Below are 115,343 nucleotides of genomic sequence, written 5' to 3' on the forward strand. Positions count from 1 at the left end.
TTCGATGAACACTTAGACGTTGTTAAGAAGGAAAAGCTTGACGACTAATTTTTAGTTGTTTAAATTAAAGTCCTCAATCATTCTGATTGAGGACTTTTTTGTACCTATTTTTAATTTTGGCGTTACCATAGACATGTACAGATATCGAAGATAAGGGAGACGTGTCAATTGAATCACAAGATTGTAACTTATCCAGCAATTTTTAAACCACTTGGTAATGATATTTATGTTGTCAGCTTTCCCGATGTTAAAGGTGCAATTACCGAAGGAAAGGGTTTAAAGGATGCAATGAAGATGGCAGCTGATACTTTGGCAAGCCGTCTTTATAATCATCGAAAATTGCCAAAGCCAACGGATATGAATGAAATAAAAACAGTGGATGATGGTTCTTTTGTCGCTAAGGTGGCTGCAGACTTAACCGAAGCTAGTGAAGACCGCATCGATTATGAAATTTAGTTTTAAGCAACTGGTAGATTCTTAAAAAGCGCAAAAAAAGGCACTGCCGAATGGAAGTGCCTTTTTTTATCAACTTGCTCCAAAAATTAATTACTTTTTATTTCTTATTTTTTGAAACAGTTATATTATATTATAAATAGCAAACAATTGCCATTAATTTTTAATCTTAAGGAAAACTTTAAAACATTATACTAGTTGAAAGAATGGGAGAATAACAATGCAAACAATCGAGAATTCTCTCTTACAAGTCTCTGTGAATGAGAATGGGGCAGGAATTGCCCACTTAATTTCTAAAAAGGATAATTACGATTATCTGGATAACGGAGAAAAGCAAGGGAAAGCAATCATTTCCTTTCCGGGAATCGATCGCGAAAACAACTGGGCAAATAAGCTGCCATGGACAGTCGTCGATAAAGGGGATGCGCGAGTAAGTCTGACATTGATTGATTCAGCCGAAAGCTATAAGCAGTTCCCATATCATTTTGAAATCATGACTACCTATTCAATTGAAGGAACACAATTAAACATTTCTTTTGATTTGAAGAATAATTCAAACAAAAAAATGCCTTTTACTTTAAACTTGGCTTTGCCGCAATTGGCACCGATAACTGACGAGAGCATCAGCAAGATCGTGATGGCTGATGCTGATCATACCGCGACGCTTGAATCAACCGATCTTAAGTTGCAGCAAGACGACGATATGATTAATTGCAGCGTCAATAATGTAGAATTAGATGGCGAAACCGAGCAAATTTTCAAATTAGCGCTTACACTTTAGCGAAAATATAACGATTTTAATAAGATAGAAAAGCAGGTCGGCAGTTGCTTGCCTTTTTTTGCTATAATAACGTCATTGAAAATTAATGATTAGGTATTTGAGATGAAAAGTAACAAAAAACCTGGAAATACTCGAGTTCAGAAATACTCGAACGATTATCATAAAAGGAATCATATTTTAGCTTGGATAATCAGTATTGTGGCTGTATTAGCAGTTGGTGCACTTGCTTATTTTGGCTACGTTTATTTCAAAACCAAGAATGCATTTGATCAAACTTACGATTCTAAGACCAAAGTTTCAATTAAAAAGGGCGAATTTAATGGTAAAAAGAAGTTCGCCGTCCTTTTAATGGGAACGGATACTGGTGCGCTTAACCGAACTGAAAAGCGCGGCCGAACCGATACGATTATCCTGGCAATTGTTAATCCGCAGAAAAAGCGCTACAGCTTGATTTCAATTCCGCGTGATACAATGGCACAGATGGTTAATCCTAGTTCAAGTAGTTCTTCTTCATCATCTGACAGCAGTTCTAATAAGCTGACGGTTGAGAAGATCAATGCTGCCTATTCAATTGGTGGTGCCAAGATGGCGATGGCCACTGTTTCTAAGTTAATCAATGTGCCGGTGAAATATTATGTCGTTATCAACATGGGCGGAATTATGAAAATGATTAGCTACGTTGGCGGGATTAATATTAGACCAAAATTAAGCTTCGAATACAGCGGCTATGTTTTCAAAAAGGATCAATTGACGCACATGGGTGGTGCCGGTGCGCTAGCATATTCACGGATGCGTTATGATGATCCGCAAGGTGACTATGGCCGGCAAGCTCGTCAACGACAGGTAATTGTTGCTTTAATTAAGAAGACAATCTCTGTTGGTTCGCTAACAAATCTGGATTCGATTTTGACATCGTTTTCTGGAAATGTTAAGACCAATTTAACCTTCTCGGCATTGCAATTGATTGCGCTGAATTACCGTGCTTGTGCTAAAATCGTTAAGAGCGACTACCTGCATGGGGTCGGCGTTTATATTGATGGTGCTTCCTATCAGGTTCCGCCAACTTATGAACTGCAGCGAATTTCTGACTACTGCCGTTCAGAATTGGGCTTAGCCAAAGAAACCATCAGCAACAATGAAACTTATCAAAATAAGAAAAACATCAAGAATGGTTTCAAGTTCAACAGTACCAAGACTCAGGACTATACCATTTACGATGATTACACCGAAGAAGGTGATAATTAATGGCGCAACTGTGGTCAACGCTAATTGGCTATGTTTTTGGCAATTTCCTGTTTGCGATAATCATTGGCCGTATTTTTCTAAAAATCGATCCTGCTAAGTACGGTTCCGGTAATCCTGGAACTGCCAATATGGGCGCGGTTTTTGGTAAAAAATGGGGCATCATGACCTGCATCGGCGATTTGCTGAAAACAGGAATAGCATTGTTAATTGTCCACTTTCTTTTCCCGGATAAGATTAATCTGGCTTTTGCCGGATTAGGTCTTATTCTGGGGCACTGCTTTCCCCTTTGGAATAAATTCCATGGCGGCAAAGGAGTAGCGGTTGCAGCTTTGCTTTCAGTTGCGTATGATTGGAAGGCTGGGTTAATCACTTTGCTGATTGCCTTGTTTTTAACAGCTGTCATGCAAAACTTAACAATTCCGCCATTAGTGTTTATACTGCTGTTTAGTATTTACCAACTGCTGCATAACTTAGAGGCGGGAATCGTCTTTTTGCTAATTGCATTAATTATGGCGTTTAAGTTTAGGAAAGATATCGTTGATTTCTTTGCTGGTCGCGGCAAAAAAGTTGATATTTTGCGGACACTTAAGCGAAAATTAGGTATTAAGGCGTAGCAAGATTTTATATTAGTAAGGACTAGAACTAGAAAGATGAATGAAAGAAAAAAGAATTCGTTAACAGTTTGGCAAGCAATTTGTTTGCTTCTGGCAACTTTCTTTATGTTGGTGCAAATATTCAACTTTAGCAGTTCCTTAAGACGTTTCCCATTCGGCAGCGTGTTAAGCTTCGTACCAACAATGGCTACTAATGCCACGATGATATTTGTACCAATGGTCTTTGGTGCAGTTTACAGCAAACGAAAAGTGCATCCAACCGAAAGCTTTAGATTTTGGCTTTCAGCTGTTGTTACTTTGGTTTTACTGTATCTGGTATACTTCTTCAGACTGCCAGGCAATTTCAATATGTGGCTTCTGTGGGGTGTATTTTTCCCAGTTATCACTAGTACTTCTGTTTTACTTAGTGGCTTAATTTTCAGTATTTTGGTCCAGCCATTTTTATATGACTTCCAGAAAAAATTGACTCCTAAGCAAAACTTATTAGTACTTTGTTTATTGACGATCCTTGGCTTTGCTACAAGTGCAGGGACGATGATCTTTAAATACTCCATTTATGGGATCTATTTGATTTTGTATTTTGCTTGGGGGATGTTCCTGGCAAATGCCAAAATCAGTGGCAAAACCTTTAGATGGACAATCTTCGGCGGAATTGTTTCTTTCTTCGTCGTTTTAATTGGTGTACCTGGATTTGACGGTGTTTACTGGTACCAGCTTCTTTCAGGTCGTACAGGCAGCTTTAACGCCTGGAACAGATACTTCCTGGATAACCAAACCTCACCAGCGATGGCTTTGATGGTAATTGCTGTCTTCTTGGTATTTAGACGAGTAATTGTTAAGTTTACCAGCCGTGAAATGCGTTACTTTATTCCAGTAATTGCCTTCATGGATGCTCCTGTTACCGCAGGACTTTTAAAATCATTCCATCTCACTAACAGTGCAGGTTTGAACAAGATAATCATGATTATTATCATGATGATCGTCTGTCTGCTTCTGGCAAAGGTTTACGATAAATACCTCTTCAGAATCAGACCATTTAGAAGAACTTTGCTCAAAATTAGCCGTCGTTCAAGCTTGATTGAAATTCTTCAAGACAGTTGGTCAGCTCTTGTTCGCTGGGCAACTGAACACCGAGTTCAGCTTTTGACCTGGAGCTGGTTCTACGTTTTGAGTTTTGCCTCTTTCTTAATTGAATCAGACAATTTAAGAATTCAAATTTCAACAGCTTCAGACGTTAATGCGGTTGTCTTCTTGCTTGGTACGAGATTCTTCGCCATCATATTGACGACAATCTTCCTTGATGCCATGTTCTCAATCTTATACTTTGTTACTACCCGTTACTGGACCTCAACCATTCTGGTCAGTGTAGTTACAATCGGCTGGGCTGTTGCTAACAAAGTTAAGCTTAATCTTCGTGGTGAACCAATCTACCCAAGTGAATTAGCTGAAGCTTCTAACTTTAAGACTTTGATTCCAATGATCGGTAGTACAATTCTGATCGTTGCCGGAATCGCAATTTTAATCGTTGTCTTGTTGGCAGTCTTCTTGGAAATTAAATATCCAATCAAGAAGAAGGGTTCATGGAAGCACAGAGGAATTTGGGCATTGCTCAGTTTGCTTTTGTTCTTGACTCCACTTCGCTTTAACCATGACGGTGACATTATTTACCACATCAACCGTGGCTTTGACAACAAGCAATCATTTAGAAACCCTGAACGTGATATTCAAATCAATGGTCCTGTTTTGAACTTCCTGAATTACATTGACTTGCAGATCATGAACGAGCCTTCAGATTACTCCAAGAGCACAATGACTAAATTGGCTAAGAAGTATGAAAAGATCGCTGCTCAAATTAATAAGACAAGAAAGAATAACATTAGCAGTCAAACAATTGTCTTTAACTTGAGTGAAAGTTTTGTTGACCCATACACATTCCCAACGATCAAGATTGATAAATCCGTACCAAATCCGGTTAAATTCATTCAATCAATGAAGAGCAGAGCTACTTACGGCAACATGCTTAGTGCTGGTTACGGTGGTGGTACTGCCAACATGGAATGGGAAACTTTGACCGGTCTTAACATGGGACTCTTCAGAACAACTTTGACCCCTTATGTTCAAGTTGTTCCAAGATACAAGTACTACCCAACAATCGGTATGAATTTTAGCTACAAGTCTGCTGTTCACCCATTCATCGGTACTTACTACTCAAGAGTTGAAGACTACCAGCGGTTTAAGTTTAATAAGTTTGTTTATTTAGGTTCTAAGTACAAGATTATTGACCAAAAAAAGTTGGGCAAGAGTACATACAACTCTGACTACACTACTTATGCTAATGGTTTGAAACAAATTAATTCACGCTCAGGCGGTCAATTCATTAACTTGATTTCGATCCAAAACCACATGCCGTACAACAACTGGTATCCAAAGAACGAATACATGGGCAAGATTTCAGGTGATTTGTTCAAGAGTGGTGCCGTTCAACAACAAATGGCAACTTACATTAAGGGTACGCAATACACTGATAAGGCAGTGAAGAAATTTATTACTCAAATCGATAAGATTAAGAAGCCAATTACAGTTGTATTCTACGGTGACCACTACCCAAGTATTTTGTCACAAAGCTACACTTCAAAATATCCTGTTCAAATGCACTCAACTCGTTACTTCATCTACTCCAACAAGTATGCTCGTCAACACGGTGCTAAGAGCAAGTTGACCCAAAATACTGACTACGTAAGTACGAGTGACTTCATTGCAATGATGCTTGAACAGACTAATTCAAAGGTAACTCCTTACCAAGCACTTTTGACTGAAGTTCATAAGAAGCTTCCTGCAATCACCATCAACTACGAAGGTGACAAGGGCTTCGAATTGATTAACCAAAAGGGTAAGAAAGTCGATCCAAAGACTTTGACTTCAGAACAACAAGCCCTTCTTAAAGACTACGAATTAGTTCAATATGACATGACTGCTGGTAGTGCCTATGGTTTATCCATCAGTGGTTTTTACAAGTAAAAAATAATTTAAGAAATACCACTAGTCTGCAGCTAGTGGTATTTCTTTGAAAAAGGAAAAATAAAAAAGTGGAAAAAGCAAAGGGAAGGATTCATTATCTGGATTGGCTAAGAATCTTAGCGACGATTGCGGTAATCGTGATCCACGTTTCAAGTCAAAAAGCATATGGTCTGGCGCAAATCGGTTCAGCACCTTGGCAGGGTTTCAATTTTTGGGATTCGCTGTCACGCTGCAGTGTTCCGCTTTTTGCCATTATTTCTGGGGCTCTGTTTTTAAATCCGAATTATCATTTTCAGCTTAAAAGGCTGTTCACTAATAGTTTCTTGCTTGTGCTGTGTCTGGCAACAATTATTTTTATTGTTTCTGGCTTGGTAATGGCCTTAGTGCAGCAGATTCCATGGTTTAATAAGCACATTATGTAAAAAGTGGTTGACTATTTGACCAAAACTAAGTAAGATCATTATTAACAAAGTAGCAAGATGGTTCAGCGTTCAGAGAACTAGCGGTTGGTGTGAGCTAGACAGACCATTTTTGACGAAATACTGAAGGGGGCGGTTCCCGTAAAGACTGTTAAGGCGCTGTTTGGCGCGAATGTGGGTGGTACCACGGCTAATGATGAAGTTTAGTCGTCCCTTGAAGAGAAATCTTCGAGGGACGTTTTTTATTGGAGGAAAAACATGGCAAAATTCGATATTTTAGAGGATTTAAAATGGCGCGGTGCGATTAACCAACAAACTGATGAAGAAGGCTTGCGCAAGTACTTAGCTGAACATGATGACGTAGCTCTATACTGCGGAACTGACCCAACCGGTGATTCTCTTCACATTGGACACTTGATTCCATTTATGATTTTGAAGAGATTCCAAATGGCTGGTTACCACCCAGTAATTTTAATCGGTGGTGGTACTGGTGCAATCGGTGACCCATCTGGTCGTAAGACTGAACGTGTCCTTCAAACTGCCGCTCAAGTTGAACATAATGAAAAATGCTTGACTGACCAAATGAAGCGCTTATTTGGTACTGAAAACTTCGAAATCGTCAACAACAAGGCATGGTTAGGAAAGCTTAACTTAATCGACTTCTTGCGTGATTATGGTAAATACTTCCAAGTTAACAACATGCTTAACAAGGATGTTGTTGCCAGCCGTCTTGAAAACGGAATTTCCTTTACTGAATTTACCTACCAAATTTTGCAGGCCATCGACTTCTATCACTTAAACAAGAATAACGGCGTTCAACTCGAAATCGGTGGTAGTGACCAGTGGGGCAATATCACTGCCGGCATCGATTTGATTCACAAGCTTGAAGGTGCAGATCGTCCAGCCTTTGGTTTGACTATTCCATTGATGCTTAAGGCTGATGGTACCAAATTTGGCAAATCTGCTGGTGGTGCTGTTTGGCTTGATCCAGAAAAGACCAGTCCCTACGAATTCTACCAATTCTGGATTAACCAAGATGACCGTGATGTAGTTAAATACTTGAAATACTTCACTTTCTTGTCACGTGAAGAAATTGAAGATTTGGCTGAAAAGACCAGGAAAGAACCTTGGAAGCGGGCTGCTCAAAAGAAGTTGGCTGAAGAAGTTACTAAGTTTGTCCACGGTGAAGACGGCTTAAAAGAAGCACAAATGATTACTGATGCTTTGTTCTCAGGCAATATTAAAGATTTGTCAGTTAAGCAAATTGAACAAGGTTTGAAGTCAGCTCCTAGTGCTGAAACCGATGCTAAGGCAAAGAACATCATTGACTTCTTAGTTGATACCAAGATTGAACCATCTAAGCGTCAAGCGCGTGAAGATGTCAAGAATGGTGCGATTTACGTTAACGGTGATCGTGAACAAGATTTGGAATTCGATGTTGATCCAGCTAGTGCTTTCGAGGGCAAATACGTCATCATCCGTAAAGGTAAGAGAAAGTACACTTTAGTTCACGTTAAATAAAAAGAGCATAAAAAATAAGCTATCGTAAGTGATAGCTTATTTTTTTGCCTAAAATTTAGAAGTGGAGCAAGAAGCCGATGAACATCGTAACGATTTCGGTAGCAACCATGATATGGAAGTTGAAAATCGAAGTCATAAAAGTCTTTTGCTTATCCGGGTTAGCGACGAATTTATCAACATTCTTTTTAACCCAAGGGAAAGTTCCCAAAGTTAAAATTGTACAAATTGGGGCAAAGCGGAAAATCACACTTAAAATAATTGCGACGTACGGCATATATTCCAAGAAGTAATAGAAGTTGACCGCTTTTTTAATTCCAAAGACAATCGGCATAGTCGCCCGACCATTGATCTTATCACGATCATGGTCAGCAATATTGTTGGCCAAAATCGCGCTTCCAATGGAATGTGTTCAGCTTCAATCGGACTGTTGCGCTTGGTTTTTTCATCTTTTTCCGTGATGTAATCTATAGTATGATTAATATCGGTGATTATATTGTCATAGCCATAAAGGGAAAAAAGACTAGGTTTCAATGTCCGCAAACTTGACATATTGTTTAAAATTCATTTTTCTCTATCTTCCATTCATTTTATATTTTAAACTATAGATATAGTCTTTATCAAAAACGTTTTTATGCTGCTTTAGCTCAGGAGGTAGAGCACCGCCGTGGTAAGGAGGAGGTCCCCAGTTCAAATCTGGGAAGCAGCTTTTTATATTTGGCTTGAATGATAAAGAGCTATAAAATTAAAATCAAAAGATTAGAGATGCAATAAAGAAGGGATGCACAATGACTCATAAACTTACTTTTGACGAAATTGCTGATTTTCAAAAGAATTATCAAGCAGATGCCCGCAATCAAGTAGCTGAAATGGCAACAGTTACTAATGGCGTTCAACAAGCCAGCTTTAATACTGAAGCTGTGCGAGACATCAATCGGACTTTTTCAATTGAAATTCCAACTGATGCAGTAACCAACCAGAAGCAGTCAGGACGCTGCTGGCTGTTTGCAGCATTGAATGTGATGCGTCACCAATTCGCTAAGAAGTACCATGCTAAGAATTTTGTCTTTTCTCAAGCATACTTGTTCTTCTGGGACAGAATTGAACGCGCCAACATTTATTTTGATCATATTTTGGAAACTGCTGATAAGCCAGTAGATGATCGAACGGTTCATTTTTATTTGCAAGGACCAGACACCGATGGTGGTCAATGGCACATGGCTGTTTCTTTGATTAGAAAATATGGTTTGGTACCAGATTATGCTTATGGCGAAAGCTTTACGGCTAATAATACAGCTGCTTTCAATCAAGCTTTGAACATGAAGCTGCGCGAAGACGGTCTTGTTTTGCGTGAACTTGCCCAAAAGGGTGATCAAGATGAGATCGAAAAGAAGCGGAAAGAATTTTTGAACGAAGTTTACCGGATGGCAGTGATTGCCTTTGGTGAGCCAACGCAAAAATTTGATTTGGAATATCGCGATGATGACAACAAATATCAATTAGATCAGAATTTGACGCCGCTCGATTTTTTCCACAAGTATTTTGAAGATGATCTTGATGAATATGTTGTATTGTTTAACGCACCAGATCATGAATTTGATAAGCTTTATGCCTTGCCATTTGAGGACAATGTGGAAGGCGGAACGCCAATTCAATTTTTGAATACGAAAATCGATAATTTAAAGCAAGCAGCAATCAAGCAGCTTGAAGCAGGCGAAACTATTTGGTTTGGCTGTGATGTCGGCAAGGAAAGCGACCGGCAAAAAGGCTTGATGGTCAAAAACCTGTATCAAACTGATACGCTTTTTAATATTGAAACCAAGTTGGATAAGAAAGAACGCTTGTTGACTGGTGCCAGCGGCTCAACGCATGCAATGACTTTGGTGGGCGTTGATGTTGTTAATGGCAAGCCGCGCCAATGGAAGGTAGAAAATTCTTGGGGCGATAAGGTCGGCAAGAATGGCTACTTCGTGATGAGCGATGATTGGTTTGATGAATACTTGTTCAAAGTTGTCGTTAAGAAGAAGTATTTGCCAAAGAAGCTAGTGGAATTAGCTGAAGGCAAGGCAACGCCAGTTCCATGTTGGGACAGTATGGGATAAGTTGCACTTGCAGGCTTTGTTTGCTTAGTGCAACTATTCTTGATTATGTGAGTAATTGGAAAAAGTGAAGTTATGGATTTAAGCAAAATTATCGCTTTTACGCAGCAGCAACTGGCAGATGAGCGTACAGGACATGATTTTTATCATGGCAAACGAGTAGCAGATCTTGCTTCTAGAATGTATCTCAGCGATCATGCCTCAGCTCACGCTGACAGCCGAGTAGTAGCAATTATTCGCACGGGCGGCTACCTGCATGATACGATCGATGAAAAAATTTGCGTCGATCCGGCCGCGGTGATTGCCAAAATTAAAAAATTGTTGCCGGAGGTTGGCTTTACTGAACTTGAAACAGAAGATATTTTGTTTTCAATCCAGCATTTGTCTTTTTCTCAAAATATAGGTCATCATTATCATTTGCCGCTAACAGGACAATATGTGCAAGATGCTGATCGTTTGGAAAGCCTGGGTGCAATTGGGATTGCACGGGCGTTTACTTATGGTGGAAAACATGGCAATTTAATCTATGATCCTAGGATTAAGCCGCAAAAGCTGGTTAGTCATGACCAGTACCGCCAACATGAGGAGACAACGATTAATCACTTTTATGAGAAACTTTTTCATTTAACTGACCTCATGAACACCGAAGGTGGCCGAAAAGAAGCCGAAAAACGGACGAATTTTATGCGTGAATTTGTCAAAGAATTCATGTTAGAGTGGAATGTTTAATTAAATTTAATCTTGATAAAGACCGGTATAGCACTGCTATCCGGCCTTTTTACATATTATAATAAAAATGAAATTAAAAATAATTATTGCATTTTAATAAATAGCTGGGTATACTGATAACCAAGTTAATAAATTTTATTAAATTTATCATTTTGAGAGGAGTCCGTTATATGAAATTTACAAGAGTATTGGCAGCAGGAGCCACTGTTTTGGCCTCAGCTGTAGCACTTGCGGCCTGTGGTTCATCCTCAAGCAGCAACTCTTCATCTTCAGCTAAGCAAACCATTAACTGGGAAGAAAGTGCTGAAATCCCAACAATGGATTTGTCGAAGGCTACCGATGTAACCAGTTTTAACCAATTGAACAACGTTATGGAAGGTCTTTACCGTTTGGGCAAAGATTCCAAAGTTGAACCGGGTTTGGCAACTAAGACAACAGTTTCTAAAGATGGTAAGACTTGGATTTTCACTTTGAGAAAGAATGCTAAGTGGTCCAATGGTGATCCTGTAACCGCTAAGGATTTTGTTTATTCCTGGCGCAGAACAATTAATCCAAAGACTGCTTCTCAATACGCTTACTTGTTTGAAGGAATTCACAACGCTACCAAGATTAGTGCCGGCAAGGCATCAGTGAATAGCTTGGGTATTAAGGCTGAAGGCAACTACAAGTTGGTCGTCACTTTGGACAAGCGAATTCCATACTTTAAGTTGTTGATGGGCTTCCCATTATTCTTCCCACAACAAGAAAAGGCAGTAGAAAAGTACGGTTCTAAATACGGTACAGCTTCTAAGTACATGGTTTACGATGGACCATTTAAGCAAACCGGTTGGACTGGCTCAAACCTTTCATGGAGCTTAAAGAAGAACCCAGATTACTGGGATAAGAAGCATGTTAAGTTGAACACCATTAACTACAGTGTTCAAAAGACGCCATCAACTGCTTACAACTTGTACCAATCTGGCAAGATTGATGCCGTGGCATTGGATGCTTCAGAAACCAAGAACTTGAAGAACCAAAAAGGCTTTACCCTTCGTCCAGGTGCAAGTACTTTCTACTTGCAATACAACGAAGCTAAGAATAAGAATTTAAAGAATGCAAACTTACGTCGTGCTATCTCTCTTGCAATTAACAGAAAAGCTTTAACTAGTGCCTTAGGTGGTGCTAACAAGCCAGCAAGTTCATTGACAGCTGCAGGTCTTACCAAAGTTGAAGGTCAAGACTTTGCTACTAAGGCTAAGGACACTCAATACAGTAAGTACGATCCAACTGAAGCTAAGAAGCTTTACAAGAAAGCACTTAAAGAATTAGGTGTGAAGAGCATATCCTTAACGATTTTGTCTGATGATACTGATGCTGGTGAAAAGACCACTGAAACTCTTCAAAGTGAAATTGAAGAAAACTTAAAGGGCATTAAGATCAGTGTTCAAAACCTTCCATTCAAGACTCGTTTGAGCCGTTCAACTTCCGGCAACTTCGATATCGTTGTTAGTGGTTGGGGTGCAGACTTCGCCGATCCAATTTCATTCGACGATTTGTTCACTACCAACAACCCAAACAACAACGGTAAATGGAAGAACAGCGAATACGATAAGTTAATTGCCGCTTCTAAGACTACAAGCAACAGCGAGGAACGTTATAACGACCTTGTAAAGGCAGAAAAGATCTTGCTGAAGGATCAAGGTATTACTCCTTTGTACTACCAAACTACAGCTTGGTTGATTCGTCCAAACATCAAGGGCGTGATCTACAACCCCGCTGGTGCTAACTACAACTTCAAGGAAGCATATGTTTCAAGTAGCAAATAATATAGGAGCCGCTGAGTCAAAAAGAGATAGCTGCAGCAGTTGGCTATCTCTTTTTGATTAGAAAGTGTATTAAGTTATGAAATTAAATTGGAAACGATGGCTTGCAGCAGGTCTTGCTGTTGGAGCATGTGCGCTGGCACTGACAGCCTGTTCAAGTGGTTCAAGTTCATCTACTAGTGCTAAACAAACAATTTCTTGGATGGAAACATCTGAAATTGAAGGGATGGACCAATCAGTTGTTACCGACTCAACTAGTTTTAACCAATTGAATAACACGATGGAAGGTTTCTATCGTTTGGGTAAAAATTCAAAGATTGAACCCGGAATCGCCACTAAGACTACAGTCTCAAAGGATGGTAAAACATGGATTTTCACTTTGAGAAAGAATGCTAAGTGGTCCAATGGTGATCCTGTAACCGCCAAGGATTTCGTATATTCATGGCGCAGAACGGTTAACCCAAAGACCAATTCACAATATTCATACTTGTTCTCAGGCATTAAAAATGCTGACGCTATCATCGCTGGTAAGAAGTCAGCCAATACTTTAGGCATTCAAGCCGAAGGCAATTACAAAGTTAAGGTTACTTTGGATAGAAGAATTCCATACTTCAAGCTGCTGATGGGCTTCCCATTATTTGCACCTGAAAATGAAAAAGCAGTTAAGAAGTTTGGCAAGAAGTATGGTACAGCTTCTAAATACATGGTTTATGATGGTCCATTTGTTCAAAAGGGCTGGACTGGTACCAACTTAACCTGGAAATTGGTTAAGAACAAGAATTACTGGGACAAGAAGGCTGTTAAACTGCAAACGATTAACTACAGTGTTCAAAAGACTCCTTCAACCGACTACAACTTATACCAAGCTGGCAAGCTTGATGCCGCTATTCTTAGTGCCCAAGCAGCTAAGAGTTTGAAAGGACAAAGCGGCTACACTGTTCGTCAAACTTCATCAACACAATACCTTGAAATCAATCAAGCCAAGAACAATGGCTTAAAGAATCTTAACTTACGTAAGGCAATTTCAATGGCAATTGACCGTAAAGGCTTAGCTAGCGCTGTTGGTGGCGCAAATAAGCCAGCCACTACTTTATCTGCACCTGGCATGACGATTGTTAATGGCAAGGACTACACTGATTTGGTTCAAAATTCTCAAACCAAGGCTCTTTGCACATACAATCCGACTAAAGCCAAGGCCTACTTCAAGAAGGCTTTGAAGGAATTAGGCAAGAGCAAGCTTTCATACACAATCCTTTGCTACGATGATGATGCTTCTAAGAAGGCAGCTGAATCAATTCAAAGCAACCTTGAAGAAAACTTAAAGGGCTTAACTATTAACATTTCAAGCATGCCTAAGAAATCTGCTTTGAGTCGTGGGGTTGCCGGCAACTTTGAGATCTTCTTAATGGGCTGGCAAGCTGACTTCAACGACCCAATTTCATTCCTTGACATGAACACTACCAACAACTCATACAACTGGCAAAAGTGGTCCAACAAGCAATACGACAAGTTGGTTGCTGCTTCTAAGACTACTTCAAGCTCAAGTCAACGTTGGAATGATTTAGCTAAAGCCGAACAAATTATCATTGAACAACAAGGTGTAACACCACTTTACCACGCAGCAAGCGCTTGGATGATTCGTCCATCTGTTAAGAACGTTGTCTTCAACGGTGCAGGTGCCAACTACAACTTCAAGACCGCTTATGTTACAAAATAAACAACAATTTTTAACCTACCAATTTATTAAACAAATATCCTCTCTTTATATAAAATAAGAAGCTAGAAAAAATATTCTAGCTTCTTTTCTTTTGCACTTGACCAAAATATATTCAACTAGTAAAGTATAGCTAATTTAAGTTAATAATGAATTATTTAGAAAAGGGAGAGCAGTTTCGATGTCAAATTGGGATACAAAGTTTGCCAAAAAAGGTTTAACTTTTGATGATGTTTTGCTTATTCCAGCAGAAAGTCATGTTTTGCCAAATGAAGTAGATTTAAGTACGAAGTTAGCTGGTAATTTAAAATTAAACATTCCACTGATCAGTGCCGGGATGGATACGGTCACTGAAGGTGCAATGGCGATCGCAATGGCTCTCCAAGGTGGCTTGGGCGTTGTTCACAAGAACATGTCAATTCGAGCACAAGCAGGAGAAGTTGCTAATGTTAAAAGCGTAGTTGTACCAAATGGCGCAACAAAGGCCGCAGTCGATGATCAAAATCGTTTACTTTGTGCAGCTGCAGTTGGTGTAACCAGTAATACTTTTGAAAGAGCTGAAGCATTACTAGAAGCAGGTGCAGACGCAATTGTAATTGATACGGCTCATGGTCACTCAGCTGGCGTATTGCGCAAGATTAAAGAATTCCGTGAACATTTTCCAAACCAAACTTTAATTGCTGGTAACGTTGCTACTGGCGATGCTACTCGCGCATTGTTTGATGCTGGTGTTGACGTAGTTAAAGTCGGAATTGGACCTGGCTCAATTTGTACCACTAGAATCGTCGCCGGTGTTGGTGTTCCGCAAATTACCGCGATTTATGATGCAGCTACGGCTGCTCGTGAATACCACAAGCCAATTATTGCCGATGGTGGTATTAAGTACTCTGGTGACGTTGTTAAGGCTTTAGCAGCAGGTGGTAATGCCGTAATGCTCGGAAGCATGCTTTCAGGTACTACCGAAGCTCCTGGCGATATTTTTGAAGATAACGGCAAGAAGTACAAGCGCTACCGTGGCATGGGTTCAGTTGGTGCTATGGCTCAAGCTCATGGTTCAAGCGACCGTTACTTCCAAGGCGGTGTTAACGAAGCCAACAAGCTTGTTCCTGAAGGTGTTGAAACTCGTGTTGAATACAAGGGTGATGTCAGCGATGTTGTCTTCCAAATCGATGGTGGCCTTCGTTCAGGCATGGGCTACTGTGGTGCCGCAAACATTAACGAATTGATTGATAAGGCACAATTTGTTCAAATTACCAATGCTGGTTTGCGTGAATCACACCCACACGATGTGCAAATGACTAAGGCAGCTCCTAACTATAAGTAATTTAAATAAAATAGCTAATAGTAGATATAGCAAGCAATAAGAGAAAAGGATTTTATCCTTTTCTCTTATTTTTTTAATTAATATGTTATTTTCTTAGACAATTTCCATTTTTCTGCTATAATTAGACCGAACATTAAAAAATGATGTGAAGATTAAAACAAAAATAGGGAGCTGTTAATATGGCTAAGTACTTATTGAAACGTATTTTATATATGATCCTCACTTTGTTTGTTGTAGCAACGGCAACCTTTTTCTTAATGAAATTAATGCCAGGTTCTCCATATGCTAATGAAGCAAAGATGACGCCAACACAGTTAAAAATTATGAATGAGCAATATGGTTTGAATAAACCTGTTTGGCTGCAATATCTCATTTATATCGGAGGAATGCTCCATGGTGATTTTGGAACATCCTTCCAATACAGCAACCAGCCAGTTTCATCATTAATTGCCTCTCGTCTAGGTGCATCTTGTCAATTAGGTTTGCAAGCCTTAATTCTTGGTGTTGTTTTGGGCGTTATCATCGGTGCAATTGCCGCAATGAGACAAGGCACATGGGTTGATTCTACAGCAACTGTTTTTGCAATTATTGGTAAATCGGTCCCTAACTTCGTTTTAGCAGTTCTTCTGCAGTACTACATCGGTTTGAAATTAGGTTGGTTCCCAATCGCTGGCTGGGGTCAATTTTCAGAAACGATTTTGCCAACCATCGCCTTAGCGGTAGGTCCATTAGCTGAAACCGCGCGGTTCATCAGAACGAGCATGGTTGATACTTTAAGCAGTGACTATATTGAATTAGGTAAGGCCAAAGGTTTGAGCAGAATCGAAGTTATCCGCAAGCACGCAATGCGTAACTCAGTTATCCCACTGGTTACTTTAATTGGACCATATGCGGTAGCTTTGATGACCGGTTCAATGGTTATTGAAAATATCTTCAATATTCCTGGAATCGGGGAACAATTTGTTAAGTCAATTTTGACGAATGATTACCCAACAATTATGGGAATTACGATGGTCTACTGTATCGGATTGGTCATCGTATTGCTGATCACGGATATTGTTTATGGCTTGATTGACCCAAGAATTAGATTAGCTGGAAACGAGGATTAATGATCTATGGATGAAAAAGATTTAAAACTTAGTCCAGATGCCTTTGAACCATTACCAAAGAGTCAGGCTCAAGATAATGAAAAAATTGCGGGTCCGGCACTTTCATTTGGTCAAAACGTTTGGATCAGATTCAAGCAAAGAAAAGCAGCGGTTTTGTCTGCGATTGTAATTATTTTGATGGTGGTTATAGCTTTTGGCTCAACGCCATTTATTAATAAGGCAACTTTGGTTAAATCCAATCCACAATATGCCAACTTGCCAGCTAAGGTTCCAGGCTGTAGTGCCATTAATGGCTTGAACGGCAAGATCAAACAAAATGGTCAATGGGTTGATGCTTATGCCCAAAACAATGTGCCGAAGAATAAATATTTCTTAGCCGGAACGGATTACTTAGGTCGTTCATTGGGCCAAAGAATTATTTACGGTACTAAGATTTCACTGATCGTTGCGCTGGTAGCTGCCTTCTTCGATCTGACGATCGGAGTCGCGTACGGAATAATTTCCGGATGGAAAGGCGGAGGAGTCGATAACGTCATGCAGCGGATTATTGAAATTATCTCCTCTGTTCCTAATTTGATTATCGTTGTTTTGATGCTGATTGTTTTAAAACCAGGTATTACTTCAATTATCTTGGCAATTGCCATTTCTAGTTGGACAACAATGGCCCGGCAGATCAGGGCGGAGACCTTGAGTTTAAAGAATGAAGAATATATTTTAGCAGCACGTTCATTAGGTGAATCAGGTTGGAAGATTGCGATTAAGCACTTAATTCCTAACCTTTCAAGTATCATCATTATTCAGACGATGTACACCATTCCAAGTGCCATCTTCTTCGAAGCATTCCTGAGCTTCATCGGAATTGGGATTACAGCTCCTCAAACTTCATTGGGTGTATTGCTTAACGAAGGTCAAAAGAACTTCCAATTCTTGCCATATCAAATGTGGTATCCAGCAATTGTCCTTTGTATTTTGATGATTGCTTTCAACTTATTAGGTGATGGCTTACGTGATGCGTTCGATCCTAAGGGACAAAGATAGGGAGGCAGAAGCTAAATGCCAAAGAGAATTTTAGATGTTAAAAATTTGAAAATCGACTTCCACACCTATGCTGGTGAAGTTAAGGCAATTCGCAATGTGTCTTTCCACTTAAACGAAGGTGAAACGTTAGCGATCGTAGGTGAATCAGGTTCAGGAAAATCAGTTACTACGCGTTCGATTATCGGATTGCTTGCCCGTAATGCGCAAATCATGGGTGGCGAAATTGATTTCCATGGCAAAAATTTGCTGGATATTTCGGAAAAAGAATGGCAAAAGATTCGTGGCAATGAAATTGCAATGATTTTCCAGGATCCGATGACTTCACTGGATCCAACGATGAAAATTGGACAACAAATTGCGGAACCTTTGATCAAACATAAGGGAGCTTCAAAGAAGGAAGCTTGGGCCAAAGCCTTGGAAATGATGAAGGCCGTAGGTATTCCAAATGCCGAAGAAAGAATTAATGAATATCCGCACCAATTTTCAGGTGGGATGCGGCAGAGAATCGTGATTGCGATTGCACTGATCTGTGAACCTGAGATTCTGCTGGCAGATGAACCAACAACTGCTTTGGACGTAACGGTACAGGCCGAAATTTTGGACTTGATGAAGAGTCTGCAAAAGCGGGTTAAAACTTCTATTATTTTCATCACGCACGACTTGGGCGTAGTTGCCGGAATGGCCGATCGCGTTGCCGTTATGTATGCCGGTGAATTCATGGAGTATGGCACGGTTGATGAAATCTTTTATAACCCACAGCATCCATATACTTGGGGCCTGATTAACTCAATGCCTACTTTGGAAAGCAACACTTTGGAATCAATTCCAGGTACGCCACCAGATCTGCTTGATCCGCCAAAAGGCGATCCATTCGCTCCAAGAAACAAATATGCGATGAAGATTGACGTACAGCGTAAACCACCTTTCTTTAAGGTATCAGATACGCATTATGCTGCTACTTGGCTGCTTGCGCCAGGGGCACCGAAGGTAGAACCACCTCTGGAAATTAAAAGACGGTGGAAAAAATTTAAGCTAATGCAGGAACAAGATAAAGTAGAGCAAAACTAGTAACAGCTGAAAGGAGATATTTATGCCAGAAAAGAAAAAGCTTTTGCAAGTGAAGCATTTAAAGCAATACTTTAAAAATGGTCGCGTAATCACCAAGGCTGTTGACGATGTTAGTTTTGATATCTATGAAGGCGAAACTTTTGGCTTGGTAGGTGAATCAGGTTCAGGGAAAACAACGACCGGACGTTCAATTTTGCAGCTTTATAAACCAACGGCTGGTGAAGTGATTTTTGAAGGCAAGAATGTTGAGAATTTAAAGAGCCGTGAAGAAAAATTGGCCTTCCGGCGGGATGCCCAAATGATTTTCCAGGATCCATATGCATCACTTAACCCTAGAATGACGGTTGAAGATATTATCGCTGAAGGGCTGGATATTCACCATTTGGTGAAAAACAAGGAAGAACGTCGAGAAAGGGTTGAAGAACTGCTTGAAACTGTCGGTTTAAACCGTAGTCACGCCAGCCGTTTCCCACACGAATTCTCTGGTGGTCAGAGACAAAGAATTGGGATTGCTCGCGCTTTGGCAGTAGAACCAAAATTTATTGTTGCCGATGAACCAATTTCTGCTTTGGATGTATCGATTCAGGCCCAAATTGTTAACTTGATGATCGATTTGCAGAAGAAGCATGGCTTGACCTATTTGTTTATTGCCCACGATTTATCAATGGTTAAGTTTATTTCTGATCGAATTGGGGTTATGCACTTCGGTAAATTGCTGGAAGTTGGTCCGGCTGATGCAGTTTATGACAAACCACTTCATGACTACACTAAGAGTTTAATTTCTGCTGTGCCTGTACCTGATCCTGAGGTTGAAAGAAACCGGCACAGAATCGCTTATGATGCTCAAAAAGAAGAAATGGACGGCAAGCCGCGGTCAATGCACGAGATTCGCCCAGGGCACTTTGTAAGATGCAGTGACGATGAGGTAGAGCATTATCAAAAGGTAGCGGAAAGTTATGAATGATGTTCAACACAAAAACTTGTTTTTTGATGTTGAACACATCTTGATACTAAAAAGGCTTTGAGAAAATTCTCAAAGCCTTTTTTAGTATTTTAATTCTGATTTATGCTAATGAGTCCCAAAGTGGAAGGTCAGTAATTTCACCTTCAGCAAGCTTCTTTTGCTCAGCAGTCAAATACTTCTTATGAACAACAACTTCGTAAACATAGTCGTTGAACCAATCGTTGTTCATAACGTAGTAACCCTTGGCACCAGATTTATCACCCCAAGAATTTTCTACCTTCCATTGGCGAATGTCGCCGTTGTCTTCATCGACACCAACTAAAGTCATAGCATGGCTAACCATGCCTACACCGGTTCTTAAACGATCAGCCTTGCTCATATCAAGGTTAACGCCAAACAAATCATTCAATTTGTAAAGGTTAGTATCCAGGTAACCGGTCTTACGGTCCATTTGACGAAGAACATCGTTACCAAACCAAACAGCTTCGCCATCTTTTAATTGAGCAATAGCTGCTTGTGACAAGTATTCCATTGGTACGTTTAAAAGCTTGATTCTGTATGAACCTTCGACGTTGTCTTCACCTGGAAGGCCGTAAAGCTTGTTGTATTCGTGGTCAGGAGCGTTTGTCAAAACAACATAGTCGTCAAAGTCCAAATCGCCTAAATACTTGTGCAAGAATTCAGTTGGAGTTAAGTTCTTTTCCAAATGATACTTCTTATCATCATCACGGTATTCAAGGTCAAACTTCTTAGGTGGTTCACCAACTGCGATTGCAGTCATGCGGTAAACTTCGCTCAAGAATTTCTTGCGGGTCTTTTCAATTTCTTCGTCTTTGCCTTCTTGTTTTAACTTACGCAAAACAAGAGTATCCTTCTTAAGCTTGTCACCCAAAGCAGTAGCAAAGCCGGTGGTGTCATTTGTATTGGCATTTTCTGGCATTGCGTATGAAGGAACGACACCGTACTTAGCGATCAAAGCTGCAGCCATATGGAATTGACCACCATCGCTGCCAGCAAAGTCTAAGTCAGCCTTAACTTCACGTGAGTCAAGGGGCTTGTCAGCATTCTTCAATACTTGATCGTAAAAAATGTTGGCCCGCTCGATCTTGTCCCAGAAGAAGTTGTAAGCTTGTGAGAAAGTGAAGTTCTTAGCTTTGTACTTCTTGCCAAAGAAGTGACGAGTAATGTTTAATGCTGAAAAGAGCCAGCAACGACCAGAATGCTTTTGGTTGGTAACATTGTCAGTATCTAATTCAGTTGAAAATACGCGAGTTAATTCACCTTGAACGCGTTCATTATATGAAGCTTCAAGAACGCCGCTTCTTTGAGCAGCGCGGGCAATAACCTGATTTTGAGGATCTGCGTTGAATTCTTTTGAAAACTCATCGAGTTCTTGCAGAGTTAATTCATGAGCCATAAAAAAATCTCCTTTTTAATCTTTTCTTAAATTAATTACTATTTTATGCCTAATTTTATTTAAAGTAAAAGAAAAGTGGCTCTATAATTTTTCCTGTTGATGGCTTATCTCTGTGATAAGCTGTTAACAGGTTTTTATTTCAAAAAAAGGAGGACATAGTCCTCTTTTATAAAAAAATCTATTCCACTAAAAATTTTAAATTTTCGCTTAATGTTGAAGATCAAAATATTATTTTTAAAGACTATTTTTATCGCTTTTTTGATGGCAGAAAGCAGAAAATCTATCAGGCCGTTTTGCTTCAGCCGGCCAATTATTATTCGTTTATTTAAATAGAGAGTCCTCTGCCGCTCTTGCCAAAAGCGCTCAGCGCACTAACCGAAGACCGCTCCATGACCAGCATTGCCCGCGAGAATAATGCTTCCGTCAACACGGTTCAAAGACTCTTAGGAGCTTGCTCGCGTAGATTTCTGGACGGCTTTGATTATTTGCCTGAACATTCGGCTTTTGACGAATTCAAGGGAGTCGACAGAAAGCTTCATTTCGCTCCTGAGGCTAGAGCCAACGTAAAAACAGTCGCTATGGATCTCAACTTTTATTATCAAGACATTGTCAGAGCCATGAAGACATTTGACAAGCAATCCCGAGAATACAAGCTTTTGAAATCTCCCTGGAAGCCTTATCTGAAAAAATATGATGATTTGGACAAGATTCATCCGCGCTACAATTGGCACTGCAAGGATTCGCTTACTCAGGAGCAGATTGTTATGCAAGGAATTAGTCCTAATACAACGCTGGAAAATTCATACAATCTAATGCAGGATTTCTTTACAGCCTTAGAAGACAATGACAGTAAGAAGCTTAAAAGAATCATCTGCTCAAAAGAACCGGTGGGCGGTCTAATGCATAAAACGCTTTTAACGTTCAAGCATAATTTAAAGGCTGTATTAAATGGAGCACAGTCAAGCCATTCCAATGGCTGCCTAGAAGGCTTCAACCGCAAGATTAAACAAATTGAAGGAACTGCCTTTGGTTATTCTGATTTTATTAATCTCTTAACAAGAATCAGACTGGAAGAAAACAAAGTCAAAGAAAAAGGATCAAGCAATTTATTAATTGCTTGATCCTTAAACTTTACTCTTCATCAACATGAATTCTTATAGAATGTCAAGCATTACTACAGAGAAAAAAAGAGTATACTAAACATAGCCCCAAAAGACTAGTCTTTTGGCAGTTTTTTCACTTATTATGTGCTAAACATCTATTAATTAATCGCCTTAGAATAATTATAAAGTTGATGTGTGTGGACCAAATTTATAATAGTGCGATTCAAATGATTGGCGCATGCTATTAAAGCTACCTTGTCATGCTTATTGAAAGGCGGCTTTTTTAATTTGTAATAGTAATCAATTAAATGATTTTGAATTTTGCCTTGATTTCTTAACATACTTCGAATCATGTCTGTTTCAACAGCTCTGCCTTGACTACTACCTCTACGATTAATTGTATCGCCTTTAATGTATTTACCAGACTGATATCTATTTAAATCCAAACCTAGGAAAGCATTGAGTTGTTTATAATTATCAAAGCGAGCAATATCACCAGTAAAGCCTAATAATAGAGCGCTATTTAATTGACCGGCTCCGGGAATACTGGAAATAACTTTGAAATCATCCAAGCCAACAGCCGTCTTGATTAACTTGTTTTGAATATAGGCTATTTCTTTATTGTAGCTTTCTATCTCATCGCAATATTCTGAAATAATTTCAATTTCTAAAGAATTTGCTGGAACAGCAGGATAAGAATCTTTAGCTGCTAACCAAACTTGAGCACAATAACTTTGAATTACATCTTTATGTATTCGCCTGCTAACAGATTGGTAAACTCTAGTGGTCATTTCTTTAAGAGTTAATCCTACCAAAAAGTCAGGATGACAATACATTCTAAATACTTGAAGGGCTAAAACTGCATAAGCATTTTTAAAAATCTGATTTAGTTCTGGGAAAGTAAGCTCTAAGCTAGAACGAAGGAAATTAAGTATTCTGGTTCTACATTTAATTAACTGCTTATATCTCAAAGATAAAATCCGTAAAGATTCATACAACGAATTAGATTGTTTATTACAGTGATTCTTTATTTCCGCTAATTGAGTTTTACCCAATAAAGCTAATTTAAATGAATCATTCTTGTCAGTTTTATTTCTTCTCAAAGAAGCCATTCTTAATTTTGCTTCTAGGGGATTTAGCTCATAAAATTTGACCTTTTTATTTTTTAAATAAGTAGTAAGCTGAGCCGAATAAACACCTGTAGTTTCAAATATTATTATTGTACCGGGTTTAATATAAGAATTTAATATTTGGAAACCGCTCTTATTATGCTTAAATTTAAAAGCTATTTCTTCCGCTTCTTTTGTTATCAAAGTGGCATGACTTTCACCTTGACTAACATCAATACCAATAATATTCACCTAATCACCCCGTTTTAAATCAATTGAGGCAAATATTTATTTTCAGCTCCATTTCTTGATTATACGATCTCTGAGATCCACACCCTTAATCTAGTTTGATTGAAAATAAACATTTATGGGCCCGTTTGACAGTCGAATTTAATATTCCATTCTGTTGTCGACCTCAACCTCAATCTAAGTATAAGAAAAAAGGTAGATAAAAACATCGTCATGTTTCTATCTACCTTTATACTTTAGGGTGTTTGACAAAGAGCCATAAAAGAAAAGTGGACTCACTTTACTGAATCCACTTTCCTTAGAGAATTATGTAAATTGTTAATTTATAAGGACTTCTTGAAATATTCTATAAACTAATCAATTTTAATTGAACTGTCACTGCTATCAGCAGCTTGCTTCGGCAAAGTAACAGTCAATACACCATCATCATACTTTGCATGGATCTGATTTGCAACTACATTTGGCAATCTAAATAAACGAGAAACATGTCCTTCGGTTCTTTCTTTGTGGATAATATTGCGTTTCTTGTCACTTTCATCTTTGAATGATTTTCTTGAAGCATCAACGCTTAAGATCCCATCACGGTAGTTTAAATGGATATCTGATTTATTCATTCCAGGCATGTCAATCTTTACAACGTAATCTTTGTCACTTTCAGCGACATCGGCTTGCATTAAGTCGCTTATTTCTTTATCATCGAAAAGGTTCTTTGGAAAACCAAACCAATCATTCATTGCATCAAACATATCGTTGTGACGATTCATCAATTCGTTTGCCATATTCAAGACTTCCTTTCATTCCAAAACTTCTTTTTATTCCTTACACTGCTTATTGTAGCAGCTTTTATTAATTGTTCAACTATTTAGCACTCTGAAGTGTATAGTGCTAAAAATATTTAAAAAAGTTGATTAAACAAGCTTTACACCTTGTGGATAATTTTTTAAAATCAAGCATAGACAACAGAAAAGAGCTAATTTAAAGATGGTTTATTATCAAAAAATGACTCCAGAAGGGTATAAAGAAATTGAAGATGAAATTGCACGTTTAAAAAAGGATCGTCCTCGCCGCATTAAAATTTTGCAACAGGCCAGATCGATGGGTGATTTATCTGAGAATACTGAATATACTGAGGCCAAGCGTGATTTAGGTCACTTGCAGAGTCGCTTGCGTTATTTAGGCAAGCAGCTTAAGTACGCTGAAGTAATTGAAGCTAAGAACGATGGTAAGGTCAACATGGGTTCAACCGTCGTTTTGAAATTCGATGATGATGAAGAAACAGAAGAATATCAAATTGTTGGTCGGATGGAGGCAGATTTAGCAAAAGGAAAGGCTGCCTTTGATTCGCCATTAGGGCAGGCAATTATGAAGCAGCAGGCCGGCAGCAGTGTTACGGTTTCAGCGCCAGCTGGAGACTATTCCGTAACAATTGTGGAGGTAAAGTAGCTTCCTATTTTTTTGTTGCTTTTTCAAACGTCTGTTCGTATAATATAACTATCGAACAAGTGTTTGAAGAAAAGAGCTGAGATTGATGTATGACTATCGCTATGAGCCGCATCGTTTAATTTTTATGATTGATAACAAGTCCTTTTTTGCCAGCTGCGAAGCTTTGCGCATGGGGATTAATCCGATGAAAGCAGTGCTGGCGGTAATGTCACATCAGCCTCATTCTAGTTTTGGATCAGGACTAATTATGGCTGCCTCGCCGCTTGCTAAGAAAAAATATGGTCTTTCGAATGTTATGCGGGCGCGTGATATTCCCAAAGCAGCATTTAAAGCTGGAAAAGATAAATTAATGCTGGTTGAACCGCACATGAATTTATACATTAAACGCAGCATGCAAGTACTGGATATTTTTCGCAAATACGCCGCAGAAGACGATATCCATGTTTATTCAATCGACGAGAGCATGATTGATATGACGAAGTCTTGGCGTTTATTCGGGGATGATCCGTATTATGTGGGCTATAAAATTCAAAAAGATATTCATGATACGCTTGGTCTTTATACTACTTGCGGAATCGGAGAAAATCCGCTTTTGGCTAAACTAGCAATGGATATTTCAGCTAAGCATCGGACCTCAATGATTGATTATTGGCACTACATTGACGTTCCGGATACAATTTGGAAAATCCCTAACTTAGAAGATGTATGGGGCATCAACACCAGAACTGCTAACCATTTGCGCCGCATTGGCATCAATAATATGTATCAATTGGCTCACAGCGATCCGGAGATTTTGAAGCGTGAATTCGGTGTTATCGGTGAGCAATTATTTGCAATGAGCTGGGGCGTTGATCGCAGCATTATTAGTCAGAAGTATTTTCCGGTAAGTAAAAGCTATGGCAACTCCCAAGTGCTGACAAGAGATTATTTTGACCAACGTGAAATTGAAATTGTCATCAGAGAAATCGGCGAGCAGGTAGCTGCCAGGATTCGTGCACATGGACTAAAGGCCGGCCGGGTTGGCTTATTTGTGGGTTATTCCTTTGAAGAGCGCGAGCATGGCGATCATCGCGGCGGTTTTAATATTCAGCAAAAGATCACGCCAACGAGTGATAACAGTGAATTGGTACATGAATTGCTGGCGCTTTTTCGTAAAAAATGGCATGGTGAAGCAGTCCGCGTATTAGGCGTCGACTATAGTCATTTGGATCCAGATACTGAACAGCAATTGAACTTTTTCATGACGCCGGCGCAGCAAATTAAAAGACGCAATTTTGATTTAACGATTGATCAGATTCGCAAGCGCTATGGTTTTGCCAGTTTGGTTAAAGCTTCCAGTTTATTGAAAGGTGCAACGGCAATTCAACGCAGTTCTTTAGTTGGCGGCCATAACGGTGGCAATGCCTATGAATGATTTTGATCGTAAAGTAGAGCAATTTTTTAAAAATTATCAGGATCGTGGCATGAAAAAGTGGGCCGGCTTTTTTCTTAGCGACCACACTTTGAAAATCAATAAGGATAAGGCTAAGCGGGCAATTGTCTATCAAAAAAAGCCCAGCATGAATGAAGATGAAATTAGTCAGTTGCTTTTTAAGGCGTTCAGCGACCACTATTACGTGCAGGTTCAGTTAAAAGAACTCGATGATGATGGTAAATTGAAGGCCGATATTTGCGGCTTTGTAGAAGGATATCAGGAGCAATTAATTATTATTTCAGGTCAAAAAGTCGCAATTGATGATATTAATAATGTGACAATAAAATGTTAAATTTACGAAATTGTACTTTCTTTAATTTATAAAAGAAAGATTTTTTGCTATAATATCTGCTTTAGATAAACATAAATACATTAGCAGAATATTGGAGTGAAAATTTTGAATACGCCTGAATCAAGAGAGGGTAACTTGATTCGCTATATCGTTTATACTGTTGGCTATTTGATGGTGGTCGGTGTAGTTAAACTAGTTACCAATAATTCACCGATTAGAATATGGGACCTAATCCTATTTGGCTTAATTACAGTGATGGTTGGCTTGTTTTACATTTATCGTTTTAACCGTGAACAGCGCTTTTTCAAGCGCCGGCATTCATTGCCGTTTTTAGGCGATATAGGTCTTACAATTGGATTGACGCTGTTAGTAACAGCCTTGCGCATTATTGTGATGTATTTGCAGGCATACAACAAGATCAGCTGGTATGGTTTTCAAATTATCTATTTAAAGCATGAAAGCATACCAATGTTTTGGTTTTTGATAGTAGCCAATGGTTTAGTTTTGCCGATCTTGCAAGAATATTTGGCAACTGGCTTTTTATTTAATTATTTGTTTAGACAAAACACCAAATTAGCGGCAATTGCGGGAATCATTACTTCAGGTATAATTTTCAGTATTCTTAACTTCCAATTGTCTTGGCCGCTCTTAGCAATTGATGTTATGTTCGGCGCAATTTTTGCCTGGTCTTACTTATATACGCAAGCTTTATGGATGCCAATGTATTTGTCAATTTTAAGTGGTTTGCTCATTGTAGTTATGACTTAGAGCAACAAAAAAGTGTTTAGGATTTTTCCCTAAACACTTTTTTCTTTTAAGCGGATAGCGTGAATCGAACCCGCATCTTCAGCTTGGGAAGCTGACGTTCTACCATTTAACTATATCCGCGTTACTCCCATATTTTATCATGATTAGAGCGGGGAGACAAATTAATTTTTATGAGGCAGTTGTTTAACCTGCAGTTTGAAATTTTGGCGATTGATTAAATCGGTAAAATTCTGAAATAGCCAATGGCGCAATTCTTCCGGCTTGATTACTAGTGGCATTCGATTATGAATTGGTGCCATTTCCTGATTAGGTTCAGTGGTGACCATTGCAAAATGATTTTGATCGTAGATTCCCGCAATAAGGGTTAGGGGATGCTCCCGATCTGAAAAACTAAAGGATTCGTGATATTTTTTATTACCGGCGGAATACGTTTTTTTACTGTATTCAAAAAATTCACTGGTGATGATAATGCAGCGCTGCCGGGCAAAAGATTTGTCCCACATGGAAGGCTTAGCTTCATAAAAGCGCTCGATTCGTGCGTTGAATAACGGTTTATTATCCTTGGGACTTGGATAGCCCCACGTTTTTTGCGCAAGCTGTAGCTGATTATTTTGATAAAGCAAAACAGGTGCGGTTTTTCCAGGGAAAATATCGCCAGCCTCACTGTTAAAAGTGGGCTTAACCAGTGGCAAGTTCAAATCATGCTTTAAGTACTGCGAAATCTCATATAAAGCGGGCAAGCGAAATTGATGACACATGTGCTCCACCTCCTCTAATATTGTAACTGATTTAAGGAGAGTTTAATAATAGCTTGATTTTTGGTAAAATTGAGCATAATAAGGATAAAAGATTAACGCAAATTAATAATAGAAAGAGAAAAAATTATGGCCAAAGAAATTTTTCTTACAGGTGATCGCCCAACAGGCAAACTTCACATCGGTCACTACATCGGTTCATTGAAAAACAGAGTTAAGCTTCAAAATGAAGGCAAATATGATCCTTACATTATGATTGCTGATACGCAAGCTTTGACTGATAATGCTCGTGATCCAGAAAAAATTCAAAATTCATTGATTCAAGTCGCTTTGGATTATTTAGCTGTTGGCCTTGATCCGAAAAAATCAACGATTTTTGTTCAATCACAAATCCCAGCTTTATTTGAATTAACGGCTTATTACATGGATTTGGTAACTGTATCGCGTTTGGAAAGAAACCCAACTGTTAAAACAGAAATTAAGCAAAAAGGCTTCAATGACTCAATTCCTGTTGGTTTCTTGAACTATCCAGTTTCACAAGCTGCCGATATCACTGCCTTTAAGGCTACTTTAGTTCCAGTAGGCGACGACCAGGAACCAATGATCGAGCAAGCTCGTGAAATTGTGCGGACTTTTAATCGTGTATACGACTGCGATGTATTGGTTGAACCTAAAGGCTTCTTCCCACCTAAAGGTTCAGGCCGTCTTCCGGGCCTTGATGGCAATGCAAAGATGTCTAAGTCGCTTGGCAACTGCATTTACTTGTCAGATGATGCTAAGACTGTCCAAAAGAAAGTAATGTCAATGTACACTGATCCTAACCACATTCACGTTGAGGATCCAGGAAAAGTTGAAGGCAATACTGTCTTTACTTATCTTGATGTTTTTGATCCAGACAAGGACAAAGTGGCAGAACTTAAGGAAGAGTATCAAAAAGGCGGCCTTGGTGACGTAAAGATTAAGCGTTATTTGAATAAGGTTTTGGAAAATGAACTAGAACCAATTCGTGAACGAAGAGCTAAATATGCCCAAGATACAGATGCTGTTTACGAAATGCTGGTTGAAGGCTCAAAGAAAGCAAACGTGAAAGCCAACCAAACTCTTCAAGAAGTTAGAGATGCTATTGGTTTGAATTATTTTGGTCACTTTGATAAGTAAGAAGGCTTAAAAATGCGCGATCGAATTCCTTGGAAACAATACTTTATGATGCAGGCATTAGTAATTGCCCAACGCTCTACCTGTAATCGGGCTTTGGTCGGCAGTGTTTTAGTAAGAGACAATCGGATTATCGGAACCGGCTACAATGGTTCAATATCCGGACAACCGCACTGCGATGCTGTTGGGCACCAGATGGTTGATGGTCATTGTGTCAGAACGATTCACTCAGAGATGAATTCCCTGATTCAATGTGCCAAAAATGGCGTTTCAACTGATGGCACAGAGATCTATGTTACTCATTTTCCTTGCTATAATTGCACTAAGGCTCTAGTTCAAGCGGGTGTTAAACGGATAAACTATTATTTCAACTATCGTGATGATCCGCTGGCAATGAAGCTCTTACAAGATTGCGGGGTGCCATATGAGCAGATTAAAATTGATCGAAAATACGTTGAAAGCTTGGAGCATAAACTTGAAGAAGACGAAAATTACTAAATTATTTATGCTATTGCTGCTGGCAATCGGCTTTGTGACAACAACCGCTTTTGTCCAGCCGAATATCGATGATGCAGCACATGTAATTAACTCTAAGACGCAAAAGTTAATTGAGGCTAAGGACAACCGCTATTTGCAAACTAAAGAACAGCCACAAGTTGCTGTAGTAACGGTTAAACGGTTGAACAAGTTGACGCCAGCTCATTTGAGCGAAATGAAGCGGACGGTTTATATCGTAGTTGGCGTTAAGGGCAAGAAGAAAAATGTTCAGATTTATTCTTCTAAAGATTTGCATGGCGCATTTACTGCCGAAACACGACTGAATATTATTCGCGCAGCTGCCAAAGATTTGCGCAGCACCAATTCAGCCACTTTTAATAAAGGCTTGCGTTTTGTCTTCAGAGCCTGCACGACCAGAATTGATTATCAGTATCAATATTCACGGGATAAATATGATTTATCGACTGCGGAACAGAATAAGATTGATCACCCTAATCGGGTAGCTTTGCCGATTGCTTTAGCTGTGGTCATTTTGATCGGGGTCTTGATGTATTTCTTTAGACAAATTCGCAGAAAAAATAGTCATAATAACTAATCAAGATTTGACGTTGGCTGCTTTTAAGTATTAAACTACTCAAGGAATGAAATAAGTTAGCAAATAAACTGTTAGGTGAGACTCCTACGTGAACACACGCTATCGCCCGGAAACATCTAGAGATGCTAACGGGTTAAATAGGTGCCGTCGACTTAAGGCGAGATCCAGATAGCTAGCATGTGCTTACGTCACGTAGTGTTAAAACTGAACTACGAGTACAAGAAGCCTTGTTTGGCATGAAGGTCACCTGTAGAAATTGCAGGTGGCCTTTTTGGTTTGTTTGCATAAAACGAAGAAGCTGGGGAGGGCTTATGCTAAAGACAACGGATAAAAAGAAGCTAAATGACGTTGATTTACAGTGGGTTAAGCAAATAGCACAAGAAACTCGTGTCGGCACTTTGGCGAGGCTTCACGCAAGTGCAGAAGGCTTATCGACTAAACAAGCTTTAATCAACCGCAAATAATACGGTTCTAATGAATTAGAAAACAGGGCCAAGGAATCAAAAATGCATTTCTTGCTCGAAGCATTTATTACTCCTTTTACCATCGTTTTATTGCTTAAAATATTTTCCCACTCGGTGGAAATAATAATTTGGGCACGATTATAGTAATTGCCGCGATGATTCTATTTGCTTCGATTGTTCTGCCATTTTTGCCGATGCTGCCGCTGCAACTAGTGGTTTTGAACTTTATCTTTGGTCTAAGCTGTCTCGCAATCCCGTTTGATAAAATGCCGCGGGACTACTTGCAAACGCCTCGCAGATGGTCGTTTAAAAACTTGCCTGAATTCATGTTTTGGTTTGGTCCCGCTTCAGCGATTACAAATATCATTAGTTTTGGCTTCTTGTTCTTTATTATTTGTCCGCATCTCAGTGCGGGCAGCCAGACACTCTTTGTTTCAATTTTCCGAACTGGTTGGTTTATTGAAAATCTGTGGGTACAGGAAATGGCAATCCATGCTTTGCGTGATCGACATCTGCCATTTATTAAGCAGCATGCGACTAGCGCGGTTATCATGGTCAGCTTTGTTGCCGGCATTATTGGGACGGCAATACCATATACGGCTACTGGTCAAATATTGCAATTTACGGCTTTGCCAAGCGAATATCTCATTTTGGTTTTTGCCCTAATGATTTTTTATCTGCTATTGACCAGCTTGATCAAATTAATTTACTTAAAGCACAAGAAATTTTTAATTTAACACTAAAAAAGGGGGACTCCTAGTAAGGAATTCCTTTTTTGATGGTGTATTATTGTATGTAAGATTATTTTCATTTAAGGAGTATCAAAAAGTATGGCTGATAAAAAGACTTTTTATATTACAACCCCAATTTATTACCCATCTGGTAAGTTAACAATCGGTAATGCATATACGACAATTGCGGCTGATTCAATGGCCCGTTACAAGCGTGCTCAAGGTTATGATACCTTCTTCTTAACTGGAACTGACGAGCACGGTTTAAAGATTGAACAAAAAGCTGAAAAACAAGGCATTAAGCCTCAAGAATTTGTTGATAAAATGGCAGCTTCATACAAGAAGTTGTGGAAGATGCTGGATATTTCCTATGACAAATTTATCCGGACGACTGATCCACAACACGTTAAAGCTGTACAAAAGATTTTTGAAAAATTATTAAAGCAAGGCGATATCTATCTTGGCGAATACACTGGCTGGTACTCAGTTGAAGATGAAGAATACTTCACTGAATCGCAGCTTGCCGAAGTTTACAAAGATGATGACGGCAATGTTATCGGTGGTAAAGCACCATCAGGTCACGAAGTTCAATTGGTTAAGGAACCTTCATACTTCTTCAAGATGAGCAAGTATGCCGACAGATTGGTTCAATACTATAAGGACCATCCAGATTTCATTTTGCCTCACTCACGTGAAAAAGAAATGATCAACAACTTCATCAAGCCAGGTTTGGAAGACCTTTCTGTAACGCGGACGACTGTTGACTGGGGAATTCCAGTTCCAAGCGATCCAAAGCACGTTGTTTATGTTTGGATCGATGCTTTGTCCAACTATATTACGGCATTAGGTTATGGCTCAGATGATGATTCACTCTTTAGGAAATACTGGCCTGCAGATGTTCATTTGGTAGGTAAGGAAATTGTCCGTTTCCACACCATTTACTGGCCAATTATGCTGATGGCATTAGGCTTGCCGCTTCCTAAGCAAATTTTTGGCCACGGCTGGGTATTGATGAAAGACGGCAAGATGTCTAAGTCCAAGGGCAACGCCGTTTATCCAGAAATGATTGTTGAACGTTACGGCCTTGATGCTCTTCGCTACTACTTGATGCGTGAAATTCCATTTGGTTCAGATGGAATCTTTACTCCTGAAGACTTTGTTGAAAGAGTAAACTTTGACTTGGCTAATGACCTTGGCAACCTTTTGAACAGAACAGTTTCCATGATCAATCAATACCAAGATGGCGAAGTAGCACCTGTTGCTAGCGACCAAGATGAATTCGGTACAGATTTGATTAAAACTGCTAAAGAAACAATTGCCGAATACCAAAAGCAAATGGATGCTTTGCACTTCTCCCAAGCTTTGGATGCAATTTGGAAATTGATTTCTCGTGCCAACAAGTACATTGATGAAACCACTCCTTGGACTTTGAACAAAGAGGGCAAGAAGGAAGAATTGTCACGGGTAATGAGCAACTTAGCTGAAAGTTTGCGGATTGTGGCAATTTTGATTTCACCAATTATGACCAAAAGCCCACTTAAAATGTTTAAGCAGCTTGGTCTTGACTGGAATAATGCGGAAGAAAAGAAACTTGAATTTGCTGGCTTTGACTGGAATGTCAAGGTAACAGAAAAACCAACGCCAATCTTCCCAAGACTTAAGAATGATATTGAAGTGAAATACATCAAAGAACAAATGAAGAAGGCTAAGCCAAAGAAGCAAACCAGAAGCGAGCAAAAAGAAGGTAAGCAAATTACCATTGACGACTTTAACAAGGTTAAAATTCAAGTCGGCAAGATCTTGTCAGTTGAACCAGTTCAAGGCTCAAGCAAGCTTCTCTTGTTCAAGCTCGACTTTGGCGATGGCCAAGAAAGACAAATTTTGAGCGGCATTCGCAAATTCTATCCAGATGCAAGTGAACTTTTGGATAAGAAGGTTTTGGCCGTTACTAACTTGAAGCCACGCAAGATGCTTGGTCATGAAAGCCAAGGTATGCTTTTGTCTAGTGAAAAGAACGGCGAAATCAAGTTGGCCCTTGTTGGGGATGAACATGCTGTTGGAGCTGAATTAGGCTAATGGAACTTATTGACAACCATACGCATTTAAATGATGAACCTTTTCGCGGAAAAGAAGAATATTACCTTGAACGAGCAAAAGCTTTGGGCGTAACCAAAGTTATTTGTGCGGGACAGGATCCAGATTTCAATCAGCGAGCAATTGATTTAGCGGACCGTTTTGATGAAGTTTATGCAATGGTTGGCTATTGTCCCGATGTGGCGAAGGATTTTGATCAAAAAGCAGAAGATGAATTGATTGAGCAGTTGCAAATGCCTAAGGTTGTAGCTTTAGGCGAAGTAGGCCTTGACTATTATTGGGATGAATCGCCACGCGATATGCAAAGGGAAGTTTTTGCACGTCAAATTGAAATTGCTCATGAATTAAGAATGCCGGTTAATATTCACACCAGAGATGCTTTTGAAGATTGCTATAACATTTTGAAAAACAGCAATCTTGAATATGGTGCAATATTGCACAGCTTTAATGGTGGCGTAGATTGGCTGAATCGATTTTTGAAATTGAACGTCTACTTCTCTTATTCAGGTGTTGTTTCATTTACTAAAGCAACAGAAGTTCACGAATCGGCCAAGGCTGTTCCAATGGATCGCTTTTTGATTGAAACAGATGCGCCATACTTAACGCCCAAGCCATATCGTGGCCATCAAAACGAAACGGGTTATGTGCGTTACGTGGCCGAAGCAATTGCCAAGTTAAAGGGAATTACTCTAGATGAAATAGCTAAAGCTACATATGCAAATACTGTGAGAGTTTATGATCTTAAATAAAAAGAAATTTAATGCGGTTGTTGTCGTTGAGGGAAAAGACGATACGATCCGCTTGAAACAATTTTTCCCGGGAATTGAAACAGTAGAAACGAACGGTTCGGCTGTCTCCGATGAAGTATTGGCCGAATTGAAAAAATTAAGTCAAAGTCGCGAGATCATCGTATTTACTGATCCAGACTTTAATGGCGAACGCATTCGGCGAATTGTAACCAAGGCAGTCCCAATTGCTAAGCAAGCTTTTATCACGCGTAAGGAAGGCGAGCCGCAAAAACGAGGCAACAGTCTTGGGGTTGAGCATGCTTCAAAAGAAGCATTAGAGCGTGCTTTAAGTGATTTGCACGAAGTCGAAGAAACTAAGAGTGACCTGACCTTTTCACGTTATCGTGAATTAGGCTTGGCTGCCGGAAGTGGCTCTAAGCAATTGCGCGAAAAAGTAGGTGCGGTTTTAAGCATCGGCTACGGCAATGCTAAGACTTTTTATCAGCGCTTGAATACTTTTGGCATTGGCTATGCGGAATTGAAGCATGCAGTCGAGGAGGCTAAGAATGACTAATCGAATTCCGATCGGGTCACCGGTTAGAACGCAGGCAATTATTAATCGCTACTTTGTTAAAGCAAAGAAGAATTTAGGACAAAATTTCTTAGTTGCTCAAAATGCAATTTTAGGAATTGTCAATGCCGCTGATATTCAAGAAGGAGACCAAGTAATTGAAATTGGTCCCGGGATCGGTTCATTAACTGAGCAGCTTTTGCTTCATGGTGCCAAAGTATTCGCTTATGAAGTTGATGATAGTTTGCCTAAAATTTTGCAAAACGAATTGCCAGCCAAAATAGGAGATCAGCCACTTGACCAGCGTTTCCATTTGCTGCTTAAAGATGTTTTGCAGGCTGATTTTAAAAAGGATATTGGTGCTTTCTTTGATTTTAGTCAGCCGATTAAAGTAGTTGCCAATTTACCTTATTACATTACAACGCCAATTATCTTTGCTTTGGCAGAATCTGATCTGCGTTTTGCCAGTTTAACCTTGATGATGCAAAAGGAAGTTGCTAAACGTTTAGAAGCAAAACCAGGCAGCAAAGCTTATGGCCCGCTTACTATTGCAACTCAAACGCAGATGCATGTTGAACTGGCCTTGCAAGTTGACCATACCTCATTTATGCCACGGCCTAAGGTGGATTCAAGCGTTGTAGTTTTAACGCCAATAGAGCATAAACCTGATGTTGGTCGGCGGGCACATTTTAACAAGGTAGTGAAAATGTGTTTTGCTCAAAGAAGAAAGACGCTCAACAATAATTTAAAGAATTTGATTCCGGATGCTGATAAAAGAGCAGAATTGATAGCTAGTCTTGGTGTTGACCCTAAGATCAGGCCGGAAGACTTAACGATTGCGCAATTTATTAAAATTGCCAATGCTATTGCCTAAGCAATAATTACCAGTTTGTGAACGATCTTGCTAATAAATTAAAATTATGATAAAATTGACACGAAGGAGATGTTTCTTAGTGCCAACATCAATTCATACGATTAAAGCAAAGTTAGATTCTCATTTAGGCGATCCTTTAACAGTAGTTGCCCAAGCGGGACGTAAGAAGATTACAAAAAGACGGGGAGTTTTACGCGAAACTTTTCCGGCAGTGTTTGTAGTTGATTTAGACCAACATCAAAATAATTTTAAACACGTTTCTTATAGTTACACTGATTTATTAACTAAGAATATTGCATTAGAATTTGATGATAAAGCTGAAGAAGCCGAAGCTTAAATAACTAGCAAATGAAATTTTGTCACTAACATTTTTGAAAATGTTAGTGCTTTTTTTTCTCTTTTAGAGTATATTGGAAAAGATAAATACAAACATTAAGAAAGGAAATTACATGAAACGTTCAGAAAGATTGGTGGACATGACTAAATATTTAATGGAGCGTCCGCATACTTTAATTTCTTTGCCTTTCTTTGCTAAGCGTTATGATGCCGCAAAATCATCCATTTCTGAAGACTTGGCTATTTTGAAGCACACACTTGCTGGCAATCAGGATGGCATTTTGGAAACTGCTGCAGGTGCTGCTGGTGGTGTACGCTATATTCCATATTTAGGTCAAAAGCATGCTGAAGACTACTTAGCAGATTTATCTTCACGAATTGAAGATTCAAGCAGAATTTTGCCAGGTGGTTTTGTTTATTTATCAGATATTTTAGGCAATTCACAAGACTTGCAAAAGATTGGCAAATTAATTGCAACTCATTTTGCTTATTCAAAAGTTGATGCAGTTATGACAGTTGAAACCAAAGGAATTCCGTTAGCTGAAGCGGCTGCTCGTTATTTGGACGTTCCTTTTGTCACTGCTCGCAAGCGCTCAAAAGTTACTGAAGGAGCTACTGTTTCTGTTAACTACATTTCTTCTTCACTTTCACGAGTAGCCAAGATGGAATTGCCAACTAGAGCATTGCAAAAAGGCGCCAATGTCTTAATCGTCGATGACTTTATGAAGGGCGGCGGTACCTTGACTGGAATGGAAGAATTAGTTAAGGAATTTGAAGGCAGTATTTCTGGCATTTGCGTTCTTTGTGAAGCAGACTTTGATAAAGAAAAATTAGTCGATAATTATCTTTCTTTGGTTAAGATCAGCAAGATCGATACGCAAAAACGAATCATTTTAGCTGAACCAGGCAACTTCTTAGATCAAACGGACTTTAGTCGTTTTTAAAATAAAAATGGTATACTATTATCTAGTTTTGATAATTAAGAGGTTTAATCAATGAAAAAATATGTAGTTGTTCTTGCCGCAGGCAAGGGTACGCGAATGAAGTCTAAACTTTACAAAGTTTTACACAAGGTTTGTGGCAAAATGATGGTGGAACACGTTGTTGACGCTGCACGTGGCGTTGATCCAGAAGAAATCATCACTGTTGTTGGTACTGGTGCAGGCGAAGTAGAAAAGGTTTTAACTGGCAAGTCTGATTTTGCCTTCCAAGAAAAACAATTGGGAACCGGGGATGCCGTATTAACAGCTAAAGAAAAATTGGCTGATAAAGATGGCGCCACCTTGGTAGTAACTGGTGATACCCCATTATTTACAACTAATACTTTTAAGAATTTGTTTGCTTATCATGCAGAAAAGGGAAATGCAGCTACTGTTTTGACTGCTGAAGCTCCAAATCCATTTGGCTATGGTCGAATTATTCGTGATGACCAAGGCAATGTTTTAAGAATCGTTGAACAAAAAGACGGTAAGCCAGAGGAATTGAAGGTTAAGGAAATTAACACTGGCGTCTTTTGCTTCGATAACAAGAAATTGTTTGAAGCTTTAAAGCATGTTGATAACAACAACGCTCAAGGTGAATACTACTTAACTGATGTTCTTGAAATTTTGCGTAATGAAGGCGAACGCGTTGGTGCATATAAGATGCATGACTTCAGTGAAAGTCTTGGTGTAAATGATCGAATCGCTTTAGCCCAAGCAACTAAGATTATGCAAAAGAGAATCAATGAAGCTCACATGCGTAACGGTGTTTCCTTTATTGATCCTGCAACTGCTTATATCGATAGCGATGTTAAAATTGGTAATGATACTGTTATTGAAGGCAATGTTGTCATTAAAGGCAATACTGAAATTGGCAGCGATTGCTTGATTACCAACGGTTCAAGAATTGTTGACTCTAAGATTGGCAATGGCGTAACAATTACTTCTTCTACTTTGCAAGAAGCTGAAATGGATGACAATACTGATATTGGTCCTAACTCACACCTTCGTCCAAAGGCTGTTGTTCGTCAAGGCGCTCATATCGGCAACTTTGTTGAAGTCAAGAATGCTGAAATTGGTGAAAATACCAAGGTAGGTCACTTAACTTATGTTGGCGATGCTACTTTAGGCAAAGACATTAATATCGGTTGTGGTACTATCTTCTCAAACTACGATGGTGTTAAGAAGTTCCATACTAATGTCGGTGATCACTCCTTTATCGGTGCAGGTTCAACTTTAATTGCACCAATCAATGTGGCTGACCATGCCTTTATTGCAGCTGATACCACTGTTACTAAGGATGTTGGCAAGTACGAAATGGCAATTGGTCGTGGCCGTCAAGTCAACAAGCCAGATTATTGGCATAAGCTTCCTCTTTCCAAAGACAAGGATTGGGAATAAAAAATTATTGTTAAGAAGAAAGACTGGGAAAATTTTCTCAGTCTTTTTGCTTTATAATAATCATTGAAAAATAAACATAAAGGGAGATTAGAGATCAAATGAAGCGAAAAATTTTAATATTGATGGCGACATTATGCAGCTTATTAATTTTTTCGCAGCCTGCCTTAGCAAGCAGTACTAAAAAGACAACGACCACTATTCCTAGTACATGGATTAAGACGGTTTCTAAAAATAGCTACGTTGTTTTAAAGAAAAATACTTACTTTTTAACCAGCAAGAATAAAAAGACGAAAACACTGGCTAAAAAAGGCAAGGGTTATCGTATTTATTATCTGCGCTACGGCAAAAAAATTTACTATGCCACTAAAAATAAGCAATGGCTGCCAATTTCGGCTGTCTATGGCACGGTCTGGTATAAGGCTGCCGGCGGAAGCATGATGGTGCTGACGACAAAAAAAACCAAGAGCACGGTTACATATACAACTTATGATCCTGTAGTGACGACTTCATTAGTGTTGAAACGCAATTCGTATGTTTATAACAGTCGTGGCTATTTAAATAAAGGCACGGTTAAAGTCCTGAAAAAAGGCACGCGTTTGAAAGGCTATTCAATTCAAAAGGTCAATGGCACCAGCTTTTATGTCACTAACAAAGGCTGGATTAAAGCCAAAAACGTTTCAAAAACTAAGAAAGTCTGAATTTCTCTCCTAAAGTTGCGCCTTTTTTTATTTTTGGCTTACAATAGTTAGTGAACTGTGAGGTTTAAAACTGTTTATATTGAGGAGGAGAAATATGAAATTAAGTCACAAATTAGTTATGGTTTCTGTTGCTGCATTAATGGGTGTAAGTCCAGTTTTGGCTGCTGCCCCAAATGCAAACGTTGTTCAAGCTGCTACTAGCTCAACTCACATTGTTTATGGTGATAAAGTTACTGCTACTAAGACAATGTATTTTGTTAACAACAGTGGCAAGAAGACTAGCGAAAAAGCTTACAAGGGTTTAACTTATAAGATTTGGAGAGTCAAGGAAGTAAATGGTGAATACTACTACGCTATCCGAAGCGATTCTAAGTACTGGATCCCAGCTGCTTCAACCAAGGGTACTGTTAGCTACAAAGTAAGCGGCAAGACCATTACCCTTACTACTAATGGTAAAACTGTTACTGTTAAGTCTGCTGCAACTAAGAGCACTTCAACTAAGAAGACTACTAGCAAGACAACAACTACTAAGAAGAGCAGCTCCACTTCTTCTAGTTCAAAGAAGACCACTACTAAGACTACTGTTACTAAGTTGGTAACTGTTCGCAAAGCTCAAGTTTATACTAACAAGGGCAAGAAGGCTACTACTTACATGAGCAGCAAGAAGTACACTGTTATTGGCAAGGGTGTTAAGATTAACGGCTTAGGCACTAAGACAATCAGTGGCGTTAAGTACTATGCTTTGCAACCAGGCAAGTATTACATTAAGGCCAGCGACGTAAAGACTAGATAAATGTTACAAGTCTTTATCAACTAGATTAATTATCTATTATAAAGAGAACCTCTTAATGAAGTTCTCTTTTCTTTTGCGTTATAATACTAACGTATTTACTATTGTTTATTTATAAGGTAGAGGTATATATGAAATTAAGTCATAAATTAGTTACAGTTTCTGCAGCTGCTTTGATCGGCATCAGTCCAGTTCTTGCTGCTGGCGTGCAAAATACTACAAGTACAACTGTTCAAGCAGCAACCACTAAGGCAAATACAATTGTTTTGTCACATCATTCATACGTTTACTCATCAACTGGCAAACGTATCACCAAGTACAAGTACAACGGCAAGACTTATTCAAAACTTGCTAAAGGTACTTCTCTTAAGGCATACGGAACCAAGAAGATTGATGGCAAAGTTTACTACTTCCTTGGCAACAATAGTTACGTTAAGACTGCTAATGTTGGTACTGTTAATGGCAAGAAGGTAACTACTAGCAGTGCTAAGGCTTCTGCTGAAGCTTCTACTACTAAGAGAATTAAGTTGACTCACAATGCTTATGTTTATGATAAAAATGGCAAGAGAATCAAGTCAGCAGGTACTTTAAAGAAAAATGCGACTGTGGCTTACGTTGGCACCAAGACAATTGGCGGCAAGTCATACTATAACTTAGGCAAAGGTCAATACATTAAGAAGGCTAACGCTAAGGTAGTTAAAACTTCTACTAATGACATTGATACTGATGATGACGAAACTTACATTACTTTAGTTTCTAACTCTATTATTTATAATAAAAACGGTAGTTATACTGAACCAGCCCAATACGGAATCAAGGGTTCACAATATGCCGTTCTTGGCGCTAAGAAGATTGGTGAAAAGTGGTACTATCAAATTGGTGAAAACCAATACATCAAGGCTGTTAATGCTTATGTTTCTCAAGGCAAGACCATTATTACAGACCCAACTTACGTTGAACCAACTCCAACTAAAACTACAGCTGACACCATTGTTATGATGAAGACTGATGCACCAACTTACAACTCTAAAGGTGAGGCTATAAGCAACAATCCATTTAGTGCTGGTCAAAGCTTGCGTGTAAGCAGTATGTTATGGATTTGGGTAAAATCTGAAAACCAAGCAGTCGAATTCTACAAGATTGCTAGTGATTCATCATCGTACGTTAAGGTAAGCGATGTTCAATTAGTAAGCGGCAGGCAATTAACACCAACTAACACTATGCAAGATGCTAAGGATGCTGCTACTGTTGCTACTAGCTCAGACAAGAGTCAATTAAACAGCTTGATCAGCAATGCTTCAACTGTAAAGCAAAGCGATGCTTACAAGTTATCAGCTAATACTTTGAGAAGCACTTACGACTCAGCTATTACTGCTGGTGAAAAGGTTAATAATTCAAGCACCGCAACTGTTGCTCAAGTTAAGCAAGCTGTTTCAGCCATCACTTCAGCTCAATCTGCTTTGAATGGTGCTCGTGTAAATGTTACTGACAGAAACGTCCTTACGCAAACTGAAATTGCTGCAATTATCAAGGTTGCAGCTGCAGCTAACGACGTTAACGAAAGCGATATTCAATACACTAATAACCAAACTTTGACAATCAATTCATCTAATGGTCAAAGCCGGACTTTGAATATTTCTGATTACATCAATTAATTTGATTAATCGAGCTTTTAAATAGAATCGATATTCAATTTGGGTGTCGATTCTATTTTTTTGGAGAAAAGTTACAGTTTGAATACAAGTAAAAAGTTTTAAAAAAGTAGTTTAAAATAATAGCGTAAAAGTAAAGTTAGCAGCTTGGAGAAGTGGGATATTTATGCTAGGATTTTCAATTTATGTTGGCCGGATGCTAACGGCTGATGATTATAATTACTTAATTGCGATGAGAAATGCCGGCTTTGATACGGTATTTACTTCTTTACAGATTAATGAAAATGATCCTGAACAGACTAAGAGTCACCTAAAGGAATTGACCAAGTGGTGCTCAAATCTTGATCTGTCAATTATTGCTGATGTTTCGGCAGTTGGATTAGAAAAAATCGGTGTCGATATTCATGATGTCGGACAAGTTCAGGCTCTTGATTTAACTGGCTTGAGAATCGATGCAGGCATCGGCATGGATGTAGTTGCCAAATTATCTAAGTCAATGCCAATTGCCCTAAATGCAAGTACGATTACAGAAAAAGACTTGCTCGATTTAAAAGAGTACAACGCTGCTTTTGATCATTTGGTTGCTTGGCATAATTATTATCCACGTCCTGAGACTGGCTTGGGAGCAGAATGGTTAGATAAAAAGAATAAATGGCTCAAGGAGCATGATTTGCAGACATTGGCCTTTATTCCAGGTGATGGAGAATTACGTGGCCCAATTTTTGCAGGCTTGCCAACGCTTGAATGTCAACGGCATGAGAATCCGTTGGCAGCGATGATTGAATTGAAAAAATTGCATGTAGATCATGTTTTTGTTGGGGATGTTTCCCTTAAGCAAAGTACGATCAACAGTTTTATCAATTATTTAAAGCAGGATGCGATCACACTGCATATTGATCGGGATTTGCCAGAATTAACTGAAAACACATGGCATAACCGGCCTGACCTCGCAGAACAGGTTGTTCGACTGCAGGAAGGCAGAGAAAGACAATTGTTTAATACTGGCCTGCAGGAGACTAAACCACGTCCAAAGGGCAGTATAACCTGCGATAACGACAAGTATTTGCACTACAAGGGTGAATTGCAGATAACCAAGATCGATTTGCCAGCTGATGAGCGGGTGAATGTTATTGGGCATGTTGTGTCAAACGATCTAGATTTATTGAAAGTTATTGGAGCTGGCACCAAAATTATTTTTAAAAAAGTGACTTGCAATGAATAACGGCTGTTATATAATAATCTTAGACGCAAGACATAACAGAGAAAAAAGTTTAACAGAGAAAAGCAGTCAATCAATTGAATTGACTGCTTTTTGTTTTTGGCAAAATTAAGCTATATTAGATTTATTTTTATTGAATCTCTGCTAAAATAAAAGTTGTTAGCATATTTTTACGGAGGAAATTATGTCTTATAAAGACGATTTAATGATTTTTGCCCTTAATTCAAATGTACCTTTGGCACAAAAGATCGCTGATCGAGTTGGCGTTCCACTTTCAAAATCAAGTGTTGAACGTTTTAGTGACGGCGAGATTCAAATCAATATTGATGAATCTGTTCGTGGTAAAGATGTATATTTGATTCAATCCACCAGTGATCCAGTTAATGATAACTTGATGGAACTGTTGATCATGATTGATGCCGTTCGTCGTGCAAGTGCACGCAGCATCAACATTGTCATGCCTTACTATGGTTATGCTCGTCAAGACCGTCTGACTCGTGCTCGTGAACCAATCACTGCTAAGCTTGTAGCTGATATGTTGCAAACTGCTGGTGCTGATCAAGTATTGTCACTTGACTTGCACGCTCCTCAAATTCAAGGTTTCTTCGATATTCCTGTTGATAATTTGATGGGTGCTCCTCTTTTGGCTGACTACTTCTTACGCAACAAGCTGCAAGAAAATGCTGTTGTTGTTTCTCCAGACCACGGTGGTGTTACTCGTGCAAGAAAGCTTGCTGAATTCTTGGGTACAGGAATCGCAATTGTTGATAAACGTCGCCCAAGAGCCAATGTTTCCGAAGTTATGAACATTATCGGTGACGTTAAAGGTAAACGTGCCATCATTATCGATGATATGATCGATACTGCCGGTACCATTACTTTAGCAGCTAAGGCCTTGATGGATGCAGGTGCGACTGAAGTTTATGCTTCAGCTACTCACGCTGTTTTGTCTGGTCCAGCTATCAAGAGATTAAATGACTCACCAATTAAGAATTTAGTCTTAACAGATTCAATTAATCAACCAGCTGAAAAGAAGCTCGACAAGATGCTTTTGGTATCCGTTGGACCATTAATGGGTGATGCAATTAAACTTATTCAAACTCACCATGCATTAAGCCCATTGTTCAACCAAAGATACGAAGCCAGTCACGAAGTTGAAGAATAAAATTTAATAGTGATTATCAAAAAGGGATGAATCATTCCAATGTGATTCATCCCTTTTTTGTATAAAATCATTTCTTCTTGTTAGGTCTTCTTAAATATCGTAATTCGCCATTTCTTACGTATTTTTGAAATTCTTGATAAAGAGGATCGAAAATTTGCGGTTCATCATCGTTTGACAGCATTGTTCTGGGGAAGAAGAAGCGTTCATCCCCTTGGAAAGTACCATTCAGCGCGCGAACCAGCGGACTTAATTCTGACAATTCAATCAGACTGCCATCATCCTGCATGATTTCGATTTGGCTGTTGGCGTTTTTACCGGTCGGTTTATACGCATCATATGGTTCATCAAAGGCCGAATTGATATCAGTATAATAGTCAGGATCAAAACCTGCTTGCTTGATTAAATCTTTTAGCTTAGGCAGCAGATTTTTGGTCTCTTCATTGATTTTGACACTGGCCAATGGCTTTCTATACAAGTAGCGTTTGCAAAGATCCGACAAAATTGGATCGTTTGCTTCAGTCCACATTGAAAAGTTGGTTTCCATCACGCCATCATCTAATTTAAGGTAATCTTCCAAAGTCCAATTGCCGTCCAAAAACTTTGCTAAACGGGGCGTTACCGGCAATGTTCCTTGTTCATAAACATCCTTTGCCCGTTGCAATAGATGGTGAAGAATTACTTCCATTGATCGGCCTACTGGGTGGAAGTAGACTTGCTGGTACATCTGATAGCGGGAGACGATATAGTCTTCTACGGCATGCATGCCGTTATCGGTAAAGCAAATGCCATCACTGTAAGGACGAATAACACGCAGGATTCTCGACAAGTCGAATTGACCATAAGTTACGCCAGTGAAGTAGGCATCTCTTTGCAAATAGTCCATCCGATCGGCATCAGCCTGACTGGAGATCATCTTAACAACTTGCGCGTTAGGATAAGTCTTCGCAATTACGCTTGCGACTGCTTCAGGAAAGTTAGGTGCAACTTGTCTTAGGGCCTGGTTGATCTCGGTATGCGGATCAGTAATAATTTTTTGACCTAATTTTTCATGATTAGTCCCAAATAAATGCTCAAATGTATGCGAATAAGGACCGTGACCGATGTCGTGCAGCAAGCCGGCACATTCTACCAGCAAGCGATTGTTATCATCCCAGAGCCCATCTCCTGGACAAAGGGAGGGATATTTTTTGGCAAAAATGTCACAAATTCTTCGTGTTAACTCATAAACACCCAAATTATGTTCAAAGCGCGTATGAGTAGCTCCATCAAAAACGAAGCTGATAGGTCCTAATTGTTTGATTCTGCGCATGCGTTGAAATTCTTTTGATTGCAGAATATCAAGAACGACTTGGTCTTCAATATGAATATAGCCGTGAACCGGGTCACGCAGAACAACCTCGGTCGGTAATTTTTTACTTTGAAATCTTGGCATAAAAATTCCTCGAGCTGAATCTTTAATTTTTTAGCAAATATAGCTTAAAATATATAATAACTAAATTATAGCAAATAAGTGAGTGGCATGACGAAGATAAACATTGATTTAACAAGCACAATTACGCAAGAAAAAGACAGTGAGACTTTTCATAAAAACATGGACGGCGAAATCAAAAAAGATGATAAGACAATTCGGGTGTCTTACTTGGAAGATGGAACAATCCCTGTTAAAATGCTGCTGAAGGACAATGAATTGATTTTGCGACGTGGCGTAGATCATCAGAATTATTCGTTGATGCGTTTTGTTCCCGGTGAAAAACAAGCTTGTCGCTATGTGGTGAGTGATCGCCAGATGGATTTGACCAGCGTAACCAATTTACTGGAATATGAACCACAAAATGATGGATCTGAAAAACTTCATATTGAATATGACCTCTTTAGTGGGCTATACTTAATAGGTAACTATACAGTCACGTTGATTTTTACTTAAACGCTTAGTAAAATAGTAAAGATTGTAAAAGAGAGGACGTACAACTGTGGGATTAGACAAGTTTAAAGACAAAAACCGCGATGAATTGTCAATGATCGAAGTTGCTCGCGCAATTTTAGAAGATAATGGCAAGAGAATGGCATTTGCTGATATCGTTAACGCTGTTCAAAAATACTTAAACAAGAGCGATGAAGAAATTCGTGAACGTTTGCCACAATTTTATACAGATATGAACACTGATGGTGAATTTATCTCCATGGGTGAAAATGTATGGGCACTTCGTTCATGGTTCCCATACGAATCAGTTGACGAAGAAGTTAACCACCCAGAAGATGAAGACGAAGAATCAACTAGAAAGCACCACAAGAAGGTTAATGCTTTCTTGGCTTCAGCTACTGACAGCGACGATATCATCGACTATGACAATGATGATCCAGAAGATGATGAGTTGGATGCAACTGACGATGACGAAAATGACGACTATGATGACACCGATTCAGATTATGATGAAGACAACGATGACACCGATGATAGCTTGCCAGACGGCATCGAAGGTCAATTGTCACAATTAAATAATGACGATGATGACGAAGATGATGATTAATTTGCTTGACTTACAGTCAAAAAGCAGATAGTATTTTTCTTGGGCACCATATGTGCGTTTAGCTCCCTCTAGTTAGGGAGCTTTTTTTGTTTATTAATTCAGTTAAAAAGAAGGAGAAGCAGGTAAATGACTAAATACATCTTCGTTACTGGCGGTGTCGTATCTTCATTGGGTAAAGGAATCACTGCATCCAGCTTAGGTCGTCTTCTTAAGAACCGCGGTCTTAAAGTAACTATGCAAAAATTTGACCCATATATCAACATCGACCCGGGCACAATGAACCCATACCAACACGGTGAAGTTTATGTTACTGATGATGGTACTGAAGCTGACCTTGACTTAGGCCACTATGAAAGAATCGTTGATGTAAGAACCAGTAAGTACTCTAACGTAACCACTGGTAAGATCTATCAAGAAGTTTTGGAAAAAGAACGTCGTGGTGACTACCATGGTGCTACTGTTCAAGTAATTCCACACATCACTGATATGATCAAAAAGAAGATCATGCGTGCTGCTCTTACAACTGATTCAGACGTAATTATTTCTGAAATCGGCGGAACAGTTGGTGATATTGAATCAACTCCATTCATGGAAGCAATTCGTCAAATGCGTCGTGAAGTTGGTGCTGAAAACGTAATGTACATTCACTGTACTTTGGTTCCATATCTTCACGCAGCAAAGGAAATGAAGACTAAGCCAACGCAGCATTCAGTTGCTGAACTTCGCAGCATCGGTATCCAACCAAACATGTTGGTTTTGCGTGCTGAAAAGCCAGTTGATCAAGAACACAAAGATAAGATTTCTACTTTCACTGATGTTCCAGTTGAAAGAATCATTGAATCAATTGACGCACCATCATTGTTCGATGTGCCTTTAGCATTCCAAAAACAAGGCATGGATCAAAAAGTTTGCGACTTCTTAGGAATTAAGAGTCCACTTCCAAAGGCTGATATGACAGCTTGGACTAGACTTGATGAACGTGCTAAGAACTTGAAGCACCACACTAAAATTACTTTGGTTGGTAAGTATGTTGACCTTGAAGATGCATATATTTCAGTTACTGACGCTTTGCAACACGCAGGTTATCTTTACAATACCAAGATTGATGTTGACAAGGTTCAAGCTGAGGATATTACCGAAGACAACATTGCTGACATTATGAAGGGCTCAGATGGTTTAATCGTTCCTGGTGGTTTTGGTACTCGTGGTCTTGAAGGCATGATTACTGCAATTAAATATGCTCGTGAAAATGACATTCCATTCTTGGGCATCTGCTTGGGGATGCAAATGGCTAGTGTTGAATTTGCTCGTGACGTGCTTAATCTTGAAGATGCAAACAGTACTGAAGCAGAACCAAACTGCAAGAACAATATTATCGACATCATGGCCGATAAGCGTGATGAAGAAAACATTGGTGGTACTTTGCGTTTAGGTCTTTACCCAGCAACTTTGAAGAAGGGTACTAAGACTAGAGCTGCTTACGATGATCAAGATGTCATTCAAGAACGTCACCGTCACCGTTTCGAATTCAACAACAAGTATCGTGAAGCCTTTGAAAATGCAGGAATGGTCTTCAGTGGCGTTTCACCAGATAACCGTTTGGTAGAAATTATTGAATTGCCAAAGAAGAAATTCTTCATTGCTGCTCAATACCACCCAGAATTTTTGAGCCGTCCACAACATCCAGAAGGCTTGTTTAAGTCATTTATCGGCGCAGCTAGTGGTTTGCCTGCAGAAGAATTCTAATAACTTGAATAATACAAAAGCTTAAAAAACAAGAGATGAGCAAGCCTCACCTCTTGTTTTTTTGCTTGATATCCTTTAACATTATTATGATTATTGAAAGTAGAAAAGGATTTGTTTTCGCCAATGAAGCAGATGATAATTCATGGTGGAAAGCCCCTGCAGGGCGATGTTTGGATCGGTGGCGCAAAGAATTCCACAGTTGCGCTAATTCCAGCTTCAATTTTATCAAGAACGCCAGTAACGCTTGAGGGTGTGCCTCGGATTGCTGATGTAGATAATTTGATGGATTTGTTAGCAGAAATGGATGTACGGTGTGATTTTCGTGAGACGACTTTGCGCATTGATCCAGAAAATATCAAAATGAGCCCATTGCCAGCCGGTAAGATCAAAAGCTTACGTGCATCTTATTACTTTATGGGTGCACTTCTCGGCCGTTTTGGCAAGGCAATTGTAGGTTTTCCAGGTGGTGACGATATTGGCCCACGTCCCATTGACCAGCATATTAAGGGCTTTGAAGCATTAGGCGCATCAGTAAAGAATGAAAATGATCAAATAATAATTACGGCTCCAAGTGAGGGACTTAAGGGTGCGAAGATTCATTTGAAGATGCCATCCGTTGGAGCAACAATGAATATTATTATGGCTAGCGTAACTGCCCAAGGCCAAACAATCATTGAAAATGCTGCTAAGGAACCGGAAATTATTGATTTAGCTACCTTTTTAAACAATATGGGCGCAACTATTCGTGGTGCTGGAACAGATTCAATCAGAATTGAAGGGGTAGATCAGTTAAAGGCACAAATACCGCATACAATTATTCCAGATCGAATTGAGGCAGGCACCTATGTTTCACTCGCTGCCTGCATTGGGAATGGAATTCGCATTCACAACATTATTGAAGAGCACCTTGACTCATATTTGGCTAAGGTTGAAGAAATGGGCGTCGTCATTGATGCTGATGAAGACTCTTTGTATGTTTACCCTGCCGGTGATTTGAAGATGGTACAAATTAAGACAGACGTTTATCCAGGCTTTGCAACAGATCTGCAGCAGCCAATTACGCCGCTTCTTCTGACAGCCAAAACAGGCGAAGGTGTTGTCATCGATAATATTTATCCAAAACGAATTGGTCACATTGCTCAGTTGCAAAAGATGGGTGCTGATATTAAGGTCGAAGATAATATTATTCTGGTTCATCCAACAGCTCAGCTTCATGGAGCTGAGGTTACTGCTAGCGAAATTAGAGCTGGCGCTTGTTTAATGATTGCGGGCCTTATGGCTGATGGTACGACGACGATTGATAAGGCTGGCAATATTTTGCGGGGCTATGATCGCGTACAAGAAAAGTTAGAACAATTAGGTGCTGACGCTAAGATTGTGGATGATCCGGATGTGCCTGGTGTGATGGATCCTGTGGAAAATTAATAAATAAGCATAAGAAAAAGATGCCTCAAATGAGGCATCTTTTTTAGTATCTAAAAATATATTTGATTGTTTAATCTAACAAATCGTATTTCAAAGTCATCAAGCCGTGGCCTTCATCGACCATTTGTCCAAGAAGCTCAACTGTATTGTTGTAAACAGTGTTTGCCATCTTCTTGTTAGCTTCTTCAAGCTTGTCTTGTAATTCCTTGCCCGAGAGGCCCTTTACGGCTTTGTCTGTGTCGTGTTGAATCTTATGACATTCAGACAGACTCTTTTGTTCAAAAGCGTCCTCAAGCTCGCCATATACCCGATAATTGGTATCACCTAATTGGGCGGTTAACTTGTTAAGCCAGAAAATCTTGTTCAAGTTGAACTTAGGGGTTGTTTGGAAGCATTCAGGCGTATCAGTAACGTTAGTGTAGAATGGGACGAAACTGTTGAACGTATTTGGACCAAATGCTAACCATTGAACACCGGCGATTTCTGCAGGAACATCATTTCTGATTTGCAAAACGTGAGTTTCAAAGTTTCTGTTAATACCGATTGGACGGAAAGTCTTCTTTTGCTCAGGAGTACCTTCATCGCCATAAGCATCATATGGTGTGTCTTGGTAGTGAGAGCTTTCGGCCCATTTAATGTCTTCGATACTGATCTTGCGGTTAGCGCGGCAAATGAATGGTTGGTCTTGATCGCTTGGTTGACCACCAAAATCAGGATTGAAGAAGTTGTGAATATACCAAGCACGTGGATTGTTGTAGTGAGCATCCTTGATAGTAGAAGAACCAAAGATGTGACGCAAATTGTATCCTTCACGATCTGGGTTTAAATGATATTCTTCAATCAAATCCTTCAGATCAGCTGAGCAGGCAAAGTCAGGATCATTAAATTTGAATTCATCGATATTTAGACGGTTAGGAGCAATTACATATGCATCATCAGGGATGCGACGAGCTGCCCAGTGGTGACCGCCGATTGTTTCAAGGTACCAGATTTCATCTTTATCGGAAAAGGCCATTCCGTTCATTTCATAAGTACCGTATTTTTCAAGCAAATGACCAATTCTCTTCAAACCATCTTTTGCTGAATGAAGGTATGGCAAAGTCAAAGTAATGAAATCTTCTTCACCAAGACCACCATCTTCTGGGTCAAGTAAGGGGTCAACGCCTTGAATACGTGAATTAGTAGTAATTGTTTCAGTAGCAGTCATTGCAACATTTGCTGCATTGATGCCGGCAGCACCCCAAATTCCGTTTTTGCCGGAAACATCAGGAACACTAGTATAACGAAGCGGGGTTTGAGCTAAATCTTCGTCATCGATCTTTTGGTGGCTAATAACGCTTTCGTAGTGCTTAGGTTGATCTTCAGGATTAACTGCTTTAAAACCTTCAGGAATAATAGTTCGACCACCATCTTCACTTCTGGCAATCATAGTGGAACCGTCGATGGTTGCGTCTTTACCGACAAGAATAGTTGTACATTCAGTTTGTTTTCTCATAGGGTAAATTTTCCTTTCTGTGTCTTTATATATTTATATTGTAAGGAAAATAAAAGAAATATGAAAGAAAAAGCTTGAGCAAATGTTCAAGCTTCGTATGGGGTTAAATTGTGTATTGATAGAGATAGTGTAACAACGAATATTTTAAGAGAAAAAGTGGTTACTTTAAACCACCTCTTCCCTTGAGAATTAAGTTAAGAAGCGTAGCACTGACACTGGCGATTACAATGCCGTTGGCTAAGAATAATTGGACGGTTTGTGGCATAGATTGGAAAATTTGTGGGTAACAAGTAACGCCCAAACCTAAACCAATTGAAAGAGCCACGATTAAGATGTTGCGGTTATCGCTCAAATCTACTTTCAGCAGCATCTTGATCCCTTGAACAGCAATCATGGTAAACATTACCAGCATGGCTCCGCCTAAAACTGGTGTTGGAATAATTGTAACAACTGCACCAATTTTTGGCAAAAGTCCCATTGCCATTAAGAGACCAGCGGCCCAGTAGATTGGACGCTTGGTTTTAATTCCTGAAAGTTGCAATAAGCCAACGTTTTGTGAGAAGGTAGTGTAAGGAAAAGTATTGAACAGACCGCCGAAAATTTGAGCTAAGCCTTCAGCACGGTAACCCCGCTTTAAGTCGTCAGCTTTAATATCTTTATGAAGCAAATCACCCGTGGCAAAGAAGACACCAGTTGATTCGACCATTGACACCAAGGCGATGATAATCATTGTTAAACAAGATGACCATTCGAATTCAGGTTTGCCGAAGTAGAAGAATTGTGGCAAGTGGAACCAGGATGCTTCTAGTACGGGTTTAATTGAAACCATGCCCATCAAGCCGGCAAGAACTGAACCACCAATCAGACCGATCAAAACTGAAATGGATTTAACAAAACCTTTTGCCAAAACTTCAACTAAGACGATGATCAGGATAGTAGCAAAGGCAATAATCAAGTTTTTGCTATCGCCAAAATCCTTTGCTGTTGAAGTTCCGCCACCCATATTTTGAAAGGCAACTGGAATCAAAGTTAAACCGATGACTGTAATCAATGTTCCGGTTACGACAGGTGGGAAGAGCTTTTTAACTTTTGAAAACCAATTTGAAATGAGAATAACGAAAATCCCGGCAACGATGATGGCACCATACATGGTATTAATTGAAAACTTTTGTCCAATCAACTCCAAAGGTGCAACGGCCTGGATGGCACAGCCCAAGACAACTGGAAGTCCGATTCCGAAATAGCGATTGCGGAGTAATTGTAAAAGGGTAGCTAGCCCACACATGAAAATATCGATTGAAACCAAGTAGGTCATTTGAACGGCATTGAATTTAAGCGCTGTTCCAATTAACAGTGGAACGGCGACCGCTCCGGAATACATTGCAAGCAAGTGCTGCAGACCCAAGACAGCGGCTTTTTTGTGGCTAACTTCGTGCATTTTATTCTTCTCCTAAAAAGTGAACTCGACCGTCTTTGAAACTGTCAATATTAGCTAAAGCTTCAAAGCGGTAGCCGTGATCCTTGATCCAGTCACTGCCGCCTTGGAAAGTTTTTGCAACTACTGCACCGATGCCGGCAATCTTGCAGCCCGCTTGATTTGCAATATTGACCATTCCTTTAACGGCTTCACCATGAGCAATAAAGTCATCCAAGATTAAAAGAGTGTCATCTTTAGATAAGAATTTTTCTTCAACACAAATTTTGTTGGTAACTTTTTTAGTATAAGAGAAGACGTCAGCCCAATAGACTGCATCATTAAGAGTTGATGGCTTTTTCTTTCTGGCAAAAACCATTGGCACTTTTAATTCATAAGCAACCATGATGCTAGGTGCAATTCCTGAAGCCTCACAGGTTAAAATCTTGGTGATGCCTGAATCTTTAAAGAGACGAGCGAATTCTTTACCCACAGCCATCATTAATTCTGGATCAACTTGGTGATTCAAAAATGAATTGATTTTAAGCACATCACCTGGCAATACTTGGCCATCTTGTTTAATTCTGTCTTCTAATAACTTCACATTTTCCTCCCAAAGCACGCAAAAAGGACCTCTTCATACCGCAAATACGGTAAAAGAGATCCTTTGTTTTCTTTTTAATGACTCGATTACCTATAGTCCAGAATTTACGGTTCCGGGTAGAAACTGTCGCCCTTATTGCGACGATATATAGATATTATTATTTTGTTGTTTGTATTTTAACAAAGAAGGATACCGAACGCAAGATTTAATTTTACAAAAATTGTTCGATTTTAATTCAGCGGCTGCTTTTTAATTTTTATGATTGACCTTTTCAATTTTTCCTAGTAGAGTTAGAGAAAAAGTGTCCGAAAAGAGGGAACAAAGAACAGTGTCAAAAAAGAATCTTAACGACTTTGACAAAATTATCGTGCTTGACTTTGGTAGTCAATACAACCAATTGATTACTCGTCGTATTCGTGATTTTGGTATTTATTCCGAACTTCTAGCCCATGATATCAGCATTGATAAAATTAAAGAGTTGGCACCAAAGGGAATCATCTTCTCTGGTGGTCCAAACAGTGTTTATGATGATGGCGCTCTTAAGGTTAATCCAGAAATCTTCAAGTTGGGGATTCCAATTTTAGGGATTTGCTACGGGATGCAATTAATGTCATATGATCTGGGCGGCAAGGTTGAAAAGGCCGATAATTCTGAATATGGTCGTGCAGATATTGAAGTTACTGATCCAAATGCAGTTTTATTTAGTGACTTGCCAGAAAAACAATATGTGTGGATGAGTCATGGCGACTTGGTAACTAAGGCTCCAGAAGGCTTCAAAGTTACTGCCAAGAGCAAGAACTGCCCAATTTCTGCCATTGCTAATGATGAAAAGAAGTTTTATGGTATTCAGTTCCACGCTGAAGTTAGAAACTCTGAATATGGCTTGGATATTTTGAAGAACTTTGCCTTTAAAGTTTGTGGCGCTAAAGCAAACTGGACGATGGATGATTTCATTGAAATGAAAATTGATGACATCCGTAAAGAAGTCGGTGACAAGAAGGTTATTTTAGGTCTTTCCGGCGGAGTTGACTCAAGCGTAACTGCTACTCTTTTGCATAAGGCAATTGGCCAGCAATTAACTTGTATTTTTGTTGACCACGGAATGCTTCGTAAAGACGAAGGCGACCAAGTTATGAAGGCCTTAAATAAGGACTTGGGCGTTAACATTATCCGTGTGAATGCGGCAGATCGCTTTTTGGGTAAGCTAAAGGGCGTTACTGATCCTGAAAAGAAGCGGAAGATTATTGGTAAGGAATTTATCGAAGTCTTCAATGAAGAAGCTAAGAAGCTAAATGATGTTGATTTCTTGGCTCAAGGTACTTTGTACACTGATGTAATTGAATCAGGTACTAATACGGCGCAAACAATTAAATCACACCACAATGTTGGTGGACTTCCTAAGGACATGCACTTCAAGCTGATTGAACCTTTGCGTAAATTGTTCAAGGATGAAGTTCGTGAATTAGGTGAAAAATTGGGCATTCCACATGATCTGGTATGGCGTCAACCGTTCCCAGGCCCAGGTTTGGGTATTCGTGTATTAGGTGAAGTTACGCCTGATAAGTTGAAGATCGTGCGTGAATCTGATGCGATTTTGCGTGAAGAAATTAAGAAGGCAGTATTGCAAGAAAAGATTTGGCAATACTTCACGGTTTTGCCAGGCATTCGCTCAGTTGGCGTGATGGGCGATGGCCGGACATACGACTATACGATTGGTATTCGTGCCGTAACTTCAATTGATGGGATGACTGCTGATTTTGCACAGATTCCATGGGATGTGTTAGGTCACATTTCTGATCGAATCGTAAACGAAGTAGATAACGTTAATCGCGTAGTTTACGATGTCACGAGTAAGCCGCCTTCCACGATTGAATGGGAATAAGCTGACAATGTTAGTTGATGAGGAAATCCTGATTTAACAGCATTTAACAAAGGCAAAACTTAGACAAAATAATAAAAAATGATTTGGTTGTCTGCCAAATGTTTGCCAAGACTCTTAGTTAATACTAAGGGTCTTTTTTGTGCGGAGATAAAGTAAATTAAAAATATGATTTAGCATTTTAAGAGCTATATAAATATTAATTCGCAATTTAAATATAGTATGATATCATATAGATGAACGTCTATGTATTAAGGAGATATAAATTGGATTACCAAGAATTAGCAAACTTATTAAAAGTCGTTGCAGAACCTAACCGACTTAAGATCTTAAACTTACTTTCATGCAGTGAGATGTGTGCTTGTGATATTCTTGATCATTTCAATTTTACACAGCCTACTCTTTCACATCATATAAAAGTATTGGAAGATAAGGGATTGATCTTAGTGCAGAAGAGGGGTAAATGGCACTATTATTCATTGAACCCAGAAAAATCAACAGTAATTATCAATGGATTAACTGAAGTACTATCAAATTCTGAGAATTGTATTTGTAAGGATGCTTAAAAAGTTTGTTAATCCTTTTATTTTGAGCAATACATAGATGATTATCTATATATAGAGGGAGTTTTTAATTATTATGAATACGTCAAAAAGCTTATCCTTCATGGATCGCTATATGACTTTATGGGTATTTTTAGCTATGGCATTGGGAATTGTGATCAGTTTTGTCTTTCCATCATTCCCTAAATTAATTAATAGTTGGTCAGTGGGTACTACCTCAATACCTATTGCAATTGGTTTGATTTTGATGTTGTATCCACCTTTGACTAAGGTTAATTATGACAAAGTGGGGGATGTCTTTAGAGATAAGAAAGAGCTTGCTTTTTCTTTAATTCAAAACTGGATTGTTGGTCCGTTATTGATGTTGGCATTAGCAATTATTTTTCTTCATAATTATCCTAACTATATGGTTGGTTTAATTATGATTGGACTAGCAAGATGTATTGCTATGGTAATTGTGTGGAATGAGTTAGCACAAGGTAATAACGATTATGCTGCTGGCTTGGTGGCTCTAAATTCTATTTTCCAAATTATCTTTTACTCAATTTATGCATATTTCTTTATTAGTGTGTTGCCTAAATTCTTTGGAATTCAAACCCATACTCTTAATATTACGATGGGTGAAATTGCTAAAACTGTCTTTATTTATTTGGGTATTCCATTTATTTTAGGAATAGGCTCTAGATATCTTATTATTAAGTCTAAAGGTAAAGATTGGTTTGAAGAAAAGTATGTTCCTAAAATTAGCAGAATAACAACATGGGCATTGCTTTTCACCATTGTATTAATGTTCTCTGTTAAAGGTGTTAAGGTTGTACAATTGCCACTTGATGCTGTTAGAGTAGCTGTTCCTTTATTGCTTTACTTTGTATTGATGTTCTTTATTACTTTTTGGATTGCCAAAAAGACACATACCAGTTATCCAATTTCTGTAACCCAAGCGTTTACTGCTTCAAGTAACAACTTTGAGCTTGCAGTTGCAGTAACTGTAGGTATTTTCGGCTTGAATTCTGGAGAAGCATTTGCTGCAGTAATTGGTCCGATGGTAGAAGTACCAGTCATGATTTTATTAGTAGATGTAGCATTGTGGATTAAGAGGAGATACTACAAGTAATGAAGAAGATATATTTTCTGTGCACTGGTAATTCTTGCCGAAGCCAGATGGCAGAAGGATATGGTAAGATCCTGTTAAAAGGTAAATATGAAGTAAGAAGTGCAGGAATTGAAAAGCATGGCTTGAATCCATATGCAGTTAAGGCTATGGCTGAAGATGGCGTAGATATCAGTAAGCAAAAGTCTAAGATAATCGATCCTGATTATTTAAGTAAGGCTGATCTTGTGGTTACTTTGTGTGGAGATGCACGAGATCGCTGTCCAGCTTTGTCACCTCAAACGAAAAGTCTTCACTGGCCTTTGATTGATCCGGCGCAAGTGCAGGGAACACCTGAACAAAAGATGGTGGTATTTCGTCAAGTTCGTGATGAAATCAAAAAACGTGTAGCTAATTTAAAATAGAATATTAAGAAATGTTAAAGAGAAAATTTTTAAATTGATGGCTACCCTAAAACATGGTATAAATCAACTATAAAGTATTTAAAGGTTTTATTTATTTTTTTAAGTATATTTTTTAAATTATTCATGATGATATAAGTGCTATTACATTGCGCCAACATGGTGTATATAGTTTCATTATGAGAGGTGTTGGATAAATCGTAGAACAATGTTACCGTTGCTACAGGTCTACGATTGATCGGTTATAGGAAATGTAGCGGTACCACCGTGGGCTCCACGCTAGCGGATATTGGTAGTTGCGTGGTTTAGTTATTTAAGTTTTAAAGGTATTTTTTAACTTTTAACTTCTCCAACACTATCAGTCTGCCTTTTTTGGTGGAAAAACTGAATAGATAATAACGAGAAGCATGTGTTTACAAACACGTGCTTCTTTTAATTGTCGCGGATTATCAGGTGTTAGGGAAGGCTTTAACATTGGGGCTCTTTGTCAAACACCCTAAAGTATAAAGGTAGATAGAAACATGACGATGTTTTTATCTACCTTTTTTCTTATACTTAGATTGAGGTTGAGGTCGACAACAGAATGGAATATTAAATTCGACTGTCAAACGGGCCCATAAATGTTTATTTTCAATCAAACTAGATTAAGGGTGTGGATCTCAGAGATCGTATAATCAAGAAATGGAGCTGAAAATAAATATTTGCCTCAATTGATTTAAAACGGGGTGATTAGGTGAATATTATTGGTATTGATGTTAGTCAAGGTGAAAGTCATGCCACTTTGATAACAAAAGAAGCGGAAGAAATAGCTTTTAAATTTAAGCATAATAAGAGCGGTTTCCAAATATTAAATTCTTATATTAAACCCGGTACAATAATAATATTTGAAACTACAGGTGTTTATTCGGCTCAGCTTACTACTTATTTAAAAAATAAAAAGGTCAAATTTTATGAGCTAAATCCCCTAGAAGCAAAATTAAGAATGGCTTCTTTGAGAAGAAATAAAACTGACAAGAATGATTCATTTAAATTAGCTTTATTGGGTAAAACTCAATTAGCGGAAATAAAGAATCACTGTAATAAACAATCTAATTCGTTGTATGAATCTTTACGGATTTTATCTTTGAGATATAAGCAGTTAATTAAATGTAGAACCAGAATACTTAATTTCCTTCGTTCTAGCTTAGAGCTTACTTTCCCAGAACTAAATCAGATTTTTAAAAATGCTTATGCAGTTTTAGCCCTTCAAGTATTTAGAATGTATTGTCATCCTGACTTTTTGGTAGGATTAACTCTTAAAGAAATGACCACTAGAGTTTACCAATCTGTTAGCAGGCGAATACATAAAGATGTAATTCAAAGTTATTGTGCTCAAGTTTGGTTAGCAGCTAAAGATTCTTATCCTGCTGTTCCAGCAAATTCTTTAGAAATTGAAATTATTTCAGAATATTGCGATGAGATAGAAAGCTACAATAAAGAAATAGCCTATATTCAAAACAAGTTAATCAAGACGGCTGTTGGCTTGGATGATTTCAAAGTTATTTCCAGTATTCCCGGAGCCGGTCAATTAAATAGCGCTCTATTATTAGGCTTTACTGGTGATATTGCTCGCTTTGATAATTATAAACAACTCAATGCTTTCCTAGGTTTGGATTTAAATAGATATCAGTCTGGTAAATACATTAAAGGCGATACAATTAATCGTAGAGGTAGTAGTCAAGGCAGAGCTGTTGAAACAGACATGATTCGAAGTATGTTAAGAAATCAAGGCAAAATTCAAAATCATTTAATTGATTACTATTACAAATTAAAAAAGCCGCCTTTCAATAAGCATGACAAGGTAGCTTTAATAGCATGCGCCAATCATTTGAATCGCACTATTATAAATTTGGTCCACACACATCAACTTTATAATTATTCTAAGGCGATTAATTAATAGATGTTTAGCACATAATAAGTGAAAAAACTGCCAAAAGACTAGTCTTTTGGGGCTATGTTTAGTATACTCTTTTTTTCTCTGTAGTAATGCTTGACATTCTATAAGAAATCCTGTTGATAGAGAGTAAATGAAGAGAATCAAGCAACCATTAAAAGGCTGTTTGGTTCTTTTTCTTTGTACAGATTTTCTTCCAAACGAATTCTGGTTAAGAGATTGGTAAAATTGGAATAGCCAAAGGCAGTTCGTTCAATTTGTTTAATCTTGCGGTTGAAGCCTTCAAGACAACCATTAGAATAAGGCAATTCTGCTCCATTGAGCACTGCTGTTAGATTGTGTTTAAAGGTTAAAAGCGTTTTATGCATTAGAGTTCCAATTTGATCTTTGCAGTTGATTAATGACTTAAGCTTTTGAGTATTACCCGTTTCAATGGCTTGAATAAAGTCCTGCATTAGGTTATATGAATTCTCTAAAGCGGTGCTGGCATTGATGCCTTCTGTGACTACTTGGGCTTGAGTTAAGCAGTCTTTATAATGCCAATTGTAGCGAGGATGAACCTTTTCGAGCTCATCAAACTTCTTTAAATATAATTTCCAAGGAGATTTGAGCAACTGATACTGTCTGGATCTTTTATCAAAGGTCTTCATGACTTGGACTCTCAACGAATTGAATGATCGGGTAAGCATTTGGATCATATGAAAACGATCGATGACAATCTGAGCATTAGGAAAACAGGCTCTGACGATATCTTGATAGTAAAAATTAAGATCCATCGTGACCGTTTTAACGTTAGCTCTAGCTTGAGGTGAGAAACGTCCAAAATACTTAAGCAAAGTCTTCTTGTAGCGAGTTCTAAGAATCTGAACGACCTGATGATTGTCACCATCCAAGCAGATAAAGTGCAGCTGGCGGTCGACTCCCTTGAATTCATCAAAAGCCAAGTGTGCTGGCAGATATTCGTAAGTATCAATAAATCGGTGTGAACAGCTGCCTAGTACTCTTTGAACGGTATTGATCGAAACATTGTTTTCTCTGGCAATGCTGGTCATAGATCGATCTTCAGTTAAAGCTGATAATACTTTGAGCTTAGAAGCGTTAGAAATAGAACAGTATTTGTTTACTAGTTCAGATTGAGCCATGGACCAGCGCTCACAATCACGACATTTAACTCGCTGCTTAGCCAATCTGATAATGACAGGCAAACTGGCATTAGCTGTCGGATAGTGAATATTGGTAATCAAGTGGCCATTGTGCAAGAGATCCAAAGAACCACAGAAAGGACAAGCAGGTTGAATTAGCTCGGCTTCATAAATTTTATGCTTTTGCAGTTTGATTGACTTGTAAAAATAATCTTTAAAAACAATATTTTCGTCTTTAACATCAAGCTCGAATTTAATACAATGATTAAGAGAGGACATAGAAATCACCTTTATTTATAAAATGTTTAGTGGAATAGATTTTTTATTGAAGAGGACTATGTCCTCCTTTTTTGATGCAATAAAAAACCTGTTAACAGCTTATCATACAGATAAGTCATCAACAGGAAAAATTATAGAGCCATAAAAAAACGCCCTTGATGGGCGTTTTTTTGTCGAGTTTTATTCTTGCAAATACTTTTTGAGAACCTTGAAGACACCGTCATCAGTATTGCTAGGTGCCTCGAATTTGGCTGCTTTTTTCGCCTCGTCGGTTCCGTTGGCCATGCAGTAGCTCATATCAGTCATTTCAAGCATTTCAATATCATTGCCACTGTCGCCAAAAGCGATAATTTCATTTGGCTTTACTTGCAAGTATTTAAGCATTTCTTTTAGGCCAATGCCTTTATTGACGCCAGCAGGAACCAGGTCAATATTTTCAAAACCGCTAGTCTTAAACTCAGTTTTTTCATCGCAAATCTGATTGTATTCGCGTGCAATATCTTTGCCAATGTAATAAGGATATGAAATAGTTACTTTTGTGTAGGTATCATCAGGCAAATTAGCAAAATCGTCAATTTCAACGGTATTTGGGTAGAAGAAGAACATCATCTTTTTCTTATCTTCAGGGATGCTCTTCAAGCAATAAGTGTGCTTGCCGCCGCTGATCAAGGTTACTGGCAAAGCTTTAGGAAAATAGTCTTGAATGATCTTGGTCATTTTTAAGACAGCTTCTTTTGAATAAGCAGTAGCTTGAATTACTTTTTGATCTCTAACAAGAACAGCTCCGTTATCGGCAACGAAGTCTACATGATCATTAAATCCTTTAAAATCATCGGCTAATCTGGCAGCGGGGCGACCACTTGCGGCAATGAAGTGAATGCCATTAGCCTGCAATTGCGCTAAGATTTCTTTAAATTCTGTCCGATTAAATTGATTGTTTTTATCAACAAATGTACCGTCCATATCAACAACGACGGCCTTAAATGGTATTTTGGTCATAATAATCTCTTTCTAAGAATAAATCTAGCTACTATTTTAAAGCGTTTTCATAATTTAATGAAACTATTATCCAAAAATTTTAACAAAAATTTATTCTTGAAAATAGAGTTTAAAGATGGTATCCTTATAAACGTTAATCGATTAATCTATGATCTGAGATATGATCATGGCAAAAGGAGTAATAATTATGAAACAAGGTATTCATCCAGATTATCAACAAGTTGTCTTCATGGACTCAGCAACTGGTGCTAAGTTCTTGGCAGGTTCAACTTTGACATCAAAGGAAACTGTAGATTACGAAGGTAACACTTACCCATTGATTCGTGTTGAAGTTTCTTCAGATTCTCACCCATTCTACACTGGCAGGCAAAAGTTTGCTCAAGCAGATGGTCGAATCGAAAAGTTCAACAAGAAGTATGGTTTGAAGAAGTAAAACCGATGAATCTGGTGGAAGCAGTCCCATTAGGGGCTGCTTCTTTTATTATTATGATCTGAAAGTTCAATTTGGCAGATGGGCCGAAAGAACGTATAATTATTGCTGTATAAATTTTATATTTTTATGGGAGTAAAGATCAATGAAGATGCAACTGGCTGAAATTGCCAAAGCTTTGAATACAACATGTGAAAGCGACGAGAAAACTATTATTACTTCAGTCGCCTTTGACTCCAGAAAAATCACAGATGGTGGTTTGTTCGTTCCACTTGAAGGCGAACGCGACGGACATGATTTTGTTGCAGGTGCAATTAACAATGGTGCTTCTGCTACTTTATGGAAGAAAGGTCATCCTAACAAGCCAGATAATATTGCTGTTCTTGAAGTAGATGATCCTTTAGAAGCAATGCAGGATTTAGCACGCTATTATTTGCGCAAGGTTAATCCAACGGTTGTTGGCATTACTGGTTCAAATGGTAAGACTACTACCAAAGATATGGTAGCTGCCGTTTTATCCAAGAGATTCAATGTTCATAAGACCCAAGAAAACTTCAATAACGGTATTGGCGTACCAATGACTATTTTGGAAATGAAGCCAAATACTGAAATTTTAGTTTTGGAAATGGGGATGGACCGTCCTGGACAACTGCATCATTTGAGTGAGTTAACTCATCCGGATGTCTGTGTCATTACTATGATTGGTGAAGCTCACATTGAATTTTTCGGCACGCGTGACAAGATTGCTGATGCCAAAATGGAAATCACCGACTTTTTGCGTGAAGACGGCGAATTTATTTACAATGGCGATGAACCATTATTAGCTGAACGTGCTAAAAAGATTAATCAAGCAAAGGCTACTTTTGGCTTTGAAGACAACGATACTGTATATGCTACTGGCTTTAGAAGCTACAAGCACCATGCTACTTTTACCATTAATGATTCAGAACAAAAATTCTCAATTCCAATGATTGGTAAACATAATGTTTCTAATGCAATGGCAGCAATTAGCGTTGGTCATCACTTTGGTGAAAGCGACGAAGAAATTGCGGCTTCACTTGCTAACTTTACTCCAACTGCCAACCGGATGGAATGGGAAAAAGGCGATGTCGGTGAAGACATCATGAGTGATGTTTATAACTCTAATCCAACCGCTGTTCGTGCAGTTTTGAATAGTTTTGGACAAATCGAAATGCCAAATGGTGGTCGCAGAATCGCTGTTTTAGGAGACATGCTTGAACTTGGCAAGAAATCTCCGGAATTGCATGCTGGTTTAGCCAATAGTCTTGATCCGCAAGTAATTAACGAAGTTTACTTGATCGGGGATGAAATGAAGCATCTATATGAAGCTTTGCAAACTAAATACAGCGAAGAAAGCTTGCATTACTACCAAGCTGATCATATGGATCATATGATTGATGATTTGAAGAATGATATTAAGCCGAATGATATCGTAGTCTTAAAAGGCTCACATGGAATGCACCTTGAAAAGGTTGTTGCTCGGCTTAGATAGGAGAAATTAACTAGTGAAATTTTCGGAATTAGGCTTAAATGAGGATTTGCTCAAAGCAATTAAAAGATCAGGTTTTGAAGAAGCAACGCCGATTCAAGCAGAAACTATTCCTCTTGCTTTAGCAGGCAAGGATGTTATTGGACAGGCTCAAACAGGTACAGGTAAGACAGCTGCTTTTGGCTTACCAATTTTGCAAAATTTGGATAAGCATGAAAAAACTATCCAGGCTGTGATTATTGAGCCAACGCGTGAATTAGCCATCCAAACTCAAGAAGAATTATTCCGTCTTGGTCGTGATGAACATGCACGCGTTCAAGTAGTTTATGGTGGGGCTGATATTGGTCGCCAAATTAGATCATTAAAGCATCATGTGCCAGCTATTTTGGTTGGGACACCTGGTCGACTTCTTGACCACTTAAAACGCGGGACGATTGATTTAAGCAAGACCAAGACCGTCGTTTTGGATGAAGCCGATGAAATGCTTGATATGGGTTTCATTCAAGATATTGAAAGTATTTTGAAATATGTAGGCGAGCGTAAGCAGACATTATTGTTCAGTGCCACAATGCCAAAGCCAATTTTGCAAATTGGCGAAAAGTTTATGCATGATCCTGAGGTCGTTAAGATCAAAGCCAAAGAATTGACTGCTGATTTAATCGATCAATACTTTGTTCGGGCAAAAGAATCAGAAAAATTCGACATTATGTGTCGTTTAATTGATGTTCAAGGTCCAGATCTCGCTTTGGTCTTTGGTCGAACTAAACGCCGTGTTGATGAATTAACCCGTGGTTTGCAAGCTCGTGGCTATAATGCTGCAGGAATTCATGGCGATTTGTCACAAGCACGGAGAATGAGTGTTTTGAAACAGTTCCGTGCCGGCAAATTGGACATTTTGGTAGCAACCGATGTAGCTGCTCGTGGACTTGATATTTCAGGAGTTACGCACGTTTATAACTATGATATTCCTCAAGATCCAGACTCCTATGTTCACCGGATTGGACGTACTGGTCGTGCTGGTCAGAATGGAATTTCTGTTACTTTTGTCACTCCGAATGAAATTAGCTACATGCAGACCATTGAGCAATTAACTAAAAAGAAAATGTCACCACTTCGTCCGCCAACAGATGATCAGGCTTTGCATGGTCAATTAAAGCAGGCTAAGTCTGAAATTGAAGACTTGATGAATGGTGACTTGAGCAAGTACGAAGATGATGCGAACGAATTGCTTGAAAATTATTCCGCATTAGACTTGGTTGCTGCCTTTTTGAAGAATCTTTCTAAGGACTCAACTGATGTTAAAGTTAAGATCACGCCTGAAAAGCCTTTGCCATATAAAGGTGATGGTCGCCACCGTCGCGGTCACCATGGCCGTAGTGGCAATTATGGTCAACGGCGCAATAACAACAACTATCGTGGCCGTCGTCATACTGATGGTGGTCACCGTAATCGCAGAAATTATGGACATGATTTTGTCATTAAGAATAAGAAAGATTAAGATTTAATACTAATTAATGGGTTGTGTCGTGCAGCCCATTTTTTTGTATTATAATATTTTCTTGTGTGAGGTGGAAAAGATGATTAAAGGTGTGGGTATTGACTCAGTTGAGGTGGAACGAGTTAAAAAAATAGTTGAACGCGGGGATAGTTTTGCAAAAAAAGTTTTAACCCCAAGTGAGTTTGCTCAATATCAAAAAATGAAAGGCAAGCGTAAAGTCGAATACTTAGGCGGGCGCTTTTCATTGAAAGAATCTTTTTCAAAAGCAATGGGAACGGGCTTAGGCAAATACGTAGGTTTTCAGGATGTGGAGACGCTATGGGACGAATCGGGGCATCCAGTGATGACCTCAACTAAATATGCTGGCCGTATTTTTCCTAGCATCACGCATGATAATCATGAAATTATTACTTTTGTAGTTTTGGAGGATCCGGAATGATAGCAGGTATCCATCGCCCAGCTGTAGTTCGTGTGAACTTGGGCGCAATAAAACAAAATATCGACAACGAAATGAAGCATTTGAGGCCTGGTCAAAAGTTGTTTGCCGTGGTAAAGGCTAATGGCTATGGTCATGGCGCCGTTCCAGTAGCAAAAGTAGCAGAAAAGGCTGGAGCAAGTGGCTTTTGCGTAGCAATTTTGGATGAAGGATTGGAATTGAGAAAGGCTGACATTGTCAAGCCAATCTTGGTTTTGGGGGTAGTTTCACCTGAGTATGCGCCAATTGCTGCAGTTAATGATATTTCTTTAACTGTTCCTAATTTGGAATGGCTTAAGCAAGCAGAGAAGTATTTGAAAAAGGAAAAATTGCAACTAAAAATCCATTTAGGTATAGATTCAGGAATGGGTCGGATTGGCTTTAGTGAAGATGATGAATTTATTGCCGCAAACAAATTCCTTGAAAAAAATGATTCTTTCTTTGTAGAAGGGATGTTTGCCCACTTTGCTTCCGCCGATAGCAGTGATGACAGCTACTTTAAGAAGCAAGTAGCCAAGTTTAAACATATGCAAGACCTTTTAACGGTTCATCCGAAATGGATCCATGTTGCAAACACTGCTGCAAGTATTTTTGACAAAGATATCCACAGTGATCTGGTTCGCTTTGGGATTGGCATTTACGGCTTAAATCCTTCATCTAATCCAGATAGCCCAGATTTGAAGGCAGATATTGCATTAAAGCCTGCCTTGTCATTTGTCAGTGAATTAACTCATGTTAAGACGATTCACAAAGGTGATGGTGTTGGCTACGGCTCAACTTTTGTGGCTGATCATGACACGATTATCGGAACAGTGCCAGTTGGCTATGCTGATGGCTGGATTCGAAAGTTTCAAGGCTTTAAGGTAAAAGTTGGTGATCAGTATTGTCCAATCGTTGGCCGGGTCTGCATGGATCAATTTATGGTTGAAATGCCAGAAAAAATGCCGGTTGGCACTAAAGTGGTTTTGATTTCTGATAATCCAAATGATCCTAATAATATTAAAGCTGCTGCCGATTATGTTGATACGATTCACTATGAGGTTGCTTGTTTGTTAAGCGATCGGTTGCCACGCAAATATTATGAAAAATAAAATTCAATAAATTAAGCAAGAATAAAAAGGAGTTCAACTGAACTCCTTTTTATTTATGTCTTGTTAATTATTCATGTGGATTATCAATCCAAACGCCAGGGTTTTCATCACTCATGATGTTTATCCCTGCTTGCAAGTCTTCAATTTCGGAAACAACGAAGCCTTTCTTTTGCAGTTTTTCAACCACTGTCTTCATCGTTGTTTCAGAAACGCCAGCGGGCAAAGTGAACAAAGTACGACGAACAAAGTCCCCACCAAGTTCACCGGCAGCAGCATCCAAGGTCATAACGCTGGCCATGTTGCTGTATTTAGAAATGATCTTTGCCATTTTAACCAAGTTGCCGCGAGCGTTGTCAGACAAAACTGTCAAAACGTAAGAACCATGCTTAACGTTCCAAGCATCAGACAACATTCTAAGTAAACTTGAGTGAGTTAAAATGCCGTAAAACTTGTTGTCTTCATCGAGTACAGAAATGTAAGGCAAGTCTTTCAAATTGAAGAATACCTTGAAGAATGGTGAATTAACCTTGATTGTCTTAGTTGCGTTTTTAAGCAAGTAGGTAACAGGCAAATTCATATCTCCGCCTTGTGACTTGTGACGGTAAATGTGCATTTTATAAATATTACCGCGGAAAATTGTACCTGTTTCGTCTAAGATCGGTACACATCTGAAGCCTGAGTCTTCGAGAGTTTTCAAAGCTTCTGAAAGAGTAGCTTTTTCACTGACTGTTGTCAGGTAATCTTTTTTAAGAACTAAAGATTTGATGAGCATAAGATTGCCTCCATACATGAAAATATTGTAGTCATTATAGCATAGATGGCGTTTAAATTAAAGATAAATTAAAGATACCTAAATGCTTTTCAAACTCTATTTTAGCAATATTTTGACAAAGAAAAGGTATTCTTCATTTGAAGATACTTTTAATTTAGTATTAGGCTTGTTAATTATTGACGAACTTTAACGCCAGTTTCTTTGAAGGCTTTTTCCATAACCTTCTTCAATTGATCAGCAGATGCAGTCATCAATTCTTGTTCGTGATCGCTAAGTGGCATTTCAATAATTTGTTCAAGACCCTTGCGGCCGATAACAGCTGGAGTACCGATGTGAATGTCGTGTAAACCATATTGACCATCCATTGGCACTGAAAGTGGAAGAACTCTGTGTTCGTTGTTAAGAATAGCCTTAACGATGAATGCTGAAGCAGTACCAATACCGTAGAAGGTTGCACCCTTCTTGTTGATGATATCGTAAGCCATGTTCTTAACTTCTTGGTGAATGTCTTCAAGCTTGCTTTCGTCCATACCGTGAGCCTTTACCCAGTCAACAACCTTTACGCCACCAACATTGTTGTAGCTCCATGCAGGAAATTCTGTATCACCGTGTTCACCAAGCATGTATGCATTAACTGAACGTGGGTCGACTTTTTCCATTTCACCGATAACTTTTTGAAGACGACCAGTATCAAGTGAAGTACCTGAACCGATAACTCTATCCTTAGGGAAGCCTGACATCTTCCAAGTTGCGTGAGTTAAGATATCAACAGGGTTGGCAACAACTACGAAGATACCGTTAAAGCCTGATTCAACGACTGGTTCAACAACTGATGACAAAATCTTAAGGTTCTTGTTAACAAGGTCAAGACGGCTTTCACCTGGCTTTTGTGCAGCACCGGCGGTGATAACTACAATGTCTGCGTCCTTGCAGTCTGCGTAATCTGCTGAGTAAACGTGCTTTGGAGCAGTCCAAGGAGTAGCATCAGCTAAGTCAATTGCGTCACCTTCAGTGTGATCCTTAAGAATATCGATAATTCCAAGATCTTGAGCAATACCTTGTTGAACCATTGAAAATGCAAAGGTAGAACCAACGGCACCGTCGCCTACTAAAATAACTTTATGAGGTCTTTCGTCTCTTACCATAAATCTAAAACTTCCTTTCAAGACATTAGTGACTTATTAAACAAGCTTATTATAGCAAGAAATGTAGGAGTTTTCTACAGTCTTAGTGAAATTTTTAACAATTGCATATGCTAACTGCTGTTAGAAGTGCTGTGCTATAATTGTTAACCGAATTATTGTCAATTCGAGGAGTGTAGAAATGAAATTAATCGCGGGCTTGGGCAATCCCGGTAAAAAATATGATCGGACAAAGCATAATACAGGTTTTATGGCCTTGGATCATTATTTAGAGAAAAACAATTTTAGTCTTGATAAGGATAAGTTCGAAGGCTTATGGACAAAACAAAAGATAAATGGCGAAGATGTGATTTTGCTTGAACCACAAACTTACATGAATGATTCAGGGCGTTCAATTGCACAAGTGGTCAACTTTTTTAAGATCGATCCTGCAGATATTCTGGTTATCCAAGACGATATGGATATGCCAATTGGCAAGATCAGAATTAGAGCTAATGGTAAATCTGGCGGTCATAATGGAATTAAAAGCATTATCCGCGATTTAGGAACTGAAAAGTTTAATCGTTTGAAGATTGGCATTAGTCATCCACAAAAGATGACCGTTGTTTCTTGGGTGTTAACCCCGTTTAATGGAGAACAGCAAAAACTGATGGATGACGCTTTTGAAACAGGTACTGAAATTATCGATGACTTCATTAATGGTCACGATAGTCAATATTTGATGAATAAGTATAATTAAAAATGCGTTTAACAGATTTTGTCAAAAAAGATCAGAATTTAACCAATTTTATTGCAAAAACATCACAAGTAAAAAACTCACTAATCACTGGCGCTAATGCCGGTGCTTTTAGTCTACTCTTAAAACAGATTGTCACTGAAAAAAAGGTGTCATTGCTGGTAATTGAAGAAAATGAAAACAAGGCACAAAATATCTTCAATGAGCTCAGCGGCATTATGGATGATGGACAAGTACAGTATTTCCCAGTTGATAGCACTTTAGCCACCCAAACGGCTTTAGCCTCACCAGATGAACTTAGCAGCCGAATTCAGACGCTTAATTTTTTGTTGGGGCAGAAGTCCGGAGTTGTCATTACGACACCTCAAGGATTGCAGTACAAGTTGTCCGCAGTGAAGGACTTTGCCGCTTTTAAACGGGAATTCGTGCAAGATAAAGAATATGATTTAGGCGAAATGAACAAATGGCTGCTTGCTGCTGGCTATCATCGTGAAGCTTTAGTAGCACGGCCAGGTGAGTTTGCCATCCGTGGCGATATCTTGGATATTTATCCTTTAGACCAAGAAAATCCCGTTAGAATTGAATTCTTTGGCGATGAAGTTGATACGATTAAAGAATTTGATTTATCAACGCAGCGCAGTCAGCGAGAGATAAAGCGACTAGTTGTAGGACCAGCACAAGATCGCGTCTTTTCTGCAGATGCAATAAGTCAAGCGGCTGCAGAAATTAAGGCGGCGATGTCTGAGTCAAAAGCGGATCAAAAGGCGGTAAAGGATCATTTCACTCAAGTATTGGATGAGCTGAATGATGGTGGTCTGCCTAGCAACTATGCCTTCCTGATTGATTTTTTGATAAAAAAGCCTAGCAGCCTTGTTGATTATTTAGCAAAAGACGGCTTGCTGTTTTTGGACGATTTACCTCTTATAAAACAAGCTGTTGAAACTGTTGATCAGCAAAATCAGGGCTTTATTGATGATGAATTAAAGATTGGTGCTCTTCTTCCTGGCCAAAAATTGCGGTCAGATTACACCAAAGTTATGACTCGCGACCGTCACCATCGAATTTACTTTTCACTTTTTCAAAGAAGCATGGGCAGGATTCGCTTTGGACAAATGCTGGACTGGACCACGCGTGAGCCAGAACAATTCTTTAGTCAAATGCCTCTCATTCGTACAGAATTGGAAAGCTACTACAAATCAGGACAGACTGTAGTTTTGCAAGCTGATAATGATAAGCGCGCAAAGCAAATGGCCCAAACAATGCGTGATTTTGATCTCGATATTCCGGTAGTTCATGAAGATGAGCTTAGTGAAAAAAAGGCGCAGATTATTGTTGGTGGTTTTGCCAGCGGTTTTACTTTGCCAAGCGTCAACCTTGTTTATTTAACTGAGCGCGAATTATTTAACAAACGTCCGCAGCATAAACGCCGAATTAAAACATTAGAAAATGCTCAACGTCTGCGAAATTATACGGAATTAAAACCTGGCGACTATGTTGTTCACGTCAACCACGGGATCGGGCGTTTTGAGGGAATCAAGACGCTGGAGAATAATGGCATAAAACGTGATTACATCACAATTACTTATCAGCACGGCGATCAATTATTTGTTCCAGCTGATCAGTTGCGTCTAGTACAAAAATATGTCGCTTCAGAAGGCAAAACTCCGCATATCAATAAATTAGGCGGCAGCGAATGGGCTAAGACCAAACGGAAGGTACAATCCAAAGTTGAAGATATTGCTGACGATTTGATCAACCTTTATGCTGCACGCGAATCTGAAAAAGGCTTTGCTTTTTCACCGGATGATGAGCTGCAACGGAAGTTTGACGATGCCTTTCCGTATGTTGAAACACCAGACCAGTTGCGTTCGATTAAAGAAATAAAAGCAGATATGGAAAAGCCCAAGCCAATGGATCGCCTGCTAGTAGGAGATGTTGGTTTTGGTAAAACCGAAGTTGCACTTAGGGCAGCTTTTAAAGCAATTCAAGACAACAAGCAAGTGGCCTTTTTAGTGCCAACGACAATTTTGGCGCAGCAGCATTACGAAACAATTCAGGATCGATTTAAAGATTTTCCGGTTAATACTGCCATGCTCTCACGTTTTCAAACACCAGCAGAATCCAAGAAAATTATTGCCGGCTTAAAAGATGGAAAGATTGATCTAGTTGTCGGCACTCACCGGATTTTGTCAAAAGACGTTCATTTTAAGGATCTTGGCCTATTAATTATCGATGAGGAGCAGCGCTTTGGAGTTAAGCACAAAGAAAAACTAAAGCAGATGAAGGCTAACATTGATGTTTTGACTTTAACTGCTACGCCAATTCCACGTACTCTTCATATGTCAATGGTAGGCGTGCGTGATCTGTCAGTAATGGAAACACCGCCGCAGAACCGGTATCCAATTCAGACCTATGTTATGGAACAGACGCCAAGCGTTATTAGGGATGCTTGTTTAAGAGAAATGCAGCGTGGTGGCCAGGTATTTTACCTGCACAACCGGATTGGCGATATTGATGAAGTAGTCGCTCGTCTTGAAAAATTGCTGCCAAACGCTAGAATTGCCAGTGCTCATGGGCGTATGAGTCAAAATCAACTGGAGGATATTCTCTACCGCTTTTTAAACCGTGAATTTGATGTTTTGGTTACAACGACAATTATCGAAACTGGGATTGATATGCCAAATGTCAATACAATGATTATTGAAGATGCAGACCATTACGGCTTAAGTCAGCTTTATCAATTGCGTGGTCGGATTGGACGCAGTGCACGGTTAGCTTATGCATACTTTTTATATAAGCAAAATAAGGTGCTAACCGAAGTAGGAGAAAAGCGGCTGGATGCAATTCGTGATTTTACTGAATTAGGATCGGGTTTCAAAATTGCGATGCGCGACTTGGCGATTCGTGGTGCTGGAAACATGCTGGGGTCACAGCAGCACGGCTTTATTGACAGCGTCGGTTACGATCTTTATTCACAAATGCTTAGCGATGCGATTAAAGAACGCAAAGGCAAGAAGAAAGTTAAAAAGTCTAATGCTGAAATTGACTTGGGTTTTGAAGCTTATATTCCGGCATCCTATATTGCTGATCAAGAAGAAAAAATTGAATTTTACAAGAAGATTAAATCTGTCAATAGTCAAGATGAACTTGATAAAATTGAAGATGAATTGATTGATCGTTTCGGCGATTATCCTGCTGCAGTTGAAAATTTGCTGGCAATTGCCGGATTAAAGATCGATGCAGATCTTGCACAAGTCTTGAGCGTTATCAAAAATAAAAAAGACAAGATTAGAGTTGAATTTGATCTAGCAGCTTCACGTGAATTAGAAGGGCCAAATATTTTTAGAGCACTTGAGCACGTCAGCTTAAAGGCAAGAATTAATTTGACGCCAGAGAAGAAGCTGGTGGTTTTATTAGAATTGCCAGATAAAATGAACAATCGTCAGCTGTTTAATGAATTGACCACTTTTTTACAAGCAGCAAGCGATATTATTCAGAGATAATGAGGTAGAAAATGAGAATCGATAAATTTTTAAAAGTTTCACGCTTGGTAAAAAGAAGAACCGTTGCTAAAGAATTGGCAGATCAAGGCAGAATTAAGGTCAACGGTCGTGTCGTTAAATCAAGCTATGATGTCAAAGTTGGCGACATCATTGAAGTAGGCTACGGTACCCGCCAAGTAAAGGCTAAGGTGCTTGATATCAGAGAAACTACCAAGAAGGCAGAAGCCAGCGAATTATATGAGATCGTTGATTAAAACGTGAAACACTGTTATGATACAAGCAGTATTTTTATTTTGGTAGTAGGGGATCAAAAATGAACGGACCACGAATTTATAACTCAGAAAGCCCACAAGAACGAGAAGCAAGACTGAGAAAGAAACAAGCTAACAGAGAAAAAAAAATTCATCGCGTTCGTCGCAATCGGATTATTGCTGTCTTTGCAATTATCTTTGTGGCCTTAGGCATTCAAATCGGCATCAAAGTGTCGCAAACCGCAAGAATTAATCAGCAAGTTGAAGTCGCAAAGAAGAATTTGAATACGGTAAAGACAAAAGACGAAAAGTTGACGCAAGAACGCAATAATTTGAAAGATACCGACTACGTAGCTAAATTTATCCGGAATAAATTTTTGTATAGTAAGACTAACGAAAAAGTTTATTCTATTCCTAATGGAGACAACAATTAATGAAATATGAAGTTGGTCAACGTGTAACAGGCGTCATCAACAACATCACTGATTTGGGTATCTTTTTAACTTTGCCGGGACATAAATCTGGATTAATCCATCATAAAGATTTTGATGGCAATTGGCTTAGAGAAAGAAATCAGCATCGTGTTGGTGATGAATTGCGCGTTGTGGTCGTTCATAATTATAAAAGACGGTTAGGTTTATCTCTAGCCCGCGTTAATGATCCTGATTTAATTGATCATCGTAATCGATTTTCTAAGGTCAAGGAACAGGATTTTAGTAAAATATTGAATCAAACAGCAGCAGATGCCAAAGCTGAGATTAAGCAGCTAAAGCAGGTATTAGCTGAGGATTAATTGATGACCCGGAAGGGTCATTTTTTCTAGGTAAAAATGAAGATTGAACTTTTTTTCAAACAGCATCAAATTAAGCTAAATAATAAAAAATTGGTAATTGCGGCCAGTGGCGGTCCGGATTCGATGGCCTTGCTCGATATGCTGAATGAACTGCGTAAAAGTCATAATTTTTCGCTAATTGTGGCGCATTTTGATCATCAACTGCGTGTTGACAGTCAGAAGGAGACCGAGCTTTTAACGGAATATTGCCATTCGCATAATTTGCCGTTGGCAAAGGGGGTTTGGCTTAAAAAAGAGCAGCCGCGAACTGGCATTGAAGCAGCCGCACGGCATTTTCGCTACGCTTTTTTAAGCCAGGTAGTTGCCCAATATCAAGCAGATTATTTATTAACGGCTCATCACGGGGATGATTTGCTGGAAAATATTCTATTAAAATTTATTCGTTCTGGAAATCCGCAAGAAATGAATAGCCTGCAAGCTGTTGGAAAAATGCATGGTACAGCGCTGCTGCGTCCACTTTTATCAACTTCTAAGGAGGAACTGCTTGAATATGATCAGCAGCATCATATCGCTTTTATTGAAGATGAAACCAATGCCAAAGACGATACATTGCGCAATCGCTTGCGGCACCATGTGGTCCCATTGCTAAAAAAAGAAAATTCCCATTTGCTGGAAAATGCCTTGCGTTATAGTGATGATGAAAAAGTACTGACGGCTTTAGCTGATGAAAAAGTGGCAGAGATTGGAAGACCAGAACGATTTTTAGATCAGGCTTATCGCATTAAAGGAGAAGCCTTACTCCAACTTGATCAAAGGCAGCGGGCTTATTTCTGGCAAAACTTTATTTGGCAGACTTGGCATAAACGCTGCAGCCACTATCTCACAGGTTATAATTTGCGTCTTTATCAAAAATATTATTATTTATGGCCGCAAAAGCTTCTTCTTAGGCAGGAACCAAAAGTTGTTCGCGCCGAAGAGGAGTTTACATTTCGTGATCATGAATTTATGCTTAGTGTAGTTGAGCAGCCTTTGCCTTTAATTGGTGATTTTTGGTCAGATGAGCATGAATTTAAAATTGCTTCTTTGCCTGCAGGCAGCAAATTGCAATTGCAAAATGGGCAACATGCCAAGGCAAAGAAAATGTTTGCTCAAGCAGCGATTCCAAACGAACTGCGATCACTGTGTCTAGCTGTTTTTAATCAGAAAAACCAGGCAATTTTTGTAGAAAAATGCTATCGCGATCAAAGGTGGATTGAAAACGCTCAACATTATTATGTATATCGTTTAAAAAAAGAATAAGAACTTGTAAAAAATTAGTGCTATACGTAGATTTGTGTTAAACTTTTATTCGTATAACTTTTAGAAACTTTGCGGAGGTTTTTTATGAAGAATAACCGGAATCGGCTGTTGTCAAATGGCCTTTTCTATATAGTTGTGTTCCTTCTGCTCCTATGGGGAATCAACTGGGCACTCGGCGGTTCTAGCAGTTCTGGAAGCACTGAAAATATCAGTTATTCAGAATTCGTTAAGGATTTACGTCAAGGCAAAGTTAAAAACTTTAGCGTTCAGCCTGCTAATGGTGTCTATACTGTTTCAGGTACTTACAAGAAAGCACAAAAATCAACAAGTCAATCAAGCAATAGCCTAGATTTCTTCAATAGCAAATCTGGCCAAAGCGTAACTCGCTTTTCAACCACAATGTTGCAAAATGATTCTAGCGTTTCCACTGTGCAGAGCTTGGCACAAAAGAATAATGCTCGGATGACGACACAAGGAGAATCACAAACTGGTAATTGGATTTCAACGATTGTCATGCTTGTGCCAACCATTTTATTCATTGTTATGCTTTGGATGATGATGAATCAAGGTGGTGCTGGACGTGGCCAAGGCGGAATTATGAACTTCGGTCGTTCCCACGTTAAGCCAGAAGATCCGTCTAAGAACAAGGTACGTTTCTCTGACGTAGCCGGTGAAGAAGAAGAAAAACAAGAATTAGTTGAAGTTGTCGAATTTTTGAAGAATCCAGCAAAATACACTAAGTTAGGTGCCAAAATTCCATCTGGTGTTTTGCTTGAGGGTCCTCCTGGTACTGGTAAGACTTTACTTGCTCGTGCTGTAGCTGGTGAAGCTAACGTTCCATTCTATTCAATGTCAGGCTCAGACTTCGTTGAAATGTTTGTTGGTGTTGGTGCAAGTCGTGTACGTGATTTGTTTAACAATGCCAAGAAGAATGCACCAAGTATCATCTTCATTGATGAAATTGATGCGATTGGTCGTCGTCGTGGCAATGGCATGGGTGGCGGCAATGATGAACGTGAACAAACATTAAACCAATTATTGGTTGAAATGGATGGTTTTGAAGGCGATGAAGGTGTTATCGTTATCGCTGCTACTAACCGTTCAGATGTTTTGGACCCAGCTTTGCTTCGTTCAGGTCGTTTTGACCGTAAAGTTTTAGTTGGTCTTCCTGATGTTCGCGGACGTGAAGCTATTTTGAAAATTCATGCCAAGAATAAGCCACTTGCTCCTGACGTTGACTTAAAAGAAGTTGCTCGTCAAACTCCAGGCTTTGTTGGTGCTGATTTAGCTAACGTCTTGAATGAAGCTGCCCTTGTTGCTGCACGTCGCAATGGGACTGAAATTACCGCTTCAGATATTGATGAAGCTGAAGACCGTGTCATTGCAGGTCCAGCCAAGAAGGGCCGTTTAATTTCTGAACAAGAAAGAAAACGAGTCGCTTACCACGAAGCTGGTCACGCAATCTGTGGTTTGGTCTTGAGCGATTCTCGTACTGTTCGTAAAGTTACGATTGTTCCTCGTGGCCGTGCCGGCGGTTACAACATCATGCTTCCAAAAGACGATCAATTTATTTTGACCAAGAAGCAATTATTTGAACAAATTGTTGGTTTGATGGGTGGTCGTGCCGGAGAAGAAGCTACGATTGGTGATAAATCAACTGGTGCTTCCAACGACTTCGAACAAGCTACCCAAATTGCTCATAGCATGGTTGTAAATTACGGTATGACTGATGAGTTAGGAATGGTTGAACTTGAAAAAGAAGGCGAAACCAATCCTTACGGCATGAAGCCATATAGTGAAGCAACTTCTACTAAGATTGATGAAGCAGTTAAGAAGATCTTAGATAAGGCTCATGCCAAGGCTCTTGAAATTATTAAGGATAATCGTGAAAAGCATAAGTTAATTGCTGATGCATTGCTGAAGTACGAAACCTTGAACGAAAAGCAAATCATGTCTTTATACAAGACTGGCAAGATGCCTGAAAAGGATGAAGAAGAATATCCCAGTGAGTCTAAAATTTCAACTTATGAAGAAGCAAAGGCTGCTGCAGAGAAGAAGGAAGTCTCAAAGGCTGAAAAGAAGGATCAAGATGAAGTTGAAGCTAAACAGGCTGCAAATGAATTAGATACCCCTTCAGAAAATGAACCGGAAAAACCAAAAGATGATCAAATTCAACCAACTCAAACTACTGAGTCAACTGAACCTGATCAACCTTCTGATGATAAGGATGAATAATTGAATAAAAATAGGGCCTGTAACGGGCTCTATTTTTTTAGGAGAAAGCAATGAACGATTATTTAGTAAAATCAATTGATAAAACCAAAAATCTTCGCTTATTGACGATTACAGCCAAAGGCGTGGTAGGTGAAGCACAACAGCGTCATGATACCTGGTCTGCTTCTTCAGCCGTTTTGGGCAGAACCATCGTCGGCAGTCTGCTTTTAGCAGGAGCTGAATTAACGGATAAAGAAGAATTAACAGTGCGTTTATTAGGAAATGGACCAGTGGGACCAACCATTGTAACTGCCAAATCTGACTTAACTGTTAAAGGCTATGTAAAGAATCCGCATATTGCTTTGCCGCCTAAGAAAGACGGACATATTGATGTTAAAAAGGCTGTCGGACAAGGTTGGCTGGAAGTAACTAAAGATCTTGGACTTAAAGAACCATACACTGGTCAAGTACCAATTGTTTCTGGTGAAATTGCGGAAGACTTCGCATATTATTTGACCAAATCAGAGCAAATTCCTTCTGCTGTTGGTCTTTCTGTTTTTGTTAATCCAAATAATACAATTGGTGAAGCTGGCGGCTTTATGCTGCAGGCCTTGCCAGGTGCAAGTGACGAACTGATTACAAGAACGATTAAACGAATTAAGTCGTTGCCAGCTTTGTCGACTTCATTTTTGGATGGAATGACGCCAGAAGATTTGGCTCGTAAGATTTTGGGCACGGACTGCAAGATTTTGGAAAAAGATGATGTGGCCTTTAGTTGCGATTGCTCTAAGGAAAAGTACGCCGGCATTATGGAAACGCTAAAAACTGATCAGTTAGAAGCAATGATTAATGAAGATCATGGTGCTGAATTGACTTGCAGTTTTTGCGGCAATAAATACCACTACAGTGAAGATGAATTAAAGGCAATTTTAGCTAAAAAGACATCTGAAAAAGATTATTAAAATAAAAAATATTTTCTAAGTCCCTATGCTTTCGCATTTAGGGGCTTTTTTGTTACAATATTGGAGTATTTGAAAGGATGATTTGGTGGATAATAGCTGGAAAATACGCGATATTACTATCCCAAATCGAGTTGTAGTTGCCCCAATGGCTGGTGTTTCAAATTCGGCTTTTAGAATGGTGTGCAAAGAATTCGGTGCAGGATTAGTTGTTTGTGAAATGATCTCTGATCATGGAATTATTTATCGCAACAAAAAAACGTTGAGCATGATGCAAGTTGATCCACGTGAACACCCAATGAGTATTCAGATTTTCGGGGGAACGGAAGAAACTTTGCTTGAAGCGGCTCAATATGTTGATCAACATACTGCGGCTGACATAATTGACATTAATATGGGTTGTCCCGTGCCCAAGGTAACTAAAACCGATGCCGGTTCAAAATGGCTATTGGATGCAAACAAGATTTACCAGATGGTTCATGCCGTTGTGCAAAATGTTTCTAAGCCAGTTACGGTTAAAATGAGAATCGGCTGGGATCGCAAGCATATTTTTGCAGTTGAAAATGCGTTAGCAGCTCAAGAAGCTGGAGCATCAATGATTGCAATGCATGGCAGAACTCGTAAACAAATGTACCAGGGTCATGCAGACTGGGAAGTGTTGCATGATGTAGCTAACGCACTGGATATTCCTTTTGTAGCAAATGGAGATATTCGTACGCCTGAAGATGCTAAGAAGGCTCTGGATGAAATTGGTTCGACTGCAGTAATGGTTGGACGTGCAGCTTTGGGAAATCCATGGATTATCAAAGACATGGTTCATTATCTTGAAACTGGCGAAAAGCTAAAACCACAGACTGTGCGTGAACGAGTAGCAACTGCTAAACATCAGTTGGATGGTTTGGTAGAATTAAAGGGTGAAAAAATTGCCGTCCCTGAATTTCGGCAACAGGCAGCATACTATTTAAAGGGAATTCCCCGTTCAGCTCGTACTCGTGCTAAAATAAATGAAGTATGGACACGTCAAGAAGTATATGATTTGCTCGACAATTTCGTTGATGACTATGAAAAACGGCAGGCCGAACGCGAAGCTAGACGCGCTATAGTGAACAAATAAATGGAGGAAAGATACATTGGCAAAGAATGAAATGAACGACCAATTGATCGCTCGTCGTCAAAAGATGGAAGAACTGCGTGAAAATGGTATTGAGCCATATGGCATGAGAAAGTTTGATCGTCAAGATTTAGCAAAAACTTTGAACGAAAAGTACAGTAAGGAAGATAAAGACGAATTAAACGAAGATATGCCTAAGACCAAGATCGCGGGCAGAATGCTTGCAAAACGTGGTAAAGGTAAGGTAGGCTTTGCTGATCTTTATGACCGGACTGGCAAGATCCAAATTTACGTACGTAAAGACATCGTTGGTGAAGACAACTACAAGATTTTCAAGAAATCTGATATCGGTGATTTCTTAGGAATTGATGGTGAAGTCATGAAGACTGATACGGGTGAATTAACTATCCGTGCACTTCACGTTACTTTCTTATCAAAAGCTCTCCGTCCATTGCCAGATAAGTACCATGGTTTGAAAGATGTTGAGCAAATCTATCGTCAACGTTACCTTGACTTAATCACTAACCGTGAAAGCTACATGCGTTTTGTTCACCGTACTCAAATTATTCAAGCTATTCGTGACTACTTAAACAAGCAAGACTTCTTGGAAGTTGAAACTCCAGTTCTTCACAATATTCCAGGTGGTGCTGAAGCTCGTCCATTTATTACTCACCATAACGCTTTGGATATTGACCTTTACATGAGAATTGCTTTGGAACTTCCTTTGAAGCGTTTGATTGTCGGCGATATGGAACGTGTTTACGAAATCGGTCGTGTATTTAGAAACGAAGGTTTGGACACTCACCACAACCCAGAATTTACTGAACTTGAAAGTTATGCAGCATACTGGGACTTCCATGATGTCATGGATGAAGCAGAAGGCATTATTCGTGCAGCTGCTAAGGTTGTTTCTCCGGATGGCAAGATTACTTACCAAGGTCAAGACATTGATTTAGGCAAGCCATTCCGCCGCGTTCACATGGTTGACTTGATTAAGGAAAAGACCGGTGTTGACTTCTGGAAGCCAATGACTGACGAAGAAGCCAAGAAGATTGCTGAAGATCACGATATTCACTGTGAAAGCTATTGGAAGGTTGGTCACGTAATTAACGCCTTCTTTGAAAAGTACTGTGAAAAAACCATTGTTGATCCAACATTTGTCTACGGTCACCCAGTAGAAATTTCACCATTAGCTAAAAAGACCGCCGATGATCCTAGATTTACTGACCGTTTCGAAATTTACATTATGGGTGAAGAATACGGCAACGCCTTCTCAGAATTAAACGATCCTGATGATCAACGTGCTCGTTTTGAAGCTCAAATGGCTGAACGTGATGCTGGTAACGATGAAGCTGATATGATCGATGAAGATTACCTTCGTGCGATGGAATTCGGTATGCCTCCTACAGGTGGTTTGGGTATCGGTATTGACCGTTTGGTAATGCTTTTGACTGATGCTCCAGCTATCCGTGATGTATTGCTCTTCCCAACAATGCGTCCAGAAGCAGTTCCTTCAATTGATGCAGAAGTTAAGGCTGACTTAGCTAAGAAGAATAAAAACAAGTAATTAACAGTTACTCATTAAATAAAGTCCTTTGTTGATGTTTAAAAGCATCAGTAGAGGGCTTTTTTATTTTTTGAGAAGAAAAAACAAATATTTTTCGAAAAAGTGTTGCAAAGTTAAATACGTTTGCTATAATAATAACTGTTCTGCGGAAGTAGTTCAGTGGTAGAACATCACCTTGCCATGGTGGGGGTCGCGGGTTCGAATCCCGTCTTCCGCTCTAAAGAAAAAAGCTCACGTATGTGAGCTTTTTTTGTACCTAAATTGATGAAAAATGTTTTTTAAAAAAGTGCTTGCATTTATTAGATGCTTTGCTATAATAATAACTGTTCTGCGGAAGTAGTTCAGTGGTAGAACATCACCTTGCCATGGTGGGGGTCGCGGGTTCGAATCCCGTCTTCCGCTCCAAAGAATAGAAGCTCACCGCCAGGTGAGTTTTTTTGTTACCGGGAAATGGCTCAGCTTGGTAGAGCGCTACGTTCGGGACGTAGAGGTCGCGCGTTCGAATCGCGTTTTCCCGACTGATATTAGAATAAGCATCTCAATGAGGGATGCTTATTTTTTTATTTAGCCTTCACTTATCTAAAATAAGTTAATTACTAGTTAATCCTTTTGGCTTTTGTTATAATGACATGAACCAAGGGAAAGGAATGGTCTTATTGTCAGCAGCTTCAAAAAAAGATTATCAATTGTTGGTCGAACAAGCCACAGCCTTAGTTGAAGGCGAAGACGACTGGATTGCAAATACGGCAAATTTATCTGCTCTTTTATTTCATGGCTTAAAAAATGTCAATTTTGCAGGTATTTATCGTATTAAAAATAATGAACTGATACTAGGTCCATTTCAAGGTCAACCAGCCTGTGTCCATATTGCTTTTGGCAAGGGAGTTTGTGGTACAGCAGTTGCTAATGAAAAAACTGAAATTGTCACCGATGTGCATCAATTTGCAGGACACATTGCTTGTGACAGTCGTTCAAAGTCAGAAATTGTTGTCCCTATTTTTAAAGACAGACAAATCTGGGGCGTGTTTGACTTTGATGCGTTGGTTAAAGACAACTTTGATCAAACAGATCAAGAATATTTAGAAAAAATTGCGGCAGTGATTTTTAAGCATTAATGCGAAATATTTTACTTTACTGACGATCACGACTAAAATATTGAACGTCAATTTTAAGGTGGTGTTTGTATGGAAAATTCTTATAGTAAAAGTTCAAATCAGGTCTTGGAAATTGCCCGAGAACAAGCGCAAAATTTCCATCACCGTTTAATTGGAACAGAACATGTATTGCTTGCATTAGTAATTGAGTCTGATGGGGATGCAGGCAAAATCCTGCGTTCATGGAATTTAACGCCAACAGCAATTAGAGAAGAAATTGAACGCTATACAGGTTACGGCTCAGCTGCCAACACTGATTACATGGAAATTTCACCACGTCTTAGCTTAATACTTGATTACGCTAAACGTGCTGCCGATCAAGGCGGATATCATGAAATCCAAACGAATCATCTTTTACTTGGCTTAGTAGCGAGTGAACAAGTTTTATCAGCAATGATTCTTAAAAATCTGAATGTTGACCTGGCTCATTTGCGCCAAGATGTGGAAGATAGTTTAAATCAAGGACAAAACTTTGACGATTCTTCCGACTGGCTTAACAACGTTCCAACTGTTAACAATGTACAAACCAAAAAGTCAGCAACACCAACACTGGATAATGCCGCCATTAATCTTAATAAGCGAGTAATTGAAGGCGCAATTGATCCTGTAATTGGACGTGATCGTGAAATTGCACGCGTTATTCAAATTTTGTCACGACGGACAAAGAACAATCCAATCTTAATTGGTGAACCTGGTGTTGGTAAAACAGCTGTGGCAGAAGCAATTGCAACAGCCATCGTTAATAAAAAAGTGCCAACGGATTTATTGAATAAACGAGTAATGTCTTTGAACATCGCTAATTTGGTCGCAGGTACCAAATACCGGGGCGAATTTGAAGATCGAATGAAAAAGATACTCAAGGAAATCGCCAAAGACGGAAAAGTAATTTTGTTTGTTGACGAAATCCATACAATTATCGGAGCCGGTGGTGCCGAAGGCGCAATTGACGCCTCAAATATCTTGAAGCCTGCTTTGGCTCGTGGCGATTTGCAAATGATTGGTGCGACGACTTTTGATGAGTATCAAAAATATATCGAAAAAGATCAGGCCTTGGCTCGCAGATTCCAACAAGTTCGGTTAAATGCACCAACTAAGGCAGATACTTTAAAAATTTTGGAAGGATTAAAGCCAAAATATGAAAAGTTCCACCATGTCAGAATTTCCGAGGACAGCTTGAAAGATGCGATTAGTTTGTCTACGCGCTATATTTCGGACCGCTATCTTCCTGATAAAGCAATTGATTTAATTGATGAAGCTGGAGCTGCGGTTAAGATTAGAAATAATGCCGGTTCTGATAATCGTTTGCTTCAACTTGATCAACAAATTAAAAAGATTATTAGTCAAAAAAATGACGCTGCAGCTAATCAAAATTTCGTTGAAGCGGCAAAATTGCAAGATAAACAAAATGCTTTGCAAGAAAACAAGCAGCAAATTATGAATAGTTTGAATGATAATCTTAGTCAATCAGCAACGGTGGAACCAGAGGATATTGCGAAAGTTGTTTCCTCTTGGACTGGCGTACCAGTTACGCAAATGAAACATAACGAAACAAAGCGTTTAGCTAATTTGGAAGCTATTTTGCATGAACGTGTTATTGGTCAGGATAAGGCTGTGTCAGCTGTCGCTCGTGCAATTCGCCGCAGCAGAAGTGGAATTAAGGATGAACGTCGTCCAATCGGATCGTTCTTATTCTTAGGGCCAACTGGTGTTGGTAAGACTGAATTGGCTAAATCAGTTGCTGCTGCAATGTTTGGCTCCGAAGATAATATGATTCGAATTGACATGTCAGAATATATGGATCCGGTTGCCAGCAGCAAGCTGATTGGTTCCGCTCCAGGCTATGTAGGTTATGAAGAAGGCGGTCAGTTATCTGAGCAAGTTCGCCGTCACCCATATTCAGTAGTATTGCTTGATGAAGTTGAAAAGGCTCATCCAGACGTCTTTAATTTGCTTCTTCAAGTATTGGATGAAGGATTTTTAACAGATTCTAAAGGACGCAAAGTTGACTTCAGAAATACGATCATTATTATGACCTCTAACTTGGGCTCACGCAGTTTGTTTGATACTAAAGCTGTTGGCTTTAATGCTGATAACGCAAGTCAGGCACAACTTCGTGCTGATCGAGTTCGTCAGGCGCTCAAGCAGTTCTTCCGTCCAGAATTTTTGAACAGAATTGATGAAACAATTATTTTTGATGAACTTGATCAAAAGCAGCTTCGTCAAATTGTCAGCCTGTTGATGCATAAATTGATTGTGCGTCTGCAAGAGAAAGACGTTGAATTGAAAGTCTCTCGTGCGGCACTTGATAAGATTGCTAAAGATGGGTTTGATCCAGAAAATGGTGCTCGACCATTAAGAAGAGCTATTCAAAACGATATTGAAGATCAAATTGCTGAAATGTTGATCAATGGAGATTTAGCAGCGGGACAAACTTTAAAGATTGGCTGCAGTCGTGGTCAATTGAAATTTGATGTCGAAAATGCAAAAGAAAAAGTGAAGAATTAATTGATTTAGCAGGTCTTGCAGTTGACAAATTCCTCAAAAGCAAGTATAGTGATGAGTGATTTAAAAGGCTGAATTTCAGGATTTTGCTGATCTATTGTCCAGCAAAATGATAAAGACAAAAACGACACTTAGTTGTTTTTGTCTTTTTTATGCCTAAAATTGCAGTTTTTTTTATTTGTAACAGAATTGTAATATTTGCTTTCTCTAACAGAAAGGATGTTTTTCCTTGTTAAACGGACACGTATTGAATTACGGTAAACACCGAACAAGACGTAGCTTTTCAAAGATTAAAGAAGTTTTGAAACTACCTAACTTGACCGATGTTCAAACCCAATCATATAAGTGGTTTCTCGACAAAGGCATTAAAGAAGTTTTTGATGACATTATGCCAATTGGCGACTTTTCAGGTAAGTTGTCACTTGAATATGTAGGTTATAAGCTTCAAAAGCCTAAGTATACTGTCGATGAAGCTCGTGATCATGATGCAACTTATGCTGCACCTATGCATGTTACTTTAAAATTAACCAACCAAGAAACTGGCGAAATCAAGACTCAAGATGTATTCTTTGGTGATTTGCCTTTGATGACCGAATCAGGTTCATTCATTGTTAATGGTGCTGAAAGAGTTATCGTTTCTCAATTGGTAAGATCACCTGGTGTATATTACTCAGGCGATTTTGATAAAAATGGTCGTCAAACCTTTGGCACAACAGTAATTCCTAACCGTGGTGCTTGGCTTGAATATGAAACGGATGCTAAAAATGTTTCTTACGTACGTGTTGACCGTACTCGTAAGTTGCCTTTGACTGTTTTAATTAGAGCAATGGGCCTTGGCTCAGATGGCGAAATCTTAGATATGTTTGGTCAAAGTGATACTTTGCAATTTACTTTGGACAAGGATGTTCACAAGAACCCAGCTGACTCACGTGTTGCTGAAGCTTTAAAGGATATTTATGAAAGACTGCGTCCAGGTGAACCAAAGACTACTGATTCTTCACGTTCACTTTTGTACGCTCGTTTCTTTGATCCACGTCGTTATGACTTGGCTCCAGTAGGTCGTTATAAGATCAACAAGAAGCTTTCACTTAAGAACCGTCTATATGGGCAAACTTTGGCTGAAACTTTAGCTGATCCAGATACTGGTGAAATTATTGCTAAGAAGGGTACTGTTGTTACTCACGAAGTAATGGACAAACTTGAAAAGTACCTTGATCGTGATGACTTCAAGATGGTAACTTACCAACCTTCAAAGGAAGGTGTTTTGTCAGACCCAATTACTGTTCAAGAAATTAAAGTTTACTCAAAGGTTAACCCTGAAAGAGAAGTTAAGCTTATTTCTAATGGTCATATCGGTTCAGATGTAAAGCACTTGACTCCAGCTGATGTTTTATCTTCAATCAACTACTTCTTTGCTTTACAAGATCAAATTGGTACTACTGACGATATTGACCACTTAGGTAACCGTCGTATTCGTCGTGTTGGTGAACTTCTTCAAAACCAATTCAGAATTGGTTTGGCAAGAATGGAACGTGTTGTTCGTGAAAGAATGTCAATTCAAGATCCTTCAACCGTAACTCCACAACAATTGATCAACATTCGTCCAATCGTTGCAAGTATCAAAGAATTCTTTGGTTCTTCACAACTTTCACAGTTTATGGACCAACACAACCCATTGGGTGAATTGACACACAAGCGTCGTATGTCAGCCTTAGGGCCTGGTGGTTTGACTCGTGATCGTGCTGGTTATGAAGTTCGTGACGTTCACTATACTCACTATGGTCGTCTATGTCCTATTGAAACGCCAGAAGGTCCTAACATTGGTTTGATCAACTCTTTGGCTACATATGCGATTATTAACAAGTATGGTTTTATTGAAACTCCATACCGTCGTGTATCTTGGAAGACTCACAAGGTTACTGATAAGATCGACTACTTAACAGCTGATGTTGAAGATAACTACATCATTGCCGGTGCCAACACTCCTTTGAACGAAGATGGTTCCTTCAAAGAAAAATTGATTTTGGCTCGTCACAAGGAAGACAACGTCGAAGTTTCTCCAGACAAGATCGACTACATGGACGTTATTCCTAAACAAGTTGTGTCTGTAGCTTCTGCATGTATTCCATTCCTTGAAAACGATGACTCAAACCGTGCTTTGATGGGTGCCAACCAGCAACGTCAGGCTGCACCATTGATTAATCCTCATGGTTCACTTGTTGGTACTGGTATGGAATACCGTGCTGCTCATGACTCAGGTGCTGCACTTTTAGCTAAGGCTCCAGGTACGGTTGAATATGTTGATGGTAATGAAATCAGAATTAGACGTGAAGATGGTACTTTAGATAAGTACACTCTTGAAAAGTATCGTCGTTCAAACAACTCTAAGTCATACAACCAAACTCCTAACGTTAAGAAGGGTGATAAGGTTGATGCAAGCGACATTATTGCTAATGGTCCAGCAATGGACCACGGTGAACTTGCTTTGGGTCAAAACCCATTGATTGCCTTTATGACTTGGAACATGTACAACTACGAAGATGCCATCATGCTTTCTGAACGTCTTGTTAAAGACGATGTTTACACTTCAATCAGTATTGAAGATTATGAATCAGAAGCACGTGATACTAAGCTTGGTCCAGAAGAAATTACTCGTGAAATTCCTAACGTTGGTGAAGACGCTTTGAAGGATTTGGACGAAGATGGTATTGTTCGAATCGGTGCTGAAGTTCATGATGGTGATATCTTAGTTGGTAAGGTAACGCCAAAGGGTGTTACTGAATTATCAGCCGAAGAAAGATTGCTTCATGCTATCTTTGGTGAAAAGGCTCGTGAAGTTCGTGATACTTCACTTCGTGTACCACACGGTGGTGGCGGTATTGTTCAAGACGTTAAGGTCTACACTCGTGAAGCAGGCGATGAACTTTCACCAGGTGTTAACACAATGGTTCGTGTTTACATTGCCCAAAAGAGAAAGATTCAAGTTGGGGACAAGATGTCTGGTCGTCACGGTAACAAAGGTACTGTTGCTGCAGTTGTACCAGAAGAAGATATGCCATTTTTGCCAGATGGTACTCCAGTAGATATTTGTTTGAACCCAATGGGTGTTCCATCACGTATGAACATCGGACAGCTTTTGGAATTGCACTTAGGTGCCGCTGCTCGTCAATTGGGTATTCACGTAGCTACTCCAGTATTTGATGGTGCTAACGAAGACGAAGTTTGGGATACTGTTCGTCAAGCTGGTGTGGATAAAGACGGTAAGACTGTTATTTACGATGGTCGTTCCGGTGAACCATTCCACAACCGTGTTTCAGTTGGTGTTATGCACTACTTGAAACTTACTCACATGGTTGATGATAAGATCCACGCTCGTTCAATTGGGCCTTACTCATTAGTTACTCAACAACCACTTGGTGGTAAAGCACAATTTGGTGGTCAGCGTTTCGGTGAAATGGAAGTTTGGGCCCTTGAAGCTTACGGTGCTGCATACACATTGCAAGAAATCTTGACTTACAAGTCAGATGACGTTGTTGGTCGTGTAAGAGCATACGAAGCCATTGTTAAGGGTGAAAGAATTCCTAAGCCAGGTGTTCCTGAATCATTCCGTGTTCTTGTTAAAGAACTTCAATCATTAGGTTTGGATATCAGAGTTCTTGATATGAATCATAATGAAATTGAATTGCGTGATATGGATGACGATTCAAATGAACATTTGAATATTGATACTTTGTCACGGATGGCTGAAGAACAAGAAAAGAAGAAGTTAGCCAAAGAAACTGAAAAATCAGATGAAAAAGCTGCTGAAGACAAACCTGAAAAGGAACCAGTAGACAAGTCTGACGATAAAGTTTCTAAGTAGTAGGAGGTTAAACTTTTGATCGACGTAAATAAGTTTGAAAGTATGCAAATTGGTCTTGCATCACCTAACAAGATCAGAAGCTGGTCATATGGTGAAGTTAAGAAGCCAGAAACCATTAACTACCGTACTTTAAAGCCAGAAAAAGATGGTTTGTTTGATGAACGAATCTTTGGTCCAACTAAAGATTGGTCATGTGCGTGTGGTAAATATAAGGGTGTTAGATACCGTGGAATTATTTGTGATCGATGCGGTGTTGAAGTTACTTCTTCTAAAGTAAGAAGAGAACGGATGGGCCACATTGAATTGGCCGCACCTGTTACTCACATTTGGTACTTCAAGGGTATTCCATCAAAAATGGGTCTTGTTTTGGATATTTCTCCAAGATTGCTTGAAGAAGTTATCTATTTTGCAGCTTATATCGTAATTGATCCAGGCGATACAGATCTTGAACCTAAGCAATTATTAACTGAAGCTGAATACCGTGAGCAAAAAGCTAAGTACGGCAATCGTTTTGAAGCAAAGATGGGTGCTGAAGCTATCCGTGATTTGCTTAAGAAAGTTGACTTAGCTAAAGAAGTTGCTGATTTGAAGAAAGAACTTCAAACTGCAACTGGTCAAAAACGTACACGTGCTATTAGAAGATTGGACATTTTGGACGCATTCAAGAACTCCGGCAATAAGCCAGAATGGATGGTTATGGATGCTGTTCCAGTTATTCCACCAGATCTTCGTCCAATGGTTCAACTTGAAGGTGGACGTTTTGCCACTTCCGATTTAAACGATTTATACAGACGTGTTATCAACCGTAACAATCGTCTGAAGAGATTGCTTGATTTGAATGCTCCTAATATCATTGTTCAAAATGAAAAGCGGATGCTTCAAGAAGCTGTTGATGCTTTAATTGATAACGGTCGTCGTGGTCGTCCAGTTGTTGGACCAGGTAACCGTCCACTTAAGTCACTTTCACACATGCTTAAAGGTAAGCAAGGTCGTTTCCGTCAGAACTTGCTTGGTAAGCGTGTTGACTACTCAGGTCGTTCAGTTATCGATGTTTCACCAAAATTGAAGTTCTATCAATGTGGTGTTCCTCGTCCAATGGCTCTTGAATTGTTCAAGCCATTTGTAATGCATGAATTAGTTAAGCGTGGTATTGCATCAAACATTAAGAATGCTAAACGTAAGATTGATCGTGAAGATGATGATATCTGGGATGTACTTGAAGATGTAATTAAGGAACGTCCAGTTCTTTTGAACCGTGCACCTACTCTTCACCGTTTGAGTATTCAAGCCTTCGAACCAGTATTGGTTCCTGGTAAGTCAATTCGTTTGCACCCATTAGCATGTGAAGCTTACAACGCCGACTTCGATGGGGACCAGATGGCTATTCACGTTCCTTTGTCAGATGAAGCTGTTGCTGAATCTCGTTTGTTAATGCTTGCTGCGCACCATATTTTAGCTCCTAAGGATGGTAAGCCAATCGTTACTCCATCACAGGATATTGTTTTGGGTAACTACTGGTTAACTCAGGCTGAAAAGGGTCGTGAAGGTGAAGGCATGATCTTTACTTCACCAGCTGAAGCTGCTGTTGCTTATGCAAATGGTGACATTCACTACCATACTATTATTGGTATGTCAGCTGATTCAATGCCTAAGAAGCCATGGCCAAAAGGTCACGAACACGGTATCTTTATTACTACTTATGGCAAGATTGTCTTCAACCAAATTTTCCCAGATGATTATTTCTACATTAATGAACCAACTGAGGAAAACTTGAATAATCCTTTAGATGCTAAGTACTTCTTAGCTGAAGGCGAAGACATTCATAAGAAGATTGATTCAATTGCGGATGATTTGATTGCTACTCCATTTAAGAAGGACTTCTTATCAGATTCAATTGCTACTGTATACAAGTACTACAAGGTTCAAAGAACGTCTGAATACTTGGATGATTTGAAGAAATTAGGTTACACAAGTTCAACTACTTCAGGTATCACTATTGGTATGACTGACGTTCCAGAAATTACTGATAAGGATGAAAAGGTAGATAAGGCCCACAAGCAAGTTGATATTGTATCTAAACAATTCAGAAGAGGTCTGATTACTGAGCAAGAACGTCACGACCGTGTAATTAGCATTTGGAACAAGTGTAAAGACGAAGTTCAAAATGAAATTGCACAAATCTATGACCCAAGAAACCCAATTACAATCATGGCCGACTCTGGTGCCCGTGGTAACATTTCAAACTTTACTCAGTTAGCTGGTATGCGTGGTTTGATGGCTACTCCTAACGGTGGTTTGTTCGAAATTCCTGTTACTTCAAACTTCAAGGAAGGTTTGTCAGTACTAGAATTATTCATGTCCACTCACGGTGCTCGTAAAGGTATGACCGATACGGCTTTGAAGACTGCCCAGTCAGGTTACTTAACTCGTCGTTTGGTTGATGTTGCTCAGGACGTTATTATTCGTGATGATGATTGTGGTACTGATCGTGGTATTACAGTTAGCGCCATCATGGAAGGTGACGAAATGATCGAACCATTATTCGATCGTTTGCTTGGTCGTTTCACTGCTGAAACAGTTAAGGATCCTAAGACTGGTGAAACTATCGTAGCTAAGGACGTCATGATGGACGAAAACTTGGCTCACAAAGTTTGTGATGCTGGTTTAACTCACGTTAAGATTCGTTCAATCCTTACTTGTGATACTCCTCACGGTGTATGTCGTAAGTGTTATGGTATGAACCTTGCTACTGGTGAAGAAGTTGAAGTTGGCGAAGCGGTTGGTACTGTTGCCGCTCAATCAATTGGTGAACCAGGTACTCAGCTTACTTTGAGAACTTTCCACAACGGTGGTGTTGCCGGTGCTGAAGATATTACTCAAGGTTTACCTCGTGTTCAAGAATTATTTGAAGCTCGTAACCCTAAGGGTCGTGCTACAATTTCTGAAGTTGATGGTATTGTTGATTCAATTCAAGAAAACCCAGCAGATCACACGCGTGAAATTACTGTAAAGGGCAAGATTGATACAAGATCATACGATGTCCCTTACACTGCATCTGTTGCTGTAGCTGAAGGCGATACAGTTCACCGTGGTGACAAGTTGACTCTTGGTTCAATTGATCCTAAGGAATTGATTCAAGTAACTGATACTTTAACAACTGAAGAATACATTTTGGCTGAAGTTCAAAAAGCTTATAGAATGCAGGGTGTAGATATTTCAGATAAACACGTTGAAGTATTGACTCGTCAAATGTTGCAAAGGGTTCGTATCCTTGATCCAGGTGAAACTGACATGTTGCCTGGTGAAGTTATGGATATCGGTCAATTTAGAGACCGTAACAAGGAAGTTATTATTTCTGGTGGTATTCCCGCAACTGCTCAAAGTGTCATCTTAGGTATTACTAAGGCCGCTTTGGAAACTAATAGTTTCTTGTCAGCTGCTTCATTCCAGGAAACTACTCGTGTTCTTACCGATGCTTCTATTCGTGGCAAGAACGATCCACTTCTTGGGCTTAAGGAAAACGTTATTATTGGTAAGATTATTCCAGCTGGTACTGGTATGCCTGTTTACCGTAATATGGAACCACAAGCAGATGTTGCTAAACCTCAATCAGTTTATTCAATTGCCGATATTGAAAGACAAATGAAGGAAAAAGACGAAAAGGACAAAGCAACTCCACAAAAGTAATAAAATTCTGTTAGAGAAAAATAGAAAAGCTTCCATCATGAAAGATGATGGAAGCTTTTTTGTCTAAAAATTTTTAATTATTAAGGCCGTAAAAATATAAGGAATAAATGCAAAACTAGATGAGTAGCTCTGATGTTTTTCAAATAAATAAGAAAGAATAACAAGAATGGATGCAATTAGAAAAACTTCATTAGCAAATTGCGGATTAAAGAAGGAGGCAATTGATAGATAAAGGTAAAGGTCACCGCTGCCTAGCTTTTTCTTATAAACGTAGAGGATTAATAGGCTAGCAATTGGTAAAAATTGAAGAAGGTTAAAGTAATGCCAAAAGTTAGCCTTGGTTAAAGTAACAATAAAAAGTGGTAACAAAAAAATTGTAGGGAATTCTTTATCGTTAAAATCAAAAATGGCAATTAATAGGACAAAAAAGATAAAGATTCCTGTCGAAAAGCTTTTAATATTAGAAAAATCAATTGGAAGAAAGGCACAACCACCTAAAATTTCAAACAGAAGAAGTGTCCAAGAAATTTTTTCATGACAAAAACGACATTTTCCTTTAAGGATTAAAAATGAGATTATTGGCAACTCATCAGTCAGTGCCAAGGGTTGTAAGCAAAAGTCGCAATGCGAATGTCCCCATAAAAAATTGCCTTGGTCAAAACGATCGTAGATGACACATGCATGTGAAGCTAAACAGCTTCCAATAAAAAAATTAACAAAATAATTAATTAGCATAAAATCCCTCCAATTATTAAATACGTAAAATAAAGATAATTTACCGAAATAGTTTGCTTTCTGTTTAAAAGGTAGTACAATATTGTTTGTATGTTTTGAACAGATTTTCCGTGAGCCAAAAAAGAAACTCCCGGATGTGTGAACAAAAAATATTATTTTAGGAGGAAATTTTAATGCCAACCATTAACCAATTGGTAAGAAAAGGCCGTCATTCAAAGACGACTAAGTCAAAGTCACCAGCTTTGAACTACGGTTACAACAGTATGAAGAAGAAATTAGTATTCAACCCAGCTCCACAAATGCGTGGTGTTGCAACTCGTGTTGGTACTATGACACCTAAGAAACCTAACTCAGCTTTGCGTAAGTATGCTCGTGTACGTCTTTCAAACTTGATTGAAGTTACTGCTTACATTCCAGGTGAAGGCCACAACTTGCAAGAACACTCAGTTGTATTAATCCGTGGTGGTCGTGTAAAGGACCTTCCTGGTGTTCGTTACCATATTGTTCGTGGTGCCCTTGATACTGCTGGTGTTGATGGCAGAAAGCAAAGTCGTTCTAAGTACGGTACTAAGAAAGATTAAAGGGAGGGTTTAAATAATGCCTAGAAAAGGTCACGTAACTAAAAAAGACGTTTTAGCAGATCCAGTTTACAACTCAAAACTTGTTACTAAGTTAATTAACCACTTAATGGTTGATGGTAAGAGAGCTAAGGCATCATCAATCCTTTACGATGCTTTCAATATTGTTAAGGATAAGACTGGTAAGGAACCACTTGATGTCTTTGAAGAAGCAATGAATAATGTTATGCCAGTTTTGGAAGTTAGAGCTCGTCGTATCGGTGGTTCCAACTATCAAATCCCAGTTGAAGTTCGTCCAGAAAGAAGAACTACTTTGGGCTTAAGATGGCTTGTTTCATACGCTCGCTTACGTAACGAACACACTATGGATGAATGTTTAGCTAACGAAATTATTGATGCTTCTAATAACACTGGTTCAGCTGTTAAGAAGCGTGAAGACGTTCACCGTATGGCTGAAGCCAACCGTGCATTTGCACACTACCGCTTCTAATCTGCTCATTCGTTTTATTTTAAGGAGAGAAAATATTTATGGCTAACAAGCGTGAATTTCCATTAGAAAAGACACGTAATATTGGTATCATGGCCCACATCGATGCGGGTAAGACTACCACTACTGAACGTATCCTTTACTACACTGGTAAGATCCACAAAATTGGTGAAACTCACGAAGGTGATTCACAAATGGACTGGATGGATGAAGAAAAGGAACGTGGTATTACTATTACATCAGCAGCCACTACTGCTCAATGGAAAGGCCACAGAATTAACATTATCGATACCCCAGGGCACGTTGACTTCACTATCGAAGTAGAACGTTCACTTCGTGTTTTGGATGGTGCCGTAACTGTTTTGGATGCCCAGGCCGGTGTTGAACCACAGACTGAAAACGTATGGCGTCAAGCTGAAACTTACGGTGTTCCTCGTATTGTTTTTGTTAACAAGATGGATAAGATCGGTGCTGACTTTGATAAGTCAGTTGAATCTTTGCATGAACGTTTAAACGCAAATGCACATGCTGTTCAAATGCCAATTGGTTCTGCTGAAACTTTTGAAGGTGTTATCGACTTAATCAACATGGTTGCTGATATCTACGACGAAGACAAGCTTGGTTCAAAGTGGGATACTGTTCCAGTTCCTGATGAATACAAGGAAGAAGCACAAGCTCGTCGTGAAAAGTTAATTGAAGCTGTTGCTGATGTTGACGATGGCATCATGGAAAAATACTTAAACGGTGACGAAATTTCAAGCGATGAAATTAAGGCAGCTATCCGTAAAGCAACCATTGACTTGAAGTTCTTCCCAGTATTTGCTGGTTCAGCCTTCAAGAACAAGGGTGTTCAAATGATGCTTGATGGTGTTGTAGATTACTTGCCATCACCATTAGACGTTAAGCCTTATGTTGCTCATGATCCTAAGACCGGTAAAGAAGTTGAACTTAAGGCTAACGATAGCGAACCATTTGCTGCTTTAGCATTTAAGATTGCTTCAGACCCATTCGTTGGACGTTTAACTTTCATCCGTGTTTACACTGGTTCACTTCAATCAGGTTCTTACGTATTGAATGCTTCTAAGGATACTCGTGAACGTGTAGGTCGTTTGCTTCAAATGCACGCTAACGAACGTAAGGAAATTCCAGAAGTATTCTCAGGTGATATTGCCGGTGCTATCGGTTTGAAGAACACCACTACTGGTGACTCTTTAACTGATCCAGATCGTCCACTTATTTTGGAAAGTTTGCAAGTTCCAGATCCAGTTATCCAAGTTTCAATTGAACCTAAGTCAAAGGCTGACCGTGATAAGTTGGATGTTGCTTTGCAAAAGCTTACTGAAGAAGACCCAACCTTTAAGGCTGAAACTAACCCAGAAACTGGTCAAACTTTGATCGCTGGTATGGGTGAACTTCACCTTCAAATCATGGTTGAACGTATGAAGCGTGAATTCCACGTTGAAGCTGAAATCGGTGAACCACAAGTAGCTTACCGTGAAACCTTCACCAAGGAAGCTAAGGCTCAAGGTAAGTTCGTTCGTCAATCTGGTGGTAAAGGTCAATACGGTGACGTTTGGATTGACTTTATTCCTAATGAAGAAGGTAAAGGATACGAATTCGAAGATGCCATTGTTGGTGGTGTTGTTCCTCGTGAATTTATCCCTGCAGTTGACCAAGGTTTACAAGAAGCTATGAAGAATGGTGTTCTTGCAGGTTACCCATTAATTGACATTAAGGCTAAGCTTTACGATGGTAGTTACCACGAAGTCGACTCATCAGAAGCTGCCTTCAAGGTTGCTGCTTCTCTTGCATTGAAGAATGCTGCTCCTAAGGCTGGTGCCGTAATTCTTGAACCAATTATGAAGGTTCAAGTCATTACACCAGAAGAATACTTAGGTGATGTAATGGGTTCAATTACCGCTCGTCGTGGTACGATGGATGGTATGGACGACCGTTCAGGCGCTAAGGTATTGAATGCTATGGTTCCACTTTCTGAAATGTTTGGTTACGCAACTACTTTGCGTTCATTAACTCAAGGTCGTGGTACTTTCACTATGGTATTTGATCACTACTCACCATGTCCAAAGTCAATTCAAGAAGAAATTATTAAAAAGCGCGGCGGAGATGCTAAATAATTTTTAATAATTTTAGAAAAAAGAGTTATCCAGTTTTGGATAGCTCTTTTTTTGTAAAAAATATTGAGAAACATCGGTGAAACCCTTGATATTTAAGGCCATACCAAGTAAAATAGTCGTTGTGCATTTAAGGGCTTATTATGCTCTGATGCTCAAAATTGTTGTAAAGCGTTGACGCAAAAGGTTGCGGCACGCCAGGCTGCATTGCCACAGTGGTGTGCAGGGAATTTTTGCCGAGCTAGTCATCTTTTAAAGAAGACGTTAAGGAGGTAATTTAAATGGCAAGTCAAACAATTCGTATTAGACTTAAGTCTTACGAACATGGTATTCTCGATGAATCAGCTGCTAAGATTGTAGCTAGCGCAAAGAGAACTGGTGCAGAAATCTCAGGCCCAGTTCCTCTTCCAACTGAAAGAACTTTGTTCACTGTTCTTCGTTCACCACACAAGAACAAGGATTCACGTGAACAATTCGAAATGCGCACTCACAAACGTTTAATCGATATTTTGAATCCAACACCAAAGACTGTTGATTCATTAATGAAGCTTGATCTTCCAAGCGGCGTAGACATCGAAATCAAATTATAATTTACATAGAAAGAGGTGTAATCATGACCAAAGGAATCTTAGGAAGAAAAGTTGGTATGACTCAAATCTTCACTAAAGATGGTGCCTTAGTTCCAGTAACTGTTGTTGAAGCAACTCCTAACGTTGTTATGCAAGTTAAGACTGTTGAATCAGACGGTTACGATGCTGTTCAATTAGGTTACCAAGACAAGCGTGAAGTTTTGAGCAACAAACCAGAAAAAGGTCATGCTGCAAAGGCAAAGACTTCACCTAAGCGCTTCATTCGGGAAATCCGCGGTGTTGAGCTTAAGAACTATGAAGTCGGCTCAGAAGTTACTGTGGATACATTCAAGGAAGGTGACGTCGTAGACGTTACTGGTACTACAAGAGGTCATGGATACCAAGGTAACATTAAGCGTTGGGGTCAATCCAGAGGTCCAGAAACTCACGGATCAAGATACCACAGAATTCCTGGTTCAATGGGTTCAATCATTAACCGTGTACCAAAGGGCAAGCACTTGCCAGGTCACATGGGCGTTAAGAAAGTTACCATTGAAAATTTAGTAATCGAAAAAGTTGTTGCAGACAAGAACGTATTAATGATCAAAGGCAACGTACCTGGTGCTAAGAATTCATTAATCGTAGTTAAGACTGCATCTAAAGTTACAGACGCTGCTAAGTAGGAAGGAGGACTAGAATGGCTAATTTAAAAGTTATCGATCAAAACGGTAAAGACTCTGGTGAAGTTACCTTAAACGATAAAGTTTTTGGTATCGAACCTAACGAAAGCGTAGTCTTTGAAGCAATCATCAGACAAAGAGCTGGTCAACGTCAAGGTACTTCAAAGGTTAAGAATAGATCTGCTGTTCGCGGCGGTGGTAAGAAGCCTTGGAGACAAAAGGGCACTGGTCGTGCTCGTCAAGGTTCTATCAGAGCTCCACAATGGCGCGGTGGTGGTACGGTATTTGGCCCTACTCCACGTTCTTACGCATATTCAATGCCAAGAAAACAACGTCGTTTGGCTATCAAGTCAGTTCTTTCCCAAAAGTTGATTGATAAGAATTTGATCGTTTTAGATAAGTTGACTATGTCAGCACCTAAGACTAAAGAATTTGTGTCAATTTTAGACAGCTTAAAGGTAGAAAGTAAGGTATTAGTTGTTTCTGACGACAAGAACGTACAACTTTCTGCTAAAAACTTGCCAAAGGTTAAGGTTGTTCCAGTTAATGGCTTAAATGTTGAAGATGCTGTTAACTACGACAAGTTAATCTTGACTCAAGATGCTGTAAAGAAGATTGAGGAGGTTTTGGCTTAATGAACGCACGTGATATCATTTTAAGACCTGTCATTACTGAAAAGTCAACGAACTTAATGGATGATAAGAAGTACACTTTCGACGTGCTTTTAACTGCAACCAAAACTCAAGTTCGTAACGCTGTTGAAGAAATCTTTGATGTCAAAGTTAAGAGCGTAAACATTATGAACGTTCGCGGCAAAGACAAGCGAGTTGGTCGTTACTTCGGTAAGACAGCTCGTCGTAGAAAGGCAATCGTTACTTTAACTGACGATTCAAATGACATTAAAGTTTTCCAAGACGAAAACAAAGAAGACAAGTAATAGGAGGTCAGTCAATTGGCTATTAAGATTTACAAGCCAACCACTAATGGTCGTCGTCATATGACTTCTTCCGACTTTGCTGAGATTACCAAGACAAAGCCTGAAAAGACTTTACTTGAATCACAATCACATACTGCAGGTCGTAACTCATATGGTCGCATCACTGTAAGACACCGTGGTGGTGGTCACAAACAAAAATACCGTATCATCGACTTTAAGCGTAACAAGGACAACGCAAAGGCAGTTGTAAAGGCTATCGAATATGATCCAAACAGAACTGCTAACATTGCTTTGCTTCATTACACTGACGGTATTAAAGCTTACATTTTAGCTCCTAAAGGCTTAAAGGTTGGCGATATTGTTAAATCTGGTGAAGAAGTAGATATCAAGCCAGGTAACGCTTTAGCACTTAAGAACATTCCTACTGGTACAAACATTCACAACATTGAATTAAGACCAGGTAAGGGTGGTCAACTTGTAAGAAGTGCCGGTGCTTCTGCTCAAGTATTAGGTTTTGATGGCTCTTACACTTTGGTTAGATTACAAAGTGGTGAAGTTCGCAAGATCTTATCTGAATGTCGTGCAACTATTGGTGTAGTTGGTAACGAACAGCACTCATTAATTCAATTAGGTAAAGCTGGTCGTAAGCGTTGGTTAGGCAAGCGTCCACAATCACGTGGTTCCGTAATGAACCCTAACGATCACCCACATGGTGGTGGTGAAGGTAAGGCTCCTGTTGGTCGTCCACAACCTATGACTCCATGGGGCAAGAAGGCTCGTGGTATCAAGACTAGAAACACCAAGAAGGCTAGCGAGAAGTTAATTATTCGTCACCGTAAAGGTAGCAAGTAATAGAAGGAGGGTTAATTAATGAGCCGTAGTATTAAAAAAGGTCCTTTTGCTGACGCATCATTATTAAAGAAAGTTGATGCACAACAAAATGCTGATAAGAAGCAAGTTATTAAGACTTGGTCACGTCGTTCAACTATTTTCCCTTCCTTTGTAGGTTTGACTATAGCTGTTTACGATGGTAGAAAACATGTTCCAGTTTATATTACTGAAGACATGGTTGGTCATAAATTAGGTGAATTTGTTCCAACAAGAACTTTCCATGGACACAAGATCGCCGATGACAAGGCCACAGCACAAGCTTAGAGGAAGGAGAAACATCTAAATGGCAGAACAAATTAGTTCAGCTAAGGCTGAAGCAAGAACTGTTCGCATCGCTCCAAGAAAAGCACGTTTGGTTATTGACTTAATTCGTGGTAAGAGCGTTGCTGAAGCATTAGCAATCTTGGAATTTACGCCTAGAGCTGCTTCCCCAATCGTTGAAAAAGTTTTACGTTCAGCTATTGCTAATGCAGAACACAACTACGATCTTGAAAGTGCTAACCTTTACGTATCAGAAGCTTACGTAAACGAAGGCGCAACTTTGAAGAGATTCCGTCCACGTGCTAAGGGTATGGCTTCTCCAATTAACAAGAGAACTAGTCACGTAGTTGTTGTAGTTTCAGAAAAGAACGATTAAGGGAGGTATATTAATGGGTCAAAAGATTAACCCAAATGGTTTTCGTCTCGGCGTCATCCGTGATTGGGAATCAAAATGGTATGCTGACAGAGGATACAAAGAAACTTTAAACGAAGACCTTCGTATTAGAAAATATATTTCAGACAAATTGAAGGATTCCTCTGTTTCTACTGTTGAAATTGAACGTGCAGCTAACAGAATCAATATTTCAATCCACACTTCAAAACCAGGTATGGTAATTGGTAAAGGTGGTTCTGAAGTTGAAGCTTTAAGAAAAGAATTAAATGCTTTAACTAGCAAACAAGTACACATCAACATTGTTGAAATTAAGAAGCCAGATCTTGATGCTGAATTAGTAGCAGACAGTATTGCCCGTCAATTGGAAGCTCGTGTTGCATTCAGACGTGCTATGCGTCAAGCTTCACAAAGAACTATGCGTGCTGGTGCTAAGGGTACCAGAATTCAAATTTCTGGTCGTTTGAATGGTGCTGACATGGCTAGAAGAGAATGGCATACTGAAGGCCGTGTTCCATTACAAACATTAAGAGCTGATATTGATTATGCTTGGGTTAACGCCTTCACTACTTACGGTGAAATTGGTGTCCAAGTTTGGATTAATCGTGGCGAAATCTTACCAACTCGTAAGAACAAGTCATCTAAGCCAGCGAAGGGAGGAAACAAGTAATGCCATTAGTACCTAAGCGAGTAAAACACCGTCGTGAATTCCGTGGTAAGATGCGTGGTGCTGCTAAAGGTGGTAAGTACATTGCCTTTGGTGAATATGGTTTGGTAGCCCTTGAATCTCACTGGATTACTAACCGTCAAATCGAAGCTGCCCGTGTTGCTATGACACGTTACATGAAGCGTGGCGGTAAAGTTTGGATTAGAATTTTCCCTCAAAAGTCATACACTGCTAAAGGTGTCGGTGTACGTATGGGTTCTGGTAAAGGTGCACCAGCAGGTTGGGTAGCTGTAGTAAAGAGAGAAAAGATTTTATTTGAAATTGGTGGCGTATCAGAAGAAGTAGCTCGTGAAGCTTTGAGACTTGCTTCTACTAAGTTACCAATCAAAACTAAGTTTGTGACTAAGGGTTCGGAAGTAGGTGGCAATTCTAATGAAGGCTAAAGATATCAGATCATTAACCACTGAGCAAATGTTAGAAAAGGAAAAGCAATATAAAGAAGAACTCTTTAACTTGCGTTTCCAACAAGCAACGGGTCAATTAGAAAATACCGCTCGCTTGAGCAAAGTCCGTAAAAACATCGCTAGAATTAAGACTATTCTTAGCGAAAAAGCATTAGAACAAAATTAATGGAAGGGAGCTATTAACTTGAGCGAAGCAAACGAAAGAAATCATCGTCACGTATACCAAGGACGCGTTGTTTCTGATAAGATGGACAAAACTATTACTGTAGTTGTTGACACTTACAAGAATCACCCAGTTTATAAAAAGCGTTTTAAGTATTCAAAGAAGTTTTACGCACAAGACGAAAATAATGAAGCTAAAGTTGGAGATACTGTTCGTATCATGGAAACCCGTCCATTATCTCGCACAAAGCGCTTCCGTTTAGTTAAGATTGTTAAGAAATCTGTTTAATTTTTACGGATTTACTGAAGGGAGGATTTCACAGTGATTCAAAACGAATCTCGTTTAAAGGTTGCTGATAACTCTGGTGCCAGAGAACTTTTAGTCATCAGAGTCTTAGGTGGTTCAAAGCGTAAGACTGGTAATATTGGTGACATCGTTGTAGCTGCTGTTAAACAAGCAACACCAGGTGGCGTTGTCAAAAAGGGTGACGTCGTAAAAGCAGTCATTGTTAGAACAAAGTCAGGCGCACGTCGTGTAGATGGTTCATACATCAAGTTCGACGAAAATGCAGCCGTAATTATTAATGCAGATAAGAGCCCACGTGGTACTCGTATCTTTGGGCCAGTTGCACGTGAGTTACGTGAAGACGACTTTATGAAGATCGTCTCACTTGCTCCTGAAGTCTTATAATTGTTAGTGAGGTGCACTGATGTTTGTTAAAACTGGTGACAAGGTAAAAGTTATTGCCGGAAAAGATAAAGGTAAAGAAGGTACTGTTCTTTCTGTTAACGTTAAGAAGAACCGTGTAGTTGTTAAGGGCGTTAACAAGATTAAGAAACACCAAAAGCCTTCACAAAATAACGCTAACGGTGGTGTAGTTGAATCAGAAGGTTCAATTCACGCATCAAACGTTAAGGTTATTTCTAAGGCAGATAAGAAGTAGAAGGGAGGACACAAATGGCAAGTTATTTAGCACAAGAATACAAGGAAAAAGTTATGCCTGCATTAGAAGACAAGTTTAATTACAAGTCAGTTATGCAAGTACCAAAGATCGAAAAGATCGTTTTAAACATGGGTGTTGGTGACGCAGTTTCAAACGCAAAGAATTTGGATGAAGCTGTTGAAGAATTAACATTAATTTCTGGCCAAAAGCCATTGATCACCAAAGCCAAGAAATCAATCGCCAACTTCCGTTTGCGTGAAGGTATGTCTATCGGTGCTAAGGTTACTCTTAGAGGCGATAGAATGTACGATTTCTTATACAAGTTGATCAATGTTTCTCTTCCACGTGTTCGTGACTTCCGCGGTGTTTCAGCTCGTTCATTCGACGGTCGTGGTAACTACACTTTGGGTATTAAAGAACAATTGATCTTCCCAGAAATCGATTTCGATAAGGTAAATCGTACTAGAGGTTTAGACATTGTTATTGTTACTACTGCCAACACTGATGAAGAAGCTCGTGAACTTTTAGGTCAATTTGGTATGCCTTTTACAAAGTAATGGAGGACATTAATGGCTAAAACATCACAAAAAATCAGAAATCATCGTCCTGCTAAGTTCTCTACACGTGAATACACACGTTGTGAGAGATGTGGTCGTCCACATTCCGTATACCGCAAGTTCGGTTTATGCCGTATTTGCTTAAAGGAATTAGCACACAAAGGTCAAATTCCTGGTCTTAAAAAGGCTAGTTGGTAGTATACGGTTAGGAGGATAGCATAAATGGTCATGACAGATCCGATCGCAGATTACTTGACTAGAATCAGAAATGCCAACATGGCAAAGCACGATTCAGTTGAAATTCCTGCATCAAACATTAAAAAGTCAATTTCGGAAATTTTGAAGCGCGAAGGTTTCATTCGTGATTACGAAGTAACTGATGACAACAAGCAAGGCGTTATCAAGATTTTCTTGAAGTATGGTCCAAACGGTGAACGCGTAATTTCAGGCTTGAAGCGTATTTCTAAGCCAGGTCTTAGAAACTATGTTGGTGCTGAAGAATTACCTAAGGTTCTTAATGGTTTAGGTATTGCCATCGTTTCTACTTCTGCAGGTGTTATTACCGATAAAGAAGCTAGACAAAAGGGCGTTGGCGGCGAAGTTATCGCTTACGTTTGGTAATTCTGACAGAAAGGAGAAAATTCAATGAGCCGTATTGGTTTAAAGACTATTAAAGTACCCGACGGTGTCACTGTTACCAAAGAAGGCAACAATATTACTGTTAAGGGACCTAAGGGTGAATTAACCAGATACTTTGATCCAAAGATTAAGTTTGAACAAAAAGACGGTGAAATCAACTTTAGTCGTTCAAATGAAAACGACAAAGCTCTTCACGGTACTGAAAGAGCAAACTTAGCCTCAATGATCAAAGGTGTTGTTGATGGTTACAAGAAGACATTGAAGTTAATCGGTGTTGGTTACCGTGCACAAGCACAAGGCAACAAGATTACTTTAAATGTTGGTTACTCACATCCAGTTGTTTTAACTGCTCCAGAAGGCGTTAATGTTAAGACTCCTTCAGCAACTGACGTTGAAATTGAGGGTATTTCAAAGGAAAACGTTGGTCAATTTGCAGCTGAAGTCCGTGCCGTACGTCCACCTGAACCTTATAAGGGCAAAGGTATTCGTTACACTGATGAATACGTACGTCGCAAGGAAGGTAAGACTGGTAAGTAATAAGTAGTTATTTTGAGGTGAAATTGTGATTTCTAAACCAGATAAAAACAAGTTACGCTTAAAGCGTCATAAACGTATTCGTGGAAAGATTTCTGGTACTGCTGAGCGCCCACGCTTAAGTATCTTTCGTTCAAACAAAAACATCTACGCTCAATTAATTGATGACGTAGCGGGTGTCACGCTAGCAAGTGCCTCAACTTTGGACAAGTCTGTTTCCGCAGATTCAAGCAAAGTAGAACAAGCTGCAGCTGTTGGTAAGGCTATTGCCGAAGCAGCAAAAGCTAAGAATATTACAAATGTCGTATTTGATAGAAGTGGTTACTTATACCACGGCCGTATTTCAGCATTGGCAGACGCCGCTCGTGAAAACGGATTAGATTTCTAGGAAGGAGAATTAACACATGGCAAACCGCAACGATTCTCGTAACAATCGCAGAAACAAGGACGATATCGAAGATCAATTAGTCGCTGTCAACCGTATTACTAAGGTTGTAAAAGGTGGACGTAGAATGAGATTTGCTGCCCTTGTTGTCGTTGGTGACAAGAAAGGCCGTGTAGGTTTCGGTACTGGTAAGGCTCAAGAAGTCCCAGAAGCAATCCGTAAGGCTGTAGAAGACGGCAAGAAGAAAATGATCAATGTATCTAAGGTTGGTACTACTATTCCTCACGAGGTAATTGGTCACTATGGTTCAGGTAACATTTTATTGAAGCCTGCCGAAGCTGGTTCCGGAGTAGCTGCCGGTGGTGCCGTACGTATCGTTATGGATATGGCTGGTATCGCTGATGTTACTTCAAAATCTTTGGGTTCAAACACTCCAATCAATGTTGTTCGTGCAACTATTGATGGCTTGAAGAAACTTAGAACTAGTGAAGAAGTTGAAAAACTTCGCCAAATCAAGAACGAAGATTAGGGAGAGGTTAATAGATGACTGATTTAAAAGTTACTTTAATTAGAAGTGTTGCGCACCGCATTCCTAGTCAAAAGAAAGTCGTTAAGGCTCTTGGTTTAGGTCGCGTAAACAGTACTGTTGTTCTTCCAAACAACGCTGCTACTCGTGGTGCATTATTGAAAATTGCTCACTTAATCTCTGTTGAAGAGATTAATAAATAAAGAATCAAGGAGGTGCCAAATAAATGAAGCTTCATGAATTACATTCAGCAGAAGGCTCACGTCGTGCAAGAAAACGTGTAGGTCGTGGTACTTCAAGTGGTTACGGTAAGACTTCTGGTCGTGGTCAAAAAGGTCAATTGGCTCGTCAAGGCGGTCATACTCGTTTAGGTTTTGAAGGTGGTCAAATGCCATTGTTCAGAACTATGCCTAAGCGTGGTTTCAAGAAAATCAACTGTAAAGAATACGCAATTATTAATTTAGATGACTTAAACAAGTTTAAAGATGGTAGCGAAGTAACTGTTGAAAGTTTGAAAGAAAATGGTCTTGTAAAGAAAGAACTTTCAGGTGTTAAGTTACTTGGTAACGGTGAATTAAAAGTTAAATTAACTGTAAAGGTTAACAAGGTTTCCGCAGCTGCTAAGAAGGCAGTTGAAGCTGCTGGCGGAACTGTTGAGGTGATCTAATGTTTTCAACCTTGAAGAACGCCTTTAAGGATAAAGAAATCAGAAACAAAATTTGGTTTACTCTCTTTATTCTTTTGCTTTATCGGATCGGTGCTAACATTGCCGTTCCAGGTGTTAATGCAAAAGCGATCACTCAGGTTGCACAAACTGGTTTGGTTCCAATGCTGGATACTGTTTCCGGTGGTGGACTTGATAATTATTCAATATTTTCACTCGGTGTTTCTCCTTACATTACGGCACAAATTGTTATCCAATTGCTTCAAATGGATATTGTGCCAACTTTAGTTGAATGGGGGAAGCAAGGTGAAGTAGGTAGACGTAAAACTAATCAGGTTACCAGATATTTAACATTGGTAGTTGCCTTTGTTCAAAGTCTTGGTATTACGTTAGGTTTTAACGCCTTGACACAAATGGGTTTAGTCAAGAATCAAACTTGGCAAACTTATTTAGAAATTGCCATTATCATGACTGGTGGAACGATGCTTCTAAATTGGCTTGGTGATGAAATTACTGACAAAGGTTTAGGAAATGGTATTTCAGTAATTATTTTTGCTGGTATTATAGCAAGACTTCCATCAGGAATGTGGCAAATATATAATGAAGAAATCGTTAATAATAGTGCTAGTGATCGTTGGCAAGGTATTTTGTTCTTCATCGGGGTTATCGTTGCAATCCTTATCGTAACGCAACTTGTTACCTGGGTTGAACAAGCTGATCGTCGTATTCCTATTCAATACACAAGAAGAGCGACAATCAGTGGATCTGAAAGTTTTCTACCATTGAAGGTTAACGTTTCTGGAGTTATTCCAGTTATCTTTGCCAGTTCATTTATTATTACACCGGCAACTGTTTTAATGGCCTTTCAAAAAAGTCAAGGTGACCAGCAATGGTATCAAGTGTTGACTAACATTTTCAGTTTACAAACTACTCCAGGTGTTATCATTTACACGATTTTGATTATTCTATTTACATTCTTCTATGCTTTTGTTCAGGTAAATCCTGAAAAGCTAGCAGAAAACTTACAAAAACAAGGGGCTTACATCCCAAGTGTATGGCCTGGTAAAGATACACAAGATTATGTTTCTAAACTTTTAATGAGATTATCCACAGTTGGTTCAATTTTCTTAGGTTTAGTAGCACTTATACCACAATTAGCAACTAACTTCTGGGGCTTACCAAGTTCTATTGGTTTAGGCGGAACTAGTTTGTTAATTGTAATTGGGGTTGTCTTAGAATTATCTCGTCAAATTAACGGTTTGTTAATGAAAAGAGAATATGTCGGATTCATCAGATAGGACGGAAATATGATTAACTTAATTCTTTTAGGTTTGCCAGGTGCTGGTAAAGGTACAGCATCAGAACAAATTGTTGATAAATATCACTTAACTCATATCTCAACTGGGGATATGTTTAGGGAAGCTATGGCTAACAAAACAAAAGTTGGCCTTGAAGCTAAGAGCTATATCGACAAAGGTAATTTAGTACCTGACGAAGTTACTGCTAAATTAGTTGAGGAACGTTTAAGTCAACCAGATATTAAAGAAGGTTATATCTTAGACGGTTTTCCAAGAACTATTGAACAAGCAGAAATGCTTGATGGTATCACTAAACGTTTAAATAAACCATTAACTAATGTTATTGCATTAGATGTTGATGAAGATACTTTAGTAAAACGTTTATCAGCACGCTTTATGTGTAAAAATTGTGGAGCTACTTATAATAAGATCTCAAAGATGCCTAAGGTTGAAGGTACATGTGATCGTTGTGGTAGTCATGAATTTTATCAACGTGAAGATGACAAACCAGAAGTTGTTAAGAATCGTCTTGAAGTTAACGAAAAGATGAATGCACCATTAAAAGACTTTTATCAAGAAAAAGGTTTGTTGACTGTAATTAACGGAAAGCAAACTCCAGATAAAGTATTTGAAGATATCGATGCGGTCTTAAGTAACAACAAGTAAGACAAAGCTTGTATATTTAGAATTCCGTGTTATAATTTCAAAGTATGACTGTTTAATTGCGGAGGAACAACTTTGGCAAAAGATGGTGTCATTGAAGTAGAAGGTAAGGTAGTTGATACCTTACCTAATGCTATGTTTAAAGTTGAATTGGAAAATGGAGCAACTATTTTAGCACACGTTTCAGGCAAGATTAGAATGCACTATATTCGCATTTTGCCTGGAGACCGTGTGACTGTTGAGCTTTCTCCATATGATTTAACAAAAGGTAGAATTACGTATCGGTTTATTAAGTAATAACGGAGGTAAACATGAAGGTTAGACCATCTGTTAAACCAATGTGTGAACATTGTAAAGTTATTAAGAGACATGGCCGTGTTATGGTTATTTGCCCTGCAAATCCAAAACACAAGCAACGTCAAGGTTAAAAAATAGGAGGTGCAATTTATGGCACGTATTGCTGGTGTTGACTTACCAAGAGATAAACGAGTTGTAGTCGCATTGACTTATATTTATGGTATTGGTGAACCAACTGCTAAGAAGATTTGTAAAGATGCTGGTGTTTCAGAAGATATTCGTTCAAAGGATTTAACTCCAGAAGATCAAGAAAAGCTTCGTTCAGAAGTCGACAAATACCGTGTTGAAGGTGACTTACGTCGTGAAGTAAGTATGAACATCAAACGTTTAGTTGATATCGGTTGTTACCGTGGTATTCGTCACCGTCGTGGACTTCCAGTTCGTGGTCAAAATACTAAGAACAATGCTCGTACCCGTAAGGGTGCTAAGAGAAACCGTTAATATATTTATAAGGAGGTTTATTGATGCCTAAAACAGCACGTAAGCGTCGTGTGAAGAAGCATGTCGAAAGCGGCGTTGCTCACATTCAGTCTACGTTTAATAATACTTTAGTCATGATTACTGACGTTCAAGGTAATGCAATTGCTTGGTCTTCAGCCGGTGCATTGGGCTTTAAGGGTAGTCGTAAGTCAACCCCATTTGCAGCTCAAATGGCAGCCGAAGCAGCAGCTAAGAGTGCAATGGAACAAGGCATGAAACGTGTAGAAGTTTCTGTTAAAGGCCCTGGTGCTGGTCGTGAATCTGCAATTAGATCACTTCAAGCAACTGGTCTTGAAATTACTGCAATTCGTGACGTTACGCCAGTTCCCCACAATGGTTCTAGACCACCAAAACGTCGTCGTGTTTAATTTTGTCCTTAATGCTCAAGGACGTTACGTTTTGAAAGGGGCCTAGTAATGATTGAATTTGAAAAACCAAATATTACCGTTGTTGAACAAGAAGATTCTTACGGTAAGTTTGTTGTTGAACCACTAGAACGAGGCTTTGGTACAACATTAGGTAATTCTCTTCGCAGAGTATTACTCACTTCTATTCCTGGTACAGGACTTGTTTATGTTCAAATTGACGGCGTTTTACACGAGTTCTCAACAGTTCCCGGCGTTAGAGAAGATGTAACTAAGATTATTTTGAATTTGAAGAAACTTGAATTAAAGTCAAATTCAGATGAACAAAAGGTTATTGAATTGGATGTTGAAGGTCCAGCCACTGTAACTGCTGATGATCTTAAAGTTGATTCAGACGTAGAAGTTTTGAATCCAGATCAATACATTTGTACCATTGCTGAAGGTGGGCACTTGCACATGCAAATTGCGGTTAAGAATGGTCGCGGTTATGTAGCTGCAAGTGACAATAAGAGTGAAGACATGCCAATTGGTGTTATTCCAGTTGATTCTCTTTTCTCACCAATTAAGAAGGTAAATTACCAAGTTGAATCAACTCGCGTTGGTAAGAGAGACGATTTTGACAAGCTCACTTTTGAGATTTGGACAGACGGTTCAATCAACCCTAATGACGCCCTTAGCTTCGCTGCAAAGATTCTTGTAGAACACTTTAAGGTATTCGAATCTGCAGATGCAGATAACAAGTTCAGCGAAGTAATGGTGGAAAAGGAAGACAACAAGAAAGAGAAGAAGCTTGAAATGACTATTGAAGAGCTTGATCTTTCTGTTCGTTCTTACAACTGCTTAAAGCGTGCAGGTATTAATACTTTGCAAGAGTTAACAGATAAAAGTGAAGCAGATATGATGCGTGTACGTAATTTAGGACGTAAATCATTGGAAGAAGTTAAGAACAAATTAGCTGACTTAGGACTCTCACTTCGTCAAGAAGATTAACTTAAGTAAGCAAATAAAGGAGGCAAACTAATGGCATACCGTAAATTAGGTCGCGACAGTGCACATAGAAAAGCAATGCTTAGAGAAATGACTACTCAATTGTTCATTAACGAACGCATTGTTACTACTGAATCTCGTGCTAAGGAAATCCGTAAGACTGCTGAAAAAATGATTACTTTGGGTAAGCGCGGTGATTTAGCATCAAGAAGAAAAGCTGCTACTTTTGTAAGAGATGAGGTTGCTGATATTCACGAAGAAAAAGATGCAGTTGTTGTTAAATCAGCATTGCAAAAGCTCTTCTCTGATATTGCACCTCGTTACAAAGACCGTAATGGTGGTTACACCAGAATTATGAAGTTAGCTTTAGCTCGTAAGGGTGACGCTGCTCCAATGGTTATTCTTGAATTGGTTTAATATTTAATTCAAAATAATCTAACTTAATAGCTATTAAGAATTATCCATGAAAGTGAGAATAAGCGCAAAGATGATGGCGAAAGCTTAGTCTAGCTTAGATGATTAAATCATCCCTCTTCATGGATGATTTTTTTTGCTCTTTTTGGTAGGATGATAAGTAGTTTGGTGGTGAATATATGTCCGAAAATATAATTTCTTTAAATCATGTCTCATTTACTTATAGTGAATCTAAGGTACCTGCTGTACAGGATGTTAGTTTTAATGTTAAGAAAGGTGAATGGTTTACCATATTAGGTAATAATGGAAGTGGCAAATCAACAATTACTAGACTAATAAATGGACTTTTATGGTCTGACGAAAATGATGCGGATTCAATTATTGTTGATGGCGATCCTCTTAATGAACAAAATTTGTGGAAAATAAGAGATAAAGTGGGGATCGTTTTTCAGAATCCTGATAATCAATTTGTTGGTGCCACTGTCGCCGATGATGTTGCCTTTGGACTAGAAAATCGTGGAGTACCGCGTGAACAAATGTTAAGTATTGTCGATAAAGCCATTCAAGAGGTAGGCATGTCAGACTATAAAACTGCTGAGCCAAGCAACTTATCAGGAGGTCAGAAGCAAAGAGTCGCAATTGCTGGTATACTTGCCGTTAAGCCTAAAATTTTAATTTTAGATGAAGCGACTTCGATGCTTGATCCTAGAGGACATGACGAAATCATTTCGTTAGTTAAAAAGATGAAGGACAAAAATGATTTAACTGTCATTTCTATTACACATGATATTAATGAAATTATGTTGGCTGATCATGTTTTAATTTTGAATGACGGAAAGGCGATTGCACAGGGTACGCCAAAGGATGTTTTCAAAAACGAAAAGCTAATAGATAGTATAGGTTTAGAGGAACCATTTATTTTTAAACTTATCAAAAAGCTAATAAAGGCCGGGATAGAAATTCCAGAGAACGTCGATTCGCAAGAGAAGTTGGTCGAGATACTATGTCAATTAAATTCGAAAATGTAAGTTACATATATTCACCTAATACACCATTAGAGAAAAAAGGCTTAGACCAGGTAAGCTTTACTTTAAAAGAAAAGAGTTTTGTCGCAATTGTTGGTCATACTGGTAGTGGAAAATCTACTTTGATGCAGCATTTTAATGCTTTATTGAAACCTAGTGCCGGAAAGATTAAAATTGCTGGTAAAGAAATCACACCTGAAACTGGAAATAAAAATTTAAAAGATTTACGTCGTCATGTTAGTTTAGTATTTCAATTCCCCGAAGCTCAATTATTTGAAACAACGGTTTTAAATGATATTGCTTTTGGACCGAAAAATTTTGGCTATAGCGAAGATGATGCTAAGGCTTTAGCATTAAAATGGTTAAAGAAAGTCGGCTTATCTGAAGACATAGCGGATCGTTCTCCTTTCGATTTATCTGGTGGACAAATGAGGAGAGTGGCAATTGCTGGGGTCATGGCGTATCAACCTGACGTTCTTTGCTTGGATGAACCAGATGCAGGATTGGATCCTCGTGCTCGAAAGCAAATGATGGATTTGTTTTTAGATTATAAAAATTCTGGTCATACTGTGATTTTGGTCACTCATAACATGGATGATGTTGTTAATTATGCCGATGACGTTTTGGTAATGGAAAAAGGCAAGCTAATTAAGCATGATATTCCAGCTAATATCTTTGCTGATGAAAAATGGGCCCATCGGCATTCGCTTGATGAGCCAAGTGCAACAGCTTTTGCTAAACAATTAAGTAATTATCAATTTGAAAAACAGCCTTTAACTATGGATGATTTAGTCAAAGGAATCTTAATAAATTTGAAGAGGTGAGTCTTTGAGTAAAATAATTATTGGACGATATATTCCTGGAGATTCCATTATTTATAAAATGGATCCACGAGGAAAATTGCTCGTGGCTATTCTCTTCATTTTTATTATTTTTCTCGCTAATAATTGGCTTACATATGGTATTATTGCTTTATTTGCAATATTAGCTGTAGCAGCAACAAAACTTAAGGCTAAAATATTTTGGGACGGAGTTAAGCCATTAATCTGGTTAATCTTCTTTACATCGGTTTTGCAATTATTCTTTACTACTGGTGGAACGATCTATTGGAAATGGTGGATATTCACTCTGTCAAGTTTTGGAATTGCTAATGCTATTTTTATCTGTATTCGATTTACTTTAATCATTTTAATTTCCACAGTGATGACAGTGACTACAATGCCATTGGAAATAGCTGATGCAATGGAATGGATTTTAAAACCGTTAAAATTAATAAGAGTTCCGGTAGATAAAATTGCTTTGGTAATGTCGATTGCTTTACGTTTTGTTCCAACCCTTTTTGACCAAACTTTGAAAATTATGAATGCTCAGAGGTCACGTGGAGCAGACTTTAATGATGGTGGTTTGATTAAAAGATCAAAAGCAATTGCACCATTGTTGGTTCCATTATTTATTAGTTCATTAGAGACCGCGGTAGATCTTTCTACAGCAATGGAGGCCAGAGGCTATCGTGGTAGTAAGGGCAGAAGTCACTATCGCGTTTTAAGATGGAGTAAGGTTGATTTAGTAAACCTTTTTTATTTGGTAAGCTTAACTGCTTTATTAATCATATTTAGGACACATTAATGAGTACAAGATATAAAATGCTGATGGCGTATGATGGTCATCTTTTTCATGGCTTTCAGGTTCAGCCAAATCAAAGAACTGTTCAAGGTACAGTTGAAGAAGCTTTAAAGAAAATGACTAAAGGCAAACGAGTAATAGTTGAAGGATCCGGTAGAACTGATGCGGGTGTTCATGCGATGGGTCAGGTCATTCAATTTGATTACCCGGGAAATAGAATTCCAGCAGAAAAGATGATTTTGGCATTGAACTCAATGATGCCAATGGATATTATTTTTAAAGAATGTGAAATCGCCAGTCCTGATTTTCATGTTAGATATAGTATTAAAGGCAAATGGTATCGCTATCGGATGAGTTTAGATCATTTCGTGAATCCATTTAAAAGATTTTATACAGGTCATTATCCTTATCCAATCGATGTCTCAAAGATGAAAGAAGCTGCTAAGGATCTACTAGGTAAGCATGATTTTACAAGCTTTGCAGCGAGTGGAGGTCAAATAAAAAATAAAGTTCGTACCATGTACTATGTCAATGTTGAAAAAAATGAAGCGCAAAATGAACTTGTTTTCGATTTTATATGCTCTGGCTTTTTATATAATATGGTTCGAATTTTAGTAGCAACTTTATTGGAAATTGGAAGCGGAAAACGTCCGGTACATGATTTTCCTAGAATAATTAAGGCAAAAGATCGTTTGCAAGTGACTCAAACCGCACCGGCAAGTGGGCTATATTTATACCATGTCTTTTATGACAAATTGCCAGATAAATACCGGCAAGATCTACTTTTATAATTGACATTTTTATAAAAAGGACGTACTCTAATATAGTATGTTTGTCCACTATAGGCCCCGGAAACTTATTGTTTTCAAACTGCAAGTAAACGGAGGAATTTAAATTGCGTACTACACCATTAGCAAAATCTAGTGAAATTGAACGTAAGTGGTATATTATCGATGCAACTGACGTATCTTTAGGTCGTCTTTCAACTGCTGTTGCCACTATTTTGAGAGGTAAGAACAAGCCTCAATACACACCTAATGTTGATACCGGTGATAATGTAATTATTATCAATGCTTCAAAGATTAGATTGACTGGTAAAAAGGCTACTGACAAGATTTACTACCACCACTCAGAATGGCGTGGCGGCTTAAGAGCTACTTCATACGGCGAGTTGCTTGCCAACAATCCTGTTAAGATGGTTGAAATCTCAGTTAAGGGCATGCTTCCAAAGAATACTCTTGGTCACCAAGAATTCATGAAGATGCACGTTTATGCTGGTGAAGATCACAAGCATGAAGCACAAAAGCCTGAAAAGTTAGATATTAACAAATTAATCTAGGAGGTTAAATAATGGCACAACAAGCTGCATACATCGGTACTGGTCGCCGCAAAGATTCAGTTGCGCGTGTTCGTTTAGTACCAGGTAATGGTAAGATCACTGTTAACGGCAAAGAAGTTAATGAATACATCCCATTCCCTAACTTAGTTAAGGACTTGAAACAACCATTGACTTTGACTGAAACTGACGGTCAATATGACATTCACGTTAACGTTAACGGTGGTGGTTTCTCAGGTCAAGCTGGAGCTATCCGTTTGGGTATCGCTCGTGCACTTCTTGATGTTGACCCAGATTTTCGTTCACCATTAAAGAAGGCCGGTTTCTTAACACGTGACCCAAGAATGAAGGAAAGAAAGAAGCCAGGTTTGAAGAAAGCCCGTAAAGCTTCACAATTCTCAAAGCGTTAATTTTCAAATTACGTTTATATACAAAAAGCATCTCCAAAATGGAGATGCTTTTTTTTGTACCAAGATAGAATAATTATAAGCTGTCTTGAATATTATCGGCTAAATAATCATAAAGCATGGCATGCTTTAAATCTTTAGTTTCAACGCCAAGTGCTTCAGCAATTGCATAAGCAAAAGCCCAAGCAGTAGCAGGCCCACGGCTAGTTAAAATTTTGTGTTCTTTATCAGTAACCGTAATGTCTTCTTTGAAGTGACCAGTTGGCGCATCTTTTTTGGTTTGTTCTTCAATACCTGGATAGCAAGTATAGTCAGCGTCAGCTAATACGCCATAGCGTGATAAAGCGCGGGGAGCGGCGCACATTGCAGCATCCCACTTGCCCTGTTCATGACGTTTAACCATGAGATCACGTAACTTTTTATTATCACGCAAATTAGCGGAGCCAGTCATTCCACCTGGAAAAGCTACTAAATCGTAATCAAGCAAGCTATCATCAACAACTTTGTCACAGCTTAATTTAATTTTATGGTCACCCATAACGTTTTTGCTGGTTAAACCTACCATATCCGTTTCAACATTTAACCGACGAAGAACATCGACTACGCTTAAGCCTTCTACTTCTTCGCAACCGTCTGCAAATACAACAGCAACTT

120 protein-coding genes, 5 tRNA genes, 1 pseudogene and 2 riboswitches (2 of these 128 running past the window's edge) are annotated in these 115,343 nt (G+C 39.0%); of the genes and pseudogenes, 110 read left to right on the top strand and 16 right to left on the bottom strand.

What is annotated here, in order from left to right; genetic code table 11:
- From D0Z64_RS00870 to tyrS, 8 genes are all read left to right on the top strand, one after another.
- Positions 1-48: the final stretch of a 2,3-diphosphoglycerate-dependent phosphoglycerate mutase gene (locus D0Z64_RS00870; RefSeq protein ID WP_006352000.1), read on the top strand. 645 nt of this gene lie to the left of the window's left edge; 48 of the gene's 693 nt are visible here — the last part of the coding sequence; the start codon falls outside the window, past its left edge; it ends in the stop codon at positions 46-48.
- Positions 49-168: 120 nt separating this feature from the next.
- Positions 169-456, top strand: coding sequence for a type II toxin-antitoxin system HicB family antitoxin (locus D0Z64_RS00875; protein WP_080881071.1), 288 nt, complete (start codon positions 169-171; stop codon positions 454-456).
- Between the two features lie 217 nt (positions 457-673).
- On the top strand, positions 674-1,234 hold the full coding sequence (locus D0Z64_RS00880; RefSeq protein WP_080881072.1) for an aldose epimerase family protein: 561 nt from the start codon (positions 674-676) through the stop codon (positions 1,232-1,234).
- Between the two features lie 102 nt (positions 1,235-1,336).
- A complete protein-coding gene (locus D0Z64_RS00885; protein ID WP_080881073.1) occupies positions 1,337-2,479 on the top strand; it encodes an LCP family glycopolymer transferase in 1,143 nt (380 codons plus the stop codon).
- Complete coding sequence (locus D0Z64_RS00890) at positions 2,479-3,093, top strand: glycerol-3-phosphate acyltransferase (RefSeq protein WP_080881074.1); 615 nt, start codon at positions 2,479-2,481, stop codon at positions 3,091-3,093. Before D0Z64_RS00885 ends, D0Z64_RS00890 begins: the two co-directional genes overlap by 1 nt.
- A gap of 36 nt (positions 3,094-3,129) precedes the next feature.
- The gene (locus D0Z64_RS00895; protein WP_127345531.1) at positions 3,130-6,111 is read left to right on the top strand and encodes an LTA synthase family protein; all 2,982 of its coding nucleotides are present in this window, start codon (positions 3,130-3,132) and stop codon (positions 6,109-6,111) included.
- 68 nt (positions 6,112-6,179) lie between these two features.
- Positions 6,180-6,533 (top strand): acyltransferase family protein, encoded by a 354-nt coding sequence (locus D0Z64_RS00900; RefSeq protein WP_080881076.1) that lies wholly within the window; start codon positions 6,180-6,182, stop codon positions 6,531-6,533.
- Positions 6,534-6,788: 255 nt separating this feature from the next.
- Positions 6,789-8,051, top strand: a complete 1,263-nt coding sequence (tyrS, locus tag D0Z64_RS00905; protein ID WP_080881077.1) for a tyrosine--tRNA ligase — start codon at positions 6,789-6,791, stop codon at positions 8,049-8,051.
- A 55-nt stretch (positions 8,052-8,106) separates the two neighbouring features.
- Here tyrS and D0Z64_RS00910 read toward each other — a convergent pair whose 3' ends face one another.
- Entirely contained in the window at positions 8,107-8,436 is a 330-nt protein-coding gene (locus D0Z64_RS00910) for a prenyltransferase (RefSeq protein WP_080881078.1), read from the bottom strand.
- Positions 8,437-8,684: 248 nt separating this feature from the next.
- Between D0Z64_RS00910 and D0Z64_RS00915 the strand changes: the two genes are divergently transcribed.
- From D0Z64_RS00915 to D0Z64_RS00960, 10 genes are all read left to right on the top strand, one after another.
- Positions 8,685-8,757, top strand: a tRNA-Thr gene (locus D0Z64_RS00915).
- 79 nt (positions 8,758-8,836) lie between these two features.
- Positions 8,837-10,150 carry a C1 family peptidase gene (locus D0Z64_RS00920; protein WP_080881079.1) on the top strand — a complete coding sequence of 438 codons (1,314 nt, stop codon included), beginning with the start codon at positions 8,837-8,839 and terminating at the stop codon, positions 10,148-10,150.
- 72 nt (positions 10,151-10,222) lie between these two features.
- Positions 10,223-10,876, top strand: coding sequence for an HD domain-containing protein (locus D0Z64_RS00925; protein ID WP_080881080.1), 654 nt, complete (start codon positions 10,223-10,225; stop codon positions 10,874-10,876).
- 170 nt (positions 10,877-11,046) lie between these two features.
- The gene (locus D0Z64_RS00930) at positions 11,047-12,681 is read left to right on the top strand and encodes a peptide ABC transporter substrate-binding protein (RefSeq protein ID WP_080881081.1); all 1,635 of its coding nucleotides are present in this window, start codon (positions 11,047-11,049) and stop codon (positions 12,679-12,681) included.
- 76 nt (positions 12,682-12,757) lie between these two features.
- On the top strand, positions 12,758-14,395 hold the full coding sequence (locus tag D0Z64_RS00935; protein ID WP_080881082.1) for a peptide ABC transporter substrate-binding protein: 1,638 nt from the start codon (positions 12,758-12,760) through the stop codon (positions 14,393-14,395).
- Positions 14,396-14,573: 178 nt separating this feature from the next.
- Positions 14,574-15,716: an IMP dehydrogenase gene (gene guaB / locus D0Z64_RS00940; RefSeq protein ID WP_127345532.1), complete on the top strand. Its 1,143-nt coding sequence runs from the start codon at positions 14,574-14,576 to the stop codon at positions 15,714-15,716.
- A gap of 179 nt (positions 15,717-15,895) precedes the next feature.
- A complete protein-coding gene (opp3b, locus tag D0Z64_RS00945; protein WP_080881083.1) occupies positions 15,896-16,825 on the top strand; it encodes an oligopeptide ABC transporter permease in 930 nt (309 codons plus the stop codon).
- Positions 16,826-16,831: 6 nt separating this feature from the next.
- The gene (locus D0Z64_RS00950; protein ID WP_080881084.1) at positions 16,832-17,863 is read left to right on the top strand and encodes an ABC transporter permease; all 1,032 of its coding nucleotides are present in this window, start codon (positions 16,832-16,834) and stop codon (positions 17,861-17,863) included.
- Between the two features lie 15 nt (positions 17,864-17,878).
- Positions 17,879-18,931: an ABC transporter ATP-binding protein gene (locus tag D0Z64_RS00955; RefSeq protein ID WP_080881085.1), complete on the top strand. Its 1,053-nt coding sequence runs from the start codon at positions 17,879-17,881 to the stop codon at positions 18,929-18,931.
- Positions 18,932-18,953: 22 nt separating this feature from the next.
- Positions 18,954-19,895: an ABC transporter ATP-binding protein gene (locus D0Z64_RS00960; protein WP_080881086.1), complete on the top strand. Its 942-nt coding sequence runs from the start codon at positions 18,954-18,956 to the stop codon at positions 19,893-19,895.
- A gap of 100 nt (positions 19,896-19,995) precedes the next feature.
- On the opposite strand, the gene D0Z64_RS00965 is transcribed toward D0Z64_RS00960, so the two are convergent.
- Entirely contained in the window at positions 19,996-21,312 is a 1,317-nt protein-coding gene (locus D0Z64_RS00965; RefSeq protein ID WP_006352053.1) for a C1 family peptidase, read from the bottom strand.
- Between the two features lie 176 nt (positions 21,313-21,488).
- Here D0Z64_RS00965 and D0Z64_RS00970 point away from each other — a divergent pair.
- Positions 21,489-22,433, top strand: a pseudogene (locus tag D0Z64_RS00970) (transposase).
- Positions 22,434-22,573: 140 nt separating this feature from the next.
- Here the strand turns inward: D0Z64_RS00970 and D0Z64_RS00975 are convergent.
- Together D0Z64_RS00975 and D0Z64_RS00980 are read right to left on the bottom strand one after the other, a co-directional pair.
- Complete coding sequence (locus D0Z64_RS00975) at positions 22,574-23,776, bottom strand: IS110 family transposase (RefSeq protein ID WP_080881115.1); 1,203 nt, start codon at positions 23,774-23,776, stop codon at positions 22,574-22,576.
- A gap of 350 nt (positions 23,777-24,126) precedes the next feature.
- A complete protein-coding gene (locus tag D0Z64_RS00980; RefSeq protein ID WP_006351994.1) occupies positions 24,127-24,552 on the bottom strand; it encodes an Hsp20/alpha crystallin family protein in 426 nt (141 codons plus the stop codon).
- A 202-nt stretch (positions 24,553-24,754) separates the two neighbouring features.
- On the opposite strand from D0Z64_RS00980, the gene greA reads away from it, so the two are divergent.
- The 4 genes from greA to D0Z64_RS01000 all read left to right on the top strand — a co-directional run bounded on the left by greA (position 24,755) and on the right by D0Z64_RS01000 (position 27,750).
- Positions 24,755-25,216: a transcription elongation factor GreA gene (gene greA, locus D0Z64_RS00985; protein WP_080881087.1), complete on the top strand. Its 462-nt coding sequence runs from the start codon at positions 24,755-24,757 to the stop codon at positions 25,214-25,216.
- An 85-nt stretch (positions 25,217-25,301) separates the two neighbouring features.
- Positions 25,302-26,630, top strand: coding sequence for a Y-family DNA polymerase (locus D0Z64_RS00990; protein ID WP_127345533.1), 1,329 nt, complete (start codon positions 25,302-25,304; stop codon positions 26,628-26,630).
- A complete protein-coding gene (locus tag D0Z64_RS00995) occupies positions 26,623-26,982 on the top strand; it encodes a hypothetical protein (RefSeq protein ID WP_080881089.1) in 360 nt (119 codons plus the stop codon). The genes D0Z64_RS00990 and D0Z64_RS00995 overlap by 8 nt, the downstream gene beginning before the upstream one ends.
- Positions 26,983-27,087: 105 nt before the next feature.
- Positions 27,088-27,750, top strand: coding sequence for a CPBP family intramembrane glutamic endopeptidase (locus tag D0Z64_RS01000; protein WP_080881886.1), 663 nt, complete (start codon positions 27,088-27,090; stop codon positions 27,748-27,750).
- 49 nt (positions 27,751-27,799) lie between these two features.
- Here D0Z64_RS01000 and D0Z64_RS01005 read toward each other — a convergent pair.
- Positions 27,800-27,870 (bottom strand) — tRNA-Gly (locus D0Z64_RS01005).
- Between the two features lie 41 nt (positions 27,871-27,911).
- Positions 27,912-28,508: an SOS response-associated peptidase family protein gene (locus D0Z64_RS01010; protein ID WP_006351989.1), complete on the bottom strand. Its 597-nt coding sequence runs from the start codon at positions 28,506-28,508 to the stop codon at positions 27,912-27,914.
- A gap of 126 nt (positions 28,509-28,634) precedes the next feature.
- Between D0Z64_RS01010 and trpS the strand changes: the two genes are divergently transcribed.
- From trpS to D0Z64_RS01095, 18 genes are all read left to right on the top strand, one after another.
- Complete coding sequence (trpS, locus tag D0Z64_RS01015) at positions 28,635-29,663, top strand: tryptophan--tRNA ligase (protein WP_006351988.1); 1,029 nt, start codon at positions 28,635-28,637, stop codon at positions 29,661-29,663.
- Between the two features lie 12 nt (positions 29,664-29,675).
- Complete coding sequence (locus D0Z64_RS01020; RefSeq protein WP_080881090.1) at positions 29,676-30,158, top strand: deoxycytidylate deaminase; 483 nt, start codon at positions 29,676-29,678, stop codon at positions 30,156-30,158.
- Entirely contained in the window at positions 30,136-30,753 is a 618-nt protein-coding gene (locus D0Z64_RS01025; protein WP_080881091.1) for a hypothetical protein, read from the top strand. The genes D0Z64_RS01020 and D0Z64_RS01025 overlap by 23 nt, the downstream gene beginning before the upstream one ends.
- Positions 30,754-30,813: 60 nt before the next feature.
- Positions 30,814-30,977, top strand: a riboswitch (M-box (ykoK) riboswitch).
- Between the two features lie 87 nt (positions 30,978-31,064).
- Positions 31,065-31,217 (top strand): hypothetical protein, encoded by a 153-nt coding sequence (locus D0Z64_RS08285; RefSeq protein ID WP_155860186.1) that lies wholly within the window; start codon positions 31,065-31,067, stop codon positions 31,215-31,217.
- A gap of 42 nt (positions 31,218-31,259) precedes the next feature.
- Positions 31,260-31,361 carry a hypothetical protein gene (locus D0Z64_RS08775; protein WP_080881092.1) on the top strand — a complete coding sequence of 34 codons (102 nt, stop codon included), beginning with the start codon at positions 31,260-31,262 and terminating at the stop codon, positions 31,359-31,361.
- Positions 31,346-31,954 carry a cation transporting ATPase C-terminal domain-containing protein gene (locus D0Z64_RS01035; RefSeq protein WP_127345535.1) on the top strand — a complete coding sequence of 203 codons (609 nt, stop codon included), beginning with the start codon at positions 31,346-31,348 and terminating at the stop codon, positions 31,952-31,954. Before D0Z64_RS08775 ends, D0Z64_RS01035 begins: the two co-directional genes overlap by 16 nt.
- 93 nt (positions 31,955-32,047) lie before the next feature.
- Positions 32,048-34,024: a methionine--tRNA ligase gene (gene metG, locus D0Z64_RS01040; protein ID WP_080881094.1), complete on the top strand. Its 1,977-nt coding sequence runs from the start codon at positions 32,048-32,050 to the stop codon at positions 34,022-34,024.
- Positions 34,024-34,791, top strand: a complete 768-nt coding sequence (locus D0Z64_RS01045; protein ID WP_080881095.1) for a TatD family hydrolase — start codon at positions 34,024-34,026, stop codon at positions 34,789-34,791. The genes metG and D0Z64_RS01045 overlap by 1 nt, the downstream gene beginning before the upstream one ends.
- Positions 34,778-35,344: a ribonuclease M5 gene (rnmV, locus tag D0Z64_RS01050; RefSeq protein WP_080881096.1), complete on the top strand. Its 567-nt coding sequence runs from the start codon at positions 34,778-34,780 to the stop codon at positions 35,342-35,344. The genes D0Z64_RS01045 and rnmV overlap by 14 nt, the downstream gene beginning before the upstream one ends.
- Complete coding sequence (gene rsmA / locus D0Z64_RS01055) at positions 35,337-36,215, top strand: 16S rRNA (adenine(1518)-N(6)/adenine(1519)-N(6))-dimethyltransferase RsmA (RefSeq protein ID WP_080881097.1); 879 nt, start codon at positions 35,337-35,339, stop codon at positions 36,213-36,215. The genes rnmV and rsmA overlap by 8 nt, the downstream gene beginning before the upstream one ends.
- Before the next feature lie 79 nt (positions 36,216-36,294).
- The gene (locus D0Z64_RS01060) at positions 36,295-36,552 is read left to right on the top strand and encodes a Veg family protein (RefSeq protein ID WP_080881098.1); all 258 of its coding nucleotides are present in this window, start codon (positions 36,295-36,297) and stop codon (positions 36,550-36,552) included.
- A 112-nt stretch (positions 36,553-36,664) separates the two neighbouring features.
- Positions 36,665-37,495 (top strand): pur operon repressor, encoded by an 831-nt coding sequence (gene purR / locus D0Z64_RS01065; RefSeq protein WP_006351979.1) that lies wholly within the window; start codon positions 36,665-36,667, stop codon positions 37,493-37,495.
- A gap of 51 nt (positions 37,496-37,546) precedes the next feature.
- Positions 37,547-38,932: a bifunctional UDP-N-acetylglucosamine diphosphorylase/glucosamine-1-phosphate N-acetyltransferase GlmU gene (gene glmU / locus D0Z64_RS01070; RefSeq protein WP_080881099.1), complete on the top strand. Its 1,386-nt coding sequence runs from the start codon at positions 37,547-37,549 to the stop codon at positions 38,930-38,932.
- 98 nt (positions 38,933-39,030) lie between these two features.
- The gene (locus tag D0Z64_RS01075) at positions 39,031-39,630 is read left to right on the top strand and encodes an SLAP domain-containing protein (protein WP_080881100.1); all 600 of its coding nucleotides are present in this window, start codon (positions 39,031-39,033) and stop codon (positions 39,628-39,630) included.
- Positions 39,631-39,724: 94 nt separating this feature from the next.
- Positions 39,725-40,423, top strand: a complete 699-nt coding sequence (locus D0Z64_RS01080) for an SLAP domain-containing protein (protein ID WP_080881101.1) — start codon at positions 39,725-39,727, stop codon at positions 40,421-40,423.
- Positions 40,424-40,551: 128 nt separating this feature from the next.
- Positions 40,552-42,075, top strand: coding sequence for an SLAP domain-containing protein (locus D0Z64_RS01085; RefSeq protein WP_127345536.1), 1,524 nt, complete (start codon positions 40,552-40,554; stop codon positions 42,073-42,075).
- A 163-nt stretch (positions 42,076-42,238) separates the two neighbouring features.
- On the top strand, positions 42,239-43,294 hold the full coding sequence (locus tag D0Z64_RS01090; protein WP_080881103.1) for a MupG family TIM beta-alpha barrel fold protein: 1,056 nt from the start codon (positions 42,239-42,241) through the stop codon (positions 43,292-43,294).
- Positions 43,295-43,475: 181 nt separating this feature from the next.
- A complete protein-coding gene (locus tag D0Z64_RS01095; RefSeq protein ID WP_006351973.1) occupies positions 43,476-44,456 on the top strand; it encodes a ribose-phosphate diphosphokinase in 981 nt (326 codons plus the stop codon).
- A 67-nt stretch (positions 44,457-44,523) separates the two neighbouring features.
- On the opposite strand, the gene D0Z64_RS01100 is transcribed toward D0Z64_RS01095, so the two are convergent.
- Positions 44,524-45,888, bottom strand: a complete 1,365-nt coding sequence (locus tag D0Z64_RS01100; RefSeq protein WP_080881104.1) for an HD domain-containing protein — start codon at positions 45,886-45,888, stop codon at positions 44,524-44,526.
- 87 nt (positions 45,889-45,975) lie between these two features.
- On the opposite strand from D0Z64_RS01100, the gene D0Z64_RS01105 reads away from it, so the two are divergent.
- From D0Z64_RS01105 to D0Z64_RS01120, 4 genes are all read left to right on the top strand, one after another.
- Positions 45,976-46,380: a DUF1934 domain-containing protein gene (locus D0Z64_RS01105; RefSeq protein ID WP_006351971.1), complete on the top strand. Its 405-nt coding sequence runs from the start codon at positions 45,976-45,978 to the stop codon at positions 46,378-46,380.
- A gap of 46 nt (positions 46,381-46,426) precedes the next feature.
- On the top strand, positions 46,427-46,984 hold the full coding sequence (rpoE, locus tag D0Z64_RS01110) for a DNA-directed RNA polymerase subunit delta (protein ID WP_080881106.1): 558 nt from the start codon (positions 46,427-46,429) through the stop codon (positions 46,982-46,984).
- Between the two features lie 126 nt (positions 46,985-47,110).
- Entirely contained in the window at positions 47,111-48,730 is a 1,620-nt protein-coding gene (locus D0Z64_RS01115; protein WP_080881107.1) for a CTP synthase, read from the top strand.
- A gap of 123 nt (positions 48,731-48,853) precedes the next feature.
- A complete protein-coding gene (locus D0Z64_RS01120; protein WP_127345537.1) occupies positions 48,854-50,155 on the top strand; it encodes a UDP-N-acetylglucosamine 1-carboxyvinyltransferase in 1,302 nt (433 codons plus the stop codon).
- 70 nt (positions 50,156-50,225) lie between these two features.
- On the opposite strand, the gene D0Z64_RS01125 is transcribed toward D0Z64_RS01120, so the two are convergent.
- The 3 genes from D0Z64_RS01125 to D0Z64_RS01135 all read right to left on the bottom strand — a co-directional run bounded on the left by D0Z64_RS01125 (position 50,226) and on the right by D0Z64_RS01135 (position 53,668).
- A complete protein-coding gene (locus D0Z64_RS01125; RefSeq protein ID WP_006351967.1) occupies positions 50,226-51,650 on the bottom strand; it encodes a C69 family dipeptidase in 1,425 nt (474 codons plus the stop codon).
- A 160-nt stretch (positions 51,651-51,810) separates the two neighbouring features.
- Positions 51,811-53,088 carry a nucleobase:cation symporter-2 family protein gene (locus D0Z64_RS01130; RefSeq protein WP_127345538.1) on the bottom strand — a complete coding sequence of 426 codons (1,278 nt, stop codon included), beginning with the start codon at positions 53,086-53,088 and terminating at the stop codon, positions 51,811-51,813.
- 1 nt (position 53,089) lies between these two features.
- Positions 53,090-53,668 (bottom strand): xanthine phosphoribosyltransferase, encoded by a 579-nt coding sequence (locus D0Z64_RS01135; RefSeq protein WP_127345539.1) that lies wholly within the window; start codon positions 53,666-53,668, stop codon positions 53,090-53,092.
- Between the two features lie 73 nt (positions 53,669-53,741).
- Positions 53,742-53,839: riboswitch (purine riboswitch) on the bottom strand.
- A 157-nt stretch (positions 53,840-53,996) separates the two neighbouring features.
- On the opposite strand from D0Z64_RS01135, the gene guaA reads away from it, so the two are divergent.
- The 5 genes from guaA to D0Z64_RS01160 all read left to right on the top strand — a co-directional run bounded on the left by guaA (position 53,997) and on the right by D0Z64_RS01160 (position 59,558).
- A complete protein-coding gene (gene guaA / locus D0Z64_RS01140) occupies positions 53,997-55,550 on the top strand; it encodes a glutamine-hydrolyzing GMP synthase (RefSeq protein WP_080881112.1) in 1,554 nt (517 codons plus the stop codon).
- Positions 55,551-55,813: 263 nt separating this feature from the next.
- A complete protein-coding gene (locus D0Z64_RS01145) occupies positions 55,814-56,113 on the top strand; it encodes an ArsR/SmtB family transcription factor (protein WP_127345829.1) in 300 nt (99 codons plus the stop codon).
- A gap of 73 nt (positions 56,114-56,186) precedes the next feature.
- Positions 56,187-57,224 carry an ACR3 family arsenite efflux transporter gene (gene arsB / locus D0Z64_RS01150; RefSeq protein WP_080881114.1) on the top strand — a complete coding sequence of 346 codons (1,038 nt, stop codon included), beginning with the start codon at positions 56,187-56,189 and terminating at the stop codon, positions 57,222-57,224.
- Complete coding sequence (arsC, locus tag D0Z64_RS01155; protein WP_060462421.1) at positions 57,224-57,625, top strand: arsenate reductase (thioredoxin); 402 nt, start codon at positions 57,224-57,226, stop codon at positions 57,623-57,625. Before arsB ends, arsC begins: the two co-directional genes overlap by 1 nt.
- 730 nt (positions 57,626-58,355) lie before the next feature.
- Positions 58,356-59,558: an IS110 family transposase gene (locus D0Z64_RS01160; RefSeq protein WP_080881115.1), complete on the top strand. Its 1,203-nt coding sequence runs from the start codon at positions 58,356-58,358 to the stop codon at positions 59,556-59,558.
- Between the two features lie 140 nt (positions 59,559-59,698).
- Here the strand turns inward: D0Z64_RS01160 and D0Z64_RS01165 are convergent, their stop codons facing one another.
- Both D0Z64_RS01165 and D0Z64_RS01170 read right to left on the bottom strand, forming a co-directional pair.
- On the bottom strand, positions 59,699-60,976 hold the full coding sequence (locus D0Z64_RS01165) for an ISL3 family transposase (RefSeq protein WP_127345525.1): 1,278 nt from the start codon (positions 60,974-60,976) through the stop codon (positions 59,699-59,701).
- Positions 60,977-61,156: 180 nt separating this feature from the next.
- Positions 61,157-61,975, bottom strand: coding sequence for a Cof-type HAD-IIB family hydrolase (locus D0Z64_RS01170; RefSeq protein ID WP_080881117.1), 819 nt, complete (start codon positions 61,973-61,975; stop codon positions 61,157-61,159).
- Positions 61,976-62,162: 187 nt separating this feature from the next.
- Between D0Z64_RS01170 and D0Z64_RS01175 the strand changes: the two genes are divergently transcribed.
- The 5 genes from D0Z64_RS01175 to alr all read left to right on the top strand — a co-directional run bounded on the left by D0Z64_RS01175 (position 62,163) and on the right by alr (position 66,979).
- Positions 62,163-62,408, top strand: a complete 246-nt coding sequence (locus tag D0Z64_RS01175; protein ID WP_006351959.1) for a type B 50S ribosomal protein L31 — start codon at positions 62,163-62,165, stop codon at positions 62,406-62,408.
- A 142-nt stretch (positions 62,409-62,550) separates the two neighbouring features.
- Complete coding sequence (locus D0Z64_RS01180) at positions 62,551-63,918, top strand: UDP-N-acetylmuramoyl-tripeptide--D-alanyl-D-alanine ligase (protein ID WP_080881118.1); 1,368 nt, start codon at positions 62,551-62,553, stop codon at positions 63,916-63,918.
- Positions 63,919-63,931: 13 nt separating this feature from the next.
- Entirely contained in the window at positions 63,932-65,413 is a 1,482-nt protein-coding gene (locus D0Z64_RS01185) for a DEAD/DEAH box helicase (protein WP_080881119.1), read from the top strand.
- Between the two features lie 79 nt (positions 65,414-65,492).
- On the top strand, positions 65,493-65,852 hold the full coding sequence (acpS, locus tag D0Z64_RS01190; RefSeq protein ID WP_080881120.1) for a holo-ACP synthase: 360 nt from the start codon (positions 65,493-65,495) through the stop codon (positions 65,850-65,852).
- Positions 65,849-66,979, top strand: coding sequence for an alanine racemase (alr, locus tag D0Z64_RS01195; RefSeq protein WP_080881121.1), 1,131 nt, complete (start codon positions 65,849-65,851; stop codon positions 66,977-66,979). The genes acpS and alr overlap by 4 nt, the downstream gene beginning before the upstream one ends.
- Positions 66,980-67,046: 67 nt before the next feature.
- Here alr and cbpA read toward each other — a convergent pair whose 3' ends face one another.
- Positions 67,047-67,751: a cyclic di-AMP binding protein CbpA gene (cbpA, locus tag D0Z64_RS01200; protein ID WP_040457165.1), complete on the bottom strand. Its 705-nt coding sequence runs from the start codon at positions 67,749-67,751 to the stop codon at positions 67,047-67,049.
- A gap of 173 nt (positions 67,752-67,924) precedes the next feature.
- A complete protein-coding gene (locus D0Z64_RS01205) occupies positions 67,925-68,896 on the bottom strand; it encodes an L-lactate dehydrogenase (protein WP_006351953.1) in 972 nt (323 codons plus the stop codon).
- Positions 68,897-69,074: 178 nt separating this feature from the next.
- Here D0Z64_RS01205 and pth point away from each other — a divergent pair, with 178 nt between their 5' ends.
- The 17 genes from pth to rpoC all read left to right on the top strand — a co-directional run bounded on the left by pth (position 69,075) and on the right by rpoC (position 92,531).
- The gene (pth, locus tag D0Z64_RS01210) at positions 69,075-69,632 is read left to right on the top strand and encodes an aminoacyl-tRNA hydrolase (RefSeq protein WP_080881123.1); all 558 of its coding nucleotides are present in this window, start codon (positions 69,075-69,077) and stop codon (positions 69,630-69,632) included.
- Positions 69,633-69,634: 2 nt separating this feature from the next.
- Positions 69,635-73,132, top strand: coding sequence for a transcription-repair coupling factor (gene mfd / locus D0Z64_RS01215; RefSeq protein ID WP_080881124.1), 3,498 nt, complete (start codon positions 69,635-69,637; stop codon positions 73,130-73,132).
- Positions 73,133-73,143: 11 nt separating this feature from the next.
- Positions 73,144-73,386 carry an RNA-binding S4 domain-containing protein gene (locus D0Z64_RS01220; protein ID WP_080881125.1) on the top strand — a complete coding sequence of 81 codons (243 nt, stop codon included), beginning with the start codon at positions 73,144-73,146 and terminating at the stop codon, positions 73,384-73,386.
- A gap of 59 nt (positions 73,387-73,445) precedes the next feature.
- Complete coding sequence (locus D0Z64_RS01225) at positions 73,446-73,817, top strand: FtsB family cell division protein (RefSeq protein ID WP_080881126.1); 372 nt, start codon at positions 73,446-73,448, stop codon at positions 73,815-73,817.
- On the top strand, positions 73,817-74,176 hold the full coding sequence (locus D0Z64_RS01230) for a S1 RNA-binding domain-containing protein (RefSeq protein ID WP_080881127.1): 360 nt from the start codon (positions 73,817-73,819) through the stop codon (positions 74,174-74,176). Before D0Z64_RS01225 ends, D0Z64_RS01230 begins: the two co-directional genes overlap by 1 nt.
- Positions 74,177-74,212: 36 nt before the next feature.
- On the top strand, positions 74,213-75,475 hold the full coding sequence (gene tilS, locus D0Z64_RS01235) for a tRNA lysidine(34) synthetase TilS (protein WP_080881128.1): 1,263 nt from the start codon (positions 74,213-74,215) through the stop codon (positions 75,473-75,475).
- Between the two features lie 84 nt (positions 75,476-75,559).
- Positions 75,560-77,710, top strand: a complete 2,151-nt coding sequence (ftsH, locus tag D0Z64_RS01240; protein ID WP_080881129.1) for an ATP-dependent zinc metalloprotease FtsH — start codon at positions 75,560-75,562, stop codon at positions 77,708-77,710.
- Positions 77,711-77,760: 50 nt separating this feature from the next.
- A complete protein-coding gene (gene hslO / locus D0Z64_RS01245) occupies positions 77,761-78,651 on the top strand; it encodes an Hsp33 family molecular chaperone HslO (RefSeq protein WP_006351945.1) in 891 nt (296 codons plus the stop codon).
- Positions 78,652-78,736: 85 nt separating this feature from the next.
- Entirely contained in the window at positions 78,737-79,762 is a 1,026-nt protein-coding gene (dusB, locus tag D0Z64_RS01250) for a tRNA dihydrouridine synthase DusB (protein WP_080881130.1), read from the top strand.
- 16 nt (positions 79,763-79,778) lie between these two features.
- On the top strand, positions 79,779-81,326 hold the full coding sequence (gene lysS, locus D0Z64_RS01255) for a lysine--tRNA ligase (RefSeq protein ID WP_080881131.1): 1,548 nt from the start codon (positions 79,779-79,781) through the stop codon (positions 81,324-81,326).
- 145 nt (positions 81,327-81,471) lie between these two features.
- Positions 81,472-81,543: transfer RNA gene (locus D0Z64_RS01260), tRNA-Gly, on the top strand.
- Positions 81,544-81,656: 113 nt separating this feature from the next.
- A tRNA-Gly gene (locus tag D0Z64_RS01265) sits at positions 81,657-81,731 on the top strand.
- 39 nt (positions 81,732-81,770) lie between these two features.
- Positions 81,771-81,844: transfer RNA gene (locus D0Z64_RS01270), tRNA-Pro, on the top strand.
- A 129-nt stretch (positions 81,845-81,973) separates the two neighbouring features.
- Complete coding sequence (locus D0Z64_RS01275; RefSeq protein ID WP_406565679.1) at positions 81,974-82,441, top strand: GAF domain-containing protein; 468 nt, start codon at positions 81,974-81,976, stop codon at positions 82,439-82,441.
- A gap of 69 nt (positions 82,442-82,510) precedes the next feature.
- Positions 82,511-84,985, top strand: a complete 2,475-nt coding sequence (locus D0Z64_RS01280; RefSeq protein WP_080881133.1) for an ATP-dependent Clp protease ATP-binding subunit — start codon at positions 82,511-82,513, stop codon at positions 84,983-84,985.
- Between the two features lie 226 nt (positions 84,986-85,211).
- Positions 85,212-88,844: a DNA-directed RNA polymerase subunit beta gene (gene rpoB / locus D0Z64_RS01285; RefSeq protein WP_080881134.1), complete on the top strand. Its 3,633-nt coding sequence runs from the start codon at positions 85,212-85,214 to the stop codon at positions 88,842-88,844.
- A gap of 15 nt (positions 88,845-88,859) precedes the next feature.
- Complete coding sequence (rpoC, locus tag D0Z64_RS01290; RefSeq protein WP_080881135.1) at positions 88,860-92,531, top strand: DNA-directed RNA polymerase subunit beta'; 3,672 nt, start codon at positions 88,860-88,862, stop codon at positions 92,529-92,531.
- Positions 92,532-92,594: 63 nt separating this feature from the next.
- On the opposite strand, the gene D0Z64_RS01295 is transcribed toward rpoC, so the two are convergent.
- Entirely contained in the window at positions 92,595-93,266 is a 672-nt protein-coding gene (locus tag D0Z64_RS01295; RefSeq protein WP_080881136.1) for a prepilin peptidase, read from the bottom strand.
- A 173-nt stretch (positions 93,267-93,439) separates the two neighbouring features.
- On the opposite strand from D0Z64_RS01295, the gene rpsL reads away from it, so the two are divergent.
- The 38 genes from rpsL to rpsI all read left to right on the top strand — a co-directional run bounded on the left by rpsL (position 93,440) and on the right by rpsI (position 114,692).
- Positions 93,440-93,847, top strand: a complete 408-nt coding sequence (rpsL, locus tag D0Z64_RS01300) for a 30S ribosomal protein S12 (protein WP_006351936.1) — start codon at positions 93,440-93,442, stop codon at positions 93,845-93,847.
- 16 nt (positions 93,848-93,863) lie between these two features.
- On the top strand, positions 93,864-94,334 hold the full coding sequence (gene rpsG / locus D0Z64_RS01305) for a 30S ribosomal protein S7 (RefSeq protein WP_080881137.1): 471 nt from the start codon (positions 93,864-93,866) through the stop codon (positions 94,332-94,334).
- Positions 94,335-94,372: 38 nt separating this feature from the next.
- On the top strand, positions 94,373-96,466 hold the full coding sequence (fusA, locus tag D0Z64_RS01310; protein ID WP_006351934.1) for an elongation factor G: 2,094 nt from the start codon (positions 94,373-94,375) through the stop codon (positions 96,464-96,466).
- 278 nt (positions 96,467-96,744) lie between these two features.
- Positions 96,745-97,053, top strand: a complete 309-nt coding sequence (rpsJ, locus tag D0Z64_RS01315) for a 30S ribosomal protein S10 (protein ID WP_006351933.1) — start codon at positions 96,745-96,747, stop codon at positions 97,051-97,053.
- A gap of 23 nt (positions 97,054-97,076) precedes the next feature.
- Positions 97,077-97,715 (top strand): 50S ribosomal protein L3, encoded by a 639-nt coding sequence (gene rplC / locus D0Z64_RS01320; protein WP_006351932.1) that lies wholly within the window; start codon positions 97,077-97,079, stop codon positions 97,713-97,715.
- A gap of 14 nt (positions 97,716-97,729) precedes the next feature.
- Complete coding sequence (gene rplD / locus D0Z64_RS01325; RefSeq protein WP_006351931.1) at positions 97,730-98,347, top strand: 50S ribosomal protein L4; 618 nt, start codon at positions 97,730-97,732, stop codon at positions 98,345-98,347.
- Positions 98,347-98,649 carry a 50S ribosomal protein L23 gene (rplW, locus tag D0Z64_RS01330; RefSeq protein WP_006351930.1) on the top strand — a complete coding sequence of 101 codons (303 nt, stop codon included), beginning with the start codon at positions 98,347-98,349 and terminating at the stop codon, positions 98,647-98,649. The genes rplD and rplW overlap by 1 nt, the downstream gene beginning before the upstream one ends.
- Before the next feature lie 15 nt (positions 98,650-98,664).
- A complete protein-coding gene (gene rplB / locus D0Z64_RS01335; protein ID WP_080881138.1) occupies positions 98,665-99,501 on the top strand; it encodes a 50S ribosomal protein L2 in 837 nt (278 codons plus the stop codon).
- A gap of 18 nt (positions 99,502-99,519) precedes the next feature.
- Positions 99,520-99,804: a 30S ribosomal protein S19 gene (rpsS, locus tag D0Z64_RS01340; RefSeq protein WP_006351928.1), complete on the top strand. Its 285-nt coding sequence runs from the start codon at positions 99,520-99,522 to the stop codon at positions 99,802-99,804.
- Between the two features lie 19 nt (positions 99,805-99,823).
- The gene (rplV, locus tag D0Z64_RS01345) at positions 99,824-100,177 is read left to right on the top strand and encodes a 50S ribosomal protein L22 (protein WP_003549029.1); all 354 of its coding nucleotides are present in this window, start codon (positions 99,824-99,826) and stop codon (positions 100,175-100,177) included.
- 13 nt (positions 100,178-100,190) lie between these two features.
- On the top strand, positions 100,191-100,862 hold the full coding sequence (gene rpsC / locus D0Z64_RS01350) for a 30S ribosomal protein S3 (protein ID WP_006351927.1): 672 nt from the start codon (positions 100,191-100,193) through the stop codon (positions 100,860-100,862).
- Positions 100,862-101,302, top strand: coding sequence for a 50S ribosomal protein L16 (rplP, locus tag D0Z64_RS01355; RefSeq protein WP_080881139.1), 441 nt, complete (start codon positions 100,862-100,864; stop codon positions 101,300-101,302). Before rpsC ends, rplP begins: the two co-directional genes overlap by 1 nt.
- Positions 101,292-101,489, top strand: coding sequence for a 50S ribosomal protein L29 (rpmC, locus tag D0Z64_RS01360; RefSeq protein WP_006351925.1), 198 nt, complete (start codon positions 101,292-101,294; stop codon positions 101,487-101,489). The genes rplP and rpmC overlap by 11 nt, the downstream gene beginning before the upstream one ends.
- Before the next feature lie 18 nt (positions 101,490-101,507).
- Complete coding sequence (gene rpsQ, locus D0Z64_RS01365; protein ID WP_080881140.1) at positions 101,508-101,774, top strand: 30S ribosomal protein S17; 267 nt, start codon at positions 101,508-101,510, stop codon at positions 101,772-101,774.
- Between the two features lie 33 nt (positions 101,775-101,807).
- Positions 101,808-102,176, top strand: a complete 369-nt coding sequence (gene rplN / locus D0Z64_RS01370; RefSeq protein ID WP_006351923.1) for a 50S ribosomal protein L14 — start codon at positions 101,808-101,810, stop codon at positions 102,174-102,176.
- Positions 102,177-102,195: 19 nt separating this feature from the next.
- The gene (gene rplX, locus D0Z64_RS01375) at positions 102,196-102,429 is read left to right on the top strand and encodes a 50S ribosomal protein L24 (RefSeq protein WP_080881141.1); all 234 of its coding nucleotides are present in this window, start codon (positions 102,196-102,198) and stop codon (positions 102,427-102,429) included.
- Positions 102,430-102,443: 14 nt separating this feature from the next.
- Positions 102,444-102,986: a 50S ribosomal protein L5 gene (gene rplE / locus D0Z64_RS01380; protein WP_006351921.1), complete on the top strand. Its 543-nt coding sequence runs from the start codon at positions 102,444-102,446 to the stop codon at positions 102,984-102,986.
- Positions 102,987-102,998: 12 nt separating this feature from the next.
- Complete coding sequence (locus tag D0Z64_RS01385; protein WP_006351920.1) at positions 102,999-103,184, top strand: type Z 30S ribosomal protein S14; 186 nt, start codon at positions 102,999-103,001, stop codon at positions 103,182-103,184.
- Positions 103,185-103,208: 24 nt separating this feature from the next.
- Positions 103,209-103,607 carry a 30S ribosomal protein S8 gene (gene rpsH, locus D0Z64_RS01390; RefSeq protein WP_080881142.1) on the top strand — a complete coding sequence of 133 codons (399 nt, stop codon included), beginning with the start codon at positions 103,209-103,211 and terminating at the stop codon, positions 103,605-103,607.
- A gap of 24 nt (positions 103,608-103,631) precedes the next feature.
- Complete coding sequence (rplF, locus tag D0Z64_RS01395) at positions 103,632-104,162, top strand: 50S ribosomal protein L6 (RefSeq protein WP_006351918.1); 531 nt, start codon at positions 103,632-103,634, stop codon at positions 104,160-104,162.
- 25 nt (positions 104,163-104,187) lie between these two features.
- Positions 104,188-104,547: a 50S ribosomal protein L18 gene (gene rplR / locus D0Z64_RS01400; protein WP_006351917.1), complete on the top strand. Its 360-nt coding sequence runs from the start codon at positions 104,188-104,190 to the stop codon at positions 104,545-104,547.
- Positions 104,548-104,563: 16 nt separating this feature from the next.
- Positions 104,564-105,073 carry a 30S ribosomal protein S5 gene (gene rpsE, locus D0Z64_RS01405; RefSeq protein WP_006351916.1) on the top strand — a complete coding sequence of 170 codons (510 nt, stop codon included), beginning with the start codon at positions 104,564-104,566 and terminating at the stop codon, positions 105,071-105,073.
- 14 nt (positions 105,074-105,087) lie between these two features.
- The gene (gene rpmD, locus D0Z64_RS01410) at positions 105,088-105,273 is read left to right on the top strand and encodes a 50S ribosomal protein L30 (protein ID WP_080881143.1); all 186 of its coding nucleotides are present in this window, start codon (positions 105,088-105,090) and stop codon (positions 105,271-105,273) included.
- A 23-nt stretch (positions 105,274-105,296) separates the two neighbouring features.
- Positions 105,297-105,737 carry a 50S ribosomal protein L15 gene (gene rplO / locus D0Z64_RS01415; protein ID WP_080881144.1) on the top strand — a complete coding sequence of 147 codons (441 nt, stop codon included), beginning with the start codon at positions 105,297-105,299 and terminating at the stop codon, positions 105,735-105,737.
- Entirely contained in the window at positions 105,737-107,032 is a 1,296-nt protein-coding gene (gene secY, locus D0Z64_RS01420) for a preprotein translocase subunit SecY (protein ID WP_006351913.1), read from the top strand. Before rplO ends, secY begins: the two co-directional genes overlap by 1 nt.
- A gap of 9 nt (positions 107,033-107,041) precedes the next feature.
- Positions 107,042-107,698 carry an adenylate kinase gene (locus D0Z64_RS01425; RefSeq protein ID WP_006351912.1) on the top strand — a complete coding sequence of 219 codons (657 nt, stop codon included), beginning with the start codon at positions 107,042-107,044 and terminating at the stop codon, positions 107,696-107,698.
- A gap of 72 nt (positions 107,699-107,770) precedes the next feature.
- A complete protein-coding gene (infA, locus tag D0Z64_RS01430) occupies positions 107,771-107,992 on the top strand; it encodes a translation initiation factor IF-1 (RefSeq protein WP_006351911.1) in 222 nt (73 codons plus the stop codon).
- Between the two features lie 14 nt (positions 107,993-108,006).
- Positions 108,007-108,123, top strand: a complete 117-nt coding sequence (rpmJ, locus tag D0Z64_RS01435; protein WP_002878160.1) for a 50S ribosomal protein L36 — start codon at positions 108,007-108,009, stop codon at positions 108,121-108,123.
- Between the two features lie 19 nt (positions 108,124-108,142).
- Positions 108,143-108,493, top strand: coding sequence for a 30S ribosomal protein S13 (rpsM, locus tag D0Z64_RS01440; RefSeq protein WP_006351910.1), 351 nt, complete (start codon positions 108,143-108,145; stop codon positions 108,491-108,493).
- 23 nt (positions 108,494-108,516) lie between these two features.
- Positions 108,517-108,900, top strand: a complete 384-nt coding sequence (rpsK, locus tag D0Z64_RS01445; RefSeq protein WP_080881145.1) for a 30S ribosomal protein S11 — start codon at positions 108,517-108,519, stop codon at positions 108,898-108,900.
- A gap of 48 nt (positions 108,901-108,948) precedes the next feature.
- On the top strand, positions 108,949-109,887 hold the full coding sequence (locus D0Z64_RS01450; protein WP_127345541.1) for a DNA-directed RNA polymerase subunit alpha: 939 nt from the start codon (positions 108,949-108,951) through the stop codon (positions 109,885-109,887).
- A gap of 30 nt (positions 109,888-109,917) precedes the next feature.
- The gene (gene rplQ / locus D0Z64_RS01455) at positions 109,918-110,301 is read left to right on the top strand and encodes a 50S ribosomal protein L17 (RefSeq protein ID WP_006351907.1); all 384 of its coding nucleotides are present in this window, start codon (positions 109,918-109,920) and stop codon (positions 110,299-110,301) included.
- A 176-nt stretch (positions 110,302-110,477) separates the two neighbouring features.
- Complete coding sequence (locus D0Z64_RS01460) at positions 110,478-111,326, top strand: energy-coupling factor transporter ATPase (protein ID WP_080881147.1); 849 nt, start codon at positions 110,478-110,480, stop codon at positions 111,324-111,326.
- Entirely contained in the window at positions 111,302-112,147 is an 846-nt protein-coding gene (locus D0Z64_RS01465) for an energy-coupling factor transporter ATPase (RefSeq protein WP_080881148.1), read from the top strand. Before D0Z64_RS01460 ends, D0Z64_RS01465 begins: the two co-directional genes overlap by 25 nt.
- 4 nt (positions 112,148-112,151) lie before the next feature.
- Positions 112,152-112,949, top strand: a complete 798-nt coding sequence (locus D0Z64_RS01470) for an energy-coupling factor transporter transmembrane component T family protein (RefSeq protein ID WP_080881149.1) — start codon at positions 112,152-112,154, stop codon at positions 112,947-112,949.
- Complete coding sequence (gene truA, locus D0Z64_RS01475) at positions 112,949-113,737, top strand: tRNA pseudouridine(38-40) synthase TruA (protein WP_080881150.1); 789 nt, start codon at positions 112,949-112,951, stop codon at positions 113,735-113,737. Before D0Z64_RS01470 ends, truA begins: the two co-directional genes overlap by 1 nt.
- Positions 113,738-113,841: 104 nt before the next feature.
- Complete coding sequence (gene rplM / locus D0Z64_RS01480; protein ID WP_080881151.1) at positions 113,842-114,285, top strand: 50S ribosomal protein L13; 444 nt, start codon at positions 113,842-113,844, stop codon at positions 114,283-114,285.
- 11 nt (positions 114,286-114,296) lie between these two features.
- A complete protein-coding gene (gene rpsI, locus D0Z64_RS01485) occupies positions 114,297-114,692 on the top strand; it encodes a 30S ribosomal protein S9 (RefSeq protein ID WP_006351901.1) in 396 nt (131 codons plus the stop codon).
- A gap of 73 nt (positions 114,693-114,765) precedes the next feature.
- Here the strand turns inward: rpsI and D0Z64_RS01490 are convergent, their stop codons facing one another.
- A protein-coding gene (locus D0Z64_RS01490) for a DJ-1 family glyoxalase III (protein WP_080881152.1) crosses the window boundary here: on the bottom strand, positions 114,766-115,343 show its 3' portion. Its footprint extends 7 nt past the window's final position; only the last 578 of its 585 coding nucleotides appear in the window; its start codon lies off the right edge, out of view; the stop codon is at positions 114,766-114,768.

The sequence above is a fragment of the Lactobacillus amylolyticus genome (assembly GCF_003999355.1).
Lineage (GTDB): Bacteria > Bacillota > Bacilli > Lactobacillales > Lactobacillaceae > Lactobacillus > Lactobacillus amylolyticus.

Excerpts from the sequence above, each read along its gene's own strand:
- D0Z64_RS00880 (WP_080881072.1), top strand. The coding sequence starts at position 674 with ATGCAAACAATCGAGAATTCTCTCTTACAAGTCTCTGTGAATGAGAAT.
- D0Z64_RS00885 (WP_080881073.1), top strand. The coding sequence starts at position 1,337 with ATGAAAAGTAACAAAAAACCTGGAAATACTCGAGTTCAGAAATACTCG.
- D0Z64_RS00890 (WP_080881074.1), top strand. The coding sequence starts at position 2,479 with ATGGCGCAACTGTGGTCAACGCTAATTGGCTATGTTTTTGGCAATTTC.
- D0Z64_RS00895 (WP_127345531.1), top strand. The coding sequence starts at position 3,130 with ATGAATGAAAGAAAAAAGAATTCGTTAACAGTTTGGCAAGCAATTTGT.
- tyrS (WP_080881077.1), top strand. The coding sequence starts at position 6,789 with ATGGCAAAATTCGATATTTTAGAGGATTTAAAATGGCGCGGTGCGATT.
- D0Z64_RS00920 (WP_080881079.1), top strand. The coding sequence starts at position 8,837 with ATGACTCATAAACTTACTTTTGACGAAATTGCTGATTTTCAAAAGAAT.
- D0Z64_RS00925 (WP_080881080.1), top strand. The coding sequence starts at position 10,223 with ATGGATTTAAGCAAAATTATCGCTTTTACGCAGCAGCAACTGGCAGAT.
- D0Z64_RS00930 (WP_080881081.1), top strand. The coding sequence starts at position 11,047 with ATGAAATTTACAAGAGTATTGGCAGCAGGAGCCACTGTTTTGGCCTCA.
- D0Z64_RS00935 (WP_080881082.1), top strand. The coding sequence starts at position 12,758 with ATGAAATTAAATTGGAAACGATGGCTTGCAGCAGGTCTTGCTGTTGGA.
- guaB (WP_127345532.1), top strand. The coding sequence starts at position 14,574 with ATGTCAAATTGGGATACAAAGTTTGCCAAAAAAGGTTTAACTTTTGAT.
- opp3b (WP_080881083.1), top strand. The coding sequence starts at position 15,896 with ATGGCTAAGTACTTATTGAAACGTATTTTATATATGATCCTCACTTTG.
- D0Z64_RS00950 (WP_080881084.1), top strand. The coding sequence starts at position 16,832 with ATGGATGAAAAAGATTTAAAACTTAGTCCAGATGCCTTTGAACCATTA.
- D0Z64_RS00955 (WP_080881085.1), top strand. The coding sequence starts at position 17,879 with ATGCCAAAGAGAATTTTAGATGTTAAAAATTTGAAAATCGACTTCCAC.
- D0Z64_RS00960 (WP_080881086.1), top strand. The coding sequence starts at position 18,954 with ATGCCAGAAAAGAAAAAGCTTTTGCAAGTGAAGCATTTAAAGCAATAC.
- D0Z64_RS00965 (WP_006352053.1), bottom strand. The coding sequence starts at position 21,312 with ATGGCTCATGAATTAACTCTGCAAGAACTCGATGAGTTTTCAAAAGAA.
- D0Z64_RS00980 (WP_006351994.1), bottom strand. The coding sequence starts at position 24,552 with ATGGCAAACGAATTGATGAATCGTCACAACGATATGTTTGATGCAATG.
- greA (WP_080881087.1), top strand. The coding sequence starts at position 24,755 with ATGGTTTATTATCAAAAAATGACTCCAGAAGGGTATAAAGAAATTGAA.
- D0Z64_RS00990 (WP_127345533.1), top strand. The coding sequence starts at position 25,302 with ATGTATGACTATCGCTATGAGCCGCATCGTTTAATTTTTATGATTGAT.
- D0Z64_RS00995 (WP_080881089.1), top strand. The coding sequence starts at position 26,623 with ATGAATGATTTTGATCGTAAAGTAGAGCAATTTTTTAAAAATTATCAG.
- D0Z64_RS01010 (WP_006351989.1), bottom strand. The coding sequence starts at position 28,508 with ATGTGTCATCAATTTCGCTTGCCCGCTTTATATGAGATTTCGCAGTAC.
- trpS (WP_006351988.1), top strand. The coding sequence starts at position 28,635 with ATGGCCAAAGAAATTTTTCTTACAGGTGATCGCCCAACAGGCAAACTT.
- D0Z64_RS01020 (WP_080881090.1), top strand. The coding sequence starts at position 29,676 with ATGCGCGATCGAATTCCTTGGAAACAATACTTTATGATGCAGGCATTA.
- D0Z64_RS08285 (WP_155860186.1), top strand. The coding sequence starts at position 31,065 with ATGCTAAAGACAACGGATAAAAAGAAGCTAAATGACGTTGATTTACAG.
- D0Z64_RS08775 (WP_080881092.1), top strand. The coding sequence starts at position 31,260 with ATGCATTTCTTGCTCGAAGCATTTATTACTCCTTTTACCATCGTTTTA.
- metG (WP_080881094.1), top strand. The coding sequence starts at position 32,048 with ATGGCTGATAAAAAGACTTTTTATATTACAACCCCAATTTATTACCCA.
- D0Z64_RS01045 (WP_080881095.1), top strand. The coding sequence starts at position 34,024 with ATGGAACTTATTGACAACCATACGCATTTAAATGATGAACCTTTTCGC.
- rnmV (WP_080881096.1), top strand. The coding sequence starts at position 34,778 with ATGATCTTAAATAAAAAGAAATTTAATGCGGTTGTTGTCGTTGAGGGA.
- rsmA (WP_080881097.1), top strand. The coding sequence starts at position 35,337 with ATGACTAATCGAATTCCGATCGGGTCACCGGTTAGAACGCAGGCAATT.
- purR (WP_006351979.1), top strand. The coding sequence starts at position 36,665 with ATGAAACGTTCAGAAAGATTGGTGGACATGACTAAATATTTAATGGAG.
- glmU (WP_080881099.1), top strand. The coding sequence starts at position 37,547 with ATGAAAAAATATGTAGTTGTTCTTGCCGCAGGCAAGGGTACGCGAATG.
- D0Z64_RS01075 (WP_080881100.1), top strand. The coding sequence starts at position 39,031 with ATGAAGCGAAAAATTTTAATATTGATGGCGACATTATGCAGCTTATTA.
- D0Z64_RS01080 (WP_080881101.1), top strand. The coding sequence starts at position 39,725 with ATGAAATTAAGTCACAAATTAGTTATGGTTTCTGTTGCTGCATTAATG.
- D0Z64_RS01085 (WP_127345536.1), top strand. The coding sequence starts at position 40,552 with ATGAAATTAAGTCATAAATTAGTTACAGTTTCTGCAGCTGCTTTGATC.
- D0Z64_RS01090 (WP_080881103.1), top strand. The coding sequence starts at position 42,239 with ATGCTAGGATTTTCAATTTATGTTGGCCGGATGCTAACGGCTGATGAT.
- D0Z64_RS01095 (WP_006351973.1), top strand. The coding sequence starts at position 43,476 with ATGTCTTATAAAGACGATTTAATGATTTTTGCCCTTAATTCAAATGTA.
- D0Z64_RS01100 (WP_080881104.1), bottom strand. The coding sequence starts at position 45,888 with ATGCCAAGATTTCAAAGTAAAAAATTACCGACCGAGGTTGTTCTGCGT.
- D0Z64_RS01105 (WP_006351971.1), top strand. The coding sequence starts at position 45,976 with ATGACGAAGATAAACATTGATTTAACAAGCACAATTACGCAAGAAAAA.
- D0Z64_RS01115 (WP_080881107.1), top strand. The coding sequence starts at position 47,111 with ATGACTAAATACATCTTCGTTACTGGCGGTGTCGTATCTTCATTGGGT.
- D0Z64_RS01120 (WP_127345537.1), top strand. The coding sequence starts at position 48,854 with ATGAAGCAGATGATAATTCATGGTGGAAAGCCCCTGCAGGGCGATGTT.
- D0Z64_RS01125 (WP_006351967.1), bottom strand. The coding sequence starts at position 51,650 with ATGAGAAAACAAACTGAATGTACAACTATTCTTGTCGGTAAAGACGCA.
- D0Z64_RS01130 (WP_127345538.1), bottom strand. The coding sequence starts at position 53,088 with ATGCACGAAGTTAGCCACAAAAAAGCCGCTGTCTTGGGTCTGCAGCAC.
- arsB (WP_080881114.1), top strand. The coding sequence starts at position 56,187 with ATGAATACGTCAAAAAGCTTATCCTTCATGGATCGCTATATGACTTTA.
- arsC (WP_060462421.1), top strand. The coding sequence starts at position 57,224 with ATGAAGAAGATATATTTTCTGTGCACTGGTAATTCTTGCCGAAGCCAG.
- D0Z64_RS01165 (WP_127345525.1), bottom strand. The coding sequence starts at position 60,976 with ATGTCCTCTCTTAATCATTGTATTAAATTCGAGCTTGATGTTAAAGAC.
- D0Z64_RS01170 (WP_080881117.1), bottom strand. The coding sequence starts at position 61,975 with ATGACCAAAATACCATTTAAGGCCGTCGTTGTTGATATGGACGGTACA.
- D0Z64_RS01175 (WP_006351959.1), top strand. The coding sequence starts at position 62,163 with ATGAAACAAGGTATTCATCCAGATTATCAACAAGTTGTCTTCATGGAC.
- D0Z64_RS01180 (WP_080881118.1), top strand. The coding sequence starts at position 62,551 with ATGAAGATGCAACTGGCTGAAATTGCCAAAGCTTTGAATACAACATGT.
- acpS (WP_080881120.1), top strand. The coding sequence starts at position 65,493 with ATGATTAAAGGTGTGGGTATTGACTCAGTTGAGGTGGAACGAGTTAAA.
- alr (WP_080881121.1), top strand. The coding sequence starts at position 65,849 with ATGATAGCAGGTATCCATCGCCCAGCTGTAGTTCGTGTGAACTTGGGC.
- cbpA (WP_040457165.1), bottom strand. The coding sequence starts at position 67,751 with ATGCTCATCAAATCTTTAGTTCTTAAAAAAGATTACCTGACAACAGTC.
- D0Z64_RS01205 (WP_006351953.1), bottom strand. The coding sequence starts at position 68,896 with ATGGTAAGAGACGAAAGACCTCATAAAGTTATTTTAGTAGGCGACGGT.
- pth (WP_080881123.1), top strand. The coding sequence starts at position 69,075 with ATGAAATTAATCGCGGGCTTGGGCAATCCCGGTAAAAAATATGATCGG.
- mfd (WP_080881124.1), top strand. The coding sequence starts at position 69,635 with ATGCGTTTAACAGATTTTGTCAAAAAAGATCAGAATTTAACCAATTTT.
- D0Z64_RS01220 (WP_080881125.1), top strand. The coding sequence starts at position 73,144 with ATGAGAATCGATAAATTTTTAAAAGTTTCACGCTTGGTAAAAAGAAGA.
- D0Z64_RS01225 (WP_080881126.1), top strand. The coding sequence starts at position 73,446 with ATGAACGGACCACGAATTTATAACTCAGAAAGCCCACAAGAACGAGAA.
- D0Z64_RS01230 (WP_080881127.1), top strand. The coding sequence starts at position 73,817 with ATGAAATATGAAGTTGGTCAACGTGTAACAGGCGTCATCAACAACATC.
- tilS (WP_080881128.1), top strand. The coding sequence starts at position 74,213 with ATGAAGATTGAACTTTTTTTCAAACAGCATCAAATTAAGCTAAATAAT.
- ftsH (WP_080881129.1), top strand. The coding sequence starts at position 75,560 with ATGAAGAATAACCGGAATCGGCTGTTGTCAAATGGCCTTTTCTATATA.
- hslO (WP_006351945.1), top strand. The coding sequence starts at position 77,761 with ATGAACGATTATTTAGTAAAATCAATTGATAAAACCAAAAATCTTCGC.
- D0Z64_RS01275 (WP_406565679.1), top strand. The coding sequence starts at position 81,974 with ATGGTCTTATTGTCAGCAGCTTCAAAAAAAGATTATCAATTGTTGGTC.
- D0Z64_RS01280 (WP_080881133.1), top strand. The coding sequence starts at position 82,511 with ATGGAAAATTCTTATAGTAAAAGTTCAAATCAGGTCTTGGAAATTGCC.
- D0Z64_RS01295 (WP_080881136.1), bottom strand. The coding sequence starts at position 93,266 with ATGCTAATTAATTATTTTGTTAATTTTTTTATTGGAAGCTGTTTAGCT.
- rpsL (WP_006351936.1), top strand. The coding sequence starts at position 93,440 with ATGCCAACCATTAACCAATTGGTAAGAAAAGGCCGTCATTCAAAGACG.
- rpsG (WP_080881137.1), top strand. The coding sequence starts at position 93,864 with ATGCCTAGAAAAGGTCACGTAACTAAAAAAGACGTTTTAGCAGATCCA.
- fusA (WP_006351934.1), top strand. The coding sequence starts at position 94,373 with ATGGCTAACAAGCGTGAATTTCCATTAGAAAAGACACGTAATATTGGT.
- rpsJ (WP_006351933.1), top strand. The coding sequence starts at position 96,745 with ATGGCAAGTCAAACAATTCGTATTAGACTTAAGTCTTACGAACATGGT.
- rplC (WP_006351932.1), top strand. The coding sequence starts at position 97,077 with ATGACCAAAGGAATCTTAGGAAGAAAAGTTGGTATGACTCAAATCTTC.
- rplD (WP_006351931.1), top strand. The coding sequence starts at position 97,730 with ATGGCTAATTTAAAAGTTATCGATCAAAACGGTAAAGACTCTGGTGAA.
- rplW (WP_006351930.1), top strand. The coding sequence starts at position 98,347 with ATGAACGCACGTGATATCATTTTAAGACCTGTCATTACTGAAAAGTCA.
- rpsS (WP_006351928.1), top strand. The coding sequence starts at position 99,520 with ATGAGCCGTAGTATTAAAAAAGGTCCTTTTGCTGACGCATCATTATTA.
- rplV (WP_003549029.1), top strand. The coding sequence starts at position 99,824 with ATGGCAGAACAAATTAGTTCAGCTAAGGCTGAAGCAAGAACTGTTCGC.
- rpsC (WP_006351927.1), top strand. The coding sequence starts at position 100,191 with ATGGGTCAAAAGATTAACCCAAATGGTTTTCGTCTCGGCGTCATCCGT.
- rplP (WP_080881139.1), top strand. The coding sequence starts at position 100,862 with ATGCCATTAGTACCTAAGCGAGTAAAACACCGTCGTGAATTCCGTGGT.
- rpmC (WP_006351925.1), top strand. The coding sequence starts at position 101,292 with ATGAAGGCTAAAGATATCAGATCATTAACCACTGAGCAAATGTTAGAA.
- rplX (WP_080881141.1), top strand. The coding sequence starts at position 102,196 with ATGTTTGTTAAAACTGGTGACAAGGTAAAAGTTATTGCCGGAAAAGAT.
- rplE (WP_006351921.1), top strand. The coding sequence starts at position 102,444 with ATGGCAAGTTATTTAGCACAAGAATACAAGGAAAAAGTTATGCCTGCA.
- D0Z64_RS01385 (WP_006351920.1), top strand. The coding sequence starts at position 102,999 with ATGGCTAAAACATCACAAAAAATCAGAAATCATCGTCCTGCTAAGTTC.
- rpsH (WP_080881142.1), top strand. The coding sequence starts at position 103,209 with ATGGTCATGACAGATCCGATCGCAGATTACTTGACTAGAATCAGAAAT.
- rplF (WP_006351918.1), top strand. The coding sequence starts at position 103,632 with ATGAGCCGTATTGGTTTAAAGACTATTAAAGTACCCGACGGTGTCACT.
- rpsE (WP_006351916.1), top strand. The coding sequence starts at position 104,564 with ATGGCAAACCGCAACGATTCTCGTAACAATCGCAGAAACAAGGACGAT.
- rpmD (WP_080881143.1), top strand. The coding sequence starts at position 105,088 with ATGACTGATTTAAAAGTTACTTTAATTAGAAGTGTTGCGCACCGCATT.
- rplO (WP_080881144.1), top strand. The coding sequence starts at position 105,297 with ATGAAGCTTCATGAATTACATTCAGCAGAAGGCTCACGTCGTGCAAGA.
- secY (WP_006351913.1), top strand. The coding sequence starts at position 105,737 with ATGTTTTCAACCTTGAAGAACGCCTTTAAGGATAAAGAAATCAGAAAC.
- D0Z64_RS01425 (WP_006351912.1), top strand. The coding sequence starts at position 107,042 with ATGATTAACTTAATTCTTTTAGGTTTGCCAGGTGCTGGTAAAGGTACA.
- rpmJ (WP_002878160.1), top strand. The coding sequence starts at position 108,007 with ATGAAGGTTAGACCATCTGTTAAACCAATGTGTGAACATTGTAAAGTT.
- rpsM (WP_006351910.1), top strand. The coding sequence starts at position 108,143 with ATGGCACGTATTGCTGGTGTTGACTTACCAAGAGATAAACGAGTTGTA.
- rpsK (WP_080881145.1), top strand. The coding sequence starts at position 108,517 with ATGCCTAAAACAGCACGTAAGCGTCGTGTGAAGAAGCATGTCGAAAGC.
- D0Z64_RS01450 (WP_127345541.1), top strand. The coding sequence starts at position 108,949 with ATGATTGAATTTGAAAAACCAAATATTACCGTTGTTGAACAAGAAGAT.
- rplQ (WP_006351907.1), top strand. The coding sequence starts at position 109,918 with ATGGCATACCGTAAATTAGGTCGCGACAGTGCACATAGAAAAGCAATG.
- D0Z64_RS01460 (WP_080881147.1), top strand. The coding sequence starts at position 110,478 with ATGTCCGAAAATATAATTTCTTTAAATCATGTCTCATTTACTTATAGT.
- D0Z64_RS01465 (WP_080881148.1), top strand. The coding sequence starts at position 111,302 with ATGTCAATTAAATTCGAAAATGTAAGTTACATATATTCACCTAATACA.
- truA (WP_080881150.1), top strand. The coding sequence starts at position 112,949 with ATGAGTACAAGATATAAAATGCTGATGGCGTATGATGGTCATCTTTTT.
- rpsI (WP_006351901.1), top strand. The coding sequence starts at position 114,297 with ATGGCACAACAAGCTGCATACATCGGTACTGGTCGCCGCAAAGATTCA.